Raw genomic sequence first — 115,343 nt, forward strand, 5'->3', positions numbered from 1 at the left:
CTCCATATCCTGGTAGATCCTCTCCCTGTCAAGCCTTATACTGTTTCTTGTATCCTCGTCATTGACCACTGTGGGAAAAAATTCATCATAATAGTCCAGCACATACTGCAGATGCATAATGTCATAGTAAAGCTTCTCATATTCACAGTCTGTAAAACTGTAATGGTACCGAAGTTCGGACAAATAGAAATATATGCTTCTGTTCTTTTGGTATATCTTTTCATAATACCGGATCGCCAGTTTGTGCAGTTCCAGGCGTTTAAACTGGGAAGTGCGCTCATAGATCATGTCCCGGACCATTTTCTCCCGTATCTTCAGCATTCTGCGCTTTCCTCCGCCTGTCTCGGCAAGCAGCCTTCTGCGCATGAGAAAATCCAGGATCTTCATTACCTTCACAGAGTTCTCGTCCAGAATACTGCCAAGCTGCTGTACATCCGTACCGTGCTCCATCACGGACAGATATTCCAGATACTCATACTCTTCCTGGCGGAAACCGGAAAACATCCTCTCCAGGGTTCTCTCCGTCTCCGGCAAAAACTGAAAATATTCTTCTGCCCCCACACGGATATTTTCCGCCACATCCTTCAAAAACCTGAGATTTCCTCCGGTATATTCATAGATACTGCGGGAGGACAGTTTTTCCGGAAACTTTTCTTCCAGTGCGTCCACCAGATACGCCCTGCTCTCCTCCTCTGTCAGATGATGCAGTCTCACCACCCGGACCCGTGAGACAGACTCCAGACGCGCCAAAAGCTGTGGCTGCGCCTGAAAATTCGGACAGTATTCCATTAGAATAAAAAAATCCCTCCTGTAACGCTCAAAAAAACAGGAGATAAGCAGGTTGAGACTCTGCTCATCCACAGACTCCATGTTTCTGAGAAGCAGAATATGATTGCTGCCCTTTCTTCTCACAGCCTTCATCATGGTTTCCAAACGGTTCCTGTAACAGATGTCACTGTTCCCTCCAAAAAACTCCATATTTTCCTGAGGAAGGGCAATACGGCACCTATCACAGATCTGCTCCATGACTTTCTCCAATGCCAGATATCTGACCTGCTGGTCTGATACCTGAAATTCCACGGAGATGACTTTGGTATCCATACTCTCTATAAAAGTTTTCAGAACCATGGATTTCCCCATGCCCACACTTCCGCAGAGAATACAGATATCCGCCTCCTCTCTGCGGCTGTACTTAAGATACTCCTTTGAAAGTTCTGCCACAGCCTGCAGGTGTCCTCCGTAGAGACAGCCGTCCCCTTCCTCCCGCCGCCTTTTGCGCATGAACAAAATTTTTTCGTACTGGTCTTTTGTGCGCGGTTCCGGCTCCACACCCACGTCTTTTCTCAGCGCCTCCGCAAAACCGCCATAGACCAGCACCGCCTTATTATAATCCCCCCGGGCGGCGTAAATCTGCATCAGCGCGCAGCAGGCCATTTCCTGATAGGGGTCCAGCAGCAGTATTTTCCTTGCATATCCCTCCGCGGCTGTGAAATCCTCTCTCTCCATACACTTTTTCATAGCCGGCAAAAAACGGTCCACAAACAGTTTTTCGTATACGTTCTGCATACTGCTCACCCATTTTTCAAATCCGGCACAATTTTTCAGATGAAATTTGTCCAGGAAACAGCAGCTCTCCATCTGCAGCAGATATTTCTCTCCGTTGTCCATGAGAAATACATCCGTATCCCTGGCGATCTCCACCGCCGGGTCCAGCTTAATATACTCCTTTCCCATGGTGACCAGCACCCCGTCCCCCAACAGGGTGCGCAGCTTATACAGACTGTTCCGCAGATTGCGTCTTGCGCCCTCCTCACTCTGTTCTTCCCAGAACAAGGCTGCCAGCTCGTCTCTGGAACAGCCCTCATTAAAAAGAAGATATAAAAGCAGTGCCTGGATCTTTTTCTGCGGAATCATCACATGGGTGCCATCCCTGATGATCTCAGGTTTTCCCAAAAAACGAACTGTAATTTTCATCTCTCCGTCTTTCCCCTTTACTGATAAAATTCATGCCCCATAAACTTTGTTAATTTTTTCGCATTTAGATATCTGCCTTACATTATATCTGAATTTTCTCATTCCGTAAAGGAATCATGCAATCGTCATCCTAAACATCTCCTCCCTTTTTACTTTTTCTTGTTAAAACTTTAATTTGTGCATAATGTCAAGTCGAAAAGTGACGATAAACTGACAGAAGCAGTCTATAATAAAGAAAAGTAACTGTTCAGTACCCTCACAGTTACAGGCAAAAATCCATGCAAAATCGCCTTTGGCGATGGGATTTTTGCTTGGCTGTGGTACACTTTCTTACGGTCAGCGCAGTGGATGCGCAGTCCTGCTGAATCGTTACAAAGAAAGGTAACTGTTCAGTACCCTCACAGTTACAGGCAAAAATCCATGCAGAATCGCCTTTGGCGATGGGATTTTTGCTTGGCCGTGGTACACTTTCTTACGGTCAGCGCAGTGGATGCGCAGTCCTGCTGAATCGTTACAAAGAAAGCATATATGAAGAAACTATATAAAAAGAGGAGGATTTTTTATGCAAACCGTAATCATTACAGGCGAGACCTTAACCTTGGATGAATTGGCAGCAGTCTGCCGTTTTCATGCTCCCGTAGAACTGGACAAAGAGGCCATGGAGCGCATCCGTGCTTCCAGAAAGATCATTGACGATTTTGTAGAACGTGAGGAGGTCGTATATGGCGTTACCACCGGTTTCGGCAAATTCAGTGATGTGGTCATATCCAAAGAAGACTGTGTGCAGCTTCAAAAAAATGTCATTATGACCCATGCCGTAGGCGCCGGTGAAGCATTTCCCACAGAAGTGGTCCGCGGTATCATTCTGCTGCGTCTGAACAATCTGGCGAAAGGCTTTTCTGGTGCGCGCCCTGAGACCGTGGAAACCCTGGCAGCCATGCTGAACAAACACCTGCATCCCGTCATCCCGCAGAAAGGCTCTCTGGGCGCCAGCGGTGATCTGGCTCCCCTTTCCCATATGGTCCTTCCTATGATGGGTATGGGACTTGCCGAATACGAGGGGCATATTTATCCGGGCAGGGAGGCAATGGAAAAGGCAGGGATCCCTGTTATTGATCTCCATGAAAAAGAAGGGATCGCGCTTATCAACGGTACACAGGTTATGACCGCAGTGGGTGCGCTCACCGTATACGACGCCATCCGGCTGATAAAATACGGGGACATTGCAGCAGCCCTCACCTTTGAAGCTCTGAACGGCATCACCACAGCCCTGAAACCGCAGGTTCACCTCACCCGTCCTCACAAAGGACAGATTGACACAGCCCGCATTTTAAACGAACTTCTGGAAGGAAGCAAAATGACTACCGAACAGGGCGAGCTGCGCGTTCAGGATCCTTATACCCTCCGCTGTCTGCCCCAGATACACGGTGCTTCCAAAAATGCCCTGAATTACATCATGGAACAGATCGAAGTGGAAATGAATTCAGTCACAGACAACCCCATCATTTTCCCCCAGACCCAGGAAGTCATCTCCGGCGGAAACTTCCACGGACAGCCTATGGCCCTCACCTTTGATTTTCTCGGGATCGCTGTGGCTGAACTTGCTGATGTGGCTGAACGCCGCATTGAACGCCTGGTCAACCCGGCCCTCAACTACGGACTTCCCGCATTTTTGGTGGAAGGCGGCGGGCTGAATTCCGGCTATATGATCGTGCAGTATTGTGCTGCTGCCCTGGTTTCTGAGAATAAGATCCTGGCACACCCGGCCTGTGTGGACAGCATCCCCTCCTCCGCCAACCAGGAAGATCATGTATCCATGGGCACCATTTCTGCCCGGACAGCCCGGGATATTGCGGATAATGTCCGCCGTGTGCTGGCTATGGAAATCCTCTGTGCCTGCCAAGCTATTGATTTGAGAAGCCGGTCCGATGCAGGCAAAAAAGGAGTGCTCGGAAAGGGGACAAAAGCAGCTTATGACACGGTGCGGAGCAAAATCCCCTTCTATGACAAAGACCGGGAGCTTTACCCTGAGATCAATGCCTGCGAGGAACTGCTTGCTGATGACAGCCTGATCGAGGCAGTGGAGACCGCCTGCGGCCCGATCACCTTTTAAAGAATAAAGGAGTTTAATTATGGAAAATAAGACAGCATATAATTCAAGTGTCAAAATACGTTTTTTCATCTGCAGCATAATCGGCGTTTTCCTTTTCTTTGTTACCATTCCTTATAACGGAAACAAAAAAGTACCTATGGTACATATCATGGATATCATTCAAAACGCCCTGGGGCCTAAGGCCCAGTACATTTTTGTTATGATTTCCTGCCTGGCAGTGCTGGCAGCCAGCATCTATGTAAAATACGGAAAAAATGTGCCCGGGATCCTGAAAAGCACCTATCAAAAAGACAATCTGTTTTCCTATTTTACCTATGGCACAGCAGCCATATTCAGTGTTATGGCCATTTTCCAGGTGGGACCTGCCGCTATCATCGACCCGGAGATCGGTGAAACCTCTTTAAGTATAGCCGCGGACTCTTTCTTTGCCATTATGGTAGCCGGAACTCTGGTAGCCTTTATCACAGAATTCGGTTTTCTGGAATTCCTGGGCAAACTGCTTGAGCCTATTATGCGCCGTGTGTACAGGGTGCCCGGTAAATCCGCTGTGGATGCCATCTCTTCCTTTGTGGCAGCTCCCGCCGCCGGCGTTATGATCACCAATGATCTGTACCAGAAAAAAGTATACACAGCAAGAGAAGCCAGTTCCATCACCACCAACTTCAGTATCGCCAGCCTGGGCGGATTTGCCTTCCTGTCTTCCATAGCCGGAATAGAAAACCTCTACAGTGAGGTGGTTCTGGCGGCATTCATCTGTGTATTTGTACTGGCTGCCATTATGATCCGTATCCCTCCTCTGTCCAAAAAACCGGACACCTACATTGACGGCACTGCACAGACAGAGACCCAGAGAAAACCGGAACACTACAGCAGCAAAACATTTCCGGCAGCATACCGGGACGCCCTGGAAAAATCATCCGGAACGAAATTTACTGTATTTTTAGAACAGTTAAAATCTTCTTTTATGTTCGGCATCAAAGTAAATGCATTTATTGTATCTCTTTCTGTCATCTGCCTTTTAATTTTTAATTATACGCCCATTGCCAAATGGATCGCCATTCCCATGGCTCCGATCTTAAGCCTTTTAGGCCTGCAGGACGCACAGCAGATCGCTGCCTCCTCTATTGTGGGAATCTTTGCCCTATCCATACCGGCTACCTTGATCAAAGGCAAAGCTGTGGCTGCGGCCAGTGCATTTTTCGTAGTTGTACTGTCCACATCACAGATCATATTCTTCACGGAAAGTGCCAATGCCATGCTGGAATCTGATATTCCTGTGGGCTTCGGCGACCTGGTAAAAATCTTTTTCATCCGTACCATTATCCTGATTCCGATGGTAGCGCTGATGGCTAAAATACTGGTGTGATCGCATCATGCCGGCAAAAAACAGATTCGGAGTGTGAAAACCATGAAAGATAACCATAAGATTTTATTTGAACCTTACCAGCTTGCAGGCTGTACCCTGAAAAACAGATATGTGATGGCCGCTATGGGTACCGGCGGAATGGTCACCGCGGAAAACACCTTCAATGAACGGGGCATTGAATACTATGTGGCAAGGGCCAAAGGCGGGGTTGGCCTCATCATCACCGGCACCATTTATGCGGAAAATGATATCGAAAAAGCAGTGGACGGAACCATGCCCTGTCCAACAGATAATCCATCTACCTTTATTATGAACACAGCGGAAATGTGTGAGCGTGTCCATGCCTATGGGTCTAAAATATTTACCCAGCTCACTGCAGGATTCGGCCGTGTACTGAAACCCCATCTGCTCTGCGGGCAGCCGCCAATAGCGCCCTCCCCGGTGAGCAGTTACTGGGATGAAACACTTATGTGCAGAGAACTGACTGTGGACGAGATCCACAGGATCGTGGAGCGCTGCGGAGATACGGCAAAGATCTGCCAGCAGGCCGGTTTTGACGGAATAGAGATCCATGCGGTCCACGAAGGATATCTTCTGGATCAGTTTGCCCTGCCCCTCTTTAACAAACGGACAGATGAATACGGCGGCTGTCTGGAAAACCGCCTGCGTTTTGCCTGCGAGGTAGTGCAGAATATAAAGAAAAAATGCGGAGAACAGTTTCCGGTCATCCTCCGCTACAGTTTAAAATCCTACATAAAAGGTATGCGCCAGGGCGGCCTTCCCGGAGAAGACTTTGAAGAACTGGGCCGTGATATCCCGGAAGGCATTAAAGCTGCCAAAATCCTGGTAAAAGCAGGTTATGACGCATTGGACGTGGACGCCGGAACCTATGATTCCTGGTACTGGTCACATCCGCCCATGTATTTTGAAAAAGGTATGAACATACCCTTTGGTGAAATCCTGAAAAAAGAAATGGATGTACCAATCCTGGTTGCCGGGCGCATGGAAGATCCGGATTTGGCCTCCGATGCCCTGCGGGACGGAAAAACCGACCTGATCGCACTTGGCAGAAGCCTTCTGGCGGACCCTGACACAGTAAATAAAATAAGGAGCGGCAGATTTGAATTCGTACGTCCCTGCCTTGGGTGCCATGAGGGCTGCATGAACCGGCTGATCACTGCAAAGCCTGTTTCCTGTGCCGTAAATCCCCCCTGCGGAAGAGAAACCTCCTATTATCTGCAGCCTGCATGTGTAAAGAAAAAAGTTCTCATTATCGGGGCAGGCGTGGCAGGAATGGAGGCAGCAAGAGTTCTGAAACTCAGAGGACATTTACCTGTCATCCTGGAAAAGAGCAGCCGTCCCGGCGGTTCCCTTCATCTGGCCGGGGCACCATCCTTCAAACACGATGATCTGAAACTGGTTGACTGGTATCAAAGAACACTGGAAGATTTGGGTGTAGAGATCCATTACAATACCGCTGTGACAGCAGATACCCTGAAATCCTATCCCCACAACACGGTCATTGTAGCCACCGGTTCCACTCCGCGGACCCTGCGTCTGCCCGGAAACCATGATATGTACCCTGCAGAACGCATCTTTTCCGGTGAGATCACTCCCGGCGATCATACGGTTATCATCGGGGGCGGGCTGGTAGGCTGTGAACTTGCTCTTGACCTTGCTAAAAACAACAGACAAGTCACCATACTGGAAGCCCTGCCGGAAATATTATCCGCCGGCGCTCCGGTGCCTCATATGAATAAGATCATGCTGAAAGATCTGCTGAAGTTCCATCATGTGCAGCAGATAGCAGGCGCAGGCGTCAAATGCATTGAAGACAGGACTGTCACTTATACAAAGGACGGGGAAGAACACACTTTGGAAGCTGACACCTTTGTCTGTGCCATTGGATATACCTCCAACAACGCACTTTATGAACAGTTAAGTCTGGAGGAAAATGAGATATACCTGCTGGGGGATGCCCGGAGAGTGCGGAACATCATGTACGCAGTCTGGGATGCCTACGAACTGGCGCGCAGTCTGTAAAGGCAAGGAAGGATACTATATGGACACTATTTTATATGCATGGGAGGGGCCCCTGCCCTCTCCCGACTCCTTCGACCCGGCAGTGCGCCGGGCTCCGAAGCGGGAGGCAGCGCTTGGCGAAGCTGATATCAAACTGGCTGTTAAAAATGCCCTGCGCTACATTCCCCCTAAATATCACCGGGAGATCATTCCCGAGTTCTATCAGGAACTCATGGAACATGGCCGGATCTACGGCTATCGTTTCCGGCCTCACGGAGCAATCTATGGAAAACCGGTAGATGAATACAAGGGAAAATGCCTGGCCGGAAAAGCCATTCAGGTTATGATAGACAACAACCTGAACTTTGATGTGGCGCTATATCCCTACGAACTGGTCACCTACGGGGAAACCGGACAGGTATGCCAGAACTGGATGCAGTACCGGCTCATAAAAAAATACCTGGAGCAGATCACAGAGGATCAGACGCTTGTGGTCAGTTCCGGTCATCCGGTGGGCCTATTCAAATCGGCCCGTTCCTGTCCCAGAGTCATACTGGCCAACGGTCTCATGGTGGGGAAATATAACAACTTGGAACAATGGAACCGGTGCGCTGCCCTTGGGGTTACCAATTACGGACAATTCACGGCAGGAGGATGGTTTTATATCGGGTCCCAGGGAATTGTGCACGGCACATATTCCACATTTCTGGCAGCAGCAAGACAGATCCTCCACAAAAGCAGTGAGGAAGCTCTCAGGGGAAATCTCCTCGTCTCTGCCGGTCTTGGAGGGATGAGCGGAGCACAGGGAAAGGCCATTGAACTGTGCCAGGGTGTGGGGATCATCGCGGAGGTGGATGCCTCTAAAATAGAGCTGCGTATGCGTTTTGGCTGGATCAAGGCTATGGTGCATACACCCAGAGAAGCGTTTGTACTGGCAAGAGAATACCAGCAGAGGGGGGAGCCTATTTCCATTGGGTTCCATGGAAATATTGTGGATCTGCTGGAATATGCTGTGGAAACGGAGCAGGATATTGATCTGCTCACAGACCAGACGTCCTGTCACGTGGCATTTGACGGGGGATACTGTCCTCAGGGAATGACATTTGAGGAACGGACAAAAATGCTTGCTGAGAATAAGGAATTATTTGTGGAAAAGGTAAAGAAAACTTTGTTCCGGCATCATGAATTGATCGAGATCTTGCGTTCCAGAGGCACCTATTTCTTTGACTATGGAAACAGCCTGACGACCACTATGTATGATATTGGAATCAAGGACGTGTGCAGGAACGGAGAAAACGATTTAGACGGATTTATCTATAAATCTTTTGTGGAAGAGTTCATGGGTCCTACTCTTTTTGACTATGGTTACGGGCCATTCCGTTGGGTTGTACTGAGCGGAAAGCCAGAGGATCTAGCACTGACAGACCAGACCGCAATGGACTGTATTGACAAAGACCGGAGGTTCCAGGATTACGACAATTATCTGTGGATCAAACATGCAGGAGAAAACCATCTTGTTATGGGTACACAGGCCAGGATACTTTATCAGGACGGGGAGACCAGGAAGAAAATCGCCCTTGCCTTCAACCGTCTGGTGCGGGAAGGCAAAACCGGCCCTATCATGATGGGCCGTGACCACATGGATACAGGCGGTGTGGATGCACCTTCAAGAGAAACTTCCAATATCCATGACGGGAGCAACATAACTGCTGATATGTCCGCACTGGTTTACGGCGGGGATGCCGCTATGGGCATGACCATGATGACCATACACAACGGCGGCGGTACAGGAATCGGCAACTCACAAAGCTGTGGCTACGGGCTGCTGCTGGATGGCTCGCCGGAGGTGGATGAGATCATCTGCCGGGCTGTAAATTATGATGTTATGTGCGGCGTGGCAAGACGCGCCTGGGCTGGGAATCCACATGCGCTGGAAACGGTTTCGCTTTATAAGGAAGAAGGAAATACGCTTACGGTTCCTTTTGGATGTGACGAACAGACGCTGTCAGACGCGATCCGGATGCTGGAAAAAGAAAAGTAATGTCTCTTTGCACCCTCTAAAGCATAAAGACATGAAAAGGCCGCACGGTATGATTCTTCCGTATACCGTGCGGCTGTTTTTAACCTGTCGGGCTATATTTATATTTTATATTTATATGTTATCTTTATTATTATATTTGCATGCCGTATTTACAGTCGTTATCTCTGCTGTTGTTCCGCCTGTGCATTTTTTAATTAATATGTTAGTTTACTATAAACTTTATTTGCAGTTATTATAAAACTCCTTCAGCTCCGCCTTCACTTCAGCTGAAAGCTGGCTTTTTTTAATTCCCTGTACCGCACCTTCCAATCCGTATAAACGGTTTATACAGGCCGAGTCATCAATGGCCTTGATCTTCAGCCATGCCTGCCTGCTTCCCATTTCTTTCAGTTGGTCATAGGTATTGATACCCACTTGATTGAGCTGCTCTTCCACTACTGCCCCTATGTTTGGAAGCTTAGATAATTCCCCCATGTCTCTTCCTTCTTTCTTTTCATTTATACATAAATATAAAATATATTACAGTCACATTTAAGTGATATAAAATAATATTTTTGCTCTACATAAGTATCTAATATTCAAAATATTTCTCCTGAAAATGCACGGCCTTTTCTATTTCCCGGCGGCTGAATTTCATGCCTCCGGGAGCTGCCACCCACTTATCTTCCACATCATTTTTCCGGTGAATAACAGCAATTATAACGCCTTCTGCGCGCTTAACCGGCTTGTCTATTCCCAGGAAATACACATCCTGTTCTTCCTGATCACCGCCTAGAATCCCTTCCACATAGCCGTAATTAACCGGATAATATAAGTCCTTATGTTCGGGATGAAAACTGCCCATCGGTCTGTCATGTAATGTATCTCTTTAATTATATCTATATAATAAGTCTCTTTAATCGCGTCTATATAACAAGTCTCTTTAATCACATCTATATAGTTCTAAAGTACCGTTTTTTTGCGTATAATGATAATATTCATCATTTGTCATATCTGTAAAGTACGACCGGATCACCCGGCAAATTCCACCATGGCTGACAAGAAGAACTGTCTTATCTTTGTCCTTTTTTCTTATCTCATCTAGCAGGTTGTACACACGGCAGGCGGTCTGCATCATGGATTCCCCGCCTGGATACCGGAATGCAAAATTCTTCTTGACATTTAAAAATTCCTCATTCTTTCTGTCAATCCCTTCAAAAATTCCATAGTCCTGTTCTATCAGCCGGTCCTCTGCGTAATAAGGAATCCCTGTCCGCTTAAAAATGACTCTGCTGGTTTCCATTGCCCGGCGAAGCGGCGATGAATAGATTCTCTGAATCCCACACTCTAAGACGCTGTCTGCCAGTATTTCAGCCTGTCTGTACCCTTCCTGTGTCAGATTTATATCCGTTCTGCCGCATACCTTGTACAAGGAGTTCCACTTTGTCTGTCCGTGCCTGGCTGCGTACATTTTCATCTTCTCCCACCCCATTCCTTATGACGTACCGCTTTTATCTCTACACTCAACATTATATACGAATTCGGCTTTGAAGTATAGCGTTCTTTCTTTGTTTAATGCAAGTATTTTCCCTTGGCTTTTTTATCATATTCCATCAAATATCACATATATCTATTATTCGCCCAGTAATTTTCGTATAATTATTTTATTTTTTTGTTTTTTTGTACAACTATGCTACTATAACTGCAACTTAGGTATGCTTTAAGTATGCTTTAAATATTTCCTGCTTCTTCACGGTATAACCTCCAACCGTGTATGAACCTATCCTCACATGGTAAGAAGGACAATTTATACTGATTATACGTTTTTTTCTATTTTTTTGCATTACAATCAGGACATTAGCAGTGATTGTTAAAAACGTGGGCGCTGCCCACACCCGGCCTCTGGAATAAGAGTGGAAATTTGGGGCAATACTGCTAATGCCAAGGGAATAAAGTCGGAACGGTCAATACAAGTATATGCTGCCGTTCCGGCTCTTTTTTCTTAAAGATACTGGCTGAGCCTTTCTCCATAAAGAACAATCAGCTGGTTCAGTACCTGGTCCCAGTTACGGTATCTCTGGGTCCATTTTTTTATCACATTTTCACTTGCAAGATACAGCGTTTTCTCCAGTGCTACATCACTTGGGAACACACTTTTTGTCTGTCGCTTTCCGGTACTGCCGGTTTAAACCCTCTATTATATTTGTCGTGCTATGCCGATTTCGTGATAGCACGACTTATACCAATAAAAAAACTATACCGGCATTTTTCTGGAATCCAGCAGTTGCAGGCATTTCCTGAAAAAATGTCGGTATAGTTTTTACAGACGATATAAGACTTCCGATATTTTTTTATCCTTCCAGTTCTTTTCCGTATTTCCTCCCTCTGAATTTGTCCGCTCCAGGGCTTTCGCTAACGTATCCAAAGTTACAAAAGCGTAGAACCCAGAGGTAGTCGAGATATTTTCATGCCCAAGCATCTGCTGGATATAGGATAAAGGACATCCCTCTTGGTATAGGCTCATTGCCCTGGTTTTTCTCAACATATGGAAATGGATGTCTTCCGGCATTGAAACTCCTTCCTTCTGGCATTTTTTCGCACACTTTTTCAGGACTTTCTGGATGCAGTCATCAGATAGTCGATGCCTCATGCCATGGGTAACCGCATAAAAAAGAGGGGATGCCGGATCAGGGAAATCCCCATGAAACTCTATGAGATATCCTCTCAGGTGCTGTACCGTCTTTTTTATCACCGGGACACTCCGGTACTTCCCGCCTTTTCCAAGTATCCGGATATAAGGTATCTCCGCATCAAGGTGCAGGTCACAGACCTTCAGTCCCGTCAGTTCCCCAACCCGCATAGCGGCATCATACCCAAGGATAAGCATCATCCTGTTCCGGCGCTCGGACCGTTTCTCCTTACCAGGAGCATCAAGAAGCGCTTTCATCTGGCAGTCTTCAAAATACCTGATTTCACTGCCGGGGATATTCAGGCCATGTACCGTCTGGCTCGAAACAAAGACAGGGGTGATGTCCATACATTCTTCCGACGCATAGGACAACAGAGCCCTTACTGCAGTTAGACGCAGGTTACAGGTCTTTGAACTCCATGTTTTTACATCCGCCATCCACACAAGATAATCTTTCAGATTTTTCCTGTCCAGGTCATTAAAACAGACACGTTCACGGCGGATTCCTTTTACTTCCTCCAGAAAACCAATGCAGATGTTAAGAGAGGTACGGTAGGAGGAAACGGTATGCCGACTCTTTTTCCTGATCCCAGGAAGTTCGTGGTCCAGAAAACGTTTGGCTGTATCCCAGAAGATAACGCTCTCAAATTTTTCCCCCTTGCTTTTATCATTCCTCCCTGTCATCGTCCACCTCCGGTATCAGCCTTTCCGAGTGCCTGAATCTTCCCAATACCCCTCCATAGATATCCGGCACGAGATGGAAGTAGTACAGGGTATTTTTACATCGGAATGCCCCATATACCGCATAAGGTAAGGAAGCATGGCGTTCACGTCTTTGCCTTCCCTCAGCCAGCGGTTCATGTTGGCATATACAAAGTGATGGCGGAAATCATACGCGCGGATGCTGATACCGGAATCCTTTTTCTCCGGGAAAGCGGCATACCAGAAGCGCAGAAAGTTTTGTTCCAGCCAGCTGGCGCTGTATGGATGATCCTCCCTGTTCGGGAAGAAAGTTGCACGTTCCGGAAACAGACGGCTGATCCGGCGGTCATAGGCGGCCAGATATTCCACAAGTTCTCCTGAGATATGGACCCTCCGGCTTTTTGGCCCCTTGGACTGGAGGATATCAAGAAAGCCTTCGTCCAGATGTACGTTTTCCCTGGCAAGCGTGCGTGTCTCTTTGCAGCGGAGCCCACAGCAGTAGATGAGCCGGAAGATTGCCGGGAGAACCAGATGCCTTCCTTTCAAATGAGGATCCTCCATGGTCCTGTCACATTCCCTGAAGAACGCAAGGATTTCTTGTTCCGTGGAAAATACGGCTGGACCGGCGTGGGAAGGTGCAGCCTTCCAGAAGGGATAAGATACGCCTTGATGCTGCGGGCGGCAAGATACCTGCTGAACTCACGCAGAAATGCAGCTGCGTTATAAAGGCTTCCCGGGGTGTCCTGGAACTTTTCAAGAAATCCCTCAACGCTCACTTTGTCCGGTGCCGTGGTTTCAGGGGCTGTTTCCATGACAAACCCGGCATATTTCTTTAAATAATAAGCTCCGGTCTGGTATTGATAACCATTCGCTCTTTTATAGGAAACAAACCGATCGATCCGTTCCGGCAGGGACTCACTGTGCATCTAAAACACCCCCTTTCATGACGGGAGGGAGCGGCAGCGTACACGCCGCCAGACTAATGGCATCCGTTGAAAGGTATACGGATACAACGTTTGGGTCCCTGCGCCCGAGAGCCGCCGAGATATCTGACATGGGGATACCTGCCCGGAGCATGGAAGATGCGGCGTGGTGCCTTGTCATCCGGCTTCCCACCGGCCGTCCTTCTTTTTTAATCCCGGCAAGTTGCTCCAGTTTTTTCAGGATTTCATAAACGCTTGCTGTACCCAGGCGTCCGAATGGTGCGAAAGTCTTCAAAAAGACATAGTCTGACCCGCTCAGGGGGCGTTCATTCAAGATATAATCCGCGATATCATTTCCGTAAGAAGCTCTTAAAGGAAGGGTAAGTGCTTTCTTTGTTTTATTCTGAATGATGGAGATACAGTCCCTTTCCCAGTCGATGTTTTTCAGCTTCAAAGAACAGACATCAATTCCCCGGAGTCCCGTTTCCAGAAGGAGCCTGCAGACAGCAGTATCCCTCTTAGTCAGCATTTCTGACGAAAGTGTAGATTAGAGCCACGAGTTCCTTTTCATTATAGATTTCTATGATCTTTACTTCACGTGGCAGATGGACAGGTATCTCCAGGAGGAACTGTGCTGTGTGGTCATTGGCGGAAAGGAACCTGCTCAGCCCTGCCAGACTGCTTCCGATTGTAGATGGCCGGTACCGACCGTCTTTATAAAGGGACAGGATAAATGTACTTACATCGTTTGTCCGGATATCGGATAACTTCCCATACCCTTTTTTCTCACAGAACAGCAGAAAATAAGTAACAATCCGTTTATACCCCGACATCGTATTAGGGCTGAACCCCTCTTGTTCCAGATATCTGACAAAGTGTTCCAGCTCCTGCCGGAATGCTTGATTCATAAGTTTCGCGAATATAGCGCCAGTATCCTGCCGTCTCCAGTCGATGGTTCCTGTCTGCGCAAGGGACAGGAGCAGTCTGATGCAGCGTTTCCGGTGGGTCAGTTCTTTTTGGGTCCATGTTTCACTGCAGGTAACGGGCCTGTCCAAAAAAGCTTTAATAAGTTTTTCTGAAAGCCCGTCATCTCCTATATCATGTGCTACAGATATAAGAAGCTGAAAACTGGAACGATAACGTGTAACTATCTTTTTTCCATACTTTCTTTCATCCATCTGATCCATTACTTCCTGAATAAATTCATCAAGTTGCTTTTGATTTTCCTTCATAATTGGAAACCTCCTTCTTTTTGTTCCATCATGAAGGATATTTAAGATAAGGTCAAAAACTATACCGACATTTTTTCAGGAAATACCTGCAACTGCTGGATTCCAGAAAAATGCCAGTATAGTTTTTTTATCGGTATAAGTCGTGTACATGATACGCCGGATGTCTCCAGAAAACTGGAAGAAAGAACTGACATCCTCCCAGTTGTTTTCCCAGTTACTGATCGCATAGGGGTATTTCTTCCCCCATTTCTCCTTTATGGTTTCCAATCCAGAGAGTGCGGACGTTTCATTTGGAGCGTTGTACACTGCCTTAAAATCAGAAGAAAACTTCTTCAGATCTCGGTATCTCGGCCTGCGGGTAGACAGACTGGATGGCTTCTTTAAAGCCCGGGAGCCCATCCACACAGAAAAACAGTACATCCTTCACACCCCGGTTTTCCAAGTCATTCAGCATACCAAGCCAAAACTTACTGGTTTCATTTGCCCCAACGGTAATGCTTAGGATGTCTTTATATCCCTCCACCGTCACGCCAAGCACTACATATGCAGCCCGGCTCAAGATCCTGCCATCCTCCCGTACTTTGTAATGGATGCAGTCCATGAAGACAAACGGATATATGGGGTTCAGCGGACGTGACTGCCATTCCTTGACTTCAGGAAGTATCTTATCCGTGATCTTGCTGACCATCTCCGCTGACATTTCAATGCCATAGAGGTCCTGGAGCTGGTCATGGATATCCCTTGTACTCATACCGCGGCCATAAAGAGAGATCACAATTCCTCTATGCCAGAGATGTCGCGTTGATATTTAGGGATGAGTTTCGGCTCAAATTCCTCTTTGCGGTCTCTGGGAATATCTACCTGGAATTCTCCATACTGGCTTTTGAGAGTCTTTGGAGAATGATCTCCAGTGCCTCTTCTTTTGTACGGGGCCAGCTGAAACCGCCAAGCTCCAGCCTTTTGTAAAGGAGAAGAAATCCGTCACCTTCCCATACAAGCCCCTTGATACGGTCACTGCGTCTGCCGCAGAAGAGAAAAAGAATACCCTTTTCATATGGATCCAGCTGAAAGTTGAACTTAACAATGGATGCCAGTCCATCGATTCCGCGACGTAAATCTGTGTATCCTGCAGCAATATAAATGTTTCGAAATCCGGTTGTATTATTCAGCATCCAGGATGCCTCCAATCCGTGAAAGGAGCGCGTCTGAAACGGAATTCGATATTTCCAGGACGATATCTCCTTTTCGGATTACGAGATCCGGATGGAAAACCGGAGCTGTGTTCTGAGGAGATGATGGAAGCTTGATCTCGGTAAAAGATACCGTCCTCTGAGTTGCCGGCACTAGCGCCAGATCCGGTCCGACAATTCCCGGCAATGATGCATTCTGGGAATTCTCGAAAGCTTCCCTTCGCAGGATCCTCTGCCAATAGAAGAACTGCTTTTCTGAAACCCCATTAGCTCTGCACCAGGCAGTTTTAGGCATCCCGCTGTTTATGCATTCATTCATGATCTTGGTCCAGTGCTCTGCACGGACCTGATGTGTAATCTTATCCATAGGGACAACTCCTTTATAAAACTTGTAGTTTTCTGGAGTTATTATCTCATGGATAGATAAAACTAGCACGGTACTAGTGATTTACCGTATACTATACATCTGCAACGCTGCTAATGTTGTTTTCTGAAATAATCTGTCGTATTTGTTCCTTTGCAACTGGCATAAAAAATACTCCTTTTCGATAAGAATTGTCATATCTGAATTCTTACCAAAAAAGAGTTATTTTTTACCAAAGACACAAACTAATTTACACTACCTAGTTAGCAGTAAATCAATACATCCTGATATGATCAAAGCCACTCTCCCCCACAAAACGTAGATGCAAAGGTCGAATCAGCATCCACGTAAACTGTTTCCAGATTCGTGACTCTTATATCGCTTCTTTGTATGACACGAGTAATGTCCTTGGAGCTGTATCCCCCTAGGTAAATTTTTTAACAACATGGAATCTCCGGTTGCTGTATACTAAGCTTCATGTATTCCCCCTTCCGCATCTAACATGTCAAAATATTTTTCCAACGACCATAGCATCCATTTCTGATCTCCTGTCAGTATTGATGCACATCCGTCTATAAATTCACCCCGCTTTTGTCCTCTCCAATCGGCAAACCACGAATCTGTTGCCCTTGGCATGGGAATCTTTTGGGGAATGTCCAATTCCGGATATAATCGGTAAAATATTTCACGAATAATGTACTTGTTTTCTCCTTGCCGAACACAATCAATATCAAGTGGACAAGCGAGCTTTGTATCTGCATAAGAAACTATGAACTGAATCCCTGCTGATTCACAGGCATTCACATATGAGTCAATTGACTCCATAATGTCAAACTCGGAAATATATTTATGAACATCTACATCCCTATCCGACTTTACAAAAGGTGAAATATCGATAAACTGAATTTTTGATGCTTTCAATACACTCCATGGTTATACATAAGCGTACCTTTCAATAAAATCCGATACGTTCCAGTCCCTTGCCAAAATCTTGCTTAGGCCGCCGTAATTAACATCGGCAGTTTCTCCATAAATCATTCCCTCGAAGCCATCTTGTAACGCTCGCAAACCTGTAAGATAAATTTGAACCTCGATTGAATGAATGGGTGCATTCTTATGTTCCATAAGAATTGGTGCGCAGCGCTTCATGTCCTCCCATGTATTTTCTACAATCTTGTGTTTTAATCCGCATATTTCTGCATATTTTGCTGCTTGATTTGTCTCATCTACCGTGTCCCTCCATTCGGAATGCACTTAAATGTATATGCAGTAGAGCCTTTAGGCATAAATTAGGCTAAAATGGCAGAATCAATGCCACCAAAAAGAGCAAGAGCGGTTTTACCATTCGCTGTCGCCTTTGCAACCTCTTCTTTCAAATGGCATACCAGTTATTTACTGGACGAAATGCATATCTTTTCCCAATTTGGTCGCACAGTTCTTGGAATTTTCCCTCTGGCAAAATACATTCTTGGATTAACAACACGACAATACAATAAGTATGATGACATACAATAATCTCTGTCCACTGTATAATCTTCTATCATTACCTGTCCTTTCTCATTTTCACAAAATCGTTTACAAATCTCAGGATCTTCTTTCGAAGAATAATCGCTGCAATGATAATCGCTGTTATTACACCATAGCGAAGAATAATATGATCGTATAGCATCAAAAATACAAAGCCAATAAATACAAACACCACGGAGATTCCAAGGAGCACCTTCGTATTATACGGGCGAATACTACCACAAAAATGATCACAAACCTTATTCATGAAAAGGTAATGGCAAACAGCAAAAACTATATAACAGAAAAGCGTTGTGTATCCGGCAGCCACATAACCAAAATGTCGGATAAATATATAATTTAATATAACGTTAAGACCAGCGCCAACAACACTTGCCCCCATAATAAAAAATGTCTTTTCAAAATAAAAAGCAAATTTTGCAAATAAGTCATACGAGTACATAAAGAAAACGCTCATAGCAACTGGTGGTATAACATAAATAGCACTATAATAGTCTTTCGGGGCAAAAATCCTGACAATCTCCGGAGCAAATATGATCAATAGGAGATTCAGAATAGCAATGACAATAAGCATAGAATAAGCAACCTCTGCGATATCCTCTGTTTTTTTTACCTTAATCTTTTGGTATATCCATGGGCTAACAGTTTGCATAAGCGCATTATTAAAAATTGTCATAATCAATGCAAGCGAATATGCCAAACTATAAATACCAGAATTTCCAGACCCAGTCATATTTTTAATCATGATGCGATCTGCACTGTTTAACACCGTCATAGAAAGATAATGTGGAATCAGCGGCACATTAAACATCATCGCATATTTCCAAAATCGTCTGGAGATAAACTTCTTGCCGCGCGACATTTGAAGGATAAACATCCACGTATATGCTAAGACCTGTACAACAGCAATTCCTAAAATCCGCGCTGTGACCTTGTCATCTGCCTGCGATACAAGTGCTATCCCCAGAATGGGATTAACAAAAGAAACTATGATGGTAATAATGCAGAGTACTTTATATTTATACTGCACCCTCTGTTCCGCTGACCAGAACCCAAATACAGCGGACGTCCATATCATAATCAACATGGCGATCATCTGATCTGTAGTCAGCGAAAAGGTCTCGTTCCAAAATGATCGAAAACAAAAATAAATGACAATCCATATAGATTCTAAGAGGGTTGTCAAACCAAGCAGTGAAGAAGTAAATATGTTTTTTTCTTCTTCAAATTTGACAAGCCCCTGTGAATATACGCCATACGACAAATTCAAAGAAATAAAAATCGCTGCAATGTCCATCCATGAATTAAATACGTTATACTGACCATATTCTGATGTAGAGAGCAGACGAGTAAATATGGGAGTGGTAACAACCGAAATACCCTTCTGTAAAAAAAAGCAAATCAGGAACCAGAATGATGCCTTTACCTGTACCGGCATCGACTTATATTTTTCAGTCAACTTACCCACTCCAAACATCCCCCCTTATTCAAATAAATTCAAAAACATTTCCAAGCAGAATAGCAGCCACTTCTGGTTTCCGGTATACTGATCCATACGGATATCCTCCCGAAATTCCGGCCTTCTCGGTCCCTTCCAATCCCTAAAGAAAGAATCCACCGGACGCGGCATCGGCGATTTCTCCGGCAAATTTGTCGATGGATATCTCATGCGGAACAATTCACGGATGAAATACTTGGAATCACCGCTTCTATTTCGGGCTAGATTTACACCGCCTGCCATGATGAAGTCCTCATATGGATCTACGTAGTCCATCCCGGCAGTCTTTAGTGCATTGTCATACGAATCATAGCTTTCTTCCGTAATACTGGTATCATAAAACTTGAGGAAGTCAATGTTGTCGTCCGGCAAGCGATACTGCTCATACAGATACCGTATGTCTGCCGATTCTTTTAACACTTCTTCAGGATGAATATAGATTGAGCGTTCCAAGAACTCTTCAAACTTCCAGTTCTTCGATACCAGTCTGTCCATGCCGTAGAATACATAATCCGCTGCATCACCGATGACAAGCTTAGTGATGCCATCCGCTTTTGCCTGAATTGCTGCCAGATATATCTGCGGCTCAATGGAGTGCACCGGTGCAGCTTTTCTCTTCATCAGCTCCGGGAGTACGGAAATCACATCCGGCCAACTGATATCAACATATCGAAGTTTCAAACCATTAATCTTTGCAAAGTTCTCTGCCCTATGCAACTCGTTCTTCGCGTACCCCCCACCATCAAATCTGAAGGTATACGCATCCGATTCTTTTGGCATGTAAGAAGCAAGGCATGCGGAGTCCATTCCACCGGATAAAAGAATACCCAGCTTTTCGTTCTTGAGCCTATCAAAAATCCCTTTCAACTGTTCATTCAGCGCAGCCGACGAATCAATCTCTGTCAGATTCTCTTTCTCCGGCAAAGCCTTGATTGTATGATGCATTCCATCAAAAAAATCCTTATTTGGATCTTCAATATATCGAAAAGCCAGATACGAACTCATACAATAATTTTTATCAACCATGGTATACTCCTTCTATTTCACATCATGTAAATCATCTGGTCTGACAGCTTTCAACGCTTCTGTAATTTTCGTTGATGAGATGCCCTTCGTATATGGGAAGTAGATGATCTTAATCCCTTCCTTGGCGAAGTCTTCTTCATACTTCTTCCACTTCTCTGTACCGTACCAGTCATCGCCGACAAACAGATAAGAAGCTCCAAGCTTTTTACAAGCAGTCAGCTTATCCATGTCATACTGCGGCACAGCGGCATCCACATACTTGCAGCTATGCACCATCTCAATGCGATCCTCAAACGGAATCATGGCATTCTTACCCTTATACTGCACAAGCTCATCGACAGTGACGCCGACCACCAGCTTATCACACATCCCCTTCGCATTTTTAAAAAGGTTTAGATGACCTACATGAAATAAATCGTAAACACCAGTTGTATATCCGATTACCATACGAATTACCTCCTCCCTTTTTTATTTGAAGAAATCAGTAACTTCCTTATACCTGACTGATAGTCCAGATACGAATGTTCAAGATCAATGAATCCATTATCAAAGTCATGTCCTGAGTTGCGCTGATTTTCTGATGGAAATTCCATATAGTCCCCAAACATTCCGGTTAGGAACTCATCATATCCTTTAGGGCAACGAATCTTAGTTCCTTCAAAATCGAGATAAACAAAATCAGAGAAACTTTCTTTCATAAATATCTGCCGATATAGTTCTGCAGACCATACATATCCTGTATATTTAGCCGAGTCAAATGGGTGTTTCTGCAAATATTTCATCCATTTTTTCCACAAAAAATCAGACGGTAATAGCTTGAAAGGAACAGCTAAAAGCCATTTTAACTTTCCGGGCATAGTTTTATTCTCCGAAAAGCTCATTTTTGACTTTTGATTAAAGCCTAAAATTATACTTGCAGTTTTTATGAATTTTTTTCGTTCAGTGGTACCTGAAGGTATGCCTGAAAGTGGCATGATATCTAGCCAGACTCCGGTAAATGACTCCGGATGAGTAATTTCATGACTTTCTATCATAGTCGTTCTTGTATCCATCACCTTAGTAAACAGATTACGGTCATGTTTGGCGTCATCCGGAAGATATAGTTTAAGATAATCTGGAAGACCGCTTGGAGCGATCTTTAAAAATCGCTGAAAATCTTCGATAGGCATTGCAATATCCATATCATCATCCCACGGAATGAACCCCTTGTGCCGGACTGCCCCTAAGCACGTACCACCAATGGCAAAATACCGGATATTATTCTTTTCACAAAAGTCCGATACTTCAAGAAAAATCTTATAAATATGAGACTGTACCTCATTCATCTGTAAACCCCCTCGTATTTTTCAAGGCAAATCAATCGCCTCACATTGTAATAAAGTTTTTATATCAAAATCTTCTATCTATTTTCTAGCAAATTCTTTTCTTCCTGTTATCAGGAATGATTTCTTTGCCTTTTGAATTGCACTTGGGTTAACATAAAGTTAATTCTGCGAACTATTCTCCTCCCCGATTACTGAATATTTTGTTTATTTTCGTTACTATTTTGTCAGCCGCAGTATGTCAGGAAGCGTCATAATGGTGGATGTAATATATGTTTGCAATAATAGTGATTTCTTTTATATAGTCAAAGAACATATTGATTATATAATAACGCTTTTCTTTGTTAATTCCGCCAATTCCTTAACGACTTGCTTTTTTTGATTTTGTTGTTATAAGTTAATGTATCATTAATATCTATACAGCATAATACAAGGAAGTCATAGCTGTTTTGTATGCATTTAATCCCGCATCTGTGTATTCAATATTTTTCTTTTCACATATAGCCAAATAACAATCTTGATATTTTTCGTTCGACATTACATTATTATCCATGACTTTTGCCTTTCCTTCTGCTTTAGTATGTTAACTTGCTCCACTTCATTGAAATACTATTTTATTATTTTTTTACTTAGCTCCCTGAACGTATCTCCGATAGATAAATTTTAATGTACGATTTGGAATTAACTTAAACGCACAATATACTATCTTACTTTCTCTCTGCAAATCGCCATAATTAACACGGCCAAGACGCTGCCGCAGCTCCAATCTGTATTTATCCTCATGTTCAATCATGCTCTTCGCATAAGCTTTCATAAGGTTGTTATAATAAGCCGTCGCAAGCTCTGTTTTATAGTGCTTCCATTCAGGATCAACCAGATTCTCATAGTGACCAAGCATTACATCATAATATAGTTTCATACTTCCAGTTCCCATGATGCTGCCTGTGCGTACTCGATAAAAGTACAACTCACTGTCCATACAAACCACTGAATTGCAAAGCTCTAACAATTTATATGTTGTTGCTAAGTCCTCTGCAAGTCTGCCTTCTGGATACTGTATTGAAAGGAATAACTCTCTACGGTAAACTTTGTTCCAAGCGGATCTTGTAACTAAGCCGTGGATATATCCATCAAAAATATTTTTTCTTCCTTCCAACACCTCATAATTTTCAGAAATGTTATTATTTTCTATACCCTGTCCATCAATAAAAGTATGATTTTTAAACTGTACAAGATCCGGGTTAACTCTCGATACAACAACATCAACTGATGATAAAAGTTTAATGTCAACGTAATCATCACTATCTATAAAAATAAAATATTCCCCAGACGCAATACGCATACCTACATTTCTTGCTGATGAGAGTCCCCCATTCTTCTTATGAATTGTCTTGATTCTCAAATCTTGCTGTGCATATACATCGCACTTCTTTCCACTTGAATCAGAAGAGCCATCATCCACCAAAATGACCTCAAAATCAGAAAATGTCTGCCGAATCAACGACTGGACACAACAGTCCAAATATTGTTCCACGTTATACACCGGAACGATTATACTGTATTTCATATAACTCCCCACTTTACAAAATTGATTGATATGGAATAACATCATACGAGCCTATTACTTCTACCACAACGTATGAATAAATCAGCATGATAGCAATTAGTCCCAGCGCAACAAAAGTTTTGGTGCGCTTTTGAGGGATATTCTGCAACGTCATTGGTATGAACACAATTGATGGAATTGCAAATAACCATTTCACACGGTTAATTAGTGATATATTGATGCCGATAATCGGAAGCCATGTCGCTATTGCCTGAATAGAAAAGAAAAGTTCAAATCTAACATTTTTAGAATAAAAAACTGTTGCAAATAGCAATATGGAAAGTTGGATTAATATTCCTAATATGCCAGAAATAGATCGTTCCGAAATCGTTTCCGTTATATATCCAGCGTAAATTGTTCCCACAAAAAAACGCGATACAAAAGGCGCAATCAAACTTCCCATAAGAAATGAGACTACTGTTCCAATCCATGCCCATTTACGATCTATCTTAATAAAATTCAAAAGCAAAACTACTAAAAAGACGATGGCACTGTAATGTATCCCACTCGCTATTATAGTAATCGCACAAAATTTGACATATTGTTTTTTGTTGAGTCTCGTCAATGCAAACATGCAAATCGCGCATGCCAAGTGCTGCCGCATTGTGTTGAACATTGATAAATAAAAAGTAAAACTTAGAAGCAGAAAAATGCTCATTAATTCATCTTCTGATTCTTCATATATAAAAACATAAATACATATTATATAGATAGCTGCGCATATCACAAATAACCACTGAACATCCAATCCTAATCTGTTAATAATTCTATTTAGTAAATAAAATAACGGCTCTATTTTTCCGCGACTTCCATTTGCAAAATAAATACGAAACATAACCACATACGAATGATAATCAGTGCCAATCCCATATCTGAGTGCTGCAAGCAGAAACATCGGGAATCCCGCAATAAGGACAAAGAGCTTCTCTTTTCCATTTCTCCTTTGTATTTTTATTCTTTTACATAGTGCCGCCAATAAAATTGACGATATGCATACTGCATAATATAGTGCCATATACTTACCCTTCTATTACCTGATTTCAAGATAACGCTGTAATAATTTTCCTGTAATTTGAACGCCCAATAATAAATAAGAGCTGCGAATCAGTTTGCTCGCTTTATCCTTCCTATAACCAAGTATCCACTGTCTTTCAACCATCTTTCTTTTATATACCGCCTTATCAGATTTTATTAGGCTGTTATATCCTATAATCAAAAAGCGAAAAATATATTCCATATAACTGCGAATCAAATTCCGTTTCGCTTCATTATTCTCATTCAGCGCAGCATCACACCATTTAACAAATGTATCCATAATGTCCAAATAATTTTGCTCAGAGCATGTGTTTGTAATGGAGCCAGCACGTGATTGTCTATAGTAGTAATAATCTGTCGAACAATAGGCAAAGCTTGTCGCCTTCAAAAGCAACCGTAGGCACCATTCCAAGTCTTCACTAAGAATTCCAGGTATAAATTGCAAAGCCCCATCTGTAAAGAGTTCTTTCTTTATTGCCTTGGTACATGCACTTGCAGGATACTTTGGACGTTTTGACAAATAAAGATATGCGGCATTTCCCGCCAATGAATCTATCGTGCTATCTATACCATCCCCCATAGGTTCAATACTTTCTTTGTCCGGATAGAATTTATTTAATTCCAAGAAAACCAGATCCGGATGACTCTGCTGATTGATCTTTTTCGCAATTTCTTCCAGAGCATTTTTTCCTATGTAATCATCTCCATCTATAAGCAGAATATACTGTCCTAACGCATGGGATACGCCTGTATTTCTAGCTTCAGATAAACCGCCATTTTCTTTATGAATAACCCTAACTTTGTTGTATTTTTCCGAATACTGATCACAAATTATCGGACTAGAATCTTTTGATCCATCGTCAACCAGTATCACTTCATAATCCTGAAAATTCTGGTTCAAAACGCTTTCAATACATTCTTCAATATAACTTTCTATGTTATATACGGGGATGATTAAACTAAATAACATTACCTATTCCTCTTTCCTCTGCATAAATTTTTCCTATCTGTTCAATCACGAACTTCTGAGAAAAATCTTTAATCCTCTCTCTATTCCTCTCTCCAGCACTCATATCTACTTCCTTAAGTGCCTTCACCACACTATCGACATCCCCCGGCTCAAATCCGTCTCCTATCAGATCTACATTTCCACGAATCCTACTAACAACACACGAGAGTCCACTCGCCATTGCTTCCATAAGGGATACGGACAGCCCCTCCCGATAAGATGGGAATACAAATACATCCGCTGCCTTGTACCAATCTGATACGTTTGTAATATATCCAAGGAAATGAACTCTCTCACTAACACCGCACTCCTTCGCAAGATTCTCTAAATACTTTTTCAGGTGTCCCTGACCCGCGATGACATAGTAGACATTTCGATTCAGTTTTTGGAGCGCTCTTATGACCACTTCATGGTTCTTGTTTTCATTTAACTCGCCGACGGAAAGAAGAAGCAAATCCTCATTTCCACAGTCGATAGACTGACGAAGTTCAAACCTTGTGAGGAGATCTGCTACATGCATGTCCCCCCCATAAATTGACTTCAGTTTGTCAAGAACGGATGAGAAGTCATAGTGTTGGATTTTCTTACGATTGTGCTCACCCATCTCATGTCTCCTCCCATCAACAATCACCTTATTGATAGCGGCTTTTATTTCATCCACACTGTTTGGGTCAAATAAACAGCCACCCTTCTCATTAATCAAATCTGTGTTACCGCGTATCCTGCTAACCACACAAGGAAGTCCGAAAGCCATAGCTTCCATTACCGCTACGGGCAGTCCTTCCTGCAGTGCTGGGTGTACGTAAATGTCTGCCGACTTGCAGAGGTCGGAGATGTCAGTACGGTAGCCAAGTAACTTTACACGATCCTCAACATGTAAAGATCTAATGAGGTCTTGCAGATAATCCTGCAAGACTCCCTGTCCAGCGATGGTAAGATAGACGTTTGGAATTTGTGCTACGGCGTGGATGAGCGGTTCATGGTTCTTGCGCTGGCTCAGTTCGCCCACACTAAACAGCCAAGCCATCCCATCTGGGACGTTTACGCTCTTCCTAGCCTTCTTCCTGTCTATCTCCCAACATCCAAACTTCTCCAGATCCAACCCAACACCCGGCACGTAGCACACTCTCCCGGCATGCATATGCTTCTTCGCCAATCTATAATCTTCTTTATTGATTGTGATCAGCGTATCCGTCCAATGCGCACACAGCCACTCCACCGGGTAGTACAAAAGCCAGTTCTTCATCGGCGCACCTTTATAGAAATGGAAACCGTGAGCGGTATAGTACACTTTGAGTCCCTTCTTTCGTAACTTCCTGCAGGCAAGTCTCACACAGACCGATGCATTCGGTGTGTGGGTATGGACGAGGTCATAATGTTCAGCTTTAATGAGATGTTTGATCTGCTTATACCCTTCCACATTTTGCTTAGTGAGTGGTGAACGGGAAAAGGGGATATTATGTACAGTTAATTTTTTTAACACTTCTGCTACTGGAGAATTATCCGTATTGCAAGCAAGCTCTACAGTATGTCCCAAAGACTGTAGCATCTTGATATGTTCCGGAAAGAATCCCATCGTTCCGCCTATTGTTGTTACATATAGTATTTTCATTTCCATACTCCTTTAGGCATACAAGCCATCCTCATTCCGAAACCAGATACACCTCATGCCGAGCTTCTCTGGTGCAATAAAATCTTTCTTAACATTGTCACCGATGTAACACATCTTGGAATACTTCGTGTGGAAGTATTCTTTCATCAGCACAAACGCCTTCTCATTAGGTTTCCGATATTCTGTCCCACCTAATTCATCCGTCACAATAATGTGAGACACATATGTTTTTAATCCAAGTGCTTCTATCTTCGCCCACTGTCCTTCCGGGCGACCATCCGTTATAATTCCAAGCTTACTGTCCGAATTTCTGATCTGCTCCAGCAACTCTGTCACTCCCGGATACAAATGAATATCCGGTTTCTGAAATCTGTAAACTCTTAAGCACTGTTCTTTTAAATCTTCTGCGTAAATTCCCTCAGTCTGTAAGATTTCATCTATTGCAGATTTCCCTATTAGGAATGCATTCCACAGCTTTGCTTCGCAGTTGTCTACGCTTGGAAGTATTTCCGCTATCTGTTTGTATCCGCTTCGGACATACTCTTTTTCTGAATAAAGTGTATCATCTAAATCAAAGAGAATGACATCCATACCCTCTATGTAATTGTTTATTTTCGTAATTTCATGTATTTCAATCATTCTCCAATTTTTCCCCAAGGCATTTTGGCTAATTGTTATAAGCCCAAATAGAATTCTTCAAGTTTCTTTGCTTCTGTTGTAATATCATAATTATTATCAATGACCATCTGTGTAGCCGATTCTCGTTTAAAACTATCCTCTTCAAGAATGATCTCTGACCACTTATTGTCCGATTCACTTAAAGGAACAATGCTCATTCTGTTAATCAAATTAATTGCTGGCACTTTGTCAGAAATCACACATCTCAAACCAGCCGCCTGTGCCTCTACCTCAACTACAGGAAGTCCCTCGTATAACGACGGCATAAAAAATACATTAAACACCATCATCAAAGAGTTCACATCATCTCTTCGCCCAAGGAATTGAACCGATTCTGCCAAACCATTCTTAGATGCGTATTGTTTAAGCTGTTCTGCTTGTGCTCCCTCTCCTACGATCAGAAACATCGCATTGTTCTTCTTAGTTCTTACAGCCTGGAAAATATCCAAGGCACGAAACAGATTTTTTGCTCATGAAACCTTCCCACGAACCCCATTACAAAGTGATCGTTCAGATTAAGTTCTGTCTTGTACCTGTTACGAATATTACATCAAACGCATACTTTGCAGTATCAATGGCATTATGGATTACGTTTACATCATTCCTATTACCAAACACCCACGCTCCGGCATATCCGAGCGAGCCGACCACTTCTAAAATTCGAATCATGATAGACTCCTTTCGTTTGCGACACTATGTGTTCTTAGGCTTTGATCAAACCGGCAGTACACAGCCCCGTCTTCTGCGGCCTTCTTGTGATATGCTAACTTCTCTCCACGAAGCATCCGCAACACGGCTTTTGCACTATCAGCGCCTGCCTTCATAGACAGAGGAGCCCCACCGCCGAATCTCGGATTGATTTCAATGTAGTAGTTATCTCCCGTAGCCTTATCCTTTATCAACTGCACTGTGATCTGACCGCAAGGTTTGAAATCAGCTACCAACTTCTTCATCTCGGCAATCATCGTGTCATCATGAGAGATACGAGTTTTCAGCACTTCTCCAGCTCGGACAGCAATACGCTCTCTCGGTGTGATGTACACCGGATTTCCATTGTAATCACAGAAAATATCGATAGTGTACTCTTTGCCGGATATAAACGGCTGGATGATATAATTTCCAATCTTCTCTGCGTACAGTTTTAAATCGGCTAAATTGTCCACCCGGTACGCATTAATACTGGAACTGCCATCCTTCGGTTTAATAAATGCAGGAAAACCAGCATTTCCTTTTTTTACCGCTTCCTCGTATTTTTCTACCCGATTGACGGGAAGAGGGGATTTCAATCCAAGGGAAATGAAATAGTCGGCTGTATAGTTTTTATCTCTGCATATCCGAACCTTTTCCGGTCGGCTAATCAAGACTTTCATTCCGATAGCTTCAAATTTCTCCTTGCTCTCTGCCAGACACAGAAGATCCGTGTCAATCGTTGGTATCAGGCAGTCAACCTGTCCTTCTTCACATATCTGTAAGAGTTGTGGAATATACGCAGCCTCTTTAATGCGGCATACAATTTTCTGCTCATCACAAAACTGCAGTGCTGGAGCATCTGGGGTAATATCTGCCCCGATAGTCTGCAAATCTATTCCTAGTTCCTCAGCAGCCCTGTGAAATGCCTGCATTAGTTCCACTCTTCTGCCTACGCTTGTAAATAGTATTTTCATGCTGCATACCTCCTATCAAAGGAGTACAGTACACTATTTCGTGTTACCCCCCCCCCCAACTTTTTGGCAGGAATGCCGACATACGTTGTACTTTCTGTCAAATCCTTCACTACCATAGCACCTGCTCCTATCACTGTATTTTTTCCTATTGTTAAATTATTTCTGACCGTTGCCCCGATGCCGATGTGCGAATTATCACCCACACAGACGGTTCCGCCGAGTGCAGCATTCGGAGAAACGTGTACGAAATCTCCAATCTTGTTGTCATGCTCTATGACGGCGCATGAATTGATAATGCAATGTCTGCCAATTCTCGCGTCGGGATTGATGACTGCCCCTGCCATAACGACAGTTCCCTCCCTAACCATTGCACCGCAGCCAACCTGTGCGGATGGATGGATCAATTTTATCCAGTTCACAGCGTGGCTTTCTGATATTTTTCTTCGAATCGAATTATTTCCGATGGCAATCACGAAGTCTGTACTGCAATCATTCAGTGCTTCCAGATTATCTGTAGTTCCGATAATCGAAAATTCGATGCATCTACCCGTCGCATTATCATCCACAAAATTAATATCTGTATATCCATTTTTCAGTGCAATATCCGCAATCACTTTCCCATGACCGCCTGCACCAACTATTACCAATCTGTTCATTTCTCTACCTTCTCAGGACTACCCATGAACTCTTCCATAGTAGCTGAGCCTTCACTGCTTATTCCCTCTCTTTTTAAAACAACCGCTACAGTTTTGAAAAGAATCTGCACATCAAAAAGAAAACTAACATGTTCTACATAATAAATATCCTTTTTGAATTTTTCTTCCCAGGTTAAAGAATTACGTCCGTAAGCCTGCGCATATCCAGTTAATCCGGGACGAACATCATGCCTTCTTCTCTGTTCTGCGGAGTATCTGCTTATGTAGACTTGAAGGAGGGGCCTCGGTCCAACTATTGATAAAAACCCTGTCAGAATATTAAATAGTTCTGGCAACTCATCTAATGACGTACTTCTCAGGATTCGCCCATACCTATTTAATCTCATCTCGTCTGGAAGCAGTTTTCCATTCTTGTCCTTCTTATTGCTCATCGAACGAAACTTAATCAGTTTAAAAATTTGTTCTTGCCCATTCTTATCTCTTTTTCCAGAACGAAGCTGTGTAAAAAACGGATTTCCGCCCATAGCTATCGTGCCTGAAATACTCAACACAACTAAAAGCGGTGAGAGAACGATGATTGCCACGAGGGAAATCACGATATCTAAAAATCTCTTTATATACTTAACGTAGAAACTATCTTTACCCACTACAAATACTCTCCTCTTACATTTGTTACTCAAAGCACGCCCTGATAATCTCTTTCCACTACTCCGGCGTCATTTTGTTATCGTTCGGCAGGCACAGTCCTCTGTGGAAGATATTCATTCCTATATCAACGCCACTTCAATCATTCTTAACTCAAAAAAAATCATTTAAATACTGAACGTCAAATTTTGTTTTTATTTCCCGTTTTTAACTGTCCTTATAGCATTTTTCCACGAAAAGAACCCGCTAATCACGAACGGACAGCAGGTTCTCGAAGATTGGTATAAACTGTTTACTCATATCAGATTTGGTCAAAAATGGGTATCCGAGAAGTCTCTATTTCTCTTAGACCCTTTCTGCGTAAAACAATACATATCAATTTTCAAGACTCCTACGTAGCCAAAGTCACCGAAAAATACGGATTTCTCTTGGTTGCTCTTATAATATCTCGTTTGCCGATAATCGACATATCCCCTTTTAGAATATTGAATGCCTCAAGAAGTTCGTCCAGACTCGTAGAAGGCAGGAACTTTCCAAACTTCGTCAACCACTTATCATCATGAAGCAATTTGCCGTTTACATCATGGGCATCTGCCATTGTTCTGAACTTGTATAGCATGAATGGATTCTCGGACTTTCCTGGGCGTTCCTGTTTAAAGATAACCGGACTCCCCAGTTTCACTCTCACTAAAATTGCAAGGATTAAGTAAAGCCAGCTAAACACCACAATGGCGAGCAAAGCACAAACAATGTCTATCATTCGCTTGAATACTTTTCTATACATACCCTACCCTTTATTCAAACATATTTTGATATATTCCTATGGATTTGTTTGGCTCACCCTTATACACACCACCACATAAGTAAAGTATCCACAGCCATCAAATAACCTCAAACCTCATCCAAAAATCTAAGTCATTTTTTTATAAACATTTTCAGAACTGAAGTTATCTTCAAAGCACTGCAATACTTTTTTTCGCTTGCTGCGTCTATCATTTACATATGGGGGTACTTCTTACTTATCAATTCCCTCCTTGTGTACATTGATACCAAAGCCGTCATACCTACGAATAAGCGCTTTCGTATCACCGGATATGGAATTAAGAAGCGGCAGTCCAAACTGAATATAATCCACACTTTTCATTGTCAATCCGATTTTCACATCTTCCTTATAGATGTTTAATCCGAAATGACAGTCGTGCAGGATTTCCCTCTTTCGATCATCATCATATATTGCATCGTAGTCAACCGGAGTCCCCCCGGCCAACCGTACCGCCTCAATGAATCAATCCTTGTTCTCTCCTACACCAATGATTCTCATTTCCGCCTGACCGTAAACAGACAGTTCCTTAACTATGTTGGCAATCCTATCAATGTCAGTCAAATGGTTAATCTCTCCAATATAAGCAAAACGTACTTTTCCGTCTTCTATGAAGGATGTATTGTCTACCGGGGTCTTAAGAGGCTTATACACAATGGAAAACTCATAGAATTTATGCTCACTGCATAAGCCAGGAGCACTTCCATGTAGCCCGAGCACTCTAAGACAATCTTGTCTGCGTAATTAACATACTTATTTCTGTATGCCCTCCGCATCCTTTCAGCTTCCTAAATCTTTTGCTAACGAATTTTTGGGGACACGTGAATAGACCAAGTCCGGCCTCACCACTGAACTATATCCTTTACCTTACGTGAAAAATCAACATGGTACATAAGGCGTTCACGGATAGAGATAGATTCTTTTTGTATTCCCTTGTGTGAATGTACTGGATTTTCGGAATGCCACTGAAATGTGCATCTCGTGACTTATTCACATGACTGAAGTCCGAGAGCAGAATGAGTGTCTCATAGCCGTGTTTCTTAAGATATTCATCTATGTAAATTAACCTTCCTTCATACCACGCAAAACAAGCAATCAAGATTTTCCGTTTCTGATTTCCTATTTTATCCCCCATATAAGCCAATATTCTTTCAAAGCGAATCTATGTTTACTCAAAACAAGCCCATATGATTTCAATCACTTTATCCTGCTCATTGGCAGTCATCTTGTTATCGCTCGGCAGACACAGTCCGCGTTCGAATATATCCATACCCACATCCAATGGCAAACCATCCACACCGACAGTTCCACCACTTATGTATGCATTGTTCTTGCACCGGCCATTACCCTCACGGGTCACGAAGCCATTCATTCTGTAAATTGGCTGCATGTGCATCGGCTTCCAGATCGGTCGGCCTTCCGCGTTATACTTTGCCAGCGTCTCTAGAATCTCTGTCGAACAAGACTTCCCATGCTCTGCAATGTATAGAGCTTCATTCTCTGACCTTACCTGCTTGCACATCGCATCTTCATCAATAATCAGGCAAGACAGCCAGTAATTCGCAACTCCCTCTGTATTCAGCGGATTCATTTTAACCGGCAGATCCTTGAATCCTTCACGGTACCGCTCATAAATCGCTTTTTTCTGAGCAATATGTTCTTCCAGATACGGCAATTGTCCGCGGACAACACCTGCAATGACATTACTCATGCGGTAGTTATAGCCAATTTCCTCATGCTGATACCACGGCGCATTCTCGCGGCTCTGTGTGGACCATTTGCGCACCTTATTGGCAACTTCCAAATCATCCGTCAACAACATTCCGCCGGACGATCCAGTAACCACTTTGTTACCGTTGTAACTAATTATTGAGAAATTTCCGAACGTGCCGGTCTGTTTTCCCTTATATGTAGCGCCGAAAGACTCGGCTGCGTCCTCCACGATAACAGCACTATGCTTATCACAGATGGCTTTAATTTCATCAATTTTTCCAGGAGTGCCGTAAAGATGCGCCACTATCACGACTTTCACATCGGGATAAATCTCAAATGCCTTTTCCAGAGCCACAGGGTCCATGTTCCAGGTATCATACTCTGTGTCGACGAACACCGGTACGCCCCCCTCATATACAACCGGGTTGACAGTTGCATCGAACGTCATATCTGAGCAGAATACTTTGTCCCCCTGCTTGATACCTGCTAATTTCATTGCGAGATGAAGTGCAGCTGTTCCACTGGAAAGAGCTACTGCATACTTTCGGCCAATCTTCTCTGCCGCCATCTGTTCCACTTCGTTGATGTTCTTTCCAACTGTAGACATCCAGTTAGTCTCAAAGGCTTCGGTCATATATTTCAACTCATCTCCATGCATCGTGGGGGAGCTGAGCCATACTTTATTTTGAAACGCTGTAAACTCTTTTGTGATCATAATCTGTTCCTCTCTCTGGTGTTTCTCTAAATTTGAAACCACAACCGCTTCCCAATAAATATATGTGGATACTATACCGTGGTTAATTAATATATTCCCATGTATTCTCTAACTTACTGTGAACTTCTTATTCCCGTAGGTTCTTCGATTGTAAACCCTACCCGTCACATTTTTATTTCCATACCATTTCCGATTGAAAGTACCATTCAATCCCAACCCGAAAAGTCAATAGATTTCAATAAAATCGCCGTTTTTCACTTAACGAAGACAACCTATTTTCGGGCTTTTCAGCTCTCACAAGCCCCAATTTTTCCATTATTTTCCCGCTACAATCATATTACCGTAAGTACTCCGATTGAAACGGCGTTGGAAAGCTACTGTGAGAGCTAATAATTTATGTATTATTATGCATATATCCACCATTTATCGCCCTTTTACACCGCTTTTCTGCATAAATTATCGATTATATTCTTCACTCCGACCAAACTGATAATTAAAATTTTTCCGAATGTGCCTGTTTTCTTACCTTTATATATAAAATCAAAGTATTATGCTGTATCCTCAACGTTAACTGCACCGTGTTTATCACAGGTAATTCTTATTTCCTCAATCTCTCCGAGCGTGCCATGCAGATGTGTCACAACCAAAACCTTCATATTAAGATACAACTCAAAAACCTTTTCCAGTGTAACAAAATCCAAATATCATTTAATATTCTATTCTGTATCCATTAACACAGGCATGCCGTCCTCATAAACCACAGGGCTGGACGATGTGTCAAAGATAATACCTGAGCAGAACACCTTCTCCCCCCTACTTGATATCCACTAACTTCTTAGAGAAATGTAATACAACCGTATAACAAGAAAAAGCTATCATGTACTTACAACCAATTTTCTCAACCACCAAGTGTTCACATTCTAATATTTTTACTAATTACAGATATCTAATTGATTCGATAGACTTTAGTCATATATTTAACTTATCTTCATATATTATCGGAAAACCAGGAGGTTCATATACGTTCCCATACATTATTTAGAATTAGTCCCATCACCTCTTCTTTAAATGCCTTATAAATAAGCACTAATAATAACTTTTATGTCCTATAAATTTAGTACAGGGCTAATACTTCTTCTCTAATCCACAATCTTTCTGTTCTGGACGTTTTCTTACATACTCTACTCATCTAGTAATATGTTATTACGCTTTATCCCACCCTCCATACTATATGTAGGCACCACCCTCCTCACCAACTCCCGGATATCCTCCCAATTCCCATAACTAGCCTTCGCCAGCTCTTCCAATTCTCCCAAAAACTTCTCCGTATCAAACGGGATTGGACTCCCAATATGTATCAGCTTATTCGGCGTAGTCTTCATCCCTTCCTCCGCCATCAGCTTCTCCTCATAAAGCTTCTCCCCAGGCCTCAGCCCAGTATACACAACCGATATATCCACATCCGGCTTATACCCCGAAAGCTTTATCAAATTCCTTGCCAGCGTATCGATCTTCACCGGCGCCCCCATATCCAGAACAAAGATTTCTCCACCCTTCGCATACGTCCCCGCCTGCAGTACTAGTCTCACCGCCTCCGGTATCGTCATAAAATATCGGATGATATCCGGATGTGTAACCGTGACCGGCCCTCCCGCCTCAATCTGTTTCTTAAACAGTGGAATCACCGACCCATTACTTCCCAGGACGTTTCCAAAACGGACTGCCACAAAATCAGTTGGCTTCCTCTGTCCTTCTTCCGGTTCCGCACCTTTTTCCCTGGTAACCGCAGCCATACCGTAATCCGCTTCTTCCTCATGCCCGTTCAGATTCGGCAGAACGATCGGTCTGCCCAGTTTCCCCAGCCTGTCCATAGTCTGAATCACCATTTCACAAAGCCGTTTACTCGCTCCCATGATATTCGTAGGATTGACCGCCTTATCGGTACTGATCAGCACAAACTTCTCGCACCCGCTCTGCAGTGCCGCGCTGGCAGTCTTATATGTCCCCAAAACATTATTCTTTATGGCTTCACAAGGACTCGTTTCCATCAAAGGCACATGCTTATGTGCCGCCGCATGATAGACCACATCTGGCCTATACTCAGCGAACACACTGTTGATCCTCCTGCTGTCCCTCACTGACCCGATCAAAACGACCAGGTCCAGCTTCGGATATCTCCTCCTCAGCTCCTGTTCTATGTCATAAGCATTGTTTTCATAAATATCAAAGATGATCAGCCGCTTCGGACCATGTGCTGCAATCTGCCGGCACAGCTCACTCCCTATAGAACCTCCTCCACCGGTAACAAGGATTGTCTTATTCCTCAGCGCCTGGAAGATTTCCTCCATATTGACCTTGATCGGATCCCTCCCCAGCAAATCCTCCACTGCCACACTCTTCATCTTGCTAATCGACACTTCCCCGTTCACCAGCTGGTAAATTCCCGGAAGTATCTTCATTTCACAACCAGTCTCCTTGCAGATATTGAGAATATCTCTCTTCTCCTCAGCCGAAGCACTGGGAATTGCCAGTAAAATCTGGTCGATCTTATACTTCTCCGCACTCAGCAGGATATCATCCCGATTCCCAACAATCGGAATCCCCTCTATGTAACGCCCCATCTTATTCGGGTTATCATCAATAATGCAGCAAACCTTCGCCTTCACCTCACTGGCCCTGTTCAGATCCCTGATTATGATCTGTCCTGCAGCTCCCGCTCCGATCAGCATCACCCGATGTAACACGGTATCCTCTTCACTCTGTTTATTCCGATTCCGTTCCAACAAAATAAACCGATAAGAAAACCGAACAGAAACCGTAAACACAAACTGCAGCATGATCCCGAACAAATAATAAGAAATCGGCATCCTCCTAAAAAACAAAGTGATCCCAATGATCTGAAACAGTCCGGTGACAACATTCGCCGCCCCGATCCGGAACAGCTCACTGAAACTGGCAAACCGCCAGACACTCTTATACAGCCTCAAAGCCCAATAAACCACGATACTAAACACCGTATACCACGGCGCAAACTTCAAAAATGCCCCCAGATAAACATCCGGAATCAAAGAATACCTGCAGTCAAACCTAACCCACAAAGCCAGCATAAACGCCGCGTTCACAGCCACAACATCATAGAGCATCAGCCAAAGCGCAATTGTCTGCCAATGTTCCATAACCTTCTTTTTCTTACCGGCCTTTTGCATCAGCTTTTCCTGGACCCTGTCTCTTTCCTCATTTGTCTGTGTAGCTTTCCATTTTCTCTCCTCGTCACCGGTCATACCAGAGCGTTTTCCTCTGCCACTGTCATCTCCGGTATCTTCAGTACCACGAATAAACGCCTCCTGCTCATCATCCTCTCTCTTCCTGTCTCCGGAATTAATTTTCGCCAAGGCAAACACCATCACAAACAGGAACAGGACCAACAGGAGCAGCAACACAATGATCATCTGCCACATAATTTCTCCCCTCCAATTTCCAAATCTCTTTATAACTTTTTATAAATACACAGTACCATCATTGTTACGAGCCATGATCCATGCAGAACGCCTTTACCACAAAATTTTGGTCTGACTGATAATACTGTCTTTCCATAAGCACATTAAATGCGCAGACTTGTCGAATAATTGCTTTTATTACTTTGAATATTGTCTGTCCAACTACGAACGGACAATTCTCTGCTGACCCTTCACGGAGCCAGCCGGCGATATTCCACCGAAGAGCAGTTGCCTCTGGCATCTGTTCTTTTCCGGTTTTCCGGTATCTATATAAGGGTGAAGAACACACCTATATACCATCACATCATCTAACTTATGACTTATTGATAATCTCCATAATATTATTACTTATCAAAATATCAAATATTTATTTTATTTAAACAGCCTCTCTTCTTCCTGAAATCCTCCTGGCATTTTCTCCCAAGATTCCTTGCACTGTTCAGAAAACGACTGCCTTGATGACCATTTTCACACAAATATTGACTTCCCTGCTTCTTTACACTTCCGCCACATATGGCACACCGGCTGCTTGTATGATCTGCACTGTGTTCCAGTACAATGATCCCTGCCTCCCATGCCTTATATTTCAAATATGCTCTTATCCTGCTGCTCAAATGCAGCGGCGTAAAATTACCAGAGCGATACTGTACCATTCTGCTGAAATCCGTATTGTACAGTGGCAGGACTATCACTTTCACTTCTTTTTCCACACAAAAATCCACAATTTCGCGGCTTACTTTGTGTGCACAGTATTCGGACAGGTTTTTTAAATGTATGTAATACTTTTTATTCGGCAGCTCCACATTATCTTTATCTGTATACTGTTTGGAAAATTCTATCTTATCCAGAAGCCTCCGGCATTGATGCCGGTATGAATCACCGCCCCGGCAGGTACGGACTGCTAACTGCTTCCCGTCGCCGTCCAATACACAACACATGGCGAAAATATCTGTATTTGTAAATTGAACACTGCAGATCGTATCGCCGCTTTTCATTCGTTCCTTTGCATTTCTTGCATCTGTTGTTTCCTGTTTTACAGGAACATGAAGCCAGCAGATTTTACTGCCCGGAACAACTGACGGAGATAAAACCATAGCATTTGCCGGAAACGGGATTCCCTTCAGCCGGCATTCCATCCAGTGCCAGCTGCTGCCATCCCAGACTTTTAACGTGATTCCGGTATCTGTAAATTCTCGATACATTCCTTTGAAATAAGTAAGTGAAGCATCAATGGTTTCAGGCAGAAGCGAATCATATTCCTCCGTCTTATCCGCAGACCGGCTCAATCCCAGATGACTTTTCAGACATCCAATAGCTTTATTAATAGCTGAACGCCTAAAATAGAGCGGCACTTTGGAAAAAGGAAGGGGGTATACCGGTTTTCTTCCATCCCTGCCTTCTATTGTCAGACATTCCAGTTCTCTCTGCATTTGAAACGTATTAAGATTCCAAAGCTCCTTCCGGTGTAAAAGCAGATGATAATAAAAGTTCAGAACATCCCGATAATACCCTTCCGTACTGACAAACCACTCTGCATGGGAACATCGCAGTTGATATTTTATTGTCTTAATGCAAAATCCTGTTTTCATCCAATTACCTGTTTTTTAAGTGTCGCATTTTTCTAAGAAATGCGGCATTATAGAAAAAAGCCGGCTAAAATGGCACTTTCAAAGCATCTGACCATTTTACTGACCACTTATTTTAAATTAAGGGGATCTTAAAAGAGAAGTGGATGTATAAAAAGACATCTAATTCCAGTTCCATTTGGAAATAAGACACAGATAAAATAAGATTGAGAATTTAATAAATATGTACCATTATTTTGACCACTTATAGAGAATTTCTTTGAGCTTTAAAGGAACTTTCATTCTCTTATGCCTTAGAATTGCCTTAATTGCCTTAGAATCATGGATTACAAATAGAAATCATACAAACCAAAGCTCCCGTAAATATATTTTTACCAAAGACAACACCAGGCCAACTGAAAATCCGCTATATTTTTTTTGCATATTGACTTTATCAGCTTTTAGCGTTAAACTAGGATACGACAAAAAACAAAAATAAGTATTTTGTTAATACTTTTTTTGCGATTCATCTTGCCGCATTTCTTAGAATATTACGTCAAAAACAGTATGATATCCTGGTATTTTTCGCATAAACCGATATTTTCTCTCAATTAAACCCATATAAAAAAAACCATACAAAAAACCGATGCGCATCCCATAACAGAAACACGCACCGGCTCAATAACCTTTTTAATTTTTCATATAATCGACAGTGATCCCCTTCTCCCAATAATACGGTTTGATCTGCACGATTCCTTTCTCATGTCTCCCGTAAACCTTAATCTTCTTCTCCACTCCCGGAAGCAGGTCAAAATAATTTTCCTCAAAAAGCCAGCCAAACTCTTGGCCATCTTCTCCTCCGCACAGTTCCACGCATCTTGCAAAGGTATCTGATTCCAGCACAAGCATTCCCGCCTCAACTCTGCAGGATAATTCGCCTCTGTCCGGAAAAGAAATCCTTCTTTCCATTTCCGCATAATCCACTGCTTCTGCCAGCAATTCGCCTTGTCCGTCCACTGCACGCGCTGCAAGAACACAATCTTTTTTAAACTGTCCGAAAATATCCAGATTCCCCACCTGCACTGACTCATCGGGACCACAGAAAAATGGCATTGTCATTTCACGTTCCACCCTGTTTTTTGTCAGGCTGAAAAGCTGTACTTTCACACTTCCTTCTTTTTTCCCGACTGTGTCGTTTACAGCCCACAAAGTAATATGATTTCCACTAGAAAAAGAAATCTGAAACGGTTCGTAGGCTCTCTTCAAAGCATAATATGCCCGCATAGGCTCATTAAAATAGTCCACAACCCCGTAAGAAATAATATTGCTGTTATTATTGAATTTCCAAAGCAGATGCCCTTTTGTCTGCCGCTTCCTGTCTGCATCGGTCTCCGATCTTCCCCGCCGGAATCGCTCCACATCTCTTTTGATATACTCACTGTGAGCCATGCCGATACGGTAAATAAGTTCCTCCGCATTTTCCGCATCATAATAATGCTCCACAGGCCCTAATTTAACCGCCCCGTCATTGGTATTATGCAGATTCCACGTTTCCGGCCAGGCCAGGGGCTTTCTTTTGGTACTGATATTCTGATACCCGGCAGGCCATAGTTCCTCCGGCACCATCATCCTTTTCATGGTTTTCAGTTCAGGGGTCGAAACTCTGCAGTTTTCACTTAGAAATACCGGATATTCCCTTCCCGGTACAAACCACAGATGGGTATATCCATGGGTATCTCCTCCGGACGGATCATTGGAAAATGTACCTCCGGACGGCGAGGAAATATGATAATATCTTCCGGCATCCAGTTCCCGGCAGACCTCCGGAAAAACTTCACAGAAGATTTTTTCTCCAAAACAATACGCTCCCTCATACTGCATATCCCGGGACCAGTACATTTCATTTCCCCCGCACCAGAGAAGGATAGATGGATGATGCTTCAGTCTTTTCACCAAATGTTCCGCCTCCCGTCTGCACATGGAGAGCATTTCCTCCTCCTCACTGTACATATGGAAACCCAGGTAAAAATCATGCCACAGCAGTATTCCCCTTCGGTCACACGCATTATAAAAATCATCATCCAGGATCTCACTCTCACCCCAGATGCGGAGGCAGTTGAAATTCCCCATTTCAGCCAAATCCAGCAGTCCATACAGCTTCTCTTTCACTCTGCCGTAACATCCGGTCATGGTATCTGCATGTGCCAGGTTTGCCCCCCATAGTTTCAGCGGCCTGCCATTGACCGTAAATTCCATATCCCCTTTCTTTTCAATCCTTCGGAAACCAAACTGCCGTTCATAAGTATCCAGAACAGCCTCTCCCACCTTTTCTGTCACATGTAAATGGTAAAGATTGGCTTCCCCGTGAGAACGCGGCCACCATAATTTCGGATGCGGCACAGTGATCTCCAAATATTCCGTATGTGCTTTTTCTGTACCCTCACATACAAGATCTCCCTGCATATCTGTTATCCTATACTCCAGCATCCGATCCGTCTGGGGATGAAAATAAGAAAAGTCGACCCGCACGCGCCCCTCCTCCCAATTTTCTCCCAAGCTGATATCCATAACCCCTTCCCGGATTCCATCCTGCTCCACCTTTTCCAGATAAATATCTCCGTAAACTCCCATTCGGATCAGATCCGGTTTTGGTCCGGAAAACTCATGATAGCCGGAGCGGAAAACCCTGGCTTTACAGAATTCTGGTACTCTGTCTTTGTATTTTTCCGGAAGTGAAATCTTCTCAATCTCGGGCCTGGGTGGATTCACTCTCAATTCCAGGACATTTTTCTTCTTCATACAGGGAACTTTTTCAATAACCAAGGGCATATACACACTTTTGTTTTCCCCTGCCAGTTCATTGTTCAGATATATATCAACAAATGTATCAAGCCCCTGAAAACGAAGGTTCCATTCTCCCGAACTATCTTCCACCTCAAACTCTGTTCTGTAACACCATTGTGTCTCCCCAATCCATTGATCTTGATTGATTCCTGTAATATTCGGATTGGAAATCAATTGATGATCCAGCAGAATATCATGGACCTGACTCGGCATTTCTTTTATTTCCAGCTCTTTCTCATCCGGCCCCTGTAGTTTCCATTCTTTCCTTATTAAAATGCGTTTCATCTGCTTCCCCTCTCCACAGTCGACAATCCCGCCGCTGCCCTATATGTTCTTTCCTATAGCTGATTTTTCGTAACAGTTCAGACAGGTCTGCGCATTTACTGTGCTGACCGTACGAAAAAGTAGTGCCAGCTTTATCCGGCCCATCGCGAAGCGATTCTTAATGGCTGGATGCGTAACGGTTCAGCTTGTCTGAACTGTTACGATTTTTCTGCAGCACCCATACTGGGATTTCACATAAAGCGTCCCGTACTCCTTATTCCCCAGAACTTTCACCTTTTTCCTTTGTCCCGGAAGCATATCAAAATAGTTATCTGTGAACAGCCAGCCGAACTTGTCTCCATCCTGTTCACCGGCAATCTGTACACAGCGCGCAAACCGTTCTGCTGTGATCACCAATTCATCCCCGCTCAGTTCCAATTTTAAATTGGGTTCCGGAAATTCCAGATGTCTTTCAATATCTACATAATCAATACATACCACCGGCTCCTCTCCATCCTCTCTGCAGAGAACCGCAAACAAAATACAGTCCTTTGAAAAAAAGTGAAGATCCGCCAAATCATCAACCGGTACTGCATCACCCTGAGTCACGGTTATTTTTTTCTCTTTTATCTTTTCTGTCTGCCCGCTTATCAAGTTGAGAATTCCATATTTAACAGTTCCTGATACGTCTGCTGCAGAGTCATTGACACCCCACAGACGAATGCTCTCCTCTTTCTGAAAACACAGCAGCACCGGTGAAAATACCCGTTTCAGAGTGTAGTAGGGAATATAACCTTCCTGGAAAAAATCAATGGCAGCACAGTAGATCTTAGGCCATGTATCCACCAGTTTACAGGCAAAATACCCTTTAGAACGCCCGGAAAACACTTCCGGATTTCTGCTTCCGATCCTTACCTGCTCGCCGTACCTCCTGATTTCTTTTCCATAAGCGGCACCGAAACGATACAGGAGATCATCTGCATTCTCTGCATCGTAAAACTCCCAGTAATCTCCGGTTTTCCGCTGTCCCTGTGCTGAGATATGACTCCGTTCCACCCAGGTATCCGGCATAATATTTCCGTTTCCGGGCAAAACCTGTCCTGTAAATCCTTCAGGCCAAATGCTTCCCCGGATCATTTTTTCAAGACTGTGTCTCACCGGAGGCGCCGTTCTGATATGCTCACTGATAAAATTCGGATAGGATTTATAAGGGTATTCCCACACACAATCATAGGTATGCAAATCTCCCTCCCTCGGGTCATTGGCCCACTCTCCCCCATACGGGGAATTGGGATGATAATATCTGCTATTGTCAAGGCGCTCCACAATCTCCGGAAAATCCTCCAGAAAAATCTCTTTTCCATAGGGAAAACATCCCTGAAATTCAGCTCCCATTAAGGTTTCGTTCCCTCCACACCACAGAAGCAGGGAAGGGTGATGCCTGAGCCGTCTCACTAGATATTCTGCTTCCTTTTTGCAGAAATCCCTTATTTTTTCACTGTCAGGATAGGCGCCATGTCCCAGAAAGAACTCCTGCCAGACAAGGATTCCCCGTTTGTCGCATTCATCATAAAATTCATCCGGCAACGGTATGCCTTCTCCCCAGATACGAAGCGTATTCATATTGGCATTCTCCACCATCTCGAACAGACGTTGCTCCCGCTCCGGCTGATAACAGTGGGTGTACCCCTGCAGAGGATCCAGGCTTCCGCCAAATAATCTGACCCTTTTGCCATTGATACAATATGCAAAAGGTACTTCCATCCGGATTCTGCGAAATCCTATCCTTTTCAGTATGCGGTCACAGACTCTCCCATCCTTTTGGATTTCGATACTTATTTCAGCCAGATTCTGTTCCCCGAACCCTCTGGGCCACCATAAAGGCGGCGTATCCACTGCTATTTCTTCCCGGATATGCCAGCCGTCACAACTTATATCAGGACTGAAACTTTGTCTCCCGTTTCTGCTCTGTGTTTCGACTCCGCATTCCCCGGGAAACTCCCAGTGTACCGTCAGGGTATCCGGTCTGCCTGTGCCTCTCATCTCTATAGTGAGCACGCCGTTTCCATCCTCTTTAAGCCCGGCCTCTATGAAATCCTCCTTTATTTCTTCCTCCTCATGATACACCAGAAAAACCGGACCATAAACGCCTACCGGTGTAAAGTAAGGTACGGCACCCTGGTAGTTACTTCCCTTTTCTATTTTTTCCGGCGGAAAATCGTGGATCGGTTTCCTGACCGTTTTGCAGCGCAGCACGGAACCGTTCCATTTATCCTCCCACTCCTGTTCCTTCATATAAGAAATAGGACTGATAAAATGCAGATACAAGGTATTCTTTTGTTCCAGTATATCTGTGATATCAAACTCTGCAGGAAGATAAAAGTCCTCACACCTTCCCAGTTTTATGCCATTGAGATAAATATCAGCTATGGTATCCAGCCCCTGAAACCGTATCCGGCATTTTCTGCCTTTTTCTCCTGAAAAGCTGCATCGGTATATCCAGTCCGATTCTCCTATAAAAAGCGCTTTCTCACACCATCCAAGCCTGAATTCTTCCGGCAGGAAACCATGGTCATACAAAACATCCTGTACCTGTGCAGGCATCTTTTCAATGGATATCCAGTCCCTCTCCCAAACTGACCGTTCCTCAATATACGTCCTATCCGGTTTCCTTTCAAATATTTCTTCAACCGATATCCGGTCCGTTTCCTTACCAACCTCTTTCAGACTCCACCCGCTTACCAGCTCCACGTTTTTCATAAAATATTGCACCCAATCAGAACACAAACCCTTCTGTCCCTTTTAATTTTTCCATCACGCTGGCATCCAGCACAATCCCACTGGCAGATACATTCTTTTTGACCTGGGATGCATTTTTTGCACCTGGGATCACACAGGAGATTCCCGGATAATTCAGGGCATAGGCCAGGGCAAGCTGTGCCATGTTCTGTACAGGCTCTTTGACACAGGAACGGATGATCTCCATATCCTTTTCCACTGCTGCAAAACGCTCTGCCGTCCAGAATCCTGCCCTGTTGTCTCCCTGTAAAAACTTAGTGTCCACTGCATATTTTCCGGTCAGAATACCGCTTGCCAGGGGCTGGCTGGTGAGAACCGGAATATCTCTCTGTCTGGCAATTTCCACTACTTCCAGATTGGATTTATTTAGGATATTGAAGGGGCATTCCAGCGCCTCGATGACTCCTTCTTTATCCTTCTCGAAGGCATGAAGGGTATCCGCAGCGCCCCACATGGCAAGCCCGCAGAATCTGGCTTTTCCTGACTGCTTCAGCTCTTTCATGGTATCCAGCACCTGTTCTTTGTCCTGCCATCCGGCATCCGGTACATGAAGAAGGTAGACGTCCACATAGTCTGTCTGCAGTCTTTTGAGACTCTCATCCAGGCACATTTTCAGATATTCTCTGGTGAAATTTTTACTTCTTTCGGGCACCCGGAAATTAGTACCGCCCTTTGTTACGATCACCGCTTCGTGGCGTTTCCCTGCTAAAAATTTACCAATCAGCTCCTCACTGTGCCCGTTTCCATAGGAATCACAGGTATCAAACAGATTCACACCTTCCTCCCATGCACATGCAAGTGCCTCCATGGACAGGGCATCATCACAGCCTTCTCCCCATCCGGAGCCGCCGATAGCCCACGCGCCAAAACCAATTTCCGATACCTTCAGCTCCGTTTTACCAAATCTTGTATATTCCATAGTTCATTCCTCCAGATTTTTATTTTTTAAATTGTACTCTAATGCCAGGCGGCATTTCCGAACAATACGCCATGACAGGCGGCATTTCCGAACAATACTCCATGACAGGCGGCATTTCCGAACGATACGCCATGCCGAACCGCCATTCCCGCGCCGAAGCGCGACCGCTTGCGATCATCCTTCTCTTGCGCATCCCGCCGGGAACGCCTTGCGGAAGTCTTAAACATTCAGTTCCACATACCTTTCGTCATATACAGCTTTTGCCGTAATTCTTCCGCTTCTGTGCGTTTTCCCATATCCAACCCTCTTAACTTCACCGGGAAACAGATCAAAAAAATTATCCTGAAAATCCCACCAATAGGCATCTCCATCTTCCTCCCCGCACAATTCCACACTTCTGGCAAACCGCTTTGCTCTGAGACAGATCTCATCTTTCTCTTTCCATATTTCAAGTCCTGACTGAGGGAATGCAAGATGCCTCTCAATATCAACAAAAGTATGGTTTTGGGCTGTCACCGTTCCCTTTGTATCAAAGAAAGTAACTTTCACGATCTTATCCCGTGTAAACTGGCCGAAAGAATCCAACCTTCCCGCATAAGCACTTTCACCCGGCTTACATATTACAGGAAATTCTTCCTTTTTCACATAACAGTTGGTCTGCATATCAAAAAGTTCCGCCGTGATCCGTCCTTTTGCAGATACCCCTGTATCATTTACAAGCCATACATGCAGATGATCCGCTGCCTCTACCTGTACACTGAGTGGTTCATACGCTCTTTTCAGATAATAGTAAGGCATTTTCTGCTCCAGATAAAAGTCCAGCACAGAACTGTATATATGGGGGAATGTAGTATTCCACTTCCATATAAAATGTCCTTTGCAAATCCTGTCTTCTGTGCCCGCGTCTGCTTTTCTTCCTCTTCTGTACCGCTCTACTGTATCTTTGATATACTGTCCCGCCGCTGCTCCATACTGATAGACCATTTCCTCCGGGCTCTCTGCCTCGTAAAACGCTTCTATGGCAGGTATCTTTTTCCAGGATTCCGCAGAGGTAATAGATTCATATTCCTTGGGCCATGGGAGGCCGCCATGTCTTTGCACAGTCGGTGTTGGAAGTGTATCCTTTTTCAGGTAACGTTTCAGGGACTTTACACCCGGAAACGATACTCTCAGATTTTCACTGGCAAAGATAGGATGATTGCTCCCCGGCACATACCAGGAATTGGTATAACTGTGGGTGTCACCCTTTCCGGGTTCGTTGGAATAGCTGCCGAAAAACGGGGAATTCACATGGTAATATCGGTCGGGATCCAGCCTTAAGCACAGCCTTTTCAAATCATATTCAAAAAAATCTGCCATGAGATATTTCTCCTGCGGTGCTGCAAAATCACGGCTCAGATAGCATTCATTCCCTCCGCACCAGAGCAGTATGGATGGATGGTGTTTCCTGCTCCTGATCATATGTTCTGCTTCCTGCAGTATCTTTTCTCTCACACATTCCACATCCGGGTACTGAGCATGTCCGCAGAAAAATTCCTGCCACAAAAGAATCCCGTTTTCATCCGCGAAGTTGTAGAGAAATTCCCCAAAAGCTGTCCCTTCCCCCCAAATGCGGAGCGTATTCACATGGGCATCCTTGGCAAGGTTCAGGAGCCGCCGGATCCTCTCTGTATCTTCACAGAGTGTATAACCCTGATCCGGTGTCAGATTGGCGCCCCATAACTTAACTGTCTTTTTGTTAACCTGGAAATCCAGCATACCCTGCACCGTGATCTTCCTAAATCCAATCTGTTTTTGGCATGTGTCTATGACCTGTCCGTCCCTTATTAAATCCGCCTGCACGCAATACAGATCAGGGGTTCCGTAACCGGCCGGCCACCACAGATGCACATCCTCTATCCTTGTAAAAAAGCCCTCGCCGGCGTTCTTTTCCTGTTCCCATATCCGTTCTTTGCCGTACAGGATCCTTACTCTGACGCGGTCTGTAATAATGCTGTCCTCTTCTCCCGCCACCACAGGATAGACCTGGAGCTTCACCGTATCAAGCGTTTCGTTCAGCGCATAATCCACATCCATTTCTTCCAGCCGCAGTTTGTCAGGTATTTCATATAACACAGACTTTCCAAATACCCCAACCTTATAAAAATCCGGGTCATTTCCCAAATATGTAGTAAAATCATGAAAGGTTTTTCTCAGAAAACGGCAGGGTTCCACCGTTCCCTTTGCCAAAACATCCTTATACTTCTCTTCTGTTTCTTTCAGCACCTCCCCAACAGGACGGAATATAATTTCAAGTGTATTCCTTCCCGGCCTTACCAGTGCGGAAATGTCCAGTCTGCACGGCAGATAGCAGTCATTATGTCTGCCTGCCAATTCCTGATTTACCCGGATCTCCGCAAACGTATCCAGCCCTTCCAGCAGCAGAACATATTCTCCGCTCACCTTCTCCCCTGATGCATGATCCGTGCTGCACCATAAGATCCGGAAATCTGTGCTGTATATCCAGGTCTTATCATTGACCCATCGGCAGTCTTCGGTCTTTCCCCACTGATAGGAATCGCTTATTTTTCCGTAATGATATAAAATATCATGGACCTGCATAGGCATGCTGGGTATTTTCATAGATTCCCCGCTTCCCTGCCCCTGAAGGAACCAATTATCTGTAAGTATTCTTTCTCTTTTCATACCGCCGCTCACCCCTTTACACTGCCGGCTACCAGTCCGCGAATCAGATGTTTGGAGCCAAAGGCAAACAGGATCAAAATGGGGATGGTACCCATGGACAGCGCCAGGATCCTTGCCGCATAATCGGTTCTGTACTCACTGCTGATCAGGGCAATGGAAAGAGGAATGGTATAATATTTCTGGTCGCTTATCATGACAAGAGGTGTCATATAATTGTTCCAGGACCATAAAAAGAACAGAAGGAATATGGTGATCAAGGCAGGTTTGATGATGGGCATGATCAGCCGGAAAAAAATACCGAATTCTTTGCATCCATCCACTCTTCCGCTCTCAATGATCTCATCCGGAACCGAACTTTCTATAAATTGGCGCATCCAGAACACACCGAAAGCATTTGCCATTCCTGATACGATCAGCGGGAACAGCGTGTTATTCATCCCAATCCATCTCATCTCCATTACAAATCCCACAAGGCCAAGCTGCTGAGGGATTGCCAGGGTCGCCACAACTACGGCGAAAAGCAGCTTCTTTCCTTTGAAATCGTATTTTGCAAAGGCATATCCCGCAAGGGCACTGACAAGCAGGCCGCCGATGGTGTTGCAGCATGCTACGATCAGGCTGTTTGCGTAATAGAGCAGGAAATTCTGCCGCATGACTGCATGAAAATTCTGAACAAAATATTTACCAAAAAACAGTTTTACACCCGTATACAAATCCTCACTGTAGTGTGTGCCCATGATGATCATCATGTAAAAAGGAAGCAGAGCACAGACTGACAGGACCAGCATAAACAGGCACATGGGTATTTTCCGTATCCAGGAAGTTTTTCTCATACTCTCAATCCTCCTTTTTCTTACCGTTAACCACACGGAATAACACAAGTGATGCCACAGCGATCACCAGAAACAGACAGTATGCCAGTGCGGAACCGTAACCGAATTCAAAGTTCTTAAAGGAACTGTCATAGAATTTCATTACAACGGTCATAACAGAGCGGTCCGGTCCTCCTGTGGGCTGCCCGGCCGAGTTAAACAAGAGCTGCGGCTCATCAAACAGTTTGAACCCGTTGATCACACTGGTAATGATAACAAAAACGAAAATAGGTTTTAGAAGCGGAATGGTGATCTTTGTAAATCTGGCCCACCAGGAAGCCCCGTCAATTTTAGCCGCCTCGTATAATTCGTCCGGAATCGTGGAGAGACCTGACAGGAACATGATCATTTTATACCCGTAATTTTTCCATATGAGCATAAAGATGACCACTGCCCGTGCTGTCCACGCGTGACCCAGCCAGTAGACAGATTCTGCACCGAACAGGTTCAAAAATGCATTGACAACTCCGCTTTTCCAGTCAAACATAAGCTGGAATATGATACCCACCGCAACGGGTGTGGTTATGTATGGCAGGAAGTTGATCAGCTGCAGCCCGTTTTGTGTTTTTTTGAAAAAGTCCTTTAAAAAGGTTGCAGTCAGGAGTCCCAGGGCAATCTGTATAGGTGTACTGATGCCCAGCAGGATCAAGGTGTTCCATAGTGACTTATAAAAATATTTATCCTGTGTAAATACCCGCACATAGTTCTTAAGCCCCACAAAAGTCATCTCTCCGATTCCGTCCCAGCTTGTAAAACTGACACCAAGAGAAAACAGAATGGGAAACAGGCCAAATGCAATGTAGAGCAGAAAATACGGCAGGATCATTGCATACGGTGCACTTTTTTTAGACATGTTAATTTTCCCCCTTTATCAGAAAAGGACCTGCTTTTCAGGCCCTTTTCCCTATACTGTAATGGTTCACAGCCTCATAGCCGCCGGCAGATCACTTCCGGCAGTCCTTTTACTTTTCCAGATCCGGCTGTTTGATGAGCAGCTCATCTGTCATGGACGTGATCAGTTCATCTGCGGTGATACTGCCGTCCACGGATGCGTTGATGGTTTTCAGGGCAAGATTGTATGCATCATTGATATCCTGGTCGTATTTGCTTGGTTCCCTTACTCCCTTTATATTTGGCAGAACCTCCTGGGCAATTGCCTGCAGTACATCCTGACCGGCAAAGTACTCGTCCTCTCTGCTGTAGAAATCTGTCTGCTCATAAACCGGTTTATAGGGTGAAAAATTACCTTTGCAGTCCCTCTGCAGAATTGCTCCCTCCTCAGAACCAAACATAAATTTCACGTATTCTGCTGCTGCCTCTTTATTTTTACCTGCCTTTGGAACACCCATTACAGTTCCTCCCCAGGGGAACGGACCTCCCGGAGGAAGCATGAAGCCCCAGCGTCCCTGTCCGTCCTTATCATTGGGTTTGATGGTAAATTCAACGGACCAGTTAGCGCATGGATAGAAAATATCATTCTCCCCGGCATAGGAAGCACCTTCCTCCGCGGAGCTGAAATCCAGCACGTCTACAATCCCGGCCTTTTTCATTTCTATGAGTTTTTCAAAAATAGGCTTCATGGATGCTTCCAGATTGATCTTATCCCCATCCACAAAAGGTTCTGTGGACTGTCCCATAAGCATCTGCCCTGCGGCTCCGATACTGGAGAGCATGAATACCTGGCCTCCTGATTTTTCCTTCACTTCTTTTCCTTTTTCAATAAAGGAATCCCAGTCTGAGAGCATTGCCTCCAGTTCCTGCGGGTCATCGGTTCCGAGATATTCTTTGGCCAGTTCACGTTTATAGGCCATGCCGGCCACGGAGGGACATTCCGGCCCCACATACTGTCCGCTCTCTGATGTCTCCAGAGGGATCAGGTAGTCCAGCACCTGACTGGTGTCAAAATTATAGGGGTCCTTTGTTATGTCTTCCCAGATATCCAGAGACAGCAGTTTTCCTCTGTAGGTAGCCTCCAGCCACGCAACATCCGGCATTTCCCCGCCGCTGGCAAGCGTGGTCTGCAGTTTCTGTGTCATATCTTTGCTTTCCACGGCAACCATATTTACCTTAATTCCGGTAGCTTCCGTAAATCCGGCATTCATCTTCTTCCCATTGTCACTGGTATCCCAGCACCAAATGGTAATTTCCCGGTCTCCCTCTTCGCTTTTGCTTTCTTCTTTTGCTCCGCTTTCTCCGCTCTTTTCATTTTCTGAAGATGTACAGCCCGCAAGAGATGTAACTGCCAACATGGATGCCATGAAAATAGTAATCATCTTTTTCTTCATTTCCTTTTCCTCCTTTATTGTTCACGCATCTTTTTTACATCCTCAGTATAACTGTATAACCCGCACATAAAAATATGGGTATCCTTGGATTTTTTATACTTTTTACACTTATTTTCTTAGTTTCTATTACTTTTACACTGTAAATCATCTGCTTTTTTGTCATTTTTTATATATTTTTTGTAATTTTATACATATATCATCACACATCTCTTTCTTCTCTTGGTTTACTGAACGCAAAGGAAATAATAGTTCCGCCTCCCGGGCGCATCTCCATTTTCAAGGGCTGCACTTCCTCATAAATCAGCTTCAGTCTTCCATTTACATTAAACATGCCGATGTGCCCCCCGGTGCGCTCGCTTTCCAGACGAAGTCTGATGCTTTCCCTCTCCTCCTCCGTACATCCTACCCCGTCATCCTCAACGGTTATGTTTATCCGGTCGTCCTTTTGGGCGATCACGATTCTGAGCAGTGACGAGGTATTGCTTGGAATGATACCGTGAAAAATACTGTTTTCCACCAGGGGATAGAGAATCATCCGCGGGATCTGCCTGGACAGCAAGGTTTCGTCAATCTCCCACTTGATATTGGGAATATTTTTATAACAAATCTGCAGTACCTCCACATAGCGGCAGATATATTCCTTCTCCTCCTCAACTGATGCCATGGCTTGCAAGTCTGTGAGGAGCAGGGAACGGAGAAGCAGGATAAATGAACGGGTCAGGCGGATGATCTCCTGATAATCCTGTTTTCTGGCAAGGCAGATCACGGCATTCAGTGTGTTATAGATAAAATGTGGGTTTAACTGATAGGACAGCATTTTAAGCTGAGAGTCATATTGCTTTTTCTCACTTAACAGCAGTTTTTCTGTGTGTTCATTGATACTTTTCACCATAGAATTAAAAACATTGGCAGCCTGCTCACATTCATCCCCTGTATGGATCTCGATCCGCTCCTCACGGCTGCCTCCGGCTACGCTCTGCATCCCTCTCACAAGGGTGTCAAGAGGCGTGATGATCCTCTGCACCAGACCTGCCACCAGGCTCAGCATGACCAGAAGACTGATGACTATAATGCTGATAACAATATTATTCATCTGCCGCATGGTGCCTGAAATGTCCCCTTTTGCCACCTGGTAGCAGATGTACCATCCGTGTCTTCCTATGTTGTCTTTATAATATTCTTTCTCTGAAAGTACCCCTTCCAAGCCGGAATCTACATTGCTGTAGATCACTCTGCCGCTTTGGTCATGAAGCTCCATTCCGATTTCATCTTCGTCAAATACAAGGGGTGAAATGATCTTTTCCACATCCGCCAGGATGAACAATTTACCTCTCTTCACCCCGATCTGTGACTTATCAAAAATATCATTTACATAGGCAATTGTATTTTTTTCACCGTAGGACCTGTAATAATTCACCATATGCGGCACCAGAAATTCACCGCTTATATGGTCTGTCTGCAGCCTTTCATACAAGTCCTCCTTCATGAGCTGTTCGTACTGGTATCTGGTCTCCATTACAATACCGTCACTGTCCACAGCAAAGATATCCAGAATGATATTGTCTCTTAAGATCTGGTATTCCTTTAATTTTTTCTCCAGTGTCTGTATAACGGAATAGTATTCATAACTGCCTTCCCGGCGGTGTGTTTTCTCATCAAAGGCTTTCTGAACGGTCTCGTCAAATGTGATATTGCTTGCGTACAAACTGATCTCTTCCAGTGAATTAGATACCTGTTCCGCCATTTTTAATATCATAGACCTGTTTTTCTCAACCAGTGAAGTTTCGATCAATGGCTTCAGATACAGATATACCGCACCGCTGCACAGAACCACACAGATCATAATGGCGCTCAGCACCATGAGCAGAAGCCTTTTGTATATTTTAGACTTTTTTTGATAAAACATAACCTTTTCCCCTTTGTATTGCGCGCGTTCCTTTAATAATCCTTTGCATTGCGCGCGTCCTTTAATAATCCTTAGGATTTTTTCCGGTTTCTTTTTTAAATACTTTGCTGAAATACTGGACAGTCTGATACCCCACCATTTCACTGACTTCGTAAATCTTGTACTCTCCTGTTCTCAGCAGACGGATCGCATGGTTAATCCTCACCCTGGTCAGATAAGCGGAAAAGGTAGAACCTGTCTCTCTTTTAAAGAGCTGGGACAGATATATGGCATTCATACCCAAATCATCCGCCACATCACCCAGACTGATATCGCGGCTGTAATGCTGCTCGATGAAAGCTTTGATATAACGGACCTTTCCGGAGTATTTATGATCCGCACTGGTCTCCAGCATTCCAATGATCCCCTCATATTCTTTTATAAAGCTATAGATATCCATTTTCTGAAATTCTCTTTTGAATTTATCCAGCCGCTCTTCTATTTCCGGCTGTTCCATCACTGCACACCGGTGCATAATGAAATAGAGCAGCTTTTCGGATACCTTGCGCCAAATATAGAGATTACCGGTTCTGATCACACTCCGGCACAGGGTATTTTCAAGAGAATTTGAAAGATTTTTATAGGAATCCTTCTCAAGATTTTCTTCGATAAGTTTCATTACCTCTTTTATTTCCACCGGAAATTCTGCTTTTTCATCCTTTGGCACCTGATCCAAAATACAGATCCCTTTGTGAAAGACACGGCCTTTCATGATTTTTTCTGCTTCCTCTTTTGCGGGCAGTATATCCTTATTTTTTCTTATCATACCGCCTACGGATGCTGCCATTGACAACCCCATATGTGAAGAAAACAGGCTTTGCACCTTTGTCACAAATTCCTTTATCTGGCTATCCAGGTGCATCTCTGAGACGAAAGAGTGCACCCTGTAAAATATCAGGATCCCGCCTCCTGCATTCTTCATCACCCGGAGCTTTGAACCGGGTATCTCCGTTTCGATCAGTTCCCTTATCCCCTCCTCGTCGGGGTACATGAGAGGCTTTCCGATTTGTTCCAATAGGATCAAGACACTTTTTCCTATCCACTCTAATATGCTCTCATCGCTTTTGCTTATCTCATTTTTGCCCGCCAGAATTGTTTCCAAATACTGTTTCATTCGGACTTTTCGCATATTTTCCTTTGTTTTCAATGCTTCAATACAGCCGTTCAGTTCTCGCAGAAGCACTTCCTCATCAATCTCATATTTGAGTACAAACGTTCTGACACCCATCTGAAGTGCTCTTTTGGCAAGTTCAAATTCTTCATAAGCGGTCAGAAGTATGACTTCCGCCTCTATATTTTCTTTTTTCATCTGTTCCACAAGGTCAAGGCCTGTCATGACAGGCATTTTGATATCTGTTATTACAATGTCCGGGCGATACCGTTTGGCGTATTCCAACCCTATTTTCCCGTTCCTTGCGTCGGGAAGCAGTTCAAAACCGTATCGCTCCCAGTCAATCAGGCTAATTAAGTCTTCTCTTGTCAGGTCCATGTCCTCGACTATCAATACCTTATACATTTTCTCCCTCCGCCCATAATATTATTGTCTATTATAACGCATATTCAGAAAATTCCCCTTATATTTTTCATGTGTTTTTTACAGTTATTTAAGAAAATCCATGTATTTTCTGCGCACCGCATAAAAAAAAGACAGTGCCTGTATCACACTGTCTTTTAAATCCTGATCTTTTTATTCCCGCGAGCAACGAGCCAAGCAGCCATGCTTGCATGGATATTTGGCGACTGCCGCGAGGGTCAAATGCCCCGCAGCTCTGCCGCGTTACAAGATTGATGCCCCGTGAACTTGCTGTGGGGTCTTGGACTTATGCTGCTCGTCTCACAGCCTGCCGAAGTGCCGGCCCCACAGCCAATGCTGCCACGATCTTAATGAGATCACCCGGTATATAAGGAATCACGCCCGCAGCCAGACCCGCACCAAATGTCAGATTCGACTGCACGCACAACCATGCGGTCCCGAATATGTATGCTACCACAGTTCCCAGTATCATTCCCGCTGCCTGCAGCACTCTTTTTCCCTGAAATCTGTCCACAAAAAATCCGGCGATCCATGCCATGAAAATAAAACCGACCAGATATCCCCCTGTAGGTCCTGCCATTTTCGCAAAACCTCCGGTAAAACCAGAGAATACCGGTAGTCCCACCATTCCGATGAGCAGATAAACCAGATAACTGACCGTTGCCGAATTGGCTCCAAGCACAAAGAGACTGAAATAAACTGCCAGGTTGGTAAAACTGATCGGCACGGGACTAAACGGCAGCGGTATGGCAAGAGGACCTAAGATGCAGGTCACCGCTGTCATAAGCGCGATCATGGTCATCTGTCTGATGCTTATTTTTTTGTTTTTATTGGGCATTGCTGTTTCCATATACTTTTCCTCCGTTAAGAAATACTTTTTTCTTCACATAGGAGAAGTATAAACAATCCGTCTTTAATTGTCAACTATTTATTATTTTTAAGTTTACATTCTTCTGTAACAGGTTTCTTCCGCACCTATCTGGCTCCCCTCTCAGCAGAGTATAAAACCTGCCTGATTTTCTGTCCTGCTGTCCGTCCCTACAAAAACCAGGAATTCTCCGGCCTCACTGACAAATTGGTGGTTCTCTGTATGGAATCTGAGCATTGGCTCCTCTATTGAGAATCTGACCGTCCTCTCTTCTCCCGGTTCCAAGGTCACTTTTTCAAATCCCTTCAGTTCTTTTACCGGACGCACAACGCTGGCTGCCACATCTCTGATATAAAACTGAACAGTCTCCGTCCCTTTGCACGTCCCCACGTTCTTCAGATTTACACTTGCCTGGATAGTTTCCCCTGCCTTCAACTTCCGTTTATCCAGTCTTATCTGTGACAGAGAAAACCTGGTATATCCGAGGCCATAGCCAAAAGGATAAAGAGGTTCATTTGGAATATCAAGATATTTAGAGCGGAAACGTTCCTGCACCCCTTTCTGATTCGGCCTTCCTGTAGAGAACTCATTGTAATGGACAGGCACCTGGCCCACGCAGTATGGAAAACTCATAGGCAGCCTGCCCGAAGGGTTTTCTTTTCCGGTCAGTACATCCACTACGGCATTTCCCCCCTCCGTTCCGGGACGCCACACCACAAGCACGGCTCTGGCCTTCTCAGTGATTTCCCTGATATCCAGAGGGCGGCCGCAGAACAGGATCACAATAATATTTTTATTCACCTCATACACTGCGCGGAAAAGCTCCATCTGCACCTCAGGGATTGATATCTGTGCACGGCTGGCAGCCTCACCGCTCTGAAGATAGTGTTCTCCCAAAGGCATAATGACTGTCTCAGCTTTTTTTGCTGCCTCCACAGCTTCCTTTCGCATTTCCTCTTCTTCTTCCCGGGTCAGCATTCCAAATTCATCCCCCGTAAATCCAGTTAGTCTCTTCTCACTCCCTTTACTATCAGTTCCCAGCACAGGAGAACCTTTTCTGTATTCCGTACGGCTGCGGTCAAAAACCTCCCGGGCAGCCGCTTCTATACTCACACAGTCTTTATCATCCCCGGTAAAAGCCCAACTGCTTTTTATCTGTCTGCTGTCTGTATATGGTCCGATGAACGCAGTACTTTTTTCCGTATTCACAGGCAGAATACCATCATTTTCAAGGAGAACAAAGGACTTTACAGCAGCCTCTCTTGCAAGCGCCCGGTGTTCCTCACACAAAAGTATCTCCTTTTCCTTCTTGGCATCTGCATCTTTGTAAGGATTTTCAAATAGTCCCAGTTTATTTTTAAGTTCTAAAATCCGCATGACAGATTGGTCGATCCGGGCTTTCTCTACCATACCTTCCTCTGACAGCTCCCTCAAATTGGCGGTATAGACATTCGTCATCATATCAATATCAACACCGGCTTGGACTGCTTTCACCGCTGCCTCCCGGCAGTCCTTGGAATTTCCGTGCGCAATCGTCTCTAAAATAGCGGAAAAGTCTGAAATCAGCACCCCGTCAAATCCCATCTCTTCCCTCAAAACATCCCGCATCAGCCATCTGTTTGTACTGGCCGGAATACCATTAATGGTATTAAATGATGTCATGACCATTGCAGCTCCCGCATCAATTCCGGCCTGATAAGCCGGAAGATAGTACTCACGGAGTGTGTGTTCAGACAGCTCCACCGTGTGATATTCTCTTCCCGCCTGGACCGCCCCGTAGGCTGCGAAATGTTTCACACAGGCTGCCACCTTATACGGCCTGCTTAAATCATCCCCCTGAAATCCTTCCACCATAGCCTTTGCAAAAAGGCTGTTGAGCCATGGATCCTCCCCGGTAGATTCCATGACCCGCCCCCACCTGGCATCCCGGACTAAATCCACCATTGGTGCAAATGTCACATGAAGACCCGCTACTGCCGCCTCTTTTGCCGCTGCCGCTGCACATCTTTTTGCAAGTTCCGGCTCAAAGGATGCTGCCTGCCCCAGTGGTATGGGAAATATGGTCTTCATGCCATGTATAATATCCATCATAAACAGCAGCGGAATGTGGTGCGGATGTTTTTCCATATAATTTTTTTGTATTTTCATCAGCTTCTCCGCTCCGCAGGTTCCCAATATGGAGCCAGCCATACTCACATCTTCCCCGGTAATCCCCAGCTGCTCATCCGGTCCCGTCAGAACACTGTCTGCATCCTGATAAAAGGCCCCTGTGAGCTGAAGCATCTGGTCAATCTTTTCCTGCAGCGTCATGCTGTCCAAAAGACTTTTCAATTTTTCTGTTTTCATATTTTTATGACTCCGTTGTCTCTGTTTTTTCTTTTATCTGCGCAAGAAGAGACGTAAATCCCCGCAGGCTGTCCTCAAGACCGTCGGTTTTATTTCTCTTTGGCCACAATTCTCTGTGCTTTTTGCATAGCGCCTCAATCTCCGCCTCCAGTCCGGTGCCGCGTTCTAGTCCATAACAAAATGCTCTGGTACGAGTGGCGGCCCGTGCCATGGCAAGTCCGTTTTTCATCTCCTCTTTTAAGAGTTCACCATCACGACATGCGGGGAGTGACTTCTCCGCCTGTTCTGTCAGAGAATCCAAGTATTCCAGAATAGCTCTCTCCTCCATCTCCCTGCGCCCTGCGTACGCCTCCTCACAGGGAAGATACACACATGGTTCCACAAAAAAGCGCATGGAATCCACCATATTTTTAATAGAAATATCAAACTGCTCCCGGCTGACACAACCGGTCTGGAGTGTCATAAATGCCAGGGTCCGGCACGGGAATAAGAACTCTTCTCTCCTGTTGTAACGACCTGCATCCAGACATATCTGCCCGAAAGTACCTGTCTCATCCATGAACACATACCGACTCAGTGCTTCCGCAAGTTCCTCCTCTTTTACAAGCTCCCTGTTCCAGGCCCCTGCAGCCCCATACAGAAATCCGGGCAGGGAAAACAGGGAATACTGGAGATGTCCGAAATCTCCCCAGTCTGTGATCATCAGTCCCCTGGCGTTATAATCATAGGCAGCAGACACTGCATTCTCGATGCATTTCATCATATTGTCGGTGATTCCGGTAAAACTGCACCAACTGTTTGTACCTGGACAAAGATAAAATTCAAGACCTGCGTCGCAAAGTCTTTCAGCTCTTTTACGCACCGGATGCTCCGTCTCATATCCCCAGTCAAGAACGATTATATCTTTTGGCAATTTTCCGGCAGCATCCTCCTCCTTGCTGAGAACATCCCCCCACATCATCATCTTATGCCCGCGCTCACGGACTTTTTCACAGAGCCGTTTTACATAGTCAAGGTATATACTTACAACACCTTCTTTTTCTGCTCTTTCTTTGTTTTTTCCATATCCCAGGTCAAATGTCTCATCTAAATCCGCATTGAACATATGTGAGCAGTAACAGGGTAACAAATCATCCAGCATTCGCTCGATCAGCTCCAGGGATTCCGGGTTCGAGGGGTCCATAGTAGTAGGCGGAAGTACGGTTCCTTTAATCTGAAGCCCTCCCGGATTCTCCGCCAGCCGCCCAAAATCTTCCGTCTCCAGCCAGGCGGTCATATGTCCCAGACAGTTCTGATTGGGAACCAGTTCTATGAAGCGCTCCGCGCAATAGGCGTCCAGTTCCTTTATTTCCGCCGGCGTCAGATAATCTTTTGCCCTTTTTTCCCAAAGCTTTTGAAAAGAAGGATAAGCAAAAGAAAAGCCCTCCACATAGAGCTGAAGCTGGTTTATCTTCAGACTTGCGAATAAATCGATGCTTGCTTTCAAACCCTCCACAGAAGGTACTTTACCCCGGGAAATATCTATCATCACAGCCCGGTCAGAAAGTCCGGGATGATCCTCTATACGGCAGCACTCTATTTTTCCCTTGCAGGAAAGCACAATCTGGCGCAGAGTCATCATGGCATAAAAGGCTCCGGCAGGTGAACCATAAGAAATCTCCATTCCCTCCTCCGCAATTTCCATAACATACTCTTCTTTCTGCATTTCCCTCTTTTCTGTAAACTTTATATTCCCTTCTGTGCCTACTATCTCCGGCCAGACAGAAGCAAGCGGTGCCAGCAGTTCCCCCGGCAGGCTTTCCCTTTGCACTGCCGCCCTGCCGGTAAAATAACCTGCCTCCTGTATATATACCTGAGGCTTTGGGATCAAACATATTTTTTTCATCTGATGCTCTCCTTTCTATTCCTCCCTTTTCCGGGCGCACTCACCCCTTTACAGCTCCCATTGCAATTCCCTTTGCGAAGTATTTCTGCAGAAACGGATACAAGATTAAAATAGGCACCATGGCAATAAACGCAATAGCCATTCTGACACTGGTGCTTGGCAGGGGGCCCATAGACATGGCTGTGGTAATTGTGGAGTTGCCGCTCTGCAGAAACTGAATGTCGCTGATCATTTTATTTAACAAATTCTGTATTCCCCACAGATCCGGATCGGATATATAATAAAGGCCATTTGTCCAGTCGTTCCAGTACCCAAGGCCTGCAAACAACCCAACCGTCACCAAAATGGGCTTTCCCAGGGGAAGCACAATTCTTGTAAATACTGTAAAATGCCCTGCTCCATCCACCTCTGCGGCTTCAAAAAGAGCTTCCGGGATATTATTGGAAAAATAAGTCCGAATCAGCAGTACATTCACAGCGCTCATCAAAAATCCGGGGACGATCATAGCAATAATCGTATTTTTGATGTGAAAGGTGCCGGTATACATCATATAAGTGGGCACCAGACCTCCGTTAAACAGCATGGTAAAAAAAACAAAAAAGGAAAAAAAGCTACGCCCCGGCAGTTTTTTCAGAGACAGGGGATAAGCCAGCATGGATGATAAAAACACATGCAGCGCAGTTCCCACTATGGTCACGCCTATCGTTATGGCATAAGCCCTGAAAATTTTATTACTGTTAACAAAAATATACCTGTACGCCTCCAGGCTCAGTTCCTTTGGAAACAGAGTGTACCCGTCCCGTACCAAGGTCCCTTCCTTTGTTATGGATGATAGGAATAACAGGAGGAAAGGCAGTATGATCACAATTACTAGTAAAATCAAAAAAATATTAGCCAATATCTGATAAACTCTTTCGTTTTTGCTGATATGCATCTGTTCCTTCCTCCTCTTAAAATAGCGCGTCTTCTCGGCTGATCTTCCTGACTATCAGGTTTGCCGCCAGCACAACTGCAAAGCCGATCAAAGACTGATAGAATCCTGCGGCTGCCGCCATGGGGATATTACCTGAGTTCAGAAGCGCGCGGTAAACATAGGTATCCAGTGTATTCGTGGTGGAATATATCAGTCCGGAATTCTGCGGTACCTGGTAAAACAGGCTGAAATCAGAATAAAAGATCCGTCCGATATTCAGCATGGTCAGGGTAATGACACTGCTTTTGATTCCCGGAAGTGTTACATTCCTGATCTGCTGCCAGCGCCCTGCCCCGTCCAGCTTGGCGGCCTCATAGAGAGAGGGGTCTATCCCGTTAATGGAAGCTATATAAATGAGACAGTTATAGCCCATACCTTTCCAAAAATTTACCAGGATCAGAATAAAGGGCCAATACTGCGCAGAGGCATACCACTGCACAGGTTCCATACCAAGGGCAGGCAGCAGGCTTTTATTCAGAAGGCCATTCTCATTGGATAAAATAGCGAACACAATGTAAGAAACAATAACATATGACATTAAAAACGGCAGTAATATAGAACTTTGGTACAGCCGCTTTAATTTGCGGGATGCAATATCGCAGATAAGGATTGCGATAAAAATTCCCGCAGCTGTGTTGATGACAATAAAAGCCAGGTTATATAAAATAGTATTGCGGGTGATGATCCATGCGTCTTTTGTCACAAACAGATATTCAAAATTTTTCAGCAGTGGGTCTGCCCACTCACTGTTCCAGATTCCGTCCGCAAAATTCACATTTTTAAACGCGGCGATCAATCCCGCCATAGGTATGTAATTATTAATAAACAAATATGCAAGTCCGGGCAGCATCATCAGATAAAGGGGAATCCAGCGTTTCCATTTTTTGAAACGGCCTTTTCCCGTCCGATGGTGACAGACAGCAGTATTCGACATAAGAATTTCCTCCTGTAGTTCAAAGAGGCGCCGCCTTTTTCTGCGGCGCCTCAGTATTAGGTTTCCAGGTGACTGCTGCTTTTAGGCCTACTGTTTTGCCAGCCAGTCGTCCAACTGCTGCTGTTTGGCTTCCATGACTTTGTCAAGTCCCGCAGCCTTTAAATCTGCCAGAAACTGTGGAAGAACCTCATCCGGGTTAACAGAACCGGTATTCAAAGCATCTATATACTGACCCTTCACATTGTCCAAAGCAGCAAGTTCATTAGCCAGGGCGGTTCCGTCATAGGTGAATCCGTAAGCACAGGACTTCTTTGCCTCTTCGTTCAGTTTGGTGACCTGCTCTCCCACATCCAGGGGAAGCCCTTCCCACACATCAGATATATATTGATTGGGGAGCATGAATCCAAAATAAGCGTTGTAAGGATCACTGTTTTTATCCATTCCGTCAGGGAATGTCACATGTTTGTCCTCTGTGAGTTTGTAATGCTCCCCTTCAATACCCCAGTTCAGAAGGTTAGCCACTTCCGGATTTCCGTAAATGTAATCCAGCATCCGGAACGCTTTTTCCGGCTGCTCGGAGTTGCGCGCCACTGCCCAGTAGAATCCTGCGGTAAAGCTGCTGGTTGTGAAAGCATCATACAGCGGAACCACTGCCATCTCTGTCTTATAGGCAACAGAAGCCTCATTGGCAATGGCGGGCTGGTAGGTGGAAACCAGGCTGAACGCCTTGCCGTTGCTCATCTGTACTTCAATAGAATCTGTGGTCGTTGCCGCATCTTTTCCTATCCATCCTTTTTGTGCCCAGCGGTACTGGCGGTCCAGGAAGGCTTTGTAAGCGTCACTGGCATACCAGTTTTCCACCACCGGTTTCTCCCCGTAATTAAGCAGTACCCCGTAGCCGTCCCCTAATGGATCACACTGATACCATTCTGAATCAAATTTCTGTCCTTTACCCATAGCCAGCATAGCGGCTTCCGGGTGATTTTTGGCTACCACCTCGTAAATCCCTTCCAGGTCATCAACACTTTTGATATCCTCTTCTTTGAATCCGGTTTCCTCCAGCCAGTCCTTTCTCACCATGATGGATGCCTGACGGTACCAATCACAGACATTTGGAATTCCGTAGACAAATCCATTAATATTGGCTACTTTTGCATTGTCACCCATATTTTCCTTGATATTAGTGCCATACTTGTCTATCATTTCACTCAGATCATACACCGCCTGGGTGGAAACAAAATTAGCTGCCTGATATGATTGTCCCACCATCAGGTCCAGCTTCTCCCCTCCTGACAGCATCAGGCGCTGCTGCTCATTGGCATTTGCCCAGGGTACCAGCATAATATCCAGCTTCATATTGAGGTCCTTCACCGTCAGCTTGTTGATGGCCTCCTCCACTTTCTGTTCATCATCCTGGGTATTTCCTATGAACATCATGGTCACCGTATAAGGTTCCTCCCCGTCCTTCTGTTCATTTCCGGCTGATTCCGTTTTACTTTTCTCCCCTGTATCCGAAGAGCTGCCACATCCGGCAAGCATGGAAACTGCCAGCACGGAAGTCATAAGTCCTGCGATCCATTTCGTTTTCATCTTCATTCTCCTTTTTGTAATTCCAGGCGTCTGCCTGTTTTGTGACTTCATTGTACTTCCGGTCTTCTTTACTTTCAATTATAAAACCGACATCCTTTTATCACAAAACCGTGCTCCTTTTCAAAGCACAAAATTACGTCGTTTTTCTTATAATTTTCCATCGCTTTCGTGATTGAATTCACATTTTCAAACGTGTATAATTAAACATTACTATAAATCCATATAGAATTACAGGCATAAATCCGGGAAGGGTATATATGAAAAAAGAACGTAAGAAAAAAACACATTCCGCATTTGGACGGCACAAACTTCTGCTCTTTATGATCATGGCTGCCACGGCTCTGGAAATCAGTGTCAGTCTGTGGGCTATCCACATGGTCCAAACGCAGACTGCCCAGAGTGCCAGTGTTATGGTACAGAATCGTATGGAACAGGTGGAGAATAACTTTTTCTTACTGAATCAGCATTTGAAGCAGACATTGGTAACACAGGGTCAGGATATGGTTCTGTCTCAAGCGCAAAGCGAAGACAGGCTTGCCAGAATACAGGCACGACAGACCCTTCTTGACAGCATGTTCTATCTCTCAGGTAACTCCGGCAACGAATACTCTCTCTTCTATTATTTTTCAGACAGCAGGGAATTTTTAACCGCTGTACACTCCAGGTATATTGCCTATTCCCAGAGGGAAGAACTTGAAAACGCCATAATACGTCTCCTGGATTCCGGTTACCATCCAAGCAGTGTATCTGATCAGTGGACTCTGCTTCCGGCAGGTGATACTTATTATGCTGTCCGCCTGTACCAGTATCATGATGTGTGGAACGGAAGCTGTATACCCGCCGAAGCCCTCATAAAACCTCTGTTGGATATTTATCCCGAAAGCATCAGCTTTCCTGTATTGTTTACTGAAAACGGAACACTTGCCGCAGGTACTGAAAACCTGTCCCGTGAAAACCTTCCTCCTCAAAAAGCCCTCGCCGGCAGCGGCCCCTTCTGGTACAAAGGAAAACGGTGGCTGGCTGTAGATTCTTCTGTATCGGACACCGGCTTTCAATTAAAGCTGTTTATCAAAGATTACGGACAGTTTGAGAAGGCTGTCTTGTTTCAGACCGGTGTTCTGGTGGTTATTGTTGTACTGTTAAGCACTGTGATACTCACCATGTCCTACACACAGAAAAAAATACTGAAGCCCCTCAGCCAGTTTACGGAAAGATTGAAACGTTATGACCCGGATAAACCCGTGCTGCTGGAAATGAGTTCAGAACTGGAGGAATTATCCACAGCCAGCCGGCAGTTCAATAACCTTACAAAAGAAATTAACCGTCTGCGGATCAATGCCTACGAAAACGAACTGGAACGACAGAAAATACAGATGGACTATATGCAGATGCAGATCAAGCCACACTTTTTCCTGAACAGCCTGAATCTGATCCACTCCATGGCCTGTCATGGAAATTGTCAGGATGTGGTGCGGTTAAGTGAAGTTACTGCCAGCTATCTGAGATATATTTTCCAAAGTGATGTATCTTTCGTAAAACTCAGCCAAGAGTTGGATCATCTTCGGGATTATCTGTCTATTATGAAAATCCGTTACCCGGAGCATTTCCGGTATGAAATTTTTGCAGAGGATGAAGCCCTGTATCAGGCGGTACCACCTCTTCTACTTCAAACCTTTGTGGAAAATTCCGTAAAATATGGAATCACGTCAGATAAAAAAATGGAAATCAGTATCTCCGCTCTGATCGAATTCACGGAAACATCCGCTCAGGAGGAAATGCTGACCGTATTTATCACAGACAACGGCCCAGGATACCCCGAAGACTGTCTGCGTATATGGAACCAGGGAAAAGACCTGGAAAGAAACGGCAGTTCCCATATTGGAATTGCCAATGCGTCAAAACGTCTGAAGCTGTTTTATTATGGAAATGCCGTAATGAAATTATACAACAGCCCACTGGGAGGCGCTGTTACAGAACTGCATCTCCCCTGTAAGGAGGATAAGAATGAATATACTGCTGGTTGATGATGATATCCTGATGCTGCAGGATCTAAAAGAAATACTGGATTACAGTGCTCTTGGATTTGACAAAGTTTATACCGCAGAGAATACCGCCTCTGCACTGAAAATGATCGCACAGGTTCCTGTGCATATCATTATATGTGATATTGAAATGCCGGGCAGCAGCGGACTGGATTTCATGGAAACACTGCAGAGATCAGGAACAGGCATTCCCTGTATTCTGTTGACAAGCTTTGCCCGTTTTGAGTATGCCCGCCGTGCCATAGACTTGAATGTAGTGGAATATCTGTTAAAGCCGGTCTCTGCAGAACCTCTGCAAAATGCTGTAAAGAAAGCAGTGCACCGACTGAAACTATCCCATCAGTTAAGTGATGCCAAGAAGTACCGCCAATATTGGCTGGATGAAGAAAAAAACACAGCGGAATATTTCTGGAGCAAAACTGCCAGAGGTTCTCTGGCTGAAGTTTATTCCCTGCCCCGGAAACTGGGTTACAAAGAAACACAGCTTTTCATACCTGTTCTGATCGAGGCCTTTCAGGATGCAAAGCACAGCCAAATAGATGACCCCATGTGGGAATACGCGGTTAAAAATGTAGGTTACGAGATTCTGGAACAGGAACATTTGCTGCCCCGATGTGTCATTGCTCTGCATCCGGGCCGCTGGCTGGCAGTGGTGAGTATTATAAACGGACCGGAGACTGACATCTCCCCTCTGGAAGAACAGCTTGAAGTCCTGCAGGAAACTGCGGAAAAATTCATGCACATGAAACTCTGCATCAGCGCAGGCAGTGCCGTTACTTATAAGCATATTTATCAGGAAATATCCGAACTCGGAAATCTGCTGGACAGCACCATGGACCGAAAAGGCAGAATCCTGCACAAAACCCATACCCTCCCGCGGGGCACCAGTTGTACCCAGTCTGAAATCAGACTCTGGGAAACACTGCTGCAGTCAGCAGACAAAGAAGATTTGAAAAGAAGCCTGTACACATTTCTGCAGTCAAAAGCATCCCTTCTCACACAGGAAAATATGCAGGAAATCCGTCAGGATTTTGCCCAGATGGTCTACAGTTTTTTAAAACAGAAGGAGATCCAGGCCCATCGGCTTTTCGGTGACAGAGACAGTGACCAGATGTATCAAAACGCAGTCAGAAGTATTGACCATATGTACGCTTACTGCAGCTATCTGATCGAACGCGCACTCTGCTATGCCAATATCACAGATAACTCAAAAAGTGCTGTAGATATCATACGGAATTATCTGGATACCCACTATGCGGAAGATATCCAGCGGAATGATCTATCAGATCTTGTATTCATCAGCCCTGATCACCTGTCCAGACTGTTTAAAAAAGAAACAGGGATGTCACTCATGCAGTATATGACAAAAAAACGCATCTCTGCAGCATGCAGTCTTCTGGCGGAAAGCCGTATGCCTGTCAATAAAGTGGCAATTCAGGTTGGGTATGGGAATTTTGCATATTTTTCTAAGATTTTCAGGGAGATCACTGGTAAGTCACCAATGAATTACAGGAAACAAGCGCAAGAAAAGAATCTATAAACAGAACTTCTTTCTTCCCTCTGCATACTATACAATAGATTCTCCCGTCCGGGATTTCCCGGCCTGAAATGGAGGAAAAAATGTCTCTTACTCCGCTCTTTACCCTGTCTCCCGACGAGTCAGGGATCGTTAAAACAATTCAGACAGACAATGCCAGTACGGCGCAGCAGCAGACCATCAAACGCCTTATGGATTTGGGGTTGATTGAAAATACCAAAGTTACCTGTGTTGGAGTGAGCGCCTTTGGAAGTCCCAGAGCTTTTCTGATCCGGGGAGCTGTCCTGGCCTTGAGAAAAGAAGAGGCTTCTCTGATCCTTGTTGAAAAGATCAAAGACAAAAGCGTGCTGTAACATGCTTCTGTTGATATGAATTAAGAGGTGATTAGTTCTGAAAAAAGAAATGAAAAAGGAGTTTCCACTCCGTAATATAGCATTGATTGGCAATCCCAATGTAGGCAAGAGCACTGTATTCAATGCACTCACAGGCATGCATCAGCATACCGGAAACTGGTGCGGCAAGACAGTGGAATGTGCTGCCGGGAACCGCGTCTTTCACGGAAAAGAATATCGTTTTGTAGACTTGCCCGGGTGTTATTCTCTCTCCTGCCGCTCCAGTGAGGAGGAGATTTCCAGGGATTATATACTGCAGAGTCATCCGGATGTGGTGGTCGCTGTCTGCGACGCCACCTGTCTGGAAAGGAATCTCAATCTTGTTCTCCAGATTTGTGCCGTGACACCACATGTGCTGCTGTGCGTAAATCTCATGGACGAGGCCAGGAAAAAGCACATCCGGATAGATTTTCAGCGTCTTCATAAGGAGCTGAAGATTCCTGTAATCGGCATAGCTGCCAGGAGCAGAAAGGGCCTTGAACGCATATTCGGCGGGATTGAAGACGCCCTGTCCAACCAAAAAGCCGTCACCCCAATTCCTGATATTTACTGTCAGAATGCGGAAATGTGCTGTGCATCCGCGGAATACTGCGGCACCTATGTCCAGCAGGCAGCAGGTATCTGCAAAGCCTGCGTCACTTTGGAAAATCCAGATTATGCCAGAAAAGACAGGAAACTGGACAGGGTTTTCACCAGTAAATGTACTGGTTTTCCCATTATGCTGCTTTTCCTTCTCTGCATTTTCTGGATCACCATTGTGGGGGCCAATGTCCCGTCTGATCTGCTGAACAAAGGGCTGTTCTGGCTGGAACCGCATTTTTACCGTGGGCTTATTACGCTTGGCCTTCCCGAAATTTTCTGCCAGGTTCTGATTTACGGAGTATACCGGGTTGCTGCCTGGGTTGTAAGTGTCATGCTTCCCCCCATGGCCATTTTCTTTCCGCTTTTTACTCTGCTGGAGGATTACGGATACCTTCCCCGTGTAGCCTTTAACCTGGACCATTGTTTTCAGAAATGCCGTGCCTGCGGGAAACAGGCGCTTACCATGTGGGTGGTTGGTATCTGTATGCTATTTCCGCTGTAAAACCCCTTATTTTTATACAATCATGTACAGTTTTGCACAATATACTCAAAAAAACGCTCTAAATCCGTAACAATCTCAAGTACAGTATCACATGGTATATGTCCTGCTCAATGGTGCATGATTGAAACGAAAATAGATTTTCACTTCCTGTTTCTTTATCTTTGTGTTATCTTTTTTTTCATATTTTCCCTGGGTAATTTCAATATGATCAACCAACCGGTACAACAGGTCTTCGGTAAGTTCGGTGGGCTCTGCAATATCATTCAGTAATTTTTTTAATTTACTGATTGGATTTTCCTGCTCTCTGCTTTTATCCTGATTGTTTAGAACCTCCAGTCTTTCCGAAATCTCTTCACTTTCAGACTCATATTTCCGAAGCATCTTTTTCAGTCTGTCTGCGTTAATAATTTCTGCTACATAATCCTCATATAATTTCTCAATTAATATATCCAGTTCTCGGCTGCGTTTCTTCAAAGAGGCAGTTTCTTTTCCTTTATCTGTGAAGGAAACTTGCTTTTTCATACGGTTCTGTACCTTTTCCAGTATGTCTTTTTCGTCCTGCTGTGACACCCGAACAAGCTCCTGAATACTGGTAAGGACAATACTGCACAAGGTATCATAATCAATAAAATGATTGCTGCATTCTTTGCTCCCATATAGCTTATATCCGCCACAGGCAAGATTAGCGACTGCACCTTTTTTACGTGTGCCGACTGCAGACATATTTCTTCCACAGTCCGCGCATTTTGCCATACCGGTAAAGATATTGTGGAATTTTCCCTTTTGGCAGCAGGTCCGCAGTTTACTCCTCCGTGCAGCTAATTCAAATAAGTCGCGGCTGACTAATGGGTCATGTGTGTTTCTCACTATATACCAGTCCTCTTTGGGGTTTGCTATTGTCATATCACTTTTGAATGAAACTTTTGTGGTTTTCCCCTGAGCCATATCCCCTACATAGACAACGTTTCTCAGCATTTTTATTATGGTAGAAGAAGTCCATTCCTGCCGTTTCGAGAAATTTTCTATGTTCAGATCAGGATTCCGGAGACAACGATATTGTGCCGGTGTTAATACCTTTCGTCTGTTTAAATCCCTTGCTATCTGTACCGGCAGTTCCCCGTTTCCCGCTTTTTGGAAGATTTCTCTCACGATCTCACCGGACACGTCATCTATGATCAAATGGTGCTTATCCTCCGGGTCCCGCTGATATCCATAAGGAGCATATGCCCCTATATAGGCCCCCTCTTTCATGTGGGTCAAGAATGATGAACGGATCTTTTTGCTGATGTCTCTGGCATACATCTCATTGATAATATTCTTAAAAGGAGCAATATCCGTATAGGGACTCTCAGAGTCATACCCGTCATTAATTGCTATATATCTCACCTTTTTTGCCGGAAAATATATCTCCGTATACTGACCGGCAAGAATATAATCACGGCCAAGTCTGGATAGATCTTTCGTAATGACCATATTGACCTTTTTATCCTCAATATCCCGAATCATCCGTTTGAATCCCGGTCTCTCAAAGGTCGTACCGGAAACACCGTCATCTATATATTCATCATAGACTAAATACCGGTTTTCCTGTGCATAAGCCCTGAGCATCTTTCTCTGGTTTGTAATGCTTGAACTTTCGTTGTCTCCATCATCATCCCTGGAAAGACGCATATAAAGTGCTGCTGAATAATATTTGGAATCAGGTAGCCTTTTGCCTTCCATATATTCTCCTTTCCAAAATCAGACTACCTGCAGTGGCTATATTTTATTATAATCTGTTCTAACATAGCCATCAAATGTACAAATTTTTTCCAGCAGTATTTCTATCAGCAGTTCTTTCAAAGCCTGCTTTCCTGAAAACCTCAATTCAACCTGATAAACTTCTTTTTTCTCCGCCACAAAATTCACCCTCTTACCTATCAGCCAAAAACAAATATAGCTCACTTGATAAAATTTATGATGTTCTGCTTGTACAGTATGATAGCTTCCCTTGCTTACGAAACCCGGATTCCAATACTGACGGTCAATGCCTTGTCTACTTTTTTCTGAATCGCAGGCGTGATCTTCCCAAGATATTTTTGCAGTCTGTGCTTGTCAATTGTACGGATTTGTTCTAGCAATATTGTAGAATCATGTTTCGGGTATGGCAGTCCGTGCACAAATACATGGGGGGATGCCTTACCCAGACAAGAATTTATTTTGGATAAATTCTGTTTTTTATCACTTCAAAATCACAATTTCCTATAAAGGCACAAAAGGCCAATCTGCATAAAACAGACTGACCTCTATCACACTGAGAGATAATATTTGAAAAACATTTTAGGACTCAATTATCATGTTTTTCCAACGCCTCTTTAAGTAGATGCACCTTATAATCAATTTCCCTTATAACTTTTACAAATTCATCATCATTTTTACCTGAAGGATCATCCAGTCCCCAATTCACTGCACTTTTTGAAAGAATAAGAGGACAAGAAACATTGCATCCCATAGTGATCACTATATCGGGCTTAGGAATATCTGAAATCAATTTACTAAACTGAGCCATCTCCAAATCAATCCCATAAAGACTTTTCATAAGCCGGACAGCATCCGGATTTATATGATCCTTTATTTCCGTACCAGCAGAATAACTTTCAAAAACATCCCCGGCAAACCGCCTTCCCAAAGCCTCTGCAATCTGGCTCCGACATGAATTATGCACACATAGGAAAGCTACCTTCGGTTTTCCTTTCACTTGCCCCATCACAAACCACCTCTTAAATTCAATCTACTAACCACGTACCTTCTGTAATATTTTCACCACTTCTTCGGTTTTAAGCACTTTTCCAAAGGCCTCCACCTTACCATCCACAACCAGCGCAGGAGTGGACATTACCCCATAGGAGGCAATCTGCGTAAAATCCGTAACATGATCAATTTCGTTATTCATATCCAACTGCTCCAAAGCCGCTTTGGTATTTGCTTCAAGCTCATTACATTTTGCACATCCCGAACCTAGAATCTTCACGGAAGCCCCCTCATTTTGTGCCGCCTTTGCCTTCGCCATCCTTTCGGCATCGCAATTCCCCCCACAACAGCAATCCGCCTTAGTTTCTCCTTTCTTTTTACCCAATCCAAATAATGCCATAATCATAAACTCCTTTCAAATTAGATTTATTGCAAGTCCCGCTGCAGAAGCAGCCGGCCCAGCGCCCCTAAGAATCATTTCAGGCAAACAAATTTTCAATAACTTTCTATATTACAAGAATAGATAATGAAATGTATTGAAAAAATAACCTACAAGCATAATTCCAACAGTAACAATCCCAATAAAAATTGCCAGCAGCTTCGGTTTAACGGCCTTACGCAGCATAATAAGGGAAGGGAGGCTTAAAGTGGTGACGGCCATCATAAAAGACAGAATCGTTCCAAGCCCCGCCCCCTTTGCCAGCAAGCCCTCCGCCACCGGAATCGCCCCGAAAATATCTGCATACATAGGAACACCCACCAGTGTTGCCAAAATAACAGAAAACGGATTATTACTGCCAAGAATACCCTCTACCCAGGCTTCGGGAATAATATTGTGAATCACAGCGCCAATAGCAACGCCAATAAAGATATAAAGAGCCACCTTTTTTACCGTAGCAAATACCTGCTCTTTTGCAAAGCTAATCCGGTCATGCCTGGTAAGCTCCCCAGCCTCCACGTCAACATTTCCCGCCATTTTAATAAAATTCTCTACATAGCGCTCCATGCGGAGTTTCTCCAATATAGTACCCCCAATCACTGCGATTACGAGACCTAAAACAACATAAAAGACGGCAATCTGCCATCCAAAAATACTCATTAAAAGCACCAAAGAACCCAAATCCACCATAGGAGAAGAAATCAGGAAAGAAAATGTAACACCAATCGGTAAACCCGCACTGGTGAACCCCATAAAAATAGGGATAGACGAACAAGAGCAGAACGGAGTAACCGTTCCCAATAAAGCAGCGACGGAATTGGCTCCTATTCCATGAAAACGTCCAAGAATTTTCTTTGTACGCTCCGGCGGAAAATAACTCTGAATATAAGAAATAAGAAAGATCAAAACTGAAAGCAGAACAAAAATTTTAATCGTATCATAGATAAAAAACTGCAGCCCCCCGCCAGCAATCCCGTCTAAATCCATACCAAGTGTCGTAAGACCCTTTCCAATTACTTCATTAAGCCATTTCATTCCAAGAATTTGATCCTGAAAAAACAGCCATATAGATTTAATAGCTTCCACAAAATTCTCCTTTCACAATACGAACACTTCGATTTTTTTCGATATGTTCATCTTTATAAAAGCCATCAGCGTTATACACGCAACGATGGCTTTTATTGTTTACAGTTACAATCGGCACTATCTGCGCCCTGATATTGGGAGGTTAGAATTTTCAGCAACTCACCTGCATACTTACTCCCACTTTCACTTATAGAATAATGCGTCCATTTTCCTTCTTTCCTGCCGACTACAATGCCGGAATCACAAAGTATTTTCATATGATGAGAAAGCGTAGACTGACCAATCTGCAATTCTTCCAGCAATTTGCAGGCACATTTTTCGCCGGTTCGCAGCATCTCTAAAATTTGTAATCGGTTTATATCGCAAAAGGCTTTAAATACCTGTGCATCCAGAGCATGATCTCTCAATATTGCATCACCTCATATTTATATTTTTCAATATAACATTACACTACATATCTATATTTGTCAATATGAATTTTGAAATTCCACTTAATTTATGTGTAAGCCATAGAAAATCGGATACTATGCCACAATATTTTTATCAATCCCCCTTTTATCGTATAGTCCAGGCCATGGCCGTGGCAGAGCAGGAATGAAAGCCGGTGACAGAGGAAGCCGCCAAACAGGCAATGGAAGACTCCAAGACAAAAGAACCCGGCCGCCTGGAAATCCTTACAGCACAGGCTTTACCGCAGTATAAAAGAACATACTGGCCCCGCTCCTGCGGGTTTTGCTATTGAATAAGACAAAATAACTATGGTATAATAACGTTCATCTTAATGGAGGTATATATTTATCATGATATATGAAATAAGAAACATGGAAGAAGCAGACTGGCCTCTGGTACGCGAAATATACGATCAAGCCCTTCTTGAAGGAAAGTCAACATTCCAAACAGAATGTCCTGATTACTCAGACTGGAACAGGAATCACTTGCAAAATTGCAGATATGTAATTACCGTTCATGAAAAGGTAGTTGGCTGGTGCGCTATCAGCGCAACTTCCAGTAGAAAAGTTTATAAGGGTGTTGTAGAAGTTAGCATTTACATAGATAACTCCTATAGAAATAAAGGGTTAGGGAAAGCTCTGCTAAACTATTTATGTACAGAAAGTGAAGGGAGCGGCTATTGGTGTTTATATGCAAGCATTTTCTCAAATAATTTTCCAAGCATCAACCTACACAAAAAATGCGGATTTAGAGAGATAGGCTATCGTGAGAATATTGCGAAGGACCGTTTTGGCCAGTGGCAGAATAGCACACTCCTTGAAAGACGAAGTAAGAAGATATATTAAATTTGTTTTCGCAAAATGTTCAAAACACAAAGAAATTTATTAGACTAGCATTGCTTCTCTGCCAAACTCCCATAAGCAGCCACACTCTCTTTCAGACGTTTCAGTCCATCTTCCACCTGCTGTCTCGGGCAGGCAAGGTTCATGCGGAGAAATCCCTCCCCATTTCTGTATTCATTTCCGTCAGAAAGATAAAGGCCTCTGTGACTGCGGATAAAATGGCAGAATTGGGTTGAACTCCCGCTCATGTTCCGGCAGTCAAGCCAAAGCAGATAGGTCGCCCTGGCAGAAACCGGGGAAATGCCTTTTATTTCTTTTTTGATATATTCCTCTGCGAAGGCTCTGTTTTCCCACAGATAGTTACGCAGGGAATCCAGCCACTCTCCGCAGGCAAATGCAGCAATCGGCGCAATGGCAGCAAATACGTTTGGTTCTGCCACCTCGTCCGTGTTAAGCCCACGGCTGACCTTATGTCTTAAATGATCGTCCGGGACGATGACCGCGGCTGTCTGAAGACCAGCCAGATTAAATGCCTTTGTGGGTGACACGCAGGTAATACTGTTTGTGCGGCAGTTTTCAGATACCGAAGCAAACGGTGTGTACTTCCACCCTGGTTCCGTTATGTCGCAGTGGATTTCATCAGAAAGCACCAACACATGATGTTTGCTGCATAAGTCTCCAATCCTTTCCAATGTTTCCCTTTCCCATATCTTCCCCACGGGGTTGTGAGGATTGCATAAAATAAAAAGGGTCGTCTGGGGATTTGAAAGTTTCTCTTCCAGATCGTCAAGATCGATCCGATACCGGCTCCCATCATACTTGAGTCTGCTTTCCAGCACATTTCTTCCATTATTAAGGATAGAATTAAAAAATATATTATAAACCGGAGTCAATACTACAACATTCTCCCCGACGGTCGTAACTTTCCGGACAATGCTGGAAATGGCGGGCACCACACCTGTACAGAAAATCAGCCATTCTTTCCGGATCTCAAAATCGTGCCGTTTTTTCCACCATGTCTGATAGGACTGATACCATTCATCCGTCACTACGGTATACCCAAATACTCCCTGTGTTGCCCTCTCGGTAATTTTTTCTATAATTCCAGGTGCTGTCCTAAAATCCATGTCAGCCACCCACATGGGCAGTTCCCCTTTTGCCACATCCCATTTCATAGAACCTGTATTTCTGCGGTCCACGCTTTCATCAAACTGAAAATCCATTGTCTCCCCTCCTATTCTCCTGCTTTAAAAGTAACTCCTACCGTACCACCTGAGAGTTCATTGACAAAAGCATCCTCGTCTTCGATATGACCGATTCTTGTATAGCTGTAGGAAGTGTTGAAATCATCGTAGAACAGAACAAGACAGTCGGAACCAAACAGCATAATATCTCCTGTCCGGATGCTGCCCACATTTTCGGGCTTCGTCGGAAGACCCTGGTCCAGATAATTAAATTTTTCATTTCCATGCAGTTCCTCCATGTCAAGTGTCATGGGAAGCCGCTCCATAAGTGCATGCGTCGTTTCATTGTCATATAGTGTGGCCGGGAACCGCTTCCCGTCTATCTCGATCACTAATTCCTGCATTTGTGTACCTCCTGTTTCCTCCTTGCTGCCTGCGTTTTCTTCTGTGGATGGCTTTCCCCTTTCCTCAGGGCTGTCCTCAGGCATTTCCTGCATATCCTCTTCTTCACTCTCGTCTGTGTTTTTATGCTCTGCGGACTTTCCTCCGTTAGTGAGAGTACTGACGTAATAAACTCCAAACGAATTGAGTATGCTCAATGCTGCCAACTGCGTATAGTTTTTGGTAAACTTCATGGGATATATCTCTAGTCTATAAAATTTCCCACCAGCACCACAGCACCGAAAATACTTAGGACCGTCCCAAATACACGGTTCATGATTGGAAAACGATTACTTTTCGATTTTTTCTTCAGCACTGTGACTATGCCGGACAGCAACCCCCACCAAAAATATGTTCCGATAAATACGCCGCATACCAGACATATCCCGTGTTTTAGGCCGGTCTGACCCTGGATGCCAAACCAGGAAAAGGCAAACAGAAACATAAGAATGGCGGCCGGATTTGTGATTCCCACGGCAAAGGAGGTGACAAACATCCGAATGCCTCCAGCCCCGTCCGATGGGTTTTTCTGCCCGCCGTTTTTTACCTGAAACATACGGATACCCATTCCCAGTATCAGGAAACCTCCGGCAAGATTGATGATGTTCTGATACCGGAGCAGAAAGTCGGATATCAGGGTCAGTCCGAAAGCACCGATACAGGCGTAAAGACAATCTGCCACAGAAGAGCCAAGACCCGTTAATAATCCTGCTTTCATGCCGTAGTTCAGGGTTCTTTGTGCGGTCATGGCCCCAACCGCTCCGGCCGGCATGCCAAAGAGAAGACCGATAAGAATCCCTTTTAAAATAAAACTGCCCATCTGCCGTTCTCCTTCCTTGTCCTGTTGTATATTCATCGGACAAACAATTATCTTAGTTATCTTCTACAATTTCTATCCGGATCTCTCCGGACAGGATTTCAATCCGGTCTGCACCTGACACTGCTTCTCCAAGTTCATACAGACCGCTGGCGCCTCCACACTCACCATAGAAAAGAACGACATTGCCCCAGGGCGCATAGTATGCAAGCGTTCCGGCCGGACCTTCGGCCAGCGGAGTACCGCTGGTATCCAGTTCATCCGGAGGATAAAATATTTTTTCATTATGGCTGTAATCCTCTATCTGAATAGAAAGAGGCAGTTGTTTATACAGTGTGTTTGCCGCTGTGCTGTCATTTAACCGGAATACGATATTCTGTCCGTCTTTGCCATTCACCCGGATCTGTCGTTCGTCGGCATGGTTTTCCTTTGGTTCAGAATTTATTTCCTCCGATTCCGGCGTCTGGGTTTCAGAAATAGATTCTATCGTTGGCTCTGTCTGAGCGGAATCTGTGTTATCAGATACATGCTCGGAATTGCTACCGCAGGCGGAAAGCGAGAGCAGCAGCATTCCGCCAAAAAGAAAGGACACTATTTTTTTCATGGCAAAACACCTCCTGTAAAGTCTGTAATCCCCATATGTATTCTTTCTGTGTTTATCCTGTTGTCACTGTAATTATCCCGCCATTTGTTCTGCAGTTTTACTCATGCGGCAGGTAATGACTGTCTGATCAGGGTCCACCTTATCTTTGTCTATGATCAGTTCTTCTATATGATCTGCCTTAATAATCCCGCCTGACGGATTCATAACACTGTCAATCTTCCCGTCGATTTCCACATCCACAGTGGAATACTCGAAAGCCAACGTGGTATTCAGCAGACGGCAGTTTTTCATGACAAGGTTTTCAATATAACACATGCCCTGCAGGCTCTCTATGGTACAATTGATCAGGGTCAGATTTTTGGCATTCCAGCCGAGATATTCCCCGGATATGAAGGAATCATATACCGTAACGTTCTCACTGTTCCAGAAAGCATCCTTGGAGAGCAGCTTTGCACGGTGGATCTCCATATTCTTCACCCCGTCAAAGGAATAATTTCCAACCAACTCGAAATCATAAATCTTCATGTTCTGACTGTTCATGGCAAAGTAGTCACCCTTTGCGCTAACCTGCTCCATGGTTACCCCGTCACAGTTCCACAGAGTCTCAGCTGCATTAGGAAAATGCACATTCTGAAGTGTCACTCCATGACAACGGCGGAAATTCTTTGGCGCCTCAACGATTGAATTTTTCACCGTGATATTGTCGGTATACCAAACTCCCGCACGGCCCATCTCAAACCATGTACAGTCTTCAGCCAAAATATTCTTCGCATACCAGAGCGGATATTTCCATTTAAACATACTTCCATAAAGTTCAATAGTATCGCTTTCCTTAAGCGGTGATTCCCCGTCCGTAAATATGGTATTAAATATTTTTAAATTCCGGCCTTTGAAAAGCGGACGTTCTCCTGTTAAATACTCTTGTCTGATTTCTTTCATTTCCTGCATTTTTATTCTCCTTTTTATTTGCAATATGATTTATTTTATTTTTCTGCATTATTTTTTCCATTCTTCTTAATGCCCTGCCCCCAATTCAGTCAATGCCCATCCCTGCCCTCCTTTCTCATATTCCAATTCCTATTATGGCTGGGCGATCTGTACGATCTTGTTTCCCCATCCCTCTAACACCGGGTTTTCCTCTACTGCCGTCACAAACTCGTCTGTTGCATCAAACGTTCCTATTTTGGTATATTCCCCGGTAATCTCTGCATCGTGGTAAAAAAGTACAATACGGTTGGGGTCGGAGTAATATACCCCTCCTGCTTTTTCAGAAGTCACCGTTTCCGGATAGGAAGGAATGTCGTATCTGCTGGAGACATCGTAATACTGCATGACATCATAATCAGCATCGTCATCCCGCTCATAGATCGGAAGCCTCCAGTCCGATGTTCCCACATAGCGGGCGATGGCCTCCGCTGTCTCATTCTCTTCCAGCCGCATCATGAACGGTTCTCCGTCATCCCCAAACCGAACCTCCAGTTCTGATACCCCGCTTACTGCCTGATCGTCTGCCGAATCGTCAGCTTCCGTGCCGGACTCTGTTCCTGCGTTTGAACTTGTACCTGCATTTGCAGCACTCTGACCATTACTCCCGGTATCCCGGACTTCTTCATCCTGCCCGCAGCTTCCAAGAACTGCAGCGGATAACATGATTCCAACTGCCATTGCTATAGTTTTTTTTACTGTTTTATTCTTCATGATCTATACTTATTGAACTGCCAATGTTCAATAAGGTCTCCTTTCTGCGCATTTTGCGCTCCATGAAACAGTTTGCAAATCCCGCTTGACCTGTTCGAGAGGGATAGTATCTGTTTCTCTAATCTGCTGTCAATACTGTCATATCCGACTTTTTGATCCTGCCTGCCGCCAGGTAAGAGCATCCAAGAAATAAGAGGATAACGATCAAACCCGGTATGATCATCTTAAAAACTGAAGGGTGCGAAGCAAAATTACTGATTCCCGCAAGCCGCATCACTGCGGAAACAAACGGGTCTGTAAGGATTGCCGCCAATAAGGTCCCCACTGCCGCTCCAATGGATGACACAATCCCAAACCGCAGTGCAAATGTGACTCGCAGCATTCCGGTAGAACATCCAATGGATTTATAGATGCCCATATCTTTCTGCTCTGCCGCCAGGATCTTGCTTCCGGTCATGAGCGTCACAATGAAGACAAATACTGCGATCATCCCATACATAAATACCAGAAGCCCCCGCATAGCCGAGATGATCCCGAAAAGCCCCGGCCAGGAGTTCTCATGGACATGCACATCACCGCCGTAAGCCTGCGTCAGCCCCTCTGTAACCGCCATCCTTTGTGATGTGTCTGCAAGAAAATAATGATGGCACCAAAGCTGAGGAGAATCTTGCCCGATGGAAAGATATCCTTCCCGGTTCATGCCGATGTTAGCTCCCATGTCATTCGCACAGTGATAGATTCCGGAAACCGTAAATTCCCCGCTTCCCGCATCACCACGGATCGTCACCTTCCCGCCAATGGATACCCCCAGATCGGAGGCGGCTGTCTCTGTCAGTACCACCTCATCTGCCCTTCCGCTGGTCTTTCCCTGACTGATATGGAAACGTTCCGGCTCGGTGATCACATTTGCGGTATAATTCGTACCATTTACGGATACGCTTGGCATAGCAAGAAGATAGCTGTCCGTAATTTCAGTGAAAGAGCGTACCGTATTCTCCATCTCCTCCGGGTCAAGCTCGCCCAGAGCCTGCACACCAATGTCCAGGTCCGCCGGGTTAAAAGCATCCATCATCCCCTTCCCCTCCGGCCCCAGCCAGCTATTCATCCGCCCGGCCAGAGAAGCAAAAAACACAAGCAGTACGGCAATCAGGCAGGCGCTCACATACCGCTTTTTTCCTGACAGAAGCTGACGCAGGGCTAACCGGAAGGGAAGCCCTTCTGCTTTCATCCGGAATGTCTTTCCCGGCTTCCACTTTATTTCTGTTATTTCATCCCGAATGGCCTTCATGAGTGTGACAGAGATGATCTTTCTCAGTTTCAGGATTGTAAATCCTATAAGCAGAAGCAGGATTACTGCAAAAGCTGCCAGACATGGCAGTACCGGTAAATCTGCGGTCAGAAGGACGCCGGTTGTGGTAAGTGTCATCCTTCCTGCCACCTTGGCTGCCGGAAATGCTGCCAGGATTCCGGGTAAAATCCCCACAAGCATAATCGTCAGATACTGTACAAGCTGCAGCCGGAGCAGCCGGCCTCCCGTCATCCCAACGGTTTTTAATATTCCGAGATTCTTATATTCCTGTTCGATCACACCGGTAATACTATGCCCCAGAACCACCATGGCCGCAATCAGGAGAATCAGGGCAAACGCTGTCAAAAGACCACAGAATGCATTCTGAAGGATCCCCATGAAACCTTCGATGGTCTCCGCACTGTGAATGGATTCCGTATACCGGGAAATCGGGGTGTTTTCATTGAGGAGCCGGCTGACCTCAGATATACTGGCATTGCTTTCGTCCTCGGTAAAAATATGGATCATCGCACCGTCTCTGGCCAGGCTGTCCATGCCATTTTCTGCAATGCTCTGAAGGATTTCTGTATAATCTGTCTCTGCAATCAAAAACCCTTTCATCCCGATCATGGAACTTCCCATGAAGGGATCCTCATAATATCCTGCAACCGTAAGGCTTACGTTTTGTCCTCCTCTTGCAATGGAAAATGTGATGCTGTCTCCAATCTGCAGGTCCATAATGGAAACCATAGAAGGCGATACATAGACCGTTCCCGCCGCGACCTCATTTGGAGCCTCCCTGTAGCCGGAGAAATCATCCCGAAAGAAACGATATGTTTTTTCCCCGGTGGTCCACGGGATCAACTGTCCTTCACTGTCTGATCCCACACCGTTTGCCTCATAATCAGAAAAGATCAGGTTCTGTACTTCCGTCCTTTCGATCCCTTCCTGTGTCTTTATACTGTCTGTCAGCAGTTCCATGTCCGGCACGCCGGCCACCCATGCGGTCAGGTTTCCAAACCCTGCTCTTTGCATCTCCTGCCGGATATAACTGCCTCCTCCAAGATATATGGTGAGGACGGTGGACAAGGAGAGCGAAACCAAAAACAGCAGGACGGCAATTCCCAGAAGGCTGCCTTTATGCTTTCTGATTCCGGCCCTGTATAAGATTCTGTTTTCCATGTTCCACCCCTCCTACCATTGTAATTCCGAGAGCCATTGGCTGACTCTGCTTTCCCTGTGTGTGTCCTCCGCTCCCTTGTAGGCAGGCAGTTCCAGTTCGTCCAGGATTTTTCCATCCTCTAGATACAGAATCCGGTTCCCTCTGACCGCTGCCCTCAAATCGTGGGTTACCATCAGGATGCTCTGCCCGGATTGGTTTAACCCTGTCAGCAAATCTAAAACCTCCTCGGAATGTGATCTGTTTAGGGCACCCGTAGGTTCATCCGCGAACAACAGACCCGGGTTCCCAATCATAGCTCTTGCGATTGCTGCCCGCTGTGCCTCACCGCCGGATACCTGAGCAGGAAGACGGTCCTCCGCTTTTTCCACTCCCATCCGGGTGAGCAAAGTCCGTGCCCGTTTCTGTATCTCCCCGCTACTGCCCTTTTTGCTCAAAAAACCTGCCACCGCCACATTTTCAAAGAGTGTCAGGCTGCTGACCAGATGGGTCTGCTGGAATACAAAACCAAATTCTTCTGCCCGAAGCTTTGCCATCTGCTTCTCCTTCATACGGGTGAGTTCCTTATCCTTATATCTGACGGTTCCTTCCGTCACTGTATCCATTCGGCTTAAAGCATATAAAAGGGTGGACTTTCCCGCCCCGGAGGAACCCATGATGATGGTGAAGTCCTTTTCATAAATATCCACATCCACCCGGTCTAACACTTTATTTTTTACCTGTCCCTGTGCAAATACTTTGCTCAGCCGCCTACCCCGCAATAACGCTTTTTTCATCCTGCCAAGTCTCTCCTTTCTGAAGGATCAGGGGCTTTTTGCCTGTCCTTGGGTCCGGAAGGATCTCATCCACAAAAACCACATAGAACTGTACATAGTCTAAATTCTTTTCTAAAAGGATCTGTCTCATCTGTTCAAGCATTTTTGTGCGGATCGCTTCTTTGGAGACAGAGCCGGAAATTTCCGCATACATCTCAAATGTGTCCTTCCCTGCCTGCCGGAACTGGTAGTCTAAAAGTCCTTCCATGCAAAAACCTTCAATCGCAAGCGGATGCAAAAACTCCTTGTTCCCGGAACCGTCTTCAAACCAGAGGATATCTTCATTTCTCCCCAGCAGACCAACGGCTCTTGTAAATGGATACGGGCTGCCCTCTTCTGCCGCCTTCAGTACCAGGCTGTCGGAAATTCGGTAACGGATCAATGGCTGCGCAAAATTATACAGGCAGGTCAGATACATCACGCCGCTTTCCACTTCAATAAAATTCATATCATCAAATAGGAGCATACCGTCCTCTGCATTCATTTCCACGCCCAGTGTAAGAGATTCACTGGCTCCATAGAAATTGACTACTTCTGCCCGGAAGCTTTTCTCCAGATAATTCCTAAGGCTTGCTCCAAGAGGCTCCCCGCAGGAAATGACCCGTACTGCATTTACCTCCACGTTTCCTTTTTCTACAAGCTCTGTCAAGATTTTGATCGCTGAAGGGTAACCAATTATAATGTTAGGTTGAAATGCTTTTATCTGCCGGATCCATTCGTTCAGCGGCGTTTTGATATCCAGATACATCTGTTTCGCCCCTACGCCGTCGATTCCATCCCCCACTGCCATCGCGCCTCCATAGCGGCCGTTGGTCGCTGCAATATAAACAATTCTGGGGCGTTTTGCCAGGAGAGACAGGATCCGGGGCATAGACATGTTCCAGAGCGCGGCCCGTATCATTCCTAACAGCATACTGTTCCATGCTGCCTCGTCATATACAAAATAACCGGGCTTTCCGGTACTTCCGGAGGAATGTACCACATGGTACTTCCCTTTGTATGGCTTGCGGTCTGCCGATACTACTGCATCGAATTCACGAAGCTCCCTCAAACATAAATCCTGCGGTACTACCAATTCATCAAAATGCTCCAAAAAAACTTTCTTATCTATGGTTGGGAAACAGGAAAGAGGCAGATCATCCAATTGCTCCTCTGTGATACCGGCTGCTTCAAAGGTCCTTTTATAATAGGCGGAGTTTTCCCATGCATAGTGCAGCATCGTCCGGAGTTTCTTCTCCTGCAGAACACGCATCCGTTTTGCATCCAGCTTTGCCTGCCTCTTTAAGCGGTATAGATCCAACAGTGTTTTTACATATTTCATCACGTTCCTCCTTTATTCCACCGATATGGTATACCCCTGATCGTAATTTTCCCTATGATAATAGGTCAGTTCCTTTGTTTCCTGATTCATGACAATACTCCACTCCGTTGATTCAAACTCACCGAAGTTCTCTTTGCTCACGCTATTAAGCGCATCCCTGACCTCTGCTTCTGTCATGGTTTCCTGTTCTGCCAGTGTTTCACTCAAAATGTCATACCGGGTATGGGACTGGGCGGTTCCAATGCCGTATTTCTCACCCTCTGCCAGAAAGAAGTTTGTAACAACCGGGGTTTCTATCACCACCATCTCATTGTCTACATATTCTACAGCAACGCTGTTGCCCTCCGCATCAGATAGTGCCAGATGTATCATCATCCCCATGGAGGCATGGAAATCATACTGAGAAAGGAGATCTATGGCATCTTCCACATTTGCTGCCCGATCAAGAAGCAGGCGAATGGCTGTTGTGGTTGTAATATCCGGTTTATCCGTATCCTGCTCTATAGTCTGGTCATCCTCGATCATGTTGACGGACACTGCAAACCCCTCTTCATTCATGCCGTCTAAAGGTGCATATAGTCCAATGATGGCCTGCGCAGTATCGGGCAGACTTGAAATATCCAATCCACCGGCCTGTATGAAGTCCGTATTGACTGTGGAAACAGAGGCATATCCTTCTTCCGGTCTGGAGCTTACGATCAACCCATTGCAGGTATTCCAGTCAAAGTTTCTTCCAAAGAGGTTTCCCCCTTCTGAATTTTTTACAGACAGGGTGCTGCATCCGAATGGGTTTTGACCCATGAGCAGTCCCGGTATATCAGACAGAAGTGCACTGCTTAAATACTCTACCACTCCATCATCAGAAGACGCACCTCCCTGCCCTAAAAACTCGTCAAATCCATAATTGCCTTCAAAGCGAACTACCGACAGCCCTTCTTCCAGTACCTGGATCTTTGTGTCCGGCTCAATGTGATCCTTTCCCATGTTTTCTCCTCTTGCGTTTTCGGACTGTACGGTACTCTCAGATGTCTTTACATTCTGTCCGCATCCGGTAAGTGCGCCAATTGCCAGTGACATCAGGAATGCCATGTATATTTTTTTCTTCATTTCCTGTACTTCCTTTCCTCATCTGATCAAAGCAGATACCCACAGACGATACCGCTGTCTGCAGCTGACTTTACAGCAGCCTCGCTGCTTTCAAGTTATACTGTAATATCTGCGGATAACATGGCGCTAACAAAAAGATAAACAATTTCTAAACTGATCCTTTCACATTCCTTAACTGCTTTTATCATATCATTGGCTATATGGAATAACAAATATTTATAAATAATGCATTTGAATAGTTTTTCCATATACATATTTATGGAATCATCTTATAAACAGAGCATCTGGAATGATTGGTCCGTTTATAATTCCAGATGCTCCTACTTTATCCCATATGTTGTTTTTCTTTATATTCATGAAATGTCTCACAGAATCCCTCTTGTTCCAGCATGTCAGCGAATGTTCCGGCTTCTTCCCCATGAATATCAAGCTCCAGCCCGGGTATATGAACCACTGCCAGCATGGAAACAAGGGACTTGGCATCCAGCAAAATATGTTCTCTTCTCGCGTCTACATCCATCGAGTACGTGTTTGTCAGTCTCACCAGCCTTCTGGCATCATCTGCAGTATTTAATTTCATCTTAATCGTATACATTTGACAGTTTTTCCTTTCTTTTATCATCCCATCGTTTCCTTACAGCAATATTTCCTCAGTTCCTGTACATCCTTTTCTTGTGCACCTGTTATTTTCAACTGCAGTGTTTTTGACAGATCAAGGCTGAAGATTGTCATTCCTATCTTCCTTTCTTTGGATCACTAATTAAACCCTACAAATTTTTGTGCCAGCAAATATGCCATTTCGGAAATCTTCCGGCCGCTTCTTCCCGGCAGGTTCATACTCCTCCCGAGAATGCTCCATTTCATCCAGTAATAAGTTTGCTTATCATTTTCTTTCAGGTAATTCCACAGCTCATATTTCTTCTGCAAATTTTCCGCTGTCCCGGAACGGATCAGCATAATGGAGGATACCACCATAATGATCTCCAGATAATTCCTCATATAATGCCGCAGCTTCATATGGGGTACTTCCTGGAAATTGGAAATATTATAATCATCGATCATGTGATAATTCACTTTTAGCTGCTGGTCGATGCGTCGGATCATCACCTGCTCATTTACTGACTGGTCTTCCCTGCCGATATAATACCGGTAAAAATCCACATTCAGATAATACATGGTTTTTACATAAGGCAGCGGATGATAGACAAAGATATTGTCCACATAGAAGGTATGGTCCGGAAGCTGCAGATGGCACTCTCTCAGCAGTTTTGTGCGATAGATAACAGAATGCATCAGAATGTACTGCCCTTTTCTTAAAAATTTTACGTCATCCCATGTAAATACTTTATTCTGGGGAAATGCGCTTCGGTAACGCATGGCTTTTTTATGTCTGACCCCTTCTTTTTCATAAATGAAATTACTGATCACCATATCCACCAGCTGCTGCTCACCGGCAAGTTCTGCCAGTGTTTTCATCATTTCTTTGAATGCTGAGATAGACACCCAGTCATCACTGTCCACCACCTTGAAAAACAGACCGGACGCATGGCGCAGACCAGTATTGACAGCCTCTCCGTGCCCGCCATTTTCCTGGTGGATGACTTTTACCATATCCGGATAATCTTTGGCATATTTCTCAGCGATCTCCCCTGTACGGTCAACAGAGCCATCATTCACAAGGATGATCTCCACCTCTGTTCCTCCCGTCAACAGAGAATGAATACAATTCTCCATATACGCCTCAGAATTATAACAGGGCACTGTGACAGATAACACCTTCATTTTTCCATACTCCACCTTTCTATTTTTTGCCGGCCTCACCTTCCGGAAAGATGATCTTAAATACAAAGAAGAAGATGATCATGGAGACTCCACCGGTTATAAATGTCACTAACAGGTTATAGACTGCCGGGGCAACATAAGCGGATGCAATGGGCATCCATAAGTTGTTGAATCCATTGCAGATCAGGGAAATCACCATCCACGCGATCAAATACCATACTGCCTGATACAACGGATTCCCTTTGCTCTTAAATGTAATGTTTCTCTGCAGAGGAAAGTTGATGCACTGGGCGAGAAAAGAGCCCACTTCATAGCTGATAAAATATCCAAGCCCGCCCCCGATCAATACTGCGCCGTCTGCATCATAGAGTACATTGTATCCCAGCAGACTCCAGGTAAAGTCAACGCCGAAGAGATGAAGTTCTTTCTGTGGCCACATAAATTCTGTTCCGGCAAGACCGATTCCTAGGATCCTTGGCATGAATGTAAATACCAGATACTGGAATACGGTCACCATCATGCTGAACACGAAAAAATAGAAGATCTGATACACCCACTTTGACAGCTTGGGATGCTTTTCTTCAAAGTTGTTCCATACATTCATCCATCTTACTTTTAACTGATTCATCTTTCTTCCCCTTTCCCGCGGGCTAACCTTTTTTCATATGCTCTGTTTGCCTTTAAATTGGCAAAGAACCCCTTGATCACCTTTTTCATTCCCCCGAAAAACTGTCCGTTGACGACTTCCACGATACCTTCCACCATATCCATGCTCACCGCCCCTGCTGTCATTTTCGCCAGAGCTCGGAAAGGCATATTGTAAATGAAGAGGATGTTCAAATCCGGTTTTCCTTTCTCTTCACTCTTTTTCTTCATGGCTGTGAGACGGCGATAAATGAATCTTGCAAGAAAACTATCCGCATGATACATCTGGCAGATTGCGTCATTTAAGGTGAGTTTTCCGGACCATCTCCCATCCGGTATAGGATATCCCAGAAGTGTTTCAAACTCCCGGTCAGAGATCTGCTGTACGATTCCCGTATAATAATAGGGGAGCATAGCCGGATGATAGGGGTATACAGATGTTGTGCCCTCCACTTCCAGTTCCGTCTCCAGACGGATATCGGTGACGCTGGCACCGGCCATGATACGGTAGGTTCCCATCTCCACTTCCCAGCGGTTCGTTTTTATATTCCAGTATCGAAAAGTCTTGTCATCAAATGGAATATGTACCTTCCTACTTTCCCCTGCCATAAGAAAAACCTTGGCAAATCCTTTCAGTTCTTTTTCCGGTCGGAACACAATCGCATTTGGAAGCCCTACATACATCTGGACCACTTCCGCACCATCCATAGTTCCACTGTTGGTAACAGTAAGCGTAACCCCCTGCCTGTCGGCCTTTATGTCTGAATAGATAAATTCCGTGTAAGACAGACCAAACCCAAAGGGAAACTGCACCCGGACTTTGCTGGTATCATAGTAGCGGTAACCGACATAGATACTTTCCCGGTACTCGGCATTTCGCTCTGTACTCGGAAAATGCCGAAGTGCCGGTGTATCTTCATACCGGAGGGGATAACTTTCCGCAAGCCTTCCGGAGGGGTTGACTTTTCCGGTCAGGATATCCAACATGGCACCGGCTCCTGCCTGCCCGGAAAGATATCCATGCAGAATAGCTTTGCAGTTGGTCTGCCACGGCATCTCCACAGACGCTCCCGCGCTCAGAATGCCTATAATGTTTTCATTTACCTGCAGCATAGACTGCAAAAGATCTATCTGGTTCTGGGGAATCCGCATATGGGAGCGGTCCAGTCCTTCTGATTCACTGAGCTCATCCAGGCCAAAGAAATACAGTACAGCCTCCGCACCTTCTATCACATTTAATGCTTCTTTTTTCAGGACTTCGTCTGCCTCTCCTGTCCGCTTGTATCCTCTGGATATACCGATCACCTGCAGATCATACTCTGCAATGGATGCTGCTATGGTTTCTATCCTTGTAGGCTTTACCACAGAGGAGCCCGCCCCCTGATATCTGGGTTCCACCGCAAAATCCCCGATGACTGCAACCCTGCATCCGGATTTTAGCGGCAGGATATGGTCTGTATTTTTAAGCAGGACCGCACTGGCTGCAGCGGCTTTTCTTGCTAGCATATGGTGTTTTTCTTTATCAAAACTTCCACTTTTCCCCTTTTGCTCATCAGATACAGTGAGTACCGCATCCAGCAGATCATCCACCACTGTATCCAGTTCCTCCATGGCAAGGCTTCCATCCCGGACCGCTGCTGTGATCTGTCTTGCAGAGTCCAGCCCCGGTGCAGGCATTTCCAGATTGGAGCCTGCTTTCACACCGTCCACATGGTCATTGGAACCACCCCAATCTGTGATAACTATGCCGTCAAACCCCCATTCTTTTCTGAGGATATCCCGGAGCAGATGTTGATTTTCATTGGCATAAATGCCGTTCACCTGGTTATAGCCGGACATCATTGCTTTCGCCCCGCCTTCTTTTACGGCGATCTCAAAACCGGTCAGATAGATTTCCCTGAGAGTCCGCTCATCCAGAACCGCATTCATTGCCATTCTGCGAAGCTCCTGGCTGTTTACCGCAAAATGCTTGGGGCAGGCGCAGACACCCTGATTCTGTATTCCCTGAATGTAAGACGCTGCCATCTTCCCAGACAGGTAGGGGTCTTCAGAAAAATATTCAAAATTCCTGCCGCAAAGAGGACTTCGTTTGATATTTAAGCCCGGTCCCAACAACACCTGTACATTAAGCGCCGATGCTTCCTCCCCCAGTGCTTCGCCAATCTCCCTTCCCAGGTCCACATCCCAACTGTTCGCAATGGCCGCTGCCGTGGGAAAGCAGGTAGCGGGAAGTGACTCATTTAACCCCAGATGATCTCCTGCTCCCGCCTGCTTGCGGATTCCGTGAGGTCCGTCAGAGCAGAAGATGGATGGGATTCCAAGGCGGGGGATGTCACGGGTATCCCACTCCCCTTTTCCGCTTAAAAACGCAGCTTTTTCTTCTACCGTCATTTTATCAATGATATCTTGATGTTTCATTTCCCTCTCCTTTTTTATGAAAGGGCTTCTCAATATGCTGAGAAGCCCCCACTATCTGTCTGTTACTCTTCTGTCTTCGTAACTACTTCAATCGTAACTTTTTTTCTCTTTTTGAAATAGCGCACCAGCACAAGTGCCATGGTCCCAAGTGATACCACTGCTGCCGCGGCGTCAATACCGATGAACAGTTTTGTCATTAACGGCATCTTTCCTGCATTCGGATCAGGAATGGTATAATTTCCGCTGTTGATCGTTGTATAAAGAATATTTTTAGCAGCCTTTCGCATGGCCAGCACCATGGTTGCGGAAGTGTTTGTGATCTCATTGGACTTCTGCGTTCCGAAACCTAACATCGCATCATTCCCGTTGCGCACAAAATCATCGGTATTCTGATAACCATAGGAGCCATTCCAGTCGGATAATACCATTCCCCTGAATCCCCATTCGTCACGGAGGACATTGTTTAGCAGATTCGGATTTGCTCCCGTAGATCGGGGTCCGATAAAGTTAAAAGAGGACATCACCGCCAGGGACTTTCCGTCATAATTCTTTACACAGATTTCAAAAGGCTTTAAATAGGTCTCCCGGATGACCTGCTCATCGGAATAGGTCAAAAGCAGAGAACAACGGTTGGTTTCCTGGTCATTGAGCACAAAATGTTTGATATATGGATAGACGCCTTTTGCTGTCATACCATTCACCGTATTGGATGCGATATATCCTGAGAGCACACCATCTTCTGAATAATACTCAAAGTTACGTCCTGTAAAAGCGCTGCGGTGGATGTTCATGGCCGGCGCATATGCCCCAAAGATTCGGCAGTCTGCATATTCCTGGCCTTCTGCTTCCCCGATCCGGTAGGCGAGATCTTGATTCCAGGTCTGTGCGATCAGCAATTCTGTAGGATAAGCAGTTCCATATACTTGAATATACCAGTCATTTAAACCGGAGGTACCGTCGGAATCCAGGGTTCCGACCTTTCCGATGGAATCCACTGCAGCCGTCTGAAATCCGCCCAGGTTGACCATATTGATCATATCCTCCACAGATAACTGGTCCAGCAGGTCTTCCCATAAGGGGTCATCATACTCTTTCCCCATCAAATCTGCTGCGGTCACCCCGTTGTCTGCCTCTGTGACGGGCATTAAATCCTCTTCGTCATCATATTTTGTGGAATCATAATGGGCCACGGTCTTTTCTGCAACCGCTGCTTTCGTCTCATCGTCCATAACATACATATCTTCTGAGGGCGCAGCTGTTGCTGTACTGTAGTTGGCAAAACCGTCTGTCCGGGACAAATAGGTTACCTTTCCGGCAGAATAATCCTGAAACTGGTTGACCGCTGCAGTATCATCCGAGGCACGTCCTTCTGTTTCATAGTTGATATCTGAATCTACTGTAAAGGTTTCTTCAGCCAAAACCGTATGGGCATCCGAGCGGATAGAAAGGCTATACTCCCCTGCTTCCAGCACATAACCGCCATTTTCCGTTTTGATGCCTTTGGAATCATAAGCCGCCATATCTTCCTTTGGAATTTCAAAAGAAAGCGTCTGTGCTGCCCCCGGTTCCAAGATTTCTGTCTTTCCAAACGCAATAAGATTGACAGAAGCCTTTTCTATTCCTCCATTGTTGTAAGGCGGCGTGAAATAAAGCTCAACCACTTCCTTGCCTGCAGTCTCTCCTGTGTTGGTGACCTTCACATCCATGGAGACGGTATCTCCATTATCTGTAAAATTTTGCAGTTCCTGTGTAAAAGTCGTATAGCTAAGTCCATACCCAAAAGGATACTGCACATGGTCTTCATATGGGATCAGCCCTTCTTCTGCCGCTGTCTCATAGAATTTGTACCCCACATAAATATTCTCCACATAGTTCACAAAGGGCAGGACACCCTGATACGCCTCATCCGCCTCCGTAAGCTCTGCCTGCAGGTCCTCCACATTGTTATAGAGAAAACTCCCGTAATTGTTATAAGTCGGAGTGCTTGTCAAATCATATACATAGGTATCTGCTGTTCTTCCCGATGGATTCACCGTTCCATTCAGGATTTCCCCCAGTGCTGCCATTCCTGTTTTTCCGGTGCCCGGCGCCAGGATCACTGAACCGATATTCTCATACTCATCTACCCAGCCAAGCTCCATGGGGTTGTTCGCATTAATGACAACCGCAACATGCTCAAACGCAGAGGTCACTTTCTCAATCATGGCTTCTTCCGTATTGGAAAGCTCCAGATAGCTCTCCCCTTCGTCGAAGTCGTCATAGTCACCGTTATTGGTATAATTGCAGGCAAAATAATTATACTGTTCATTCCCGTTAGCCACTTCATCCCTTGGATCATAGGTACCGTCAATCACGGCCTTCATATCAAGGGGAACATCCTGCCCTTCTCCTCCGGACCTGGAAATGACAATCATAGCAACATCAGAAAAATCCTTTGCTTCCTCCATCAGTTCATCGGTGTAATGATCCACCGTTGGCTCCGGCAGGGACCAGTCTGTAAATGTCACGCTGACCACGTTCCCTCCAAGATTTCTGGTTGGGCTGTACTCCTGATACATATCAACAAGACTTTGATTCACATGGAAGCCGGCATTTGAAAGGGATGCGATAATATCCACATTTCCTGAGTTGTCTGCGGACCCGGAACCTGTTCCGCCGTAGATCGGGTTAGTGGATGCCCAGCCAAACACGTTCAGATTGGAATCCTTATCAAGGGGCAGCATTCCGTCATTTTTCACCAGCGTCATGCCCTCTTCCCCGGTTTCTTTGATGATCGCTTCAGAAGCTTTGATGGATTCTTCTGATACGGAACCCCGTCCATTCAGGATAGGTGCCAGATTGTTGTACATGGGACCAAAGCAGATGATGTTGACCAAAACAGTGACGATCAGCACCCAGGCAACGCCTGCCCCCCACCGCACCACATGCCGGGTTCCTTTTTTTACCAGCCAGTGATCCGCGATCATGATAATAACCGCGGCAGCCAGCGCACCCAGAATGGCGTATATGTAGCCTCCCAATGAATTCACATATTGCTGGACATCTGTTGGACTGACACCCATGTTTTCAAAAATCGGTGTGAGCCAGTCAATTAAAAATTGTAGCATTTTTCTTCCTCCCTTTCCTTGAATAAAATGATTTCTTCATTACGTTATCCTCATTATAATCAAGCGGACGGGAAAAACGGGGTTTTGCGAAAAGTGGTCGTTTTTTTGCGATAATCGGTAAGAGTCTGCTATATTTCTGCCTGTGAAGGTAATAAAATATCCAGATTGAACTTGCCGTTTTTCACTGACATCAAGAGTTCACCTTGATATTTCTCTACGATATAGCGCATGCTCTTCACACCAAACCCATGCTGCGTTTTATCTTTTTTATCTGTGACCGGAATCCCATTTTCAAACCGGAGCATACGGCTGCATCTGTTTTCCAGATGGATCAGCACCATGTCATTGTGGTGTCTGATCTGGAAGCTGATGATCTGTTCTCCCTCTTTTTCCTTCAGCACCCTTTCCAGTGCATTATCCAATGCATTCCCCATCAGGGCATATACATCGGCGGGTGCCATGTAGGAGATCATCCTGCCTTCCACCATGCAGCCAAACTCAATTCTGCGTTCATTAAAAATCAGTGTCTTCTCCCGCAACACATAATCCAGGGCACTGCATCCGGTATGATAGGCGGCATCGTATATGGATACTGCATCCTGGATCTCCTGTATATACTCTGACCTTGACCGGTCATCTTCCATCTTTGCCAACGCCTTCATCTGGTGTTTCAGATCATGGCATTTCATGTTGATGATATCAATGGCCTCCTTTGAACTTTTCTGCTGTGCGGTAGCGATCTGGAGAAGCTGTTCTATCGTCTCCTGTTCCCGCTTCATACTGTTTTCACGGAGTACATAATATTCCATCAGTAAGACAAGGACACAGCATAAAAAACTGTATGCCGGACAGATCACATCTCCCATAGGAGTGCCCATATACTCTCCCGGATAAGACCAGTAAACACTGAAGCCAATGGCAAAGACCATAACGATAAACGCAAGTACTACAATGCGGAAATCACTGTCTCTCAGTTGATTAGCTTTCTTATTTGTCCGGATGATCAAAAAATATACGGCCGCCGCCCCGACTATATAAATGACATACCTGGTGACGAGCAGATGAGACAGACTTCCATACAGCGGATAACCATTTTGAAGCTGCTGCAATATAATCCGGGAAAGTGCAAAAGTCATATGTTCCGTGGCATATCCGCCTGCCAGGATAAAGATAAGCTCACGAAGTTCTAAATCAAAGCTGCCCCAGACAGGGATAGCTGTAAAAAACGCAAAACCCAGATACAACAGAGTATAGAAGATCAAGGAAGTTGAAACGTAGGGCGTAAGTACCGCATTCCACAGCGCACTCAAACAAATCTGAATTGCAAAACCGGTCAACAACCTTGGCAGGAAATGTGCTCTCTTTGGGCTGTCCGTCAAAAATATCGCTTCTGATACCAGCAATTGAAATGGAAACTGAATAAAAATAGCTTCAAAAATATCATATAACATATCATAGACCTCCCATGAAGTTGATATAATCTTGTGCAAACTGCTTTTTTAACCGTCTGGAAAGCGGCAGTTCCTGTCCGGATGTAAGTACCACACTGTCCTTCCCGATCCGCTTTATACAATTCAAATGGATCAAACAGCCGGAATTACACTCTGAAAAAGGCAGGGAATTAAGCTTTCCCTTTATCTCCTTCAGACTCCCTCTCATCTGGGAGCATCCCTGTTTTGTATGGAACAGAAGGTAATCCCGGTCTTTCTCTATGTATAGGATATCCGATACCGTGATCCGAAAGATCCCTTCTTTATTGCTGACCAGAATATCCTGCTCCCTGTGGCTTTCTATGAACCGAAATGCTTTCTCCAGCTTCATGGAAAAATTGTAGTATCCTACCGGTTTCACCATAAAATCAATGGCCTGCACCTCGTATCCATCTATGGCGTACTGTGCCAGGCTGGTGATAAAAATAATCCCAACCGCTTGATCCCTGCTGCGTATTTCATGCGCCACCTCAAGCCCGCTGCTGCCCGGCATCTCGATATCCAGAAAAATAACATCGTAATCTCCCTGATATTCTTCCAGAAAATCAAAACTTGCGTAGAATGTTTTTATATCAAGGGTCAGACCATGCTCCTGCTGAAATTGCTCCAGATAGGCAACAATACGCTGTGCATCCTCTTTTGAATCATCTACAACTGCTATTTTCATTTGTCTTTTTCCCCCTTCACTTCTTTTGCCAGAATGACCTTTATCTGTTTTTATTATAACAGTCCCGGATTTTGATAACAAATGCTTATGTTCAATACCACTCCATAGTTTTTTATAATGGTTATGATGTTGTTTTTCCTAAAATGTAAAACCTATTTTAAAGCATTAAAAAAGGATATCCCGGAGTTTATACTACCTTTGGAATATCCTTCTTTGAATACGCTCTTAATCTCTTCCTGTGTCAGCACTTTATAACCGCCTTCCATCATGAGAGTGCTCTTCACAAGGTCGTCCAGCATATCTTCCTTCACGCCAGGTTCTTTTCATACATCACTCATTGATATCGTCGGTTCTTCCGTATACACGTGGTCAAAGTCTGATCCCGCCGTAATTGTTTTCATCACTTTAGCCGGCACACCGCCCACAATGGTATTATCAGGGACATCTTTCGTGACCACCGCCCCTGCTGCGATTACTGCCCCGTTACCAATCGTAACCCCCGGAAGGACAGTGGCTCCTGAACCGATCCAGACATTCCTGCCAATATGGATCGGCGAAGGGATGATATCCCCCCTATGCTCGGGATCCAGATTGTGGTTCAGGGTTGCAAGGACTACATTGTGACCGATCAGTGAACCATCACCGATAGTGATCCCTCCCTGATCCTGAAACTTACATCCGGAATTAAAAAACACATGTTTTCCAATAGTAAGGTTTTTCCCGCAGTCTGTATAAAAGGGCGGGAAGAGCCTGAAACTTTCATCCACCGGCTTTTTGGTCAGCCGTTCCATCAAAACCCGGATTTCTTCCGGGGTATGATAGCAACCGTTTAATTCTGCTGTCAGCTGCAAAGCTTCCTGTGACAGTCTGTCCATACACTCATGTATCTTGGTGCCGCCGATCACTTTTTTCCCACTGTCCATATATTCTATAAACTCTCTTACTCCTATCATCTCTGCACTCCGTTATCTTCTATTATCAATTGATCCGAAAGCGGTATCCCGCCCCCCAGACAGTCTCAATAAATTGCGTTTTTGAAACATTTTTACCCAGTTTTTCCCGCAGACGGTTAATGTGCACAGTCACGGTTGCGGCGTCCCCCATGGAATCCATGCCCCATATCCGGTCAAAAAGCGTATCTTTAGAAAAGACGATATTGGGATTTTCCGCCATAAAAAGCAGAAGTTCAAATTCCTTATTCACAAGGAACACCTCTTTTTGATCCAGATATACCATCCTGGATCTCGGAAGTATGCTTAGGTTCTGATAAGTGATCTCCGTCTCCTCTTTTTCTTCCTGGTTTTCCAAAAGCAGGTTGTGGATATGGATATGGGATTTTACCCGGGCCACTAATTCCGCAGGACTGAATGGTTTTACCAGATAATCATCCGCACCCAGCCCAAGACCCCTGATTTTGTCAATATCTTCTTTTTTAGCTGTCACCATAATGATAGGCAGCCGCAAAGTGCGTCTCAGTCCCCGGCAGACCTCAAAGCCTGTTTTCCCCGGAAGCATCACATCCAGCAAAATAGCATCATAGCGTTCTGTCTTTGCCTTCTTTTCACCGCTGGGTCCGTCAAAAGCGATTTCTGTCTCAAATCCATTCGCCTCCAGATAGTCCCGCTCCAGCTCTGCGATCAATTCATCATCTTCCACGATCAATATTTTTTCCATCTATATCCTCCCGGTCAGCCGGCAGATGGATAACGATTGCCAGACCATCTCTGTTCTCTGCTTTCACCTTCCCTCCATGTCCGAGGATGATCTCTTTCACCACCGCCAATCCTATGCCGCTGCCTTTTTCCAACTGGCTTCTTGCGTCATCCACCCTGTAAAAACTGTCAAATAACTGCTCCAAACTCTCTCCCGGTACTCCCGGTCCATCATCTTGAAATACCAATTCGATATCCGCACCCTCTAAAGTGCGTTTCAGGGTGATCAGAATGTGTGATTTTTCTGAATTACGGTATTTGACCGTGTTCGTAAACAGATTGTCAAATACCCTCTTAAATTCCTCCCTGTCAATCTGCACCGGAAATGCCTCTTTTCCATACACAAATTTCATTTCTACCTTATTCTGCTCTGCGTCATGCCTGCAGGTTTCCAGATATTGTTCCACGAATTCTTTGAGATCCGCTTCCTCCATGTGGTAACAAAAACCGCTGTCCAGCCGGGTGTACTCAGAAAGACTGTCTACAAGACTCACAAGATTACCGGTCCTGGTCTTGATCGCACTCAGATAACGTGTTCTCTTTTCCGGAGTATCTGCAATGCCTTCCATTAACCCATCCAGATATCCAATGATGGAGGTAAGCGGCGTCCTCAGATCATGGGAAATACCTCTGATGAGATCTTTTCTCCGCTTTTCATCCCGCAGACGCTGGTCCACAGACTCTTTTAAGTAGGCACGCATCTCGTCAAAATCCCTGCATACTTCCCCAAACTCATCTTTTTTCTGATACCCCATTACCGTATCCAGATTGCCTTCCCGGATCTCTTTGGTTCCCATACTGAGCTGACGCAGGGGCTTTAAGATGCTCCTCGAGATCCACCAGGATGAGATTCCATTCACAAACAGCGTCAAAAGGACGAAGAAAAGAATAATGCCATACAGGTATTTCAGAATGTAATTCTTCAGGTAATTGACTACGCCCTGATCCGTCTGCTGTCGATGTACGGCTGTAATGCAGAAAGTCTTCTCCCCATGATAAAATGTATTTTTAATGACAGACACCTCGTGCCTGCTGGCCGTAAGTGTCTTTGCCGTATCAATCGCATCCCCGGCCACTGACCGGGCTGCCTGCATATCCTCCTCTGTAAGGTTGGTATAGATCAGCTTTTCATTTTTTGTGATCATAAACTGATATCCCATCCCCGACAGCTTATTTTCCAGATGGTGCATTTCGTCCGTCCTCGTAATTTCCCCTGAGACATCCGTATGCACTCCCTGCCCCCAGTTATTCTCCCAAAGTTCCTGCTGATAGGTATAGATCATGCTCTGGGCAAACTGGTTACTGTTTTCATCACTGTACATAGCTTCCAGTGTATACCAGAAGCTGCCAAGCGATGTGTGCAGGCAGACATTGATCACGATTGCCGTAAATAAGATTGGTATCAGGACCATCATAATATTGGACAGCCTGATCTTTTTCTTAATCGTCATTTGCTCGCTCTCCTTTATCCCTGTATCTTTACTGAACCCGGTATCCTGTCTCAAGAAGTGTGTGGATCTTACGGCTTCATCAGAAATACAGGCTATCATATGCGTATAAAGGATTTCTCACAAAAAAATAAACTATTTATAAACTAATCGTTTTCCATCATGGTTTTCATTTCTTCCATATATTTTGGAATGTCGAAGCCCTGGGGCAATGCCGGCTGCAGGAGCCGCACCCAATACAAGTCCTGGAATCATCCTGATCCTCTACCGGGAGCCTCATAACGCCCATACCCAGTCTGGAAAGCCGGATACCTTTATATTCTTTATATTGCATTTTTTATGTTCCTCTCTATATGAAATCCATATCCTTAAAGAAATGCACCGTTGCAGACCTGGAGCACCTGCCCCCGTACGGCTTTCCCCATCTTGCTGGCCAGGTACAGGCAGGCATATGCCTGATCCATGGCATCACACTCCGGTCCCGGAAAATAGACATAATGACCGCTGTATTTCAGCATCTCATTTCCTCCTGGCTGTTCACCCGCCTTATTGGCAAGATGGGCCGGTGTGATGGTTGCTCCCGGTGCAACGGCATTACATCGGATATTGGTATCGACAAGCCGCATTGCCACGTTCTTGGTCAGTGTATTCAGCGCGCCTTTTGTGGAGGTATAGGTTGCCCCGCAGAAAGGTCTTTCTCCATTTACAGATGAAATATTGATGATTACGCCTTCGTTCTTCGGCATGAATATCTTCAATGCCTCCCGAATGTAACGCATGGGACCTCCTAAATTTGTATCCATCACATATCGCATCCATTCGTCATCGGTCTCGTCAATCATCTTCTGCTCACCAATGCCCGCATTATTAATTAAGATATCCAGGTCGCCAAATGTTTCCACTGTCTCCTTCATCACCCTCCCGGTATCTTCCGTTGAACAGGTATCCGCAACAATACCAATGGCCTTTTGACCCTTCTTACAGATTCCCTCCACAACCTGATCCAGTTTTTCTTTTCCTCTGGCAGTAAGCACAACACTGGCCCCTTCCTCTGCGAAGAGCTCCGCCATTGTCCGACCCATTCCATAACTTGCTCCTGTAATGATTGCAACTTTTCCTTCTAACAACTTTGCATCCATAGTTCCTATCTCCTTTTCTACAGTCTCTCACCAAATTTTCTTAGTTCATTTAACTTTTCTTCTGATTTGTTCTGCTTACCATAAGCCGTGTAGATTCCCATATCCTCCAGCTTTAAATAATCCAGAAATGAGTTCTGATACTCATAGATGGCACCGCCAAATACACCGTCACTTCCGGAACTTAAAATCAAAGCGGCTTTCTTCAGATGTTTTGGTTTATCTAACGCATAAATGCGATTGATGGCGCATTGAAGCTGTCCTGTGAAACTATGATAATAGACCGGGGATGCCAGCACGATCATCTCTGCCTCCTCCAGAACCGGATAGATCTCCTGCATATCATCCTGCCGGATGCATCTTCCGTTTCCTTTTGTATGGCAGTATTCACAGGCAAGGCATCCTGCTATATTTTTGCTGCATACAGCCACAACGGTAATGTCATGCCCGTTTTTCTCTGCCCCTTCCACAAAAGCATTCACCATGGCAGCTGTATTCCCATTGGGGCGGGGACTTCCATTGAATACTAAGATTTTCATATGCTCTCACGCCTCCCTTATACTTCTTTTCCGGTCTGGTAGGCCTTTTCCAATGCCGGATGCTTTTCAATCTCTCCCGCTTGATCGACTCCGCCTGCGTACACAGTGCCGGCAAGACGTGCCTTTTCAAAGCAGGAGATCCATCCTTTCACTCCGGTAAGCGCTCCCTCTATCGCATTCCCACCCTCGTCTGCCGCTGTGGCAAGCAGATAAATATCCCGGAACCGGTAATCCGCAAAGTATAATGGATTCGCGCGGTCAAGCATGGTCTTCATCTGTCCGCTCATCTCGTAATAATAGATTGGGGTGGCAAATACAAGCACATCTGCAGCAAGCATTTTGCCGGCGATGTCATTCCCGTCATCCCCAATGACACACCTCCCTGTATGCTGACAGGCAAGGCAGCCCCGACAAAAGTCAATCCTCTTATCCCGTATACTTATTTTCTCTACATGATGTCCTGCCGCCTTTGCCCCACCCATAAATGAGTCTGCTAAAAGCTCTGAATTACTCCTCTTACGAAGACTAAACGAAATAACCAAAATATTTTTTCCCATATCTGCCTCTCTCTTTCTTTATTTCTGCGGACAGCAAGACAAAGTCAAGCTCATTTGACCTTGGCAGCTGCCGCGAGAGTAACATATCCTGCAGCCTGTTACAGGATATGTTCCTTGTTAATCCGGTACACCAGGTAATCCAGACAGTATATCTTTTTTTCTTCCTTGTGCACGGTGTTTAAAAGTTGTTTTCTGTGTGCTTCCAACAATGCAAGCTGCTTTTCTTTCTGTTCTTTGTCAAAACATAATAGAAAATCTTCAATAAATTCCCAGGTGCACCCTGCATCCTTCAGATTCTGGACAACGGCCTCTCTTTTTTCTAAATTTATCATTTACTTCACTGCTTCCTTCTGTATTTGCTTTTATGCACATGTTGTTATTTGATGTTCCATCTTAGTGGTTTCATCGGTCCTGATTTCACCTTTTGCATCCTTGTCATCCATAATGATGTTCCCCATATCCTGAATGGATCGTACCGGCACAAAGGCTACCCCCTGATGATTGCCGGACTTGGACTTGCTTCCAGATTTTAAAATATAACTTTTTCTCTTTAATGTTAGTATAATATTGCAGACACAAAATAACAAATACTTATAATTAATGATCATGTATAGTTGAAACCTATTCTATGACATACTAACCCATATTTATACCCGTGCGGGCATCTCGTGACATATGCTCCTAAGGAACGGACACTGCGCGATAAGGTATACTTATTGAATCCACTCTCAGACATTCATCCAAGTTACTGTCTGCAATCAGGTCACACAGTTTCTCCTGATGCCTTACTGTTACTGCTTCTATCGCATAATATCGGTTCATACAATCCCTTTTTTCCACTAAAAAAGCAGAAGAGTCCTTCCTGATTCAGAAAGGTACTCTTCTGCTCTTGATTTTTATATTATATTTTTTTAGCATAAAAACCTTTTATTCCAGGAAAAGCATCTTTTAGTTCAGCGCTCAATGTTGAGTATATTTTGCTGCCCCACTTTGACTCAGCATCTCTTTGAACGATGTCTTTTCCAATATCCCAATAGAGAAGTAACAATTCAGTATTTACACGTACAGCAGCTTTTAGCTGACTCTGTTTTATTCTCTGTTTTATATCTTAGAGCCAATCTTTAAAATATGAGTCATTAAATATCTTTATATCTTTTGACAAGCTTTTCACCTCTATTCCATTTCAAACTAATCACATATAAATTAGATAATATTACATTATATGACTTCACTGACCGGATACATAAAAACACCCCTTTCATCCTTATTTTCCACATCAAAAAAGCGCCCTGCATATACGGCACAAAGCGCTTTTTCCAACATTCCTTTACAGCATCTTATTCAGTTTTTTATCAAAACTCGCAATCTCATCACCCAGCACCCTGTGCCGTGCAATCAGGATACAATCCACAAAATCAAGGGATGTTTCTGAAAACAGGGACAATGCCTCACAGACAGCCTCCTGATTCTCCACTGTCACTTCATCCAAAAACTCTATCAAAGTCCTGCCAATCGTATCCCGTTCAATTTTGTACACGCCTTTCAGAACATAAACTACTTCCGCAATAATCTCCGGCAGGGTGAAAGCGCCATCCTCTATAATCCGTCTGGCTTCCTCTGACATTTGCGGATGGTCTCCCAGAAGATATCTCAAGATGACATTCGCATCAATCAGTTTTCTCATGCTTTCCTACCATTGCCCTTTCGTATGCGCCGTCCTCCTCTGCCGCCAGCTTCGTATTTGCATATCCTGAAAGACGCCTATAGGTGTTTTTCCGGTTTGCCGTCATAGCAAACGGCATCCCGTTTTCCTGAACGCTCTGCTTTGCAAATATGCGTACCGCCTCTGCAAAAGATGTCCCCATATCCCGGTACAATGCTTCTGCCTTCTCTTTCAAATCAGCATCCATACGAACTTGTAATGTTGCTTCCTTCGCCATAATACCGCCTCCTTTTCTGTAATACAATCGTATTACATATTTTCTCTTTTGTCAATATGATATGCTCTTTTCAGAATTTTATTAAAACTCTTTCAAAGTAAACGATACCTTCCACAGTCCCTTATAGGAAGTGTCCTTCACCAGCCCCGCCTTGTAACCTTCCATATATGAAGACAACTCCTTCGTCCAAAGGACTCTTCCTGCAGTTGATTTCATTAAACTGCTCATCCAGCATATCCCTGAAAAGAATTTCAAGATGACCCGGTGCTATGGGCTTTATGCCAGACACCGGGAGATCGACAAGCAGCTTCACAAGGCTGTCCAAAGATCAAAACACCGGATAATCCTTGATCTTAATACCTGGCGCAATCGTTTTCTGCTCACCATGGGTTTTGACCCTCTGCAATGTCCAAACTGCAAAAAAGAAATGCTCTTTCTTGAGCTGTATCATAAACACGAACGGGTTTCTCTGGAGGAATTATACAAAAGGACAATGATAAAGCATGGTCTTTATCCCCGCTCCCGGTCTGCTTGACTTCTCTTCCCATCTGTTCCATACTGTATTTATTACAGATTGGAGGATGATACAAGTGGAGCAAAAATTTATAGACGAACTCAGGCAAAAATATATCAAAGATCCACCAGAAGGAAAAGGGTTCTCCGATAGGAGAACTTTCCTTTAATATAAAATAATAGACAATCACCAATAAATGATGGTTGTCTACATTCAAAGGACCGGAAACCAATTCCGGCCCTTTAAGGTTTTTGTATTGTACAGTTTCCCCCATAACTAAAACAGACAATCGGATTCTTTCACTTCCATCAATTCCCCTGTCTCGGTATTCATTACAAAACCAAAGATACCCACATCCTCCGGAACCAGAGGATGTTCTTTTAATAATGAAACGGTATCCCGTACGGCTTCCTCCACTTCCTGAATTCCGGAAAGCCACTCATTCAGATCAAATCCTCCACTGCCTGATCTCTCTAGGTTCTCTATTTTTATTTTACGCTTACGCATTTTTTCAATCATTTGGATACTGTCCATCTTTTCCACGCCGCAGTCTGTATGTCCGATCACCATGATCTTCGTAACTCCTAATTCAAAGATAGCCACCAGCAGGCTTTTCACCTCACTCCCATAGGCATCCCTCGTTACGCCGCCCGCATTTCTGATGATCTTGGCATCACCGTTTTCCAGTCCCAACGCCGCGGGCAGAAGTTCTGTCAGTCTCGTATCCATACAGGTCAGAATCGCAAGTTTCTTTTTAGGGTATTTCTCGGTTTGGTACCTCTCATATCTTCTTTCCTGCACAAATCTGCGGTTATACATTACTATTTCATCCATCGCTTCCGGCTCTGAAGCTCTCTTCTGTAAACGCATTTCTCTTTCCCCCTCCGTTTTCTGAGGTTGCCTGATGCCATATGCAAAATACCCGGTTATAGATATGCCCCATGCCACATACGCACAGGACAGTACCTAAACCGACAGCACCGCCCATCAGGAACCCCAGCACAGTACAGCACAGATCCACAGATATCTTTGCGTACTTCATAGAAATACCGGCTTTGTCTTTCAACACTTCCAGGAGTATATCCGCACAATTTGGTCCCAAATCCTGGAATACCACAGTCGAAAATCCTGCCCCTGCCAAAAACATTCCTGCCAAAAACAGAAGATACCCTGACACCGTATAGGGTTCTACTGTAAAAGGTGAAACGAGTCCTACGAATGTATTCAGAGATACGGCAAAACTCAGCATTGACAGAAATGTCCCCCATTTCAGGTACTTCCTGTTTAATAAGGTACATACCACCAGGATCAGCATATTGACCACAAAAGATGCGGTCCCCATCTCCAGACCAATGATCTTATGCACTCCATCATAAAGGGCACTGACAGGATCAACACCCATCCCGGCCTTCGTACATAAAGCTACGCCTAATCCCGCCGCCAGATTTCCGAATAACAGCCGGACTGTCCTTATACTTTTACACATCTGCTTTCTCCGCCAGTCTAAGCGCAGCTTCCAGCATTACAGTAAAGCTTGTTCTTCTCTCATCTGCTCCCATAGCTTCCCCCCGCAGAGGAAGATCTGATATTGTAAGCATGGTAAGAGCCTTTTTCCCTAATCTGACCGCATTACAGTAGAGCGCAAGAGACTCCATCTCTACACACAGTACGTTCATTTTCTTCCACTTCGCAACAGCATCTTTTTCATCTGTATAAAATAGATCCGAAGTCAGGATCACGCCTGTCTGATAAGACACACCCCTCTCCTCCATAATCTCTGAGGCCAGTTTCACCAGACCAAAATCCGCAACCGGCGTATATGTACCCGGAAGATCATACTGGGATACATAAGCGGAATCTGTACACAGCCCCATACCGATGACCACATCTCCCATGGAAAGACTGTCCGAGATAGCGCCTGCGGAACCAACCCGGATGATCGTATCCACATCATAGTCTCTGTACAGCTCCATGGAATAAATTCCCATGCTCGGGACTCCCATCCCACTTGACTGTACCGAGATCCGCTTTCCTTTGTAGCTTCCTGTATAACCAAGCATATTCCTGACCGTATTGTAACATACAGCGTCCTCCAGATATGTCTCAGCGATCAGCTTTGCCCTGAGCGGATCCCCGGGCATCAGAACGATCTTTGCAATATCCCCTGTTTGTGCTTCATTATGTGGTGTAGCCATTCTAATCCCCTCCAATCCTTTTGATTCCCAGCCAATCCTCTACTTCCGTCCTAAAGCGGTCTAACACGCTCAGGCAGACTCTTCCTTCCACTGCCAAACCTCCTTTATCACACTCTCTTTTCATCCTTTTTCTGCAAATGACGTTTCCATTGCCTGAATCATCAGCTTTTTCGCCTCTTCGACTGAAAGGCCAAAATGGGCGTCTATAAACTGAAGCTCCATTCTTTACGCCTCACAGATTTCCACTGTATAATTTACATCCGGCTCCATATGATACTTCTGCCTGAAATCCGCCTGGTTGCTGCCGATCGTAACAAAAGAAGCAAGATCATTGAATAAGACATCCTCACCTTTTCCCACATAACCAAATGACCGCTCATAAGGGATCAGCCCGTCAAACACCTTTTTATCATCTGTTCCAATGGTCACATGCAGTTTTTCGCCTATTTTAAAACCTGCTTTGACAAAATTACTGTTTAAAACAGAAAGTTCTGCACTGCCGAAAGGATCATAACTCTGTATCACTGCTCTCACATATTTTTCACGTACTTCCGCTGTCTGGATCTTATGAAGTACGATCTCCTCTGTCGGATATTCTTTTCCAACCTCCTCAAAAGTGATCTTGCCGGAAGCCAGTTTTGCTGCACAGTAGGCGAATAAATCCCTGCCATGGAATGTATGTACTTCTTTTGTCTCCTGATAACGGTTCTTCTCCTCGTCGATTTCCCGGATCGCTTCCACCCCGATCATGGCATTGAGATATGTCAGTGTTCCATTGTCAGGAGTCACTACATAACTTCCATTTTTCAACTTTGCCACAGATGCACGGCGGCTCGTTCCTACTCCCGGATCTACCACAGAGACAAATACCGTTCCCGCCGGCCAGTATGGCACGGTATACTGAAGACAGTACGATGCCGCTTCGATATCAAAAGCCGGCAGTAAATGTGTAATATCACATGTGATCAGCTCACTGTCCACAAGCTTACACATTCCATGCATACAAGCTACAAGCCCTGAGTTCACTCCAAAATCTGACTGCATTACAATTGTCGGTTTCATAATCCATTTCCTCCTCTTATCTGTTTTCCTGGTTTCCTAACACTTTTTCATTTTCATTATCCACTCCGGTCCGACCTGGATACCATATTGATCACTCATATTTCTGCTGTTGACCGCGATCTGGATTTGGAGTGTCTCGCTTACCATCAAAAGCGGCTCTCCCACAGCAACTGCACCAAAAGACGGCTGGAACGGAACTTTCTGTGAGTATACAGGAGCATCCTGTCCTTTCTTTAAGATCTGTACATCCATCCAATCTCCATATCCGATCCCTTCTTCTTCAAAAACTTCTGCCGGAATATTAGAACAGATCAGTCCAAAATGATAGTCCGCTGTGTCGATCATTCCTGAGATACAGCCATCCTCTACCTTATATGGTATGATCTCATGCTCAACGATCTCTTCTACCGGATAAGCTTCTCCTACTTCTTCATATGTGATCACGCCTGCTGCAAGTCTTGCTGCACAATATGCGAATAAATCTCTTCCATGAAAAATATTACATTTCTCTGTTTTCTTGAGGCGGTTGACGTTCTCATCGATCACACGAACCTCATCGATCCCAAAATATTTCTTTACGTGGGTAAGACTGCCGTTATCCGGTGTCACTACATAACTTCCGTTGCTAAGCTTTGCCACACAGGCACGACGGCTTGTCCCCACACCCGGGTCAACTACAGATACAAATACCGTACCGGCCGGCCAGAAATCTATGACGAAGCTCAAAGAAGTGGAAGCCTGATAGGTGTCAAAACTTTTAATTTCATGCGTGCTGTCAAACACTCTTAATTCGGGGTCTACCATCATGCATACCCCCTGCATGGTACATACGGAAATATCCTTTGTGAAATCTGTCTGCATTACGATTGCCGGTTTATTTGTTGTCATTATTTTTTCCTCCTGAAATTTATATGATCTTATTGTAACGATTCAGTAGGTCTGCGCATTCACTGCGCTGACCGTAAGAAAGCATTCCGCAGCCAAGCAAAAATCCCATCGCCAAAGGCGATCCTGCATAGATTTTTGCCTGTAACTGTGAAGGTACTGAACAGTTACATCTTATTTTTTAACTACCAGTGACTCAAATCCTTCTGTTGTATATTCCTCGCCTACACGTTTCTTTTCCAGTGCCAGCCTCAGGGCATTCATCTTCTTATCCTGCAGAGGGGTAAGCGCAATGACAAGTCCAGCCGCCAGTACACAGATACCGGGCAATATGGTAAACATAGATTCGATCATGCCAAGCGCCCCGTTGTTTTGTGCTGCAAGGGATGCATCGAATCCACTTTTCTGAAGCAGAAATCCCTGGACTGCCGCTGCTACTGCTCCACCAAGTTTCAGCAGAAATGAGTAGTAAGACATAATGATCCCATCTCTTTTTTTCCCTCTGTTAAACTCATCGTAATCCACTACATCATAGAGAAAATTAAACACGCACATCCAATATGCACAGGTTCCCACTCCTACTAATACAACATAGACACAGCCCAGTGTAATATTCGGGATTCCCGTGAATTTTGTAAGGATCATTACCAGTCCGCTGAAAACCATACAGATAACGAACACTTTACTCTTACTGAATACGGCAACCGATTTAGTTATAAAAGGAATGAACAGGATGGAAACTATATTCATAGCTGTAAACATCAGTGATGCCTGCGTTTCCCCCAATCCCATATTATAAGTAACGTAATACAAAAGGCTGGAATTAAATAAGGTAAGGTAAATATTTGTGAGCAGTGCACAGACGATCACAAGCACATAAGGTTTCATTTTCATAAGGCTGATCACGTTGGAAAAGAAGCCTTTCAGGTTCATTTTCTCTGCATCTGCCACTTCGTCTGTCCGTTCTTTTCCTCTTGTACATCTCCACATCAGCAGTATGGTACTGACTGATATCACCGCTGATATGATCCCTGCCATAGACCATGATCTTGCATTATCAAAACCATTCTCCATCAATTTGCCTACAATGAATGTAGGTACCGAGCTGGCACAAAAGATCCCCACATATCCAAGGACTTCACGAAAAGCTGCAACTCTTACACGTTCACTGTCTACATCTGATAAAACCGAACCAAATGAATAATAAGGAATATTGAACGCTGTATATGCTGTCCAGAATATCAGTACCAATATCAGATAGTATATGTTTTTCTGAGTCTGTGGAAAATCCACCTTCAGAAACATCAGCACCAGTGAAGCTCCAAGCGGTATTAAGGATTTCAGCATCCATGGACGTCTCTTCCCATATTTGCTTTTTGAATTATCCACCAGATAACCGATGATCGGATCTGTCACCGCATCCCACACTATGGCCACCGAAATGATCGTTCCTGCCACTACCGGGCTTACCCCGGCAACAGTGATCATAAAAAACGAAAAAAACGACAGTACAAAATTATACGATGTAGAATCTCCAATAGAACCAACGGTATAACCCAGAATATCTCTTGTTTTTAGTTTTTTCTCTCCCATTTTTTCCCCCTGTTATATAAGCTGGGCCACGCCCCACCTGCCATAAATCTTAAATCCAAGTTCTGAAAAGATTGTATAGGGATTATTCTCCGGAGCAAACATGCAGGGGATCTTTCCCTGGCTATGTATCTCCCTGCACAACGTACGGATAATATCCTTTGCATACCCTCTTCCCCGGTATCCTTCACCTACACAGATTCCGCCCAGCATACAAGTCAGTTCTGCCGACGCAGCGCTGTTTCCATGAGCCACGATCCTGCCCTGTTTTTCTATGATGGCATGAACCCCTTCCATATTGCTGATCCTGTTTTCGATCATCTTCTTCTCAGAATACAGATTCTTCATTTCCGGAAAACCCATCAGGAACTCATATATCCGTCCTACATCATCCAGATCTGCAAACCTCACTTTGTTATCAGCAGGTTCCTGTTTTTCTGTCTCCTCATGGATATACAGATTATTATACGTCATTCGCTGCCGCCTACCAACCCGATTTGCTACATTTTGGACTACTTCTGCATTTCCCATGATCGTAGTGATCTTGTCGTCAGCAAGTCTGCTGACTGCCTCATGATCAAGTTCCTGATCCTCTCCTGCCACAATAAGATTGTAAAAATATTTCAGAAACACTCCAATGCATCTTCCCTCTTCTTCCTGCATGTAAATTGTCTGAAAATCTTTATCAAACCCATACTTGTCAAGATCGGAAATCAAAAACGTGTGATACACAGGCTTCTCATTCAAAAACTCTTTGAGTCTTTCCCTGTCCTCTTCCCCGCATTTCCTTAACATGACACCCTCCTTTCATCTTGTTCAACATGTTGAACTTGTTCAAATACTATCACCAAATATATTATATGTCAATAAACATACAACAAATATTTATTTTTTATCAAATATGCATAATTTCATTTTCTGTTTCTTGTGTAATTTATCCAAACCTTTCCAGCTTGCTCAACATGTTCTCACCGTATCTCTTTCAATTGTCAAAACGCTGTTTTTATGCTAAAATAAACTTGTTTATCAACCAAGGGAGGATAACTTATGAAAACTAAATTACAGAATGAGAACATGCCCACCTATCTGGGTGTTTACAATTCCTTATATTCCGATATCATAGAAGGCATATATCCGCCAAATGAACATCTGCCCGGAGAAACCGCATTGTCTGAAAAATATGGGGTCAGCCGCAATACGCTCCGCCAGGCCCTCGCAATTCTCTGTGAGGATGGAATGATCATTAAATCTCAAGGTAAAGGGACAATTGTAGCCCCCAAAAGCAGCAAAGCTTCTGCAGAGCAGACTACAACGCCCCTACTATCCATGAACAAGCTGCCGGTGAACAGCACTGTCCTCTCTTACAATTACGGTGCCCCCACCGATATCGCCAGAGACAAGCTGAACCTTTCTGCAAGCGATATCGTACTGGCCTGTAACTGTATCTTCAAATCCGATGACACTGTTCTCGGATACTCTTTTACACAGGTTCCGGCTGCATTCTTTGACGAACTCAGCCTGGATACTTCCAGAGAGGAATCCATTAAAGAACTGATCCTTGAAACGCTCTTCAAGTTTACAAAAACACTGGACATGACCGTAAAACTGATCTACGCCAACGAAATAGAGATGGAGTTCCTGAACGTGCCGCTGCAAACCCCTCTTTTGCTCATTGAGGCAATACATTATAACAAAATGAAACTCCCCTTTGCCCGGAATAAATTCTATTTTCTTCCGGAATATTACCACATTAATTTTTTACTGAACAATTAAACGCAACCCCTTTGGAATGACAAAAAAATGCAGGACCTTTTTCAGGTAACCTGCATTTTTTCAACTCTTCAATTAATACCGCTCTTATACTTACCCTGCAAATCTGATGGCAGCGGCATCCCCCGCAACCGGTGAAGGACCGCCCCATATTTCTTTCCAATTTCACCTAATATCTTTCCGGAATCCGGATATGAGCCGCATTATTAAATTTATATTTTTCTACCATATACTTTTTTACACGGACTAACATATAACGGTAGCAATCTGCCACAACCTCTGCAAAAGAACTTGCATTCCCTTCCTTTAATTGCTGAAATGCTTTCATGACTTGTCTATTGAGACGTGGAACGCTATGTTTTTTGGAAGGGTAATAAGTGAAATGATGTCCCCAATCCAGAAGGCGGCAGGTTTCAGATAATATAACAGATAGAGGGTCTAAAGTGGTATGTTTTAATATGGCCTCATATATATCTGCTATGTAAACAGAACCCGGAGAAGCCAATTTGTCTTCTAACCGGTCCAATTCTTCTTTCGTAAACCGCGGAGCTGCGGCCAGCGCAGCGGGATAAATGATCAACACCATTAACTGCAGGGCGTGAAGATAACGTAAGGCCTTTTCCGCGTATCCGGAGTTAAGCATCAGCTGATGGACCCCGGTATCATCCGGTTCTATAACAATAGTGCCTTTACCGTTTAATGTTTTTACAAAGCCTCTTTGTTCGAGTTCGGACAATGCTTTTCTGACCGTCGACAAAGAAACACCGTACTGGGCGGCAAGCTGCTTTTCATACGGAAGATACGTTCCAACCGCGTATTCTCCAAGGCCAATTTTCCGGTTCAAATCGTCAACGATCTTTGAATGGTAGTAATCCTGGCCACGCATCGGATTCCACGAAAATAACACGTTGGCCTGTTCTGTACATCCAGGCGTCACCTCTGATAAATAATGTAATGTGCTTTCAATGGAATCTGTAAGTCTTTGATACATCTCTGTTAATCGCTCGCATTTCACGGATGGATCCGTGCCTTTCAATATCTCTATAATATCACCGGCCACAGATGGAGACCCCTGTAAAAAGTGCTGAGAGAAATAAGGACACTCTTCTGTAAAAAATGTAAGTTTATTATAAAGGCCAAAGGCAGAATAGAGTTCGCTAAACAATGAATTTCCACCTATTCTCAATATATCATATCCCAAATTAGAGGGCGGACGCCACCCATCAGCTGAAAGTCCCAAACGTGCTGCTTTCATAGCCTGCTTATAGTGCGGCATGATCTCTATATCACAGGCCTGTGAAGCAAAGACCTGAATGGATGGCATGATCAGAGCATAGGTCTGGTACACCTGCAGGATACTGTCTTTTTGTTTCAGGATCTCAGTTATGGTGTCCGAAGGATCAGGCGCATCTTGTCTCGAAACAACCCTGGGTGCAAGACGGGGCTGAATCTCGATCAACCCTTCTTGCCGCAATGCATCAAAGACATGGTTGATCGTATATCTGCTCACATGAAATTGGTCACAGAACGCCCTTGAAGATGGCAGGGAATTGCCGGGGAGTATCTGACCATCCAAAATACACTGTTTAATTTCCTTATATACAAATTCAAATTTTGTTTCCTGCGGTTTCATAATCCATCTCCTATCTGTCCGAATTATAACATGTTGAACCACTTTTGTCAGTATTAAAAGCGATAACCTATTTGCACACCTTACCAATATGCTTATTGCTAACCAATTATATGTTTAGTTATAATAAAGGCAGCGGCCGGCGCCAAAATGCTGTTGACACGGATGCTTAACCGGTGAGCAGTGTGATCAAAAAGCAAGTGGTGACACGTTTCCCGGGCAGGGAAACAGACGGCATGAAAAAGGAAGGAGATATGACTATGAATCTAAGAGACTGTTATATAGGTTTCGGCGGCGATTACGATGAAGTATTAGGCAGATTATGTGGAAGCACTCCGGGGAGGCGTAAGGTAAATGGGCAGAAGTAAACAAAAAAATCCTACAACCCGTTTTCTACTATACAGTTTTATCGGTCTTCTACTCTTTAGCGTGGTTGTCTTCAGTCTTCTGGGCATTTATATGAATCGTAAGAGTAAAAATACCATTTACGAAGTTGGGGAAATCTACATGTCCGGCATGAATGAGCAAATGTCCAGGCATTTTGAAAATATCATCAAACTGCGATTTGATCAGGTAGACGGCATCATCTCCGTGGTTTCAACGGAGAACCACGATAAAGAAAGCCTATATGAGGAACTGGTTTACAGAGCGCAGGTCAGAGGTTTTGGCTATCTAGCGCTCTGCTCTGATGAGGGGGAGTTTGAGACTCTCTGCGGAGAACCAATACAGCCAATTAATCCGCCGCCTTTCGTGGAAGCATTAAAACAGGGAGAGCAAAGAGTTGCCGTAGGCGTAGACGCAGATGGAAATGATGTGGTATTGTTTGGCGTCCGGGCTGCTTATCCTATGCAGAATGGTGAGAAATGCCTGGGTCTGATCGCTGCTGTTCCTCTGGATTATATCACGGATTTTCTTTCCTTAGAGGATGAGGGACAGCTGACCTATTACCATATCATCCGGCCTGATGGCACGTTTGTGATCCGCAATCCCAATAACGAGTTATGGGATTACTTTGAACAACTGCAAGCGCAGCATGTTTCCCCTGCAGACGACTCCTCTTTAGAGAATTCCCTTGCGGAGTTTGACGCAGCATTAAGATCCGATAAAAAGTATACTACGATACTGAAAATAAATGGAGAAGACCGGCAGATTTACGGTACACCTCTCCCTTGTTCCGAGTGGTATCTGGTAGGGGTAATGCCTTACGGTATACTGGACCAGACCATAAACAGCCTGAGCACTCAGCGCATGTATATTACACTGCTGGCCTGTGCCTCTGTATTGATCCTTCTGACCTTGATCTTTCTTCGGTATTTTTCCATGACCCGTCTGCAGCTCCAGGAACTGGAAAAGACCCGTAAGCTGGCTATCGAGGCAAATAAAGCGAAAAGTGAATTTTTAGCTAATATGAGTCATGATATCCGCACACCAATGAATGCCATCGTGGGTATGACCGCCATAGCCACCGCCCACATAGAAGACCGGGAACAGGTGCGGAACTGCCTGAGAAAGATTACGCTGTCAAGTAAACATCTGTTAGGACTGATCAATGATGTTCTGGATATGTCTAAAATTGAAAGCGGCAAATTATCTTTAACAATAGAACAGATTTCTTTAAAGGAAGTTGTTGAAGGGATCGTCAACATTATGCAGCCCCAGGTGAAGGCAAAAAAGCAAAATTTTGAAATACATGTAGATAATATTCTGACGGAAAATGTGTGGTGCGATGGTGTACGTTTGAATCAGGTTTTACTGAACCTGTTATCCAATGCCACAAAATATACACCGGAAGGAGGTTCCATACGATTATCCCTGTTTGAGGAAAAATCCCCAAAAGGAGACAACTATGTGCGCATCCATATTCGTGTCAAAGATAACGGAATTGGCATGACACCGGAATTTTTGAAAAGGATATATGACTCCTACAGCCGTGCTGACGGAACCAGAATACATAAGACCGAGGGAGCCGGTTTGGGAATGTCGATCACGAAATACATTGTGGACGCAATGGAAGGAACCATTGATGTACAGAGTGAACCGAATAAAGGTACAGAATTCCATTTTACTGCGGACTTTGAAAAAGCTGCCACAACGGAAGTGGATATGGTCCTCCCCCCATGGAATATGCTGGTGGTTGATGATGACGAATTATTATGCCAAACCGCAGCAAATGCGCTTAAATCCATTGGAATAAAGGCTGAATGGACACTGAGCGGCGAGAATGCCATAGAACTGGTGGTGCAGCACCACCAAAAGAGAGACGACTATCAGATCATTTTATTAGACTGGAAGCTGCCCGGCATGAATGGTATTCAGGCTGCAAAAGAAATCCGACGTAATTTAGGGGATGATATCCCCATCCTGCTGATCTCCGCATACGATTGGAGTGAATTTGAAACTGAGGCCAGGGAAGCCGGGATCAGTGGTTTTATTTCCAAACCGTTGTTTAAATCCACTCTATTTTATAGTTTGCGTCAATATATGGGCAGTGAAGAATCCCATGATCGGATATCGGATCAGAATCTTGACATGACCGGACGCCGCATCCTGCTTGCCGAGGATAATGAATTGAACTGGGAGGTGGCAAAGGAATTGTTGGCCGCTCTGGGTATAGAACTGGATTGGGCAGAAGATGGCCAGATCTGTTTGGAGATGTTCCGGAAATCATCTGAGGGATATTATGATGCTATTCTAATGGATATACGGATGCCGCATATGACAGGATATGAGGCTGCAAAAGCGATCCGGGGACTGGATCATCCGGATGCGTTATCTATACCCATCCTTGCCATGAGTGCGGATGCTTTTTCTGATGACATACGTCAATGCTTGGAGTGCGGTATGAATGCCCATATTGCAAAGCCTATTGATGTCAAAGAACTGACCCGCTTATTGAAAAGGTATTTATTATAGATTTATGAACCTAAAGGAGACCGTTTCCGGCTTTGTGTAAATGCGAAGCTTGAAACGGTCTCTAAAAATTTAAATCCCCAAAATTTTATGGGCAGATAATACATACAAAAAAGTGCTTGCAATCCATTTTTAAAGGGCTTATCCTCAATTTAAGGATATATCCGTTAAAAATATCAAGGAGAAAACAAACCATGTTTGAAGAAAAGATCAGAGGACTGGAGCAAAAAATCAACTGCGAATATGGCAATATCGCAGGTATGGTTGTCCTCAAAAATAATGAGACACTGTACGAGAATTACTTTAATGGATATACCCCCACGGATACCTTCCATGTATTCTCAGTGACAAAAAGTATCGTAT

General features: G+C 44.5%; 103 protein-coding genes and 5 pseudogenes (2 of these 108 only partly in view). 15 read left to right on the forward strand and 93 right to left on the reverse strand.

Features of this window, described 5'->3' with window-relative positions:
- Positions 1 to 1,974: the 5' portion of a tetratricopeptide repeat protein gene (locus tag C6P39_RS01700; RefSeq protein ID WP_104802559.1), read on the reverse strand. 852 nt of this gene lie to the left of the window's left edge; 1,974 of the gene's 2,826 nt are visible here — the first part of the coding sequence; it begins with the start codon at positions 1,972 to 1,974; the stop codon falls past the left edge of the window.
- Positions 1,975 to 2,536: 562 nt separating this feature from the next.
- On the opposite strand from C6P39_RS01700, the gene hutH reads away from it, so the two are divergent.
- Genes hutH through C6P39_RS01720 form a run of 4 tightly spaced genes read left to right on the forward strand, consistent with a single transcriptional unit; the run spans position 2,537 to position 9,516 of the window.
- Positions 2,537 to 4,087, forward strand: a complete 1,551-nt coding sequence (gene hutH / locus C6P39_RS01705) for a histidine ammonia-lyase (RefSeq protein WP_095173722.1) — start codon at positions 2,537 to 2,539, stop codon at positions 4,085 to 4,087.
- Between the two features lie 19 nt (positions 4,088 to 4,106).
- Positions 4,107 to 5,453, forward strand: a complete 1,347-nt coding sequence (locus tag C6P39_RS01710; RefSeq protein WP_095173720.1) for a YjiH family protein — start codon at positions 4,107 to 4,109, stop codon at positions 5,451 to 5,453.
- Positions 5,454 to 5,495: 42 nt separating this feature from the next.
- Entirely contained in the window at positions 5,496 to 7,496 is a 2,001-nt protein-coding gene (locus tag C6P39_RS01715; protein WP_104802560.1) for an oxidoreductase, read from the forward strand.
- A 19-nt stretch (positions 7,497 to 7,515) separates the two neighbouring features.
- Positions 7,516 to 9,516 carry a urocanate hydratase gene (locus tag C6P39_RS01720; protein ID WP_104802561.1) on the forward strand — a complete coding sequence of 667 codons (2,001 nt, stop codon included), beginning with the start codon at positions 7,516 to 7,518 and terminating at the stop codon, positions 9,514 to 9,516.
- A 219-nt stretch (positions 9,517 to 9,735) separates the two neighbouring features.
- Here C6P39_RS01720 and C6P39_RS01725 read toward each other — a convergent pair whose 3' ends face one another.
- The 48 genes and pseudogenes from C6P39_RS01725 to C6P39_RS01970 form a co-directional block, all read right to left on the reverse strand.
- Entirely contained in the window at positions 9,736 to 9,990 is a 255-nt protein-coding gene (locus C6P39_RS01725; RefSeq protein ID WP_104802562.1) for a TfoX/Sxy family protein, read from the reverse strand.
- A gap of 97 nt (positions 9,991 to 10,087) precedes the next feature.
- The gene (locus tag C6P39_RS01730; protein ID WP_104802563.1) at positions 10,088 to 10,360 is read right to left on the reverse strand and encodes an inorganic pyrophosphatase; all 273 of its coding nucleotides are present in this window, start codon (positions 10,358 to 10,360) and stop codon (positions 10,088 to 10,090) included.
- Between the two features lie 78 nt (positions 10,361 to 10,438).
- Positions 10,439 to 10,972, reverse strand: a complete 534-nt coding sequence (locus C6P39_RS01735; RefSeq protein WP_104802564.1) for a histidine phosphatase family protein — start codon at positions 10,970 to 10,972, stop codon at positions 10,439 to 10,441.
- Positions 10,973 to 11,497: 525 nt separating this feature from the next.
- Positions 11,498 to 11,705 (reverse strand): annotated as a pseudogene (locus tag C6P39_RS27830) (transposase); the annotation flags it as partial.
- 110 nt (positions 11,706 to 11,815) lie between these two features.
- Positions 11,816 to 12,868, reverse strand: coding sequence for a tyrosine-type recombinase/integrase (locus C6P39_RS01745; RefSeq protein WP_242986868.1), 1,053 nt, complete (start codon positions 12,866 to 12,868; stop codon positions 11,816 to 11,818).
- 15 nt (positions 12,869 to 12,883) lie between these two features.
- Complete coding sequence (locus C6P39_RS01750) at positions 12,884 to 13,432, reverse strand: tyrosine-type recombinase/integrase (RefSeq protein WP_158661424.1); 549 nt, start codon at positions 13,430 to 13,432, stop codon at positions 12,884 to 12,886.
- The gene (locus C6P39_RS01755) at positions 13,429 to 13,812 is read right to left on the reverse strand and encodes a hypothetical protein (RefSeq protein ID WP_104802566.1); all 384 of its coding nucleotides are present in this window, start codon (positions 13,810 to 13,812) and stop codon (positions 13,429 to 13,431) included. Before C6P39_RS01755 ends, C6P39_RS01750 begins: the two co-directional genes overlap by 4 nt.
- Entirely contained in the window at positions 13,802 to 14,338 is a 537-nt protein-coding gene (locus C6P39_RS01760; RefSeq protein WP_104802567.1) for a tyrosine-type recombinase/integrase, read from the reverse strand. The genes C6P39_RS01755 and C6P39_RS01760 overlap by 11 nt, the downstream gene beginning before the upstream one ends.
- The gene (locus C6P39_RS01765; protein WP_104802568.1) at positions 14,328 to 15,041 is read right to left on the reverse strand and encodes a phage integrase N-terminal SAM-like domain-containing protein; all 714 of its coding nucleotides are present in this window, start codon (positions 15,039 to 15,041) and stop codon (positions 14,328 to 14,330) included. Before C6P39_RS01765 ends, C6P39_RS01760 begins: the two co-directional genes overlap by 11 nt.
- Before the next feature lie 138 nt (positions 15,042 to 15,179).
- Positions 15,180 to 15,944, reverse strand: a pseudogene (locus C6P39_RS01770) (IS256 family transposase); the annotation flags it as partial.
- Positions 15,899 to 16,213 carry an IS66 family insertion sequence element accessory protein TnpB gene (gene tnpB / locus C6P39_RS01775; protein ID WP_104802569.1) on the reverse strand — a complete coding sequence of 105 codons (315 nt, stop codon included), beginning with the start codon at positions 16,211 to 16,213 and terminating at the stop codon, positions 15,899 to 15,901. The pseudogene C6P39_RS01770 and the gene tnpB, both read right to left, overlap by 46 nt.
- Entirely contained in the window at positions 16,203 to 16,598 is a 396-nt protein-coding gene (gene tnpA / locus C6P39_RS01780; RefSeq protein WP_104802570.1) for an IS66 family insertion sequence element accessory protein TnpA, read from the reverse strand. The genes tnpB and tnpA overlap by 11 nt, the downstream gene beginning before the upstream one ends.
- A 465-nt stretch (positions 16,599 to 17,063) precedes the next feature.
- Positions 17,064 to 17,516 carry a hypothetical protein gene (locus C6P39_RS01785; protein ID WP_104802571.1) on the reverse strand — a complete coding sequence of 151 codons (453 nt, stop codon included), beginning with the start codon at positions 17,514 to 17,516 and terminating at the stop codon, positions 17,064 to 17,066.
- A 622-nt stretch (positions 17,517 to 18,138) separates the two neighbouring features.
- Positions 18,139 to 19,599: a lipopolysaccharide biosynthesis protein gene (locus C6P39_RS01795; RefSeq protein ID WP_104802573.1), complete on the reverse strand. Its 1,461-nt coding sequence runs from the start codon at positions 19,597 to 19,599 to the stop codon at positions 18,139 to 18,141.
- A gap of 6 nt (positions 19,600 to 19,605) precedes the next feature.
- A complete protein-coding gene (locus tag C6P39_RS01800; RefSeq protein ID WP_104802574.1) occupies positions 19,606 to 20,646 on the reverse strand; it encodes an asparagine synthase-related protein in 1,041 nt (346 codons plus the stop codon).
- Positions 20,647 to 20,658: 12 nt separating this feature from the next.
- Positions 20,659 to 21,093 (reverse strand): adenylyltransferase/cytidyltransferase family protein, encoded by a 435-nt coding sequence (locus tag C6P39_RS01805; RefSeq protein ID WP_104802575.1) that lies wholly within the window; start codon positions 21,091 to 21,093, stop codon positions 20,659 to 20,661.
- A gap of 5 nt (positions 21,094 to 21,098) precedes the next feature.
- Positions 21,099 to 21,971: a LicD family protein gene (locus C6P39_RS01810; RefSeq protein ID WP_104802576.1), complete on the reverse strand. Its 873-nt coding sequence runs from the start codon at positions 21,969 to 21,971 to the stop codon at positions 21,099 to 21,101.
- A 622-nt stretch (positions 21,972 to 22,593) separates the two neighbouring features.
- Positions 22,594 to 23,535: a glycosyltransferase family 2 protein gene (locus C6P39_RS01815; protein WP_158661425.1), complete on the reverse strand. Its 942-nt coding sequence runs from the start codon at positions 23,533 to 23,535 to the stop codon at positions 22,594 to 22,596.
- Positions 23,536 to 23,548: 13 nt separating this feature from the next.
- Positions 23,549 to 24,589, reverse strand: coding sequence for an EpsG family protein (locus tag C6P39_RS01820; RefSeq protein ID WP_104802578.1), 1,041 nt, complete (start codon positions 24,587 to 24,589; stop codon positions 23,549 to 23,551).
- Positions 24,590 to 24,604: 15 nt separating this feature from the next.
- Positions 24,605 to 25,579: a glycosyltransferase family 2 protein gene (locus tag C6P39_RS01825; RefSeq protein ID WP_104802579.1), complete on the reverse strand. Its 975-nt coding sequence runs from the start codon at positions 25,577 to 25,579 to the stop codon at positions 24,605 to 24,607.
- Entirely contained in the window at positions 25,569 to 27,230 is a 1,662-nt protein-coding gene (locus C6P39_RS01830) for a glycosyltransferase (protein WP_207657102.1), read from the reverse strand. Before C6P39_RS01830 ends, C6P39_RS01825 begins: the two co-directional genes overlap by 11 nt.
- A 12-nt stretch (positions 27,231 to 27,242) precedes the next feature.
- Positions 27,243 to 27,869: an HAD family hydrolase gene (locus tag C6P39_RS01835; RefSeq protein WP_104802580.1), complete on the reverse strand. Its 627-nt coding sequence runs from the start codon at positions 27,867 to 27,869 to the stop codon at positions 27,243 to 27,245.
- A gap of 35 nt (positions 27,870 to 27,904) precedes the next feature.
- The gene (locus tag C6P39_RS01840) at positions 27,905 to 28,369 is read right to left on the reverse strand and encodes a glycosyltransferase (protein WP_104802581.1); all 465 of its coding nucleotides are present in this window, start codon (positions 28,367 to 28,369) and stop codon (positions 27,905 to 27,907) included.
- A 49-nt stretch (positions 28,370 to 28,418) separates the two neighbouring features.
- Positions 28,419 to 28,577 (reverse strand): hypothetical protein, encoded by a 159-nt coding sequence (locus tag C6P39_RS27340; protein WP_158661427.1) that lies wholly within the window; start codon positions 28,575 to 28,577, stop codon positions 28,419 to 28,421.
- Positions 28,574 to 29,572 carry an ATP-grasp domain-containing protein gene (locus C6P39_RS01845; protein WP_104802582.1) on the reverse strand — a complete coding sequence of 333 codons (999 nt, stop codon included), beginning with the start codon at positions 29,570 to 29,572 and terminating at the stop codon, positions 28,574 to 28,576. The genes C6P39_RS27340 and C6P39_RS01845 overlap by 4 nt, the downstream gene beginning before the upstream one ends.
- The gene (locus C6P39_RS01850; protein WP_104802583.1) at positions 29,569 to 30,228 is read right to left on the reverse strand and encodes an acetyltransferase; all 660 of its coding nucleotides are present in this window, start codon (positions 30,226 to 30,228) and stop codon (positions 29,569 to 29,571) included. Before C6P39_RS01850 ends, C6P39_RS01845 begins: the two co-directional genes overlap by 4 nt.
- Positions 30,225 to 30,908 carry a sugar transferase gene (locus tag C6P39_RS01855; protein ID WP_104802584.1) on the reverse strand — a complete coding sequence of 228 codons (684 nt, stop codon included), beginning with the start codon at positions 30,906 to 30,908 and terminating at the stop codon, positions 30,225 to 30,227. Before C6P39_RS01855 ends, C6P39_RS01850 begins: the two co-directional genes overlap by 4 nt.
- 356 nt (positions 30,909 to 31,264) lie before the next feature.
- A complete protein-coding gene (locus C6P39_RS01860; RefSeq protein WP_104802585.1) occupies positions 31,265 to 31,657 on the reverse strand; it encodes a sugar transferase in 393 nt (130 codons plus the stop codon).
- Positions 31,658 to 31,888: 231 nt separating this feature from the next.
- On the reverse strand, positions 31,889 to 32,140 hold the full coding sequence (locus C6P39_RS01865) for a hypothetical protein (protein ID WP_104802586.1): 252 nt from the start codon (positions 32,138 to 32,140) through the stop codon (positions 31,889 to 31,891).
- 18 nt (positions 32,141 to 32,158) lie between these two features.
- Entirely contained in the window at positions 32,159 to 32,347 is a 189-nt protein-coding gene (locus tag C6P39_RS01870) for a hypothetical protein (protein ID WP_104802587.1), read from the reverse strand.
- A 514-nt stretch (positions 32,348 to 32,861) separates the two neighbouring features.
- Positions 32,862 to 34,121, reverse strand: coding sequence for a DegT/DnrJ/EryC1/StrS family aminotransferase (locus tag C6P39_RS01880; protein WP_104805832.1), 1,260 nt, complete (start codon positions 34,119 to 34,121; stop codon positions 32,862 to 32,864).
- Positions 34,122 to 35,302: 1,181 nt separating this feature from the next.
- Entirely contained in the window at positions 35,303 to 37,327 is a 2,025-nt protein-coding gene (locus tag C6P39_RS01885) for a polysaccharide biosynthesis protein (protein ID WP_408608516.1), read from the reverse strand.
- Between the two features lie 650 nt (positions 37,328 to 37,977).
- The gene (locus tag C6P39_RS01895) at positions 37,978 to 39,207 is read right to left on the reverse strand and encodes a zinc ribbon domain-containing protein (protein WP_104802591.1); all 1,230 of its coding nucleotides are present in this window, start codon (positions 39,205 to 39,207) and stop codon (positions 37,978 to 37,980) included.
- 666 nt (positions 39,208 to 39,873) lie between these two features.
- Complete coding sequence (locus C6P39_RS01900; RefSeq protein ID WP_104802592.1) at positions 39,874 to 42,312, reverse strand: glycoside hydrolase family 2 protein; 2,439 nt, start codon at positions 42,310 to 42,312, stop codon at positions 39,874 to 39,876.
- A 180-nt stretch (positions 42,313 to 42,492) separates the two neighbouring features.
- The gene (locus tag C6P39_RS01905; protein WP_104802593.1) at positions 42,493 to 45,051 is read right to left on the reverse strand and encodes a glycoside hydrolase family 2 protein; all 2,559 of its coding nucleotides are present in this window, start codon (positions 45,049 to 45,051) and stop codon (positions 42,493 to 42,495) included.
- A 16-nt stretch (positions 45,052 to 45,067) separates the two neighbouring features.
- Positions 45,068 to 46,009, reverse strand: coding sequence for an aldo/keto reductase (locus tag C6P39_RS01910; RefSeq protein WP_104802594.1), 942 nt, complete (start codon positions 46,007 to 46,009; stop codon positions 45,068 to 45,070).
- A gap of 219 nt (positions 46,010 to 46,228) precedes the next feature.
- On the reverse strand, positions 46,229 to 48,694 hold the full coding sequence (locus C6P39_RS01915) for a glycoside hydrolase family 2 protein (RefSeq protein ID WP_104802595.1): 2,466 nt from the start codon (positions 48,692 to 48,694) through the stop codon (positions 46,229 to 46,231).
- An 8-nt stretch (positions 48,695 to 48,702) separates the two neighbouring features.
- Positions 48,703 to 49,527 carry a carbohydrate ABC transporter permease gene (locus C6P39_RS01920; RefSeq protein WP_095173661.1) on the reverse strand — a complete coding sequence of 275 codons (825 nt, stop codon included), beginning with the start codon at positions 49,525 to 49,527 and terminating at the stop codon, positions 48,703 to 48,705.
- Between the two features lie 4 nt (positions 49,528 to 49,531).
- A complete protein-coding gene (locus C6P39_RS01925; RefSeq protein WP_095173658.1) occupies positions 49,532 to 50,419 on the reverse strand; it encodes a carbohydrate ABC transporter permease in 888 nt (295 codons plus the stop codon).
- Positions 50,420 to 50,528: 109 nt separating this feature from the next.
- Complete coding sequence (locus tag C6P39_RS01930; protein WP_095173656.1) at positions 50,529 to 51,851, reverse strand: ABC transporter substrate-binding protein; 1,323 nt, start codon at positions 51,849 to 51,851, stop codon at positions 50,529 to 50,531.
- A 199-nt stretch (positions 51,852 to 52,050) separates the two neighbouring features.
- Entirely contained in the window at positions 52,051 to 53,757 is a 1,707-nt protein-coding gene (locus tag C6P39_RS01935; protein WP_104802596.1) for a sensor histidine kinase, read from the reverse strand.
- Positions 53,758 to 53,818: 61 nt separating this feature from the next.
- A complete protein-coding gene (locus C6P39_RS01940) occupies positions 53,819 to 55,312 on the reverse strand; it encodes a response regulator transcription factor (RefSeq protein ID WP_104802597.1) in 1,494 nt (497 codons plus the stop codon).
- 304 nt (positions 55,313 to 55,616) lie between these two features.
- Positions 55,617 to 56,180, reverse strand: a complete 564-nt coding sequence (locus C6P39_RS01945; protein ID WP_095173650.1) for a biotin transporter BioY — start codon at positions 56,178 to 56,180, stop codon at positions 55,617 to 55,619.
- A 141-nt stretch (positions 56,181 to 56,321) separates the two neighbouring features.
- Entirely contained in the window at positions 56,322 to 58,544 is a 2,223-nt protein-coding gene (gene bglX / locus C6P39_RS01950) for a beta-glucosidase BglX (protein WP_104802598.1), read from the reverse strand.
- A 4-nt stretch (positions 58,545 to 58,548) separates the two neighbouring features.
- Entirely contained in the window at positions 58,549 to 60,429 is a 1,881-nt protein-coding gene (locus tag C6P39_RS01955; protein ID WP_104802599.1) for a family 20 glycosylhydrolase, read from the reverse strand.
- Positions 60,430 to 60,469: 40 nt separating this feature from the next.
- Positions 60,470 to 61,363, reverse strand: coding sequence for a carbohydrate ABC transporter permease (locus C6P39_RS01960; protein WP_104802600.1), 894 nt, complete (start codon positions 61,361 to 61,363; stop codon positions 60,470 to 60,472).
- Between the two features lie 16 nt (positions 61,364 to 61,379).
- Complete coding sequence (locus tag C6P39_RS01965; protein ID WP_104802601.1) at positions 61,380 to 62,336, reverse strand: ABC transporter permease; 957 nt, start codon at positions 62,334 to 62,336, stop codon at positions 61,380 to 61,382.
- A gap of 87 nt (positions 62,337 to 62,423) precedes the next feature.
- Entirely contained in the window at positions 62,424 to 63,926 is a 1,503-nt protein-coding gene (locus tag C6P39_RS01970; RefSeq protein ID WP_158661428.1) for an ABC transporter substrate-binding protein, read from the reverse strand.
- Positions 63,927 to 64,183: 257 nt separating this feature from the next.
- Here C6P39_RS01970 and C6P39_RS01975 point away from each other — a divergent pair, with 257 nt between their 5' ends.
- From C6P39_RS01975 to C6P39_RS28650, 5 genes and pseudogenes are all read left to right on the forward strand, one after another.
- Entirely contained in the window at positions 64,184 to 65,950 is a 1,767-nt protein-coding gene (locus tag C6P39_RS01975) for a sensor histidine kinase (RefSeq protein WP_104802603.1), read from the forward strand.
- Positions 65,931 to 67,508: a response regulator gene (locus C6P39_RS01980; protein WP_104802604.1), complete on the forward strand. Its 1,578-nt coding sequence runs from the start codon at positions 65,931 to 65,933 to the stop codon at positions 67,506 to 67,508. Before C6P39_RS01975 ends, C6P39_RS01980 begins: the two co-directional genes overlap by 20 nt.
- Positions 67,509 to 67,588: 80 nt before the next feature.
- Positions 67,589 to 67,858: a FeoA family protein gene (locus tag C6P39_RS01985; protein ID WP_158661429.1), complete on the forward strand. Its 270-nt coding sequence runs from the start codon at positions 67,589 to 67,591 to the stop codon at positions 67,856 to 67,858.
- A 49-nt stretch (positions 67,859 to 67,907) separates the two neighbouring features.
- Positions 67,908 to 68,324 (forward strand): annotated as a pseudogene (locus tag C6P39_RS28645) (FeoB small GTPase domain-containing protein); the annotation flags it as partial.
- A gap of 270 nt (positions 68,325 to 68,594) precedes the next feature.
- Positions 68,595 to 68,945: pseudogene (locus C6P39_RS28650) on the forward strand (ferrous iron transporter B); the annotation flags it as partial.
- Positions 68,946 to 69,068: 123 nt separating this feature from the next.
- Here the strand turns inward: C6P39_RS28650 and C6P39_RS01995 are convergent.
- The 7 genes from C6P39_RS01995 to C6P39_RS02020 all read right to left on the reverse strand — a co-directional run bounded on the left by C6P39_RS01995 (position 69,069) and on the right by C6P39_RS02020 (position 73,643).
- The gene (locus tag C6P39_RS01995; RefSeq protein ID WP_104802606.1) at positions 69,069 to 70,703 is read right to left on the reverse strand and encodes a recombinase family protein; all 1,635 of its coding nucleotides are present in this window, start codon (positions 70,701 to 70,703) and stop codon (positions 69,069 to 69,071) included.
- 36 nt (positions 70,704 to 70,739) lie between these two features.
- On the reverse strand, positions 70,740 to 70,880 hold the full coding sequence (locus tag C6P39_RS27345) for a hypothetical protein (protein WP_156087473.1): 141 nt from the start codon (positions 70,878 to 70,880) through the stop codon (positions 70,740 to 70,742).
- A 95-nt stretch (positions 70,881 to 70,975) separates the two neighbouring features.
- Entirely contained in the window at positions 70,976 to 71,140 is a 165-nt protein-coding gene (locus tag C6P39_RS28655; RefSeq protein ID WP_278277944.1) for a type II toxin-antitoxin system PemK/MazF family toxin, read from the reverse strand.
- A 167-nt stretch (positions 71,141 to 71,307) separates the two neighbouring features.
- A complete protein-coding gene (locus C6P39_RS02005) occupies positions 71,308 to 71,727 on the reverse strand; it encodes an arsenate reductase ArsC (protein WP_104802608.1) in 420 nt (139 codons plus the stop codon).
- A gap of 27 nt (positions 71,728 to 71,754) precedes the next feature.
- Positions 71,755 to 72,111, reverse strand: coding sequence for a thioredoxin family protein (locus tag C6P39_RS02010; RefSeq protein ID WP_104802609.1), 357 nt, complete (start codon positions 72,109 to 72,111; stop codon positions 71,755 to 71,757).
- A gap of 111 nt (positions 72,112 to 72,222) precedes the next feature.
- On the reverse strand, positions 72,223 to 73,236 hold the full coding sequence (locus C6P39_RS02015; protein WP_207657103.1) for a permease: 1,014 nt from the start codon (positions 73,234 to 73,236) through the stop codon (positions 72,223 to 72,225).
- A gap of 92 nt (positions 73,237 to 73,328) precedes the next feature.
- Positions 73,329 to 73,643: an ArsR/SmtB family transcription factor gene (locus C6P39_RS02020; protein WP_330406994.1), complete on the reverse strand. Its 315-nt coding sequence runs from the start codon at positions 73,641 to 73,643 to the stop codon at positions 73,329 to 73,331.
- Positions 73,644 to 74,036: 393 nt separating this feature from the next.
- Here C6P39_RS02020 and C6P39_RS02025 point away from each other — a divergent pair, with 393 nt between their 5' ends.
- Complete coding sequence (locus C6P39_RS02025) at positions 74,037 to 74,531, forward strand: GNAT family N-acetyltransferase (protein ID WP_104802611.1); 495 nt, start codon at positions 74,037 to 74,039, stop codon at positions 74,529 to 74,531.
- Between the two features lie 44 nt (positions 74,532 to 74,575).
- Here C6P39_RS02025 and C6P39_RS02030 read toward each other — a convergent pair whose 3' ends face one another.
- From C6P39_RS02030 to C6P39_RS02160, 29 genes are all read right to left on the reverse strand, one after another.
- A complete protein-coding gene (locus C6P39_RS02030; protein WP_104802612.1) occupies positions 74,576 to 75,751 on the reverse strand; it encodes a MalY/PatB family protein in 1,176 nt (391 codons plus the stop codon).
- An 11-nt stretch (positions 75,752 to 75,762) separates the two neighbouring features.
- A complete protein-coding gene (locus C6P39_RS02035) occupies positions 75,763 to 76,347 on the reverse strand; it encodes a cyclophilin-like fold protein (RefSeq protein ID WP_104802613.1) in 585 nt (194 codons plus the stop codon).
- 11 nt (positions 76,348 to 76,358) lie between these two features.
- Positions 76,359 to 76,973, reverse strand: coding sequence for a LysE family translocator (locus C6P39_RS02040; protein WP_158661430.1), 615 nt, complete (start codon positions 76,971 to 76,973; stop codon positions 76,359 to 76,361).
- A 52-nt stretch (positions 76,974 to 77,025) separates the two neighbouring features.
- Positions 77,026 to 77,574 carry a cyclophilin-like fold protein gene (locus C6P39_RS02045; RefSeq protein WP_242986874.1) on the reverse strand — a complete coding sequence of 183 codons (549 nt, stop codon included), beginning with the start codon at positions 77,572 to 77,574 and terminating at the stop codon, positions 77,026 to 77,028.
- Between the two features lie 72 nt (positions 77,575 to 77,646).
- Positions 77,647 to 78,513: a DUF3737 family protein gene (locus C6P39_RS02050; protein ID WP_187144028.1), complete on the reverse strand. Its 867-nt coding sequence runs from the start codon at positions 78,511 to 78,513 to the stop codon at positions 77,647 to 77,649.
- Positions 78,514 to 78,654: 141 nt separating this feature from the next.
- Positions 78,655 to 79,272: a cyclophilin-like fold protein gene (locus C6P39_RS02055; RefSeq protein WP_104802615.1), complete on the reverse strand. Its 618-nt coding sequence runs from the start codon at positions 79,270 to 79,272 to the stop codon at positions 78,655 to 78,657.
- Between the two features lie 118 nt (positions 79,273 to 79,390).
- On the reverse strand, positions 79,391 to 81,742 hold the full coding sequence (locus C6P39_RS02060) for an ABC transporter permease (RefSeq protein ID WP_104802616.1): 2,352 nt from the start codon (positions 81,740 to 81,742) through the stop codon (positions 79,391 to 79,393).
- A gap of 12 nt (positions 81,743 to 81,754) precedes the next feature.
- Positions 81,755 to 82,516 (reverse strand): ABC transporter ATP-binding protein, encoded by a 762-nt coding sequence (locus C6P39_RS02065; RefSeq protein ID WP_104802617.1) that lies wholly within the window; start codon positions 82,514 to 82,516, stop codon positions 81,755 to 81,757.
- Positions 82,491 to 83,876 (reverse strand): phenylacetate--CoA ligase family protein, encoded by a 1,386-nt coding sequence (locus C6P39_RS02070; RefSeq protein WP_104802618.1) that lies wholly within the window; start codon positions 83,874 to 83,876, stop codon positions 82,491 to 82,493. The genes C6P39_RS02065 and C6P39_RS02070 overlap by 26 nt, the downstream gene beginning before the upstream one ends.
- 12 nt (positions 83,877 to 83,888) lie before the next feature.
- Positions 83,889 to 84,983, reverse strand: coding sequence for a carcinine hydrolase/isopenicillin-N N-acyltransferase family protein (locus C6P39_RS02075; RefSeq protein WP_104802619.1), 1,095 nt, complete (start codon positions 84,981 to 84,983; stop codon positions 83,889 to 83,891).
- 325 nt (positions 84,984 to 85,308) lie between these two features.
- Entirely contained in the window at positions 85,309 to 85,578 is a 270-nt protein-coding gene (locus tag C6P39_RS02080) for a hypothetical protein (RefSeq protein WP_158661431.1), read from the reverse strand.
- A 161-nt stretch (positions 85,579 to 85,739) separates the two neighbouring features.
- Positions 85,740 to 86,765, reverse strand: coding sequence for a glycosyltransferase family 2 protein (locus tag C6P39_RS02085; protein WP_104802621.1), 1,026 nt, complete (start codon positions 86,763 to 86,765; stop codon positions 85,740 to 85,742).
- A 19-nt stretch (positions 86,766 to 86,784) separates the two neighbouring features.
- Entirely contained in the window at positions 86,785 to 87,393 is a 609-nt protein-coding gene (locus C6P39_RS02090) for a hypothetical protein (protein ID WP_104802622.1), read from the reverse strand.
- Positions 87,390 to 89,828 (reverse strand): glycoside hydrolase family 3 C-terminal domain-containing protein, encoded by a 2,439-nt coding sequence (locus C6P39_RS02095; RefSeq protein WP_104802623.1) that lies wholly within the window; start codon positions 89,826 to 89,828, stop codon positions 87,390 to 87,392. The genes C6P39_RS02090 and C6P39_RS02095 overlap by 4 nt, the downstream gene beginning before the upstream one ends.
- 62 nt (positions 89,829 to 89,890) lie before the next feature.
- A complete protein-coding gene (locus tag C6P39_RS02100) occupies positions 89,891 to 92,935 on the reverse strand; it encodes a glycoside hydrolase family 3 N-terminal domain-containing protein (protein WP_104802624.1) in 3,045 nt (1,014 codons plus the stop codon).
- Positions 92,936 to 93,063: 128 nt separating this feature from the next.
- Positions 93,064 to 94,386, reverse strand: a complete 1,323-nt coding sequence (locus C6P39_RS02105; RefSeq protein ID WP_104802625.1) for an ATP-binding protein — start codon at positions 94,384 to 94,386, stop codon at positions 93,064 to 93,066.
- A 1-nt stretch (position 94,387) separates the two neighbouring features.
- A complete protein-coding gene (locus C6P39_RS02110; RefSeq protein WP_104802626.1) occupies positions 94,388 to 95,092 on the reverse strand; it encodes a LytR/AlgR family response regulator transcription factor in 705 nt (234 codons plus the stop codon).
- Positions 95,093 to 95,244: 152 nt separating this feature from the next.
- A complete protein-coding gene (locus C6P39_RS27350) occupies positions 95,245 to 95,403 on the reverse strand; it encodes a hypothetical protein (RefSeq protein WP_158661432.1) in 159 nt (52 codons plus the stop codon).
- 12 nt (positions 95,404 to 95,415) lie between these two features.
- Positions 95,416 to 96,042, reverse strand: a complete 627-nt coding sequence (locus tag C6P39_RS02115; RefSeq protein WP_207657159.1) for a DapH/DapD/GlmU-related protein — start codon at positions 96,040 to 96,042, stop codon at positions 95,416 to 95,418.
- Between the two features lie 28 nt (positions 96,043 to 96,070).
- Complete coding sequence (locus C6P39_RS02120; RefSeq protein ID WP_104802628.1) at positions 96,071 to 96,766, reverse strand: response regulator transcription factor; 696 nt, start codon at positions 96,764 to 96,766, stop codon at positions 96,071 to 96,073.
- Entirely contained in the window at positions 96,738 to 98,255 is a 1,518-nt protein-coding gene (locus C6P39_RS02125; protein ID WP_104802629.1) for a sensor histidine kinase, read from the reverse strand. Before C6P39_RS02125 ends, C6P39_RS02120 begins: the two co-directional genes overlap by 29 nt.
- Positions 98,256 to 98,421: 166 nt before the next feature.
- Positions 98,422 to 98,586, reverse strand: a complete 165-nt coding sequence (locus tag C6P39_RS28660; protein ID WP_158661433.1) for a 4Fe-4S binding protein — start codon at positions 98,584 to 98,586, stop codon at positions 98,422 to 98,424.
- 34 nt (positions 98,587 to 98,620) lie between these two features.
- Positions 98,621 to 99,391, reverse strand: a complete 771-nt coding sequence (locus tag C6P39_RS02130) for an SDR family NAD(P)-dependent oxidoreductase (RefSeq protein ID WP_104802630.1) — start codon at positions 99,389 to 99,391, stop codon at positions 98,621 to 98,623.
- Between the two features lie 17 nt (positions 99,392 to 99,408).
- Positions 99,409 to 99,927, reverse strand: coding sequence for a flavodoxin family protein (locus tag C6P39_RS02135; RefSeq protein ID WP_104802631.1), 519 nt, complete (start codon positions 99,925 to 99,927; stop codon positions 99,409 to 99,411).
- Between the two features lie 17 nt (positions 99,928 to 99,944).
- Positions 99,945 to 100,484 (reverse strand): flavodoxin family protein, encoded by a 540-nt coding sequence (locus C6P39_RS02140; protein ID WP_104802632.1) that lies wholly within the window; start codon positions 100,482 to 100,484, stop codon positions 99,945 to 99,947.
- Positions 100,485 to 100,582: 98 nt separating this feature from the next.
- Positions 100,583 to 100,816 (reverse strand): hypothetical protein, encoded by a 234-nt coding sequence (locus C6P39_RS02145; RefSeq protein WP_104802633.1) that lies wholly within the window; start codon positions 100,814 to 100,816, stop codon positions 100,583 to 100,585.
- Positions 100,817 to 101,385: 569 nt separating this feature from the next.
- Positions 101,386 to 101,532, reverse strand: coding sequence for a DUF1016 N-terminal domain-containing protein (locus tag C6P39_RS28665; RefSeq protein ID WP_408608508.1), 147 nt, complete (start codon positions 101,530 to 101,532; stop codon positions 101,386 to 101,388).
- 279 nt (positions 101,533 to 101,811) lie between these two features.
- A complete protein-coding gene (locus tag C6P39_RS02155) occupies positions 101,812 to 102,168 on the reverse strand; it encodes a PIN domain-containing protein (RefSeq protein WP_104802635.1) in 357 nt (118 codons plus the stop codon).
- A complete protein-coding gene (locus C6P39_RS02160; protein ID WP_104802636.1) occupies positions 102,152 to 102,424 on the reverse strand; it encodes a type II toxin-antitoxin system RelB/DinJ family antitoxin in 273 nt (90 codons plus the stop codon). Before C6P39_RS02160 ends, C6P39_RS02155 begins: the two co-directional genes overlap by 17 nt.
- A gap of 166 nt (positions 102,425 to 102,590) precedes the next feature.
- Between C6P39_RS02160 and C6P39_RS28400 the strand changes: the two are divergent.
- A pseudogene (locus C6P39_RS28400) lies at positions 102,591 to 102,959 on the forward strand (transposase); the annotation flags it as partial.
- A gap of 255 nt (positions 102,960 to 103,214) precedes the next feature.
- Here C6P39_RS28400 and C6P39_RS02170 read toward each other — a convergent pair.
- The 7 genes from C6P39_RS02170 to C6P39_RS02200 form a co-directional block, all read right to left on the reverse strand.
- A complete protein-coding gene (locus C6P39_RS02170; RefSeq protein ID WP_242986876.1) occupies positions 103,215 to 103,808 on the reverse strand; it encodes a beta-class carbonic anhydrase in 594 nt (197 codons plus the stop codon).
- Positions 103,765 to 104,424: a YczE/YyaS/YitT family protein gene (locus C6P39_RS02175; protein ID WP_104802638.1), complete on the reverse strand. Its 660-nt coding sequence runs from the start codon at positions 104,422 to 104,424 to the stop codon at positions 103,765 to 103,767. Before C6P39_RS02175 ends, C6P39_RS02170 begins: the two co-directional genes overlap by 44 nt.
- Positions 104,417 to 105,133, reverse strand: coding sequence for a purine-nucleoside phosphorylase (gene deoD / locus C6P39_RS02180; protein ID WP_104802639.1), 717 nt, complete (start codon positions 105,131 to 105,133; stop codon positions 104,417 to 104,419). Before deoD ends, C6P39_RS02175 begins: the two co-directional genes overlap by 8 nt.
- A gap of 225 nt (positions 105,134 to 105,358) precedes the next feature.
- On the reverse strand, positions 105,359 to 106,195 hold the full coding sequence (locus tag C6P39_RS02185) for an SAM hydrolase/SAM-dependent halogenase family protein (protein ID WP_104802640.1): 837 nt from the start codon (positions 106,193 to 106,195) through the stop codon (positions 105,359 to 105,361).
- Positions 106,196 to 106,231: 36 nt separating this feature from the next.
- A complete protein-coding gene (locus C6P39_RS02190; protein ID WP_104802641.1) occupies positions 106,232 to 107,083 on the reverse strand; it encodes an SAM hydrolase/SAM-dependent halogenase family protein in 852 nt (283 codons plus the stop codon).
- A 171-nt stretch (positions 107,084 to 107,254) separates the two neighbouring features.
- Positions 107,255 to 108,673 carry an MFS transporter gene (locus C6P39_RS02195; protein WP_104802642.1) on the reverse strand — a complete coding sequence of 473 codons (1,419 nt, stop codon included), beginning with the start codon at positions 108,671 to 108,673 and terminating at the stop codon, positions 107,255 to 107,257.
- 12 nt (positions 108,674 to 108,685) lie between these two features.
- On the reverse strand, positions 108,686 to 109,465 hold the full coding sequence (locus C6P39_RS02200; RefSeq protein ID WP_104802643.1) for a GNAT family N-acetyltransferase: 780 nt from the start codon (positions 109,463 to 109,465) through the stop codon (positions 108,686 to 108,688).
- Between the two features lie 252 nt (positions 109,466 to 109,717).
- Here C6P39_RS02200 and C6P39_RS02205 point away from each other — a divergent pair, with 252 nt between their 5' ends.
- A complete protein-coding gene (locus C6P39_RS02205) occupies positions 109,718 to 110,443 on the forward strand; it encodes a GntR family transcriptional regulator (protein ID WP_104802644.1) in 726 nt (241 codons plus the stop codon).
- Positions 110,444 to 110,609: 166 nt separating this feature from the next.
- On the opposite strand, the gene C6P39_RS02210 is transcribed toward C6P39_RS02205, so the two are convergent.
- Positions 110,610 to 112,073 (reverse strand): GntR family transcriptional regulator, encoded by a 1,464-nt coding sequence (locus tag C6P39_RS02210; RefSeq protein WP_104802645.1) that lies wholly within the window; start codon positions 112,071 to 112,073, stop codon positions 110,610 to 110,612.
- 173 nt (positions 112,074 to 112,246) lie between these two features.
- On the opposite strand from C6P39_RS02210, the gene C6P39_RS02215 reads away from it, so the two are divergent.
- From C6P39_RS02215 to C6P39_RS02225, 3 genes are all read left to right on the forward strand, one after another.
- Positions 112,247 to 112,438 (forward strand): hypothetical protein, encoded by a 192-nt coding sequence (locus C6P39_RS02215; RefSeq protein ID WP_104802646.1) that lies wholly within the window; start codon positions 112,247 to 112,249, stop codon positions 112,436 to 112,438.
- Entirely contained in the window at positions 112,425 to 114,983 is a 2,559-nt protein-coding gene (locus C6P39_RS02220; protein ID WP_104802647.1) for a hybrid sensor histidine kinase/response regulator, read from the forward strand. Before C6P39_RS02215 ends, C6P39_RS02220 begins: the two co-directional genes overlap by 14 nt.
- Positions 114,984 to 115,174: 191 nt before the next feature.
- Positions 115,175 to 115,343, forward strand: partial view of a serine hydrolase domain-containing protein gene (locus tag C6P39_RS02225; RefSeq protein ID WP_095173604.1) — the 5' portion only. It continues 800 nt past the right edge of the window; only the first 169 of its 969 coding nucleotides appear in the window; its start codon is at positions 115,175 to 115,177; its stop codon lies beyond the right edge, outside the window.

The sequence above is a fragment of the Blautia marasmi genome (genome assembly GCF_900258535.1).
Taxonomy (GTDB): Bacteria; Bacillota; Clostridia; order Lachnospirales; family Lachnospiraceae; genus Blautia; species Blautia hominis.

Excerpts from the sequence above, each read along its gene's own strand:
- C6P39_RS01760 (WP_104802567.1), bottom strand. The coding sequence starts at position 14,338 with ATGCTGACTAAGAGGGATACTGCTGTCTGCAGGCTCCTTCTGGAAACG.
- C6P39_RS02110 (WP_104802626.1), bottom strand. The coding sequence starts at position 95,092 with ATGAAAATAGCAGTTGTAGATGATTCAAAAGAGGATGCACAGCGTATT.
- C6P39_RS01985 (WP_158661429.1), top strand. The coding sequence starts at position 67,589 with ATGTCTCTTACTCCGCTCTTTACCCTGTCTCCCGACGAGTCAGGGATC.
- C6P39_RS01755 (WP_104802566.1), bottom strand. The coding sequence starts at position 13,812 with ATGCACAGTGAGTCCCTGCCGGAACGGATCGATCGGTTTGTTTCCTAT.
- tnpA (WP_104802570.1), bottom strand. The coding sequence starts at position 16,598 with ATGGATAAGATTACACATCAGGTCCGTGCAGAGCACTGGACCAAGATC.
- C6P39_RS01940 (WP_104802597.1), bottom strand. The coding sequence starts at position 55,312 with ATGTATAAGGTATTGATAGTCGAGGACATGGACCTGACAAGAGAAGAC.
- C6P39_RS01805 (WP_104802575.1), bottom strand. The coding sequence starts at position 21,093 with ATGGTAATCGGATATACAACTGGTGTTTACGATTTATTTCATGTAGGT.
- C6P39_RS02195 (WP_104802642.1), bottom strand. The coding sequence starts at position 108,673 with ATGGGAGAGAAAAAACTAAAAACAAGAGATATTCTGGGTTATACCGTT.
- C6P39_RS01720 (WP_104802561.1), top strand. The coding sequence starts at position 7,516 with ATGGACACTATTTTATATGCATGGGAGGGGCCCCTGCCCTCTCCCGAC.
- C6P39_RS01850 (WP_104802583.1), bottom strand. The coding sequence starts at position 30,228 with ATGAACAGATTGGTAATAGTTGGTGCAGGCGGTCATGGGAAAGTGATT.
- deoD (WP_104802639.1), bottom strand. The coding sequence starts at position 105,133 with ATGGCTACACCACATAATGAAGCACAAACAGGGGATATTGCAAAGATC.
- C6P39_RS02135 (WP_104802631.1), bottom strand. The coding sequence starts at position 99,927 with ATGAAAATCTTAGTATTCAATGGAAGTCCCCGCCCCAATGGGAATACA.
- C6P39_RS02200 (WP_104802643.1), bottom strand. The coding sequence starts at position 109,465 with ATGTTAAGGAAATGCGGGGAAGAGGACAGGGAAAGACTCAAAGAGTTT.
- C6P39_RS02080 (WP_158661431.1), bottom strand. The coding sequence starts at position 85,578 with ATGTATACGATTAAGATGAAATTAAATACTGCAGATGATGCCAGAAGG.
- bglX (WP_104802598.1), bottom strand. The coding sequence starts at position 58,544 with ATGAAAACAGAAAAATTGAAAAGTCTTTTGGACAGCATGACGCTGCAG.
- C6P39_RS02220 (WP_104802647.1), top strand. The coding sequence starts at position 112,425 with ATGGGCAGAAGTAAACAAAAAAATCCTACAACCCGTTTTCTACTATAC.
- C6P39_RS02085 (WP_104802621.1), bottom strand. The coding sequence starts at position 86,765 with ATGAAGGTGTTATCTGTCACAGTGCCCTGTTATAATTCTGAGGCGTAT.
- C6P39_RS01725 (WP_104802562.1), bottom strand. The coding sequence starts at position 9,990 with ATGGGGGAATTATCTAAGCTTCCAAACATAGGGGCAGTAGTGGAAGAG.
- C6P39_RS01885 (WP_408608516.1), bottom strand. The coding sequence starts at position 37,327 with ATGCAAAAGGCCGGTAAGAAAAAGAAGGTTATGGAACATTGGCAGACA.
- C6P39_RS01975 (WP_104802603.1), top strand. The coding sequence starts at position 64,184 with ATGAAAAAAGAACGTAAGAAAAAAACACATTCCGCATTTGGACGGCAC.
- C6P39_RS01845 (WP_104802582.1), bottom strand. The coding sequence starts at position 29,572 with ATGAAAATACTATTTACAAGCGTAGGCAGAAGAGTGGAACTAATGCAG.
- C6P39_RS02100 (WP_104802624.1), bottom strand. The coding sequence starts at position 92,935 with ATGCTACAATTTTTAATTGACTGGCTCACACCGATTTTTGAAAACATG.
- C6P39_RS02175 (WP_104802638.1), bottom strand. The coding sequence starts at position 104,424 with ATGTGTAAAAGTATAAGGACAGTCCGGCTGTTATTCGGAAATCTGGCG.
- C6P39_RS01910 (WP_104802594.1), bottom strand. The coding sequence starts at position 46,009 with ATGGAATATACAAGATTTGGTAAAACGGAGCTGAAGGTATCGGAAATT.
- C6P39_RS02160 (WP_104802636.1), bottom strand. The coding sequence starts at position 102,424 with ATGGCGAAGGAAGCAACATTACAAGTTCGTATGGATGCTGATTTGAAA.
- C6P39_RS02155 (WP_104802635.1), bottom strand. The coding sequence starts at position 102,168 with ATGAGAAAACTGATTGATGCGAATGTCATCTTGAGATATCTTCTGGGA.
- C6P39_RS02210 (WP_104802645.1), bottom strand. The coding sequence starts at position 112,073 with ATGAAACCGCAGGAAACAAAATTTGAATTTGTATATAAGGAAATTAAA.
- C6P39_RS01765 (WP_104802568.1), bottom strand. The coding sequence starts at position 15,041 with ATGAAGGAAAATCAAAAGCAACTTGATGAATTTATTCAGGAAGTAATG.
- C6P39_RS02090 (WP_104802622.1), bottom strand. The coding sequence starts at position 87,393 with ATGAATCAGTTAAAAGTAAGATGGATGAATGTATGGAACAACTTTGAA.
- C6P39_RS01735 (WP_104802564.1), bottom strand. The coding sequence starts at position 10,972 with ATGAAAATGTACGCAGCCAGGCACGGACAGACAAAGTGGAACTCCTTG.
- C6P39_RS02050 (WP_187144028.1), bottom strand. The coding sequence starts at position 78,513 with ATGAAAGAAATCAGACAAGAGTATTTAACAGGAGAACGTCCGCTTTTC.
- C6P39_RS01930 (WP_095173656.1), bottom strand. The coding sequence starts at position 51,851 with ATGAAGAAAAAGATGATTACTATTTTCATGGCATCCATGTTGGCAGTT.
- hutH (WP_095173722.1), top strand. The coding sequence starts at position 2,537 with ATGCAAACCGTAATCATTACAGGCGAGACCTTAACCTTGGATGAATTG.
- C6P39_RS01915 (WP_104802595.1), bottom strand. The coding sequence starts at position 48,694 with ATGAAAAGAGAAAGAATACTTACAGATAATTGGTTCCTTCAGGGGCAG.
- C6P39_RS01830 (WP_207657102.1), bottom strand. The coding sequence starts at position 27,230 with ATGAAAATACTATATGTAACAACAATAGGCGGAACGATGGGATTCTTT.
- C6P39_RS02065 (WP_104802617.1), bottom strand. The coding sequence starts at position 82,516 with ATGAAAAAAGCGTTATTGCGGGGTAGGCGGCTGAGCAAAGTATTTGCA.
- C6P39_RS01925 (WP_095173658.1), bottom strand. The coding sequence starts at position 50,419 with ATGTCTAAAAAAAGTGCACCGTATGCAATGATCCTGCCGTATTTTCTG.
- C6P39_RS01710 (WP_095173720.1), top strand. The coding sequence starts at position 4,107 with ATGGAAAATAAGACAGCATATAATTCAAGTGTCAAAATACGTTTTTTC.
- C6P39_RS01810 (WP_104802576.1), bottom strand. The coding sequence starts at position 21,971 with ATGAATGAGGTACAGTCTCATATTTATAAGATTTTTCTTGAAGTATCG.
- C6P39_RS01820 (WP_104802578.1), bottom strand. The coding sequence starts at position 24,589 with ATGGCACTATATTATGCAGTATGCATATCGTCAATTTTATTGGCGGCA.
- C6P39_RS02190 (WP_104802641.1), bottom strand. The coding sequence starts at position 107,083 with ATGACAACAAATAAACCGGCAATCGTAATGCAGACAGATTTCACAAAG.
- C6P39_RS02055 (WP_104802615.1), bottom strand. The coding sequence starts at position 79,272 with ATGAAGAATAAAACAGTAAAAAAAACTATAGCAATGGCAGTTGGAATC.
- C6P39_RS02140 (WP_104802632.1), bottom strand. The coding sequence starts at position 100,484 with ATGGGAAAAAATATTTTGGTTATTTCGTTTAGTCTTCGTAAGAGGAGT.
- C6P39_RS02045 (WP_242986874.1), bottom strand. The coding sequence starts at position 77,574 with ATGAAAAAAATAGTGTCCTTTCTTTTTGGCGGAATGCTGCTGCTCTCG.
- C6P39_RS01880 (WP_104805832.1), bottom strand. The coding sequence starts at position 34,121 with ATGATCACAAAAGAGTTTACAGCGTTTCAAAATAAAGTATGGCTCAGC.
- C6P39_RS01995 (WP_104802606.1), bottom strand. The coding sequence starts at position 70,703 with ATGGAAGGCAAAAGGCTACCTGATTCCAAATATTATTCAGCAGCACTT.
- C6P39_RS02120 (WP_104802628.1), bottom strand. The coding sequence starts at position 96,766 with ATGGAAAAAATATTGATCGTGGAAGATGATGAATTGATCGCAGAGCTG.
- C6P39_RS01730 (WP_104802563.1), bottom strand. The coding sequence starts at position 10,360 with ATGGGCAGTTTTCATCCCGAACATAAGGACTTATATTATCCGGTTAAT.
- C6P39_RS01860 (WP_104802585.1), bottom strand. The coding sequence starts at position 31,657 with ATGTATAGAAAAGTATTCAAGCGAATGATAGACATTGTTTGTGCTTTG.
- C6P39_RS01795 (WP_104802573.1), bottom strand. The coding sequence starts at position 19,599 with ATGTTTGGAGTGGGTAAGTTGACTGAAAAATATAAGTCGATGCCGGTA.
- C6P39_RS02075 (WP_104802619.1), bottom strand. The coding sequence starts at position 84,983 with ATGAAGAAAAAAATATACATGGCATTCCTGATGTCACTGGCAATTGGC.
- C6P39_RS02105 (WP_104802625.1), bottom strand. The coding sequence starts at position 94,386 with ATGTTATATGATATTTTTGAAGCTATTTTTATTCAGTTTCCATTTCAA.
- C6P39_RS01715 (WP_104802560.1), top strand. The coding sequence starts at position 5,496 with ATGAAAGATAACCATAAGATTTTATTTGAACCTTACCAGCTTGCAGGC.
- C6P39_RS01955 (WP_104802599.1), bottom strand. The coding sequence starts at position 60,429 with ATGAAAAAAATATGTTTGATCCCAAAGCCTCAGGTATATATACAGGAG.
- C6P39_RS02185 (WP_104802640.1), bottom strand. The coding sequence starts at position 106,195 with ATGAAACCGACAATTGTAATGCAGTCAGATTTTGGAGTGAACTCAGGG.
- C6P39_RS01835 (WP_104802580.1), bottom strand. The coding sequence starts at position 27,869 with ATGATTGAAATACATGAAATTACGAAAATAAACAATTACATAGAGGGT.
- C6P39_RS02205 (WP_104802644.1), top strand. The coding sequence starts at position 109,718 with ATGAAAACTAAATTACAGAATGAGAACATGCCCACCTATCTGGGTGTT.
- C6P39_RS02005 (WP_104802608.1), bottom strand. The coding sequence starts at position 71,727 with ATGGGGCAAGTGAAAGGAAAACCGAAGGTAGCTTTCCTATGTGTGCAT.
- C6P39_RS01825 (WP_104802579.1), bottom strand. The coding sequence starts at position 25,579 with ATGTTATTTAGTTTAATCATCCCCGTATATAACATAGAAAGTTATATT.
- C6P39_RS01815 (WP_158661425.1), bottom strand. The coding sequence starts at position 23,535 with ATGAAATACAGTATAATCGTTCCGGTGTATAACGTGGAACAATATTTG.
- C6P39_RS01945 (WP_095173650.1), bottom strand. The coding sequence starts at position 56,180 with ATGGAAACAGCAATGCCCAATAAAAACAAAAAAATAAGCATCAGACAG.
- C6P39_RS01970 (WP_158661428.1), bottom strand. The coding sequence starts at position 63,926 with ATGAAAACGAAATGGATCGCAGGACTTATGACTTCCGTGCTGGCAGTT.
- C6P39_RS27340 (WP_158661427.1), bottom strand. The coding sequence starts at position 28,577 with ATGATTCGAATTTTAGAAGTGGTCGGCTCGCTCGGATATGCCGGAGCG.
- C6P39_RS01800 (WP_104802574.1), bottom strand. The coding sequence starts at position 20,646 with ATGGTTGATAAAAATTATTGTATGAGTTCGTATCTGGCTTTTCGATAT.
- tnpB (WP_104802569.1), bottom strand. The coding sequence starts at position 16,213 with ATGCTGAATAATACAACCGGATTTCGAAACATTTATATTGCTGCAGGA.
- C6P39_RS02095 (WP_104802623.1), bottom strand. The coding sequence starts at position 89,828 with ATGAAACATCAAGATATCATTGATAAAATGACGGTAGAAGAAAAAGCT.
- C6P39_RS02040 (WP_158661430.1), bottom strand. The coding sequence starts at position 76,973 with ATGGGCAGTTTTATTTTAAAAGGGATTCTTATCGGTCTTCTCTTTGGC.
- C6P39_RS01900 (WP_104802592.1), bottom strand. The coding sequence starts at position 42,312 with ATGAAACGCATTTTAATAAGGAAAGAATGGAAACTACAGGGGCCGGAT.
- C6P39_RS01935 (WP_104802596.1), bottom strand. The coding sequence starts at position 53,757 with ATGTTTTATCAAAAAAAGTCTAAAATATACAAAAGGCTTCTGCTCATG.
- C6P39_RS01745 (WP_242986868.1), bottom strand. The coding sequence starts at position 12,868 with ATGACAGGGAGGAATGATAAAAGCAAGGGGGAAAAATTTGAGAGCGTT.
- C6P39_RS02025 (WP_104802611.1), top strand. The coding sequence starts at position 74,037 with ATGATATATGAAATAAGAAACATGGAAGAAGCAGACTGGCCTCTGGTA.
- C6P39_RS02070 (WP_104802618.1), bottom strand. The coding sequence starts at position 83,876 with ATGAAATATGTAAAAACACTGTTGGATCTATACCGCTTAAAGAGGCAG.
- C6P39_RS02060 (WP_104802616.1), bottom strand. The coding sequence starts at position 81,742 with ATGGAAAACAGAATCTTATACAGGGCCGGAATCAGAAAGCATAAAGGC.
- C6P39_RS01980 (WP_104802604.1), top strand. The coding sequence starts at position 65,931 with ATGAATATACTGCTGGTTGATGATGATATCCTGATGCTGCAGGATCTA.
- C6P39_RS01965 (WP_104802601.1), bottom strand. The coding sequence starts at position 62,336 with ATGTCGAATACTGCTGTCTGTCACCATCGGACGGGAAAAGGCCGTTTC.
- C6P39_RS01895 (WP_104802591.1), bottom strand. The coding sequence starts at position 39,207 with ATGAAAACAGGATTTTGCATTAAGACAATAAAATATCAACTGCGATGT.
- C6P39_RS02125 (WP_104802629.1), bottom strand. The coding sequence starts at position 98,255 with ATGACGATTAAGAAAAAGATCAGGCTGTCCAATATTATGATGGTCCTG.
- C6P39_RS02170 (WP_242986876.1), bottom strand. The coding sequence starts at position 103,808 with ATGCGTTTACAGAAGAGAGCTTCAGAGCCGGAAGCGATGGATGAAATA.
- C6P39_RS02010 (WP_104802609.1), bottom strand. The coding sequence starts at position 72,111 with ATGGCATTATTTGGATTGGGTAAAAAGAAAGGAGAAACTAAGGCGGAT.
- C6P39_RS28660 (WP_158661433.1), bottom strand. The coding sequence starts at position 98,586 with ATGCAATATAAAGAATATAAAGGTATCCGGCTTTCCAGACTGGGTATG.
- C6P39_RS01960 (WP_104802600.1), bottom strand. The coding sequence starts at position 61,363 with ATGCATATCAGCAAAAACGAAAGAGTTTATCAGATATTGGCTAATATT.
- C6P39_RS02030 (WP_104802612.1), bottom strand. The coding sequence starts at position 75,751 with ATGGATTTTCAGTTTGATGAAAGCGTGGACCGCAGAAATACAGGTTCT.
- C6P39_RS02130 (WP_104802630.1), bottom strand. The coding sequence starts at position 99,391 with ATGGATGCAAAGTTGTTAGAAGGAAAAGTTGCAATCATTACAGGAGCA.
- C6P39_RS01905 (WP_104802593.1), bottom strand. The coding sequence starts at position 45,051 with ATGAAAAACGTGGAGCTGGTAAGCGGGTGGAGTCTGAAAGAGGTTGGT.
- C6P39_RS01920 (WP_095173661.1), bottom strand. The coding sequence starts at position 49,527 with ATGAGAAAAACTTCCTGGATACGGAAAATACCCATGTGCCTGTTTATG.
- C6P39_RS02145 (WP_104802633.1), bottom strand. The coding sequence starts at position 100,816 with ATGATAAATTTAGAAAAAAGAGAGGCCGTTGTCCAGAATCTGAAGGAT.
- C6P39_RS02035 (WP_104802613.1), bottom strand. The coding sequence starts at position 76,347 with ATGAAGTTTACCAAAAACTATACGCAGTTGGCAGCATTGAGCATACTC.